68 protein-coding genes are annotated in these 87,953 nt (G+C 70.3%); 42 read left to right on the forward strand and 26 right to left on the reverse strand.

Features of this window, described 5'->3' with window-relative positions; all coding sequences use genetic code 11:
* The first annotated feature begins 358 nt into the window (after positions 1-358).
* Together ACFQSB_RS33985 and mgrA are read left to right on the forward strand one after the other, a co-directional pair.
* Positions 359-2,443, forward strand: coding sequence for a S9 family peptidase (locus tag ACFQSB_RS33985; protein ID WP_354929336.1), 2,085 nt, complete (start codon positions 359-361; stop codon positions 2,441-2,443).
* Positions 2,440-3,447, forward strand: coding sequence for an L-glyceraldehyde 3-phosphate reductase (mgrA, locus tag ACFQSB_RS33990; protein ID WP_354853106.1), 1,008 nt, complete (start codon positions 2,440-2,442; stop codon positions 3,445-3,447). The genes ACFQSB_RS33985 and mgrA overlap by 4 nt, the downstream gene beginning before the upstream one ends.
* Before the next feature lie 57 nt (positions 3,448-3,504).
* Here mgrA and ACFQSB_RS33995 read toward each other — a convergent pair whose 3' ends face one another.
* Positions 3,505-6,087, reverse strand: a complete 2,583-nt coding sequence (locus ACFQSB_RS33995; RefSeq protein WP_380830916.1) for a flippase-like domain-containing protein — start codon at positions 6,085-6,087, stop codon at positions 3,505-3,507.
* Positions 6,088-6,428: 341 nt separating this feature from the next.
* Here ACFQSB_RS33995 and ACFQSB_RS34000 point away from each other — a divergent pair, with 341 nt between their 5' ends.
* Positions 6,429-8,444, forward strand: a complete 2,016-nt coding sequence (locus tag ACFQSB_RS34000) for a molybdopterin-containing oxidoreductase family protein (protein ID WP_380830917.1) — start codon at positions 6,429-6,431, stop codon at positions 8,442-8,444.
* Positions 8,445-8,467: 23 nt separating this feature from the next.
* Here ACFQSB_RS34000 and ACFQSB_RS34005 read toward each other — a convergent pair whose 3' ends face one another.
* Complete coding sequence (locus ACFQSB_RS34005; protein WP_354853100.1) at positions 8,468-8,917, reverse strand: GNAT family N-acetyltransferase; 450 nt, start codon at positions 8,915-8,917, stop codon at positions 8,468-8,470.
* 114 nt (positions 8,918-9,031) lie between these two features.
* On the opposite strand from ACFQSB_RS34005, the gene ACFQSB_RS34010 reads away from it, so the two are divergent.
* The 6 genes from ACFQSB_RS34010 to ACFQSB_RS34035 all read left to right on the forward strand — a co-directional run bounded on the left by ACFQSB_RS34010 (position 9,032) and on the right by ACFQSB_RS34035 (position 15,310).
* Positions 9,032-9,484 carry a hypothetical protein gene (locus ACFQSB_RS34010; RefSeq protein ID WP_380830918.1) on the forward strand — a complete coding sequence of 151 codons (453 nt, stop codon included), beginning with the start codon at positions 9,032-9,034 and terminating at the stop codon, positions 9,482-9,484.
* Positions 9,485-9,809: 325 nt separating this feature from the next.
* Positions 9,810-10,364 carry an RNA polymerase sigma factor gene (locus ACFQSB_RS34015; RefSeq protein WP_380830919.1) on the forward strand — a complete coding sequence of 185 codons (555 nt, stop codon included), beginning with the start codon at positions 9,810-9,812 and terminating at the stop codon, positions 10,362-10,364.
* Positions 10,361-11,278 carry a hypothetical protein gene (locus tag ACFQSB_RS34020; protein WP_380830920.1) on the forward strand — a complete coding sequence of 306 codons (918 nt, stop codon included), beginning with the start codon at positions 10,361-10,363 and terminating at the stop codon, positions 11,276-11,278. The genes ACFQSB_RS34015 and ACFQSB_RS34020 overlap by 4 nt, the downstream gene beginning before the upstream one ends.
* 202 nt (positions 11,279-11,480) lie before the next feature.
* Positions 11,481-12,971 carry a hypothetical protein gene (locus ACFQSB_RS34025; protein WP_380830922.1) on the forward strand — a complete coding sequence of 497 codons (1,491 nt, stop codon included), beginning with the start codon at positions 11,481-11,483 and terminating at the stop codon, positions 12,969-12,971.
* 115 nt (positions 12,972-13,086) lie between these two features.
* Positions 13,087-14,910, forward strand: coding sequence for an acyl-CoA dehydrogenase (locus ACFQSB_RS34030; protein ID WP_380830924.1), 1,824 nt, complete (start codon positions 13,087-13,089; stop codon positions 14,908-14,910).
* 175 nt (positions 14,911-15,085) lie between these two features.
* Positions 15,086-15,310, forward strand: coding sequence for a hypothetical protein (locus tag ACFQSB_RS34035; RefSeq protein ID WP_354853088.1), 225 nt, complete (start codon positions 15,086-15,088; stop codon positions 15,308-15,310).
* 69 nt (positions 15,311-15,379) lie between these two features.
* On the opposite strand, the gene ACFQSB_RS34040 is transcribed toward ACFQSB_RS34035, so the two are convergent.
* The 9 genes from ACFQSB_RS34040 to pdhA form a co-directional block, all read right to left on the reverse strand.
* Positions 15,380-15,673, reverse strand: coding sequence for a Dabb family protein (locus ACFQSB_RS34040; protein ID WP_380830926.1), 294 nt, complete (start codon positions 15,671-15,673; stop codon positions 15,380-15,382).
* An 80-nt stretch (positions 15,674-15,753) separates the two neighbouring features.
* The gene (locus ACFQSB_RS34045; RefSeq protein ID WP_380830928.1) at positions 15,754-17,970 is read right to left on the reverse strand and encodes a peptidase domain-containing ABC transporter; all 2,217 of its coding nucleotides are present in this window, start codon (positions 17,968-17,970) and stop codon (positions 15,754-15,756) included.
* A 19-nt stretch (positions 17,971-17,989) separates the two neighbouring features.
* Entirely contained in the window at positions 17,990-18,520 is a 531-nt protein-coding gene (locus ACFQSB_RS34050) for a hypothetical protein (RefSeq protein ID WP_380830929.1), read from the reverse strand.
* Positions 18,505-19,488 (reverse strand): TIGR04500 family putative peptide maturation system protein, encoded by a 984-nt coding sequence (locus ACFQSB_RS34055; RefSeq protein WP_380830931.1) that lies wholly within the window; start codon positions 19,486-19,488, stop codon positions 18,505-18,507. The genes ACFQSB_RS34050 and ACFQSB_RS34055 overlap by 16 nt, the downstream gene beginning before the upstream one ends.
* 79 nt (positions 19,489-19,567) lie before the next feature.
* The gene (locus tag ACFQSB_RS34060; RefSeq protein ID WP_380830933.1) at positions 19,568-20,545 is read right to left on the reverse strand and encodes an MvdC/MvdD family ATP grasp protein; all 978 of its coding nucleotides are present in this window, start codon (positions 20,543-20,545) and stop codon (positions 19,568-19,570) included.
* 167 nt (positions 20,546-20,712) lie between these two features.
* Positions 20,713-20,850 carry a putative ATP-grasp target RiPP gene (locus ACFQSB_RS34065; protein WP_354853077.1) on the reverse strand — a complete coding sequence of 46 codons (138 nt, stop codon included), beginning with the start codon at positions 20,848-20,850 and terminating at the stop codon, positions 20,713-20,715.
* Between the two features lie 257 nt (positions 20,851-21,107).
* On the reverse strand, positions 21,108-22,616 hold the full coding sequence (locus ACFQSB_RS34070) for a dihydrolipoamide acetyltransferase family protein (protein WP_380830935.1): 1,509 nt from the start codon (positions 22,614-22,616) through the stop codon (positions 21,108-21,110).
* A 9-nt stretch (positions 22,617-22,625) separates the two neighbouring features.
* The gene (locus ACFQSB_RS34075; protein WP_354929310.1) at positions 22,626-23,600 is read right to left on the reverse strand and encodes an alpha-ketoacid dehydrogenase subunit beta; all 975 of its coding nucleotides are present in this window, start codon (positions 23,598-23,600) and stop codon (positions 22,626-22,628) included.
* The gene (gene pdhA / locus ACFQSB_RS34080; RefSeq protein WP_354929307.1) at positions 23,597-24,697 is read right to left on the reverse strand and encodes a pyruvate dehydrogenase (acetyl-transferring) E1 component subunit alpha; all 1,101 of its coding nucleotides are present in this window, start codon (positions 24,695-24,697) and stop codon (positions 23,597-23,599) included. The genes ACFQSB_RS34075 and pdhA overlap by 4 nt, the downstream gene beginning before the upstream one ends.
* A gap of 339 nt (positions 24,698-25,036) precedes the next feature.
* On the opposite strand from pdhA, the gene purS reads away from it, so the two are divergent.
* Together purS and ACFQSB_RS34090 are read left to right on the forward strand one after the other, a co-directional pair.
* Positions 25,037-25,285, forward strand: coding sequence for a phosphoribosylformylglycinamidine synthase subunit PurS (gene purS / locus ACFQSB_RS34085; protein WP_354853070.1), 249 nt, complete (start codon positions 25,037-25,039; stop codon positions 25,283-25,285).
* Between the two features lie 169 nt (positions 25,286-25,454).
* Positions 25,455-25,895 carry an ATP-binding protein gene (locus ACFQSB_RS34090; RefSeq protein ID WP_354929304.1) on the forward strand — a complete coding sequence of 147 codons (441 nt, stop codon included), beginning with the start codon at positions 25,455-25,457 and terminating at the stop codon, positions 25,893-25,895.
* A 159-nt stretch (positions 25,896-26,054) separates the two neighbouring features.
* On the opposite strand, the gene ACFQSB_RS34095 is transcribed toward ACFQSB_RS34090, so the two are convergent.
* The 3 genes from ACFQSB_RS34095 to ACFQSB_RS34105 form a co-directional block, all read right to left on the reverse strand.
* Positions 26,055-29,843 (reverse strand): ATP-dependent DNA helicase, encoded by a 3,789-nt coding sequence (locus tag ACFQSB_RS34095; RefSeq protein WP_380830937.1) that lies wholly within the window; start codon positions 29,841-29,843, stop codon positions 26,055-26,057.
* Positions 29,844-30,063: 220 nt separating this feature from the next.
* Positions 30,064-31,872, reverse strand: coding sequence for an ATP-dependent nuclease (locus ACFQSB_RS34100; protein ID WP_380830939.1), 1,809 nt, complete (start codon positions 31,870-31,872; stop codon positions 30,064-30,066).
* Between the two features lie 9 nt (positions 31,873-31,881).
* Positions 31,882-33,915 (reverse strand): UvrD-helicase domain-containing protein, encoded by a 2,034-nt coding sequence (locus ACFQSB_RS34105; protein ID WP_380830941.1) that lies wholly within the window; start codon positions 33,913-33,915, stop codon positions 31,882-31,884.
* Positions 33,916-34,202: 287 nt separating this feature from the next.
* On the opposite strand from ACFQSB_RS34105, the gene drmD reads away from it, so the two are divergent.
* Positions 34,203-37,592 carry a DISARM system SNF2-like helicase DrmD gene (drmD, locus tag ACFQSB_RS34110; protein ID WP_380830943.1) on the forward strand — a complete coding sequence of 1,130 codons (3,390 nt, stop codon included), beginning with the start codon at positions 34,203-34,205 and terminating at the stop codon, positions 37,590-37,592.
* A gap of 68 nt (positions 37,593-37,660) precedes the next feature.
* Entirely contained in the window at positions 37,661-41,758 is a 4,098-nt protein-coding gene (locus ACFQSB_RS34115; RefSeq protein WP_380830944.1) for an Eco57I restriction-modification methylase domain-containing protein, read from the forward strand.
* A gap of 30 nt (positions 41,759-41,788) precedes the next feature.
* Here ACFQSB_RS34115 and ACFQSB_RS34120 read toward each other — a convergent pair whose 3' ends face one another.
* The 3 genes from ACFQSB_RS34120 to ACFQSB_RS34130 all read right to left on the reverse strand — a co-directional run bounded on the left by ACFQSB_RS34120 (position 41,789) and on the right by ACFQSB_RS34130 (position 45,762).
* Positions 41,789-42,217: a hypothetical protein gene (locus tag ACFQSB_RS34120; protein ID WP_380830946.1), complete on the reverse strand. Its 429-nt coding sequence runs from the start codon at positions 42,215-42,217 to the stop codon at positions 41,789-41,791.
* A 72-nt stretch (positions 42,218-42,289) separates the two neighbouring features.
* Positions 42,290-44,227 carry an alpha/beta hydrolase gene (locus tag ACFQSB_RS34125; protein ID WP_380830948.1) on the reverse strand — a complete coding sequence of 646 codons (1,938 nt, stop codon included), beginning with the start codon at positions 44,225-44,227 and terminating at the stop codon, positions 42,290-42,292.
* Positions 44,228-44,451: 224 nt separating this feature from the next.
* A complete protein-coding gene (locus ACFQSB_RS34130) occupies positions 44,452-45,762 on the reverse strand; it encodes a helix-turn-helix domain-containing protein (RefSeq protein ID WP_380830950.1) in 1,311 nt (436 codons plus the stop codon).
* Between ACFQSB_RS34130 and ACFQSB_RS34135 the strand changes: the two genes are divergently transcribed.
* The 9 genes from ACFQSB_RS34135 (at position 45,736) to ACFQSB_RS34175 (ending at position 54,591) form a co-directional block, all read left to right on the forward strand.
* Positions 45,736-45,996 (forward strand): hypothetical protein, encoded by a 261-nt coding sequence (locus ACFQSB_RS34135; RefSeq protein ID WP_380830952.1) that lies wholly within the window; start codon positions 45,736-45,738, stop codon positions 45,994-45,996. The genes ACFQSB_RS34130 and ACFQSB_RS34135 overlap by 27 nt on opposite strands.
* A 21-nt stretch (positions 45,997-46,017) precedes the next feature.
* Positions 46,018-46,416, forward strand: a complete 399-nt coding sequence (locus tag ACFQSB_RS34140; protein WP_380830953.1) for a hypothetical protein — start codon at positions 46,018-46,020, stop codon at positions 46,414-46,416.
* On the forward strand, positions 46,413-46,868 hold the full coding sequence (locus ACFQSB_RS34145) for a hypothetical protein (protein ID WP_380830955.1): 456 nt from the start codon (positions 46,413-46,415) through the stop codon (positions 46,866-46,868). The genes ACFQSB_RS34140 and ACFQSB_RS34145 overlap by 4 nt, the downstream gene beginning before the upstream one ends.
* A 378-nt stretch (positions 46,869-47,246) precedes the next feature.
* Positions 47,247-47,594, forward strand: coding sequence for a hypothetical protein (locus ACFQSB_RS34150; RefSeq protein ID WP_380830957.1), 348 nt, complete (start codon positions 47,247-47,249; stop codon positions 47,592-47,594).
* Between the two features lie 31 nt (positions 47,595-47,625).
* Positions 47,626-48,018, forward strand: coding sequence for an ATP-binding protein (locus ACFQSB_RS34155; RefSeq protein ID WP_380830959.1), 393 nt, complete (start codon positions 47,626-47,628; stop codon positions 48,016-48,018).
* Between the two features lie 90 nt (positions 48,019-48,108).
* Positions 48,109-51,645, forward strand: coding sequence for a DISARM system helicase DrmA (gene drmA, locus ACFQSB_RS34160; protein ID WP_380830961.1), 3,537 nt, complete (start codon positions 48,109-48,111; stop codon positions 51,643-51,645).
* Positions 51,642-53,489: a DrmB family protein gene (gene drmB / locus ACFQSB_RS34165; protein WP_380830962.1), complete on the forward strand. Its 1,848-nt coding sequence runs from the start codon at positions 51,642-51,644 to the stop codon at positions 53,487-53,489. Before drmA ends, drmB begins: the two co-directional genes overlap by 4 nt.
* Positions 53,486-54,271 carry a DISARM system phospholipase D-like protein DrmC gene (gene drmC / locus ACFQSB_RS34170; RefSeq protein ID WP_380830964.1) on the forward strand — a complete coding sequence of 262 codons (786 nt, stop codon included), beginning with the start codon at positions 53,486-53,488 and terminating at the stop codon, positions 54,269-54,271. The genes drmB and drmC overlap by 4 nt, the downstream gene beginning before the upstream one ends.
* Complete coding sequence (locus ACFQSB_RS34175) at positions 54,268-54,591, forward strand: hypothetical protein (protein WP_380830966.1); 324 nt, start codon at positions 54,268-54,270, stop codon at positions 54,589-54,591. The genes drmC and ACFQSB_RS34175 overlap by 4 nt, the downstream gene beginning before the upstream one ends.
* Here the strand turns inward: ACFQSB_RS34175 and ACFQSB_RS34180 are convergent.
* Positions 54,534-54,944 carry a winged helix-turn-helix transcriptional regulator gene (locus tag ACFQSB_RS34180; RefSeq protein WP_380830968.1) on the reverse strand — a complete coding sequence of 137 codons (411 nt, stop codon included), beginning with the start codon at positions 54,942-54,944 and terminating at the stop codon, positions 54,534-54,536. The two genes, ACFQSB_RS34175 and ACFQSB_RS34180, sit on opposite strands and share 58 nt — an antisense overlap.
* 81 nt (positions 54,945-55,025) lie before the next feature.
* Here ACFQSB_RS34180 and ACFQSB_RS34185 point away from each other — a divergent pair, with 81 nt between their 5' ends.
* The 6 genes from ACFQSB_RS34185 to ACFQSB_RS34210 all read left to right on the forward strand — a co-directional run bounded on the left by ACFQSB_RS34185 (position 55,026) and on the right by ACFQSB_RS34210 (position 64,362).
* On the forward strand, positions 55,026-55,904 hold the full coding sequence (locus ACFQSB_RS34185) for an NAD(P)H-binding protein (RefSeq protein WP_380830970.1): 879 nt from the start codon (positions 55,026-55,028) through the stop codon (positions 55,902-55,904).
* Positions 55,905-56,083: 179 nt separating this feature from the next.
* A complete protein-coding gene (purQ, locus tag ACFQSB_RS34190) occupies positions 56,084-56,767 on the forward strand; it encodes a phosphoribosylformylglycinamidine synthase subunit PurQ (protein ID WP_354929298.1) in 684 nt (227 codons plus the stop codon).
* Positions 56,768-56,810: 43 nt separating this feature from the next.
* On the forward strand, positions 56,811-59,066 hold the full coding sequence (gene purL / locus ACFQSB_RS34195) for a phosphoribosylformylglycinamidine synthase subunit PurL (protein ID WP_380830972.1): 2,256 nt from the start codon (positions 56,811-56,813) through the stop codon (positions 59,064-59,066).
* A 254-nt stretch (positions 59,067-59,320) separates the two neighbouring features.
* The gene (locus ACFQSB_RS34200) at positions 59,321-62,032 is read left to right on the forward strand and encodes an adenylate/guanylate cyclase domain-containing protein (RefSeq protein WP_380830974.1); all 2,712 of its coding nucleotides are present in this window, start codon (positions 59,321-59,323) and stop codon (positions 62,030-62,032) included.
* Between the two features lie 122 nt (positions 62,033-62,154).
* Positions 62,155-62,826 carry a Crp/Fnr family transcriptional regulator gene (locus ACFQSB_RS34205; protein WP_380830976.1) on the forward strand — a complete coding sequence of 224 codons (672 nt, stop codon included), beginning with the start codon at positions 62,155-62,157 and terminating at the stop codon, positions 62,824-62,826.
* 51 nt (positions 62,827-62,877) lie between these two features.
* On the forward strand, positions 62,878-64,362 hold the full coding sequence (locus ACFQSB_RS34210) for an MFS transporter (protein ID WP_380830978.1): 1,485 nt from the start codon (positions 62,878-62,880) through the stop codon (positions 64,360-64,362).
* On the opposite strand, the gene ACFQSB_RS34215 is transcribed toward ACFQSB_RS34210, so the two are convergent.
* Positions 64,359-65,024, reverse strand: coding sequence for a TetR family transcriptional regulator (locus tag ACFQSB_RS34215; RefSeq protein ID WP_380830980.1), 666 nt, complete (start codon positions 65,022-65,024; stop codon positions 64,359-64,361). The genes ACFQSB_RS34210 and ACFQSB_RS34215 overlap by 4 nt on opposite strands.
* A gap of 77 nt (positions 65,025-65,101) precedes the next feature.
* On the opposite strand from ACFQSB_RS34215, the gene ACFQSB_RS34220 reads away from it, so the two are divergent.
* The 4 genes from ACFQSB_RS34220 (at position 65,102) to ACFQSB_RS34235 (ending at position 69,838) form a co-directional block, all read left to right on the forward strand.
* Positions 65,102-66,559, forward strand: coding sequence for an MFS transporter (locus ACFQSB_RS34220; protein ID WP_380830981.1), 1,458 nt, complete (start codon positions 65,102-65,104; stop codon positions 66,557-66,559).
* Between the two features lie 218 nt (positions 66,560-66,777).
* Complete coding sequence (locus tag ACFQSB_RS34225) at positions 66,778-67,857, forward strand: L,D-transpeptidase (protein ID WP_380830983.1); 1,080 nt, start codon at positions 66,778-66,780, stop codon at positions 67,855-67,857.
* A gap of 147 nt (positions 67,858-68,004) precedes the next feature.
* Positions 68,005-69,309 carry an endo-1,4-beta-xylanase gene (locus tag ACFQSB_RS34230; protein WP_380830985.1) on the forward strand — a complete coding sequence of 435 codons (1,305 nt, stop codon included), beginning with the start codon at positions 68,005-68,007 and terminating at the stop codon, positions 69,307-69,309.
* An 88-nt stretch (positions 69,310-69,397) separates the two neighbouring features.
* Positions 69,398-69,838: a sterol carrier family protein gene (locus tag ACFQSB_RS34235; protein WP_380830987.1), complete on the forward strand. Its 441-nt coding sequence runs from the start codon at positions 69,398-69,400 to the stop codon at positions 69,836-69,838.
* A 63-nt stretch (positions 69,839-69,901) separates the two neighbouring features.
* On the opposite strand, the gene ACFQSB_RS34240 is transcribed toward ACFQSB_RS34235, so the two are convergent.
* Positions 69,902-70,468: a DUF4190 domain-containing protein gene (locus ACFQSB_RS34240; protein WP_380830989.1), complete on the reverse strand. Its 567-nt coding sequence runs from the start codon at positions 70,466-70,468 to the stop codon at positions 69,902-69,904.
* 198 nt (positions 70,469-70,666) lie between these two features.
* On the opposite strand from ACFQSB_RS34240, the gene purF reads away from it, so the two are divergent.
* Together purF and purM are read left to right on the forward strand one after the other, a co-directional pair.
* Positions 70,667-72,103 carry an amidophosphoribosyltransferase gene (purF, locus tag ACFQSB_RS34245; protein ID WP_380830991.1) on the forward strand — a complete coding sequence of 479 codons (1,437 nt, stop codon included), beginning with the start codon at positions 70,667-70,669 and terminating at the stop codon, positions 72,101-72,103.
* A gap of 88 nt (positions 72,104-72,191) precedes the next feature.
* Positions 72,192-73,220, forward strand: a complete 1,029-nt coding sequence (purM, locus tag ACFQSB_RS34250) for a phosphoribosylformylglycinamidine cyclo-ligase (RefSeq protein ID WP_354853041.1) — start codon at positions 72,192-72,194, stop codon at positions 73,218-73,220.
* A gap of 234 nt (positions 73,221-73,454) precedes the next feature.
* Here the strand turns inward: purM and ACFQSB_RS34255 are convergent, their stop codons facing one another.
* Both ACFQSB_RS34255 and ACFQSB_RS34260 read right to left on the reverse strand, forming a co-directional pair.
* Complete coding sequence (locus ACFQSB_RS34255) at positions 73,455-73,679, reverse strand: DUF3073 domain-containing protein (protein ID WP_354853039.1); 225 nt, start codon at positions 73,677-73,679, stop codon at positions 73,455-73,457.
* A 150-nt stretch (positions 73,680-73,829) separates the two neighbouring features.
* Positions 73,830-74,936, reverse strand: a complete 1,107-nt coding sequence (locus tag ACFQSB_RS34260; protein ID WP_380830993.1) for a Glu/Leu/Phe/Val family dehydrogenase — start codon at positions 74,934-74,936, stop codon at positions 73,830-73,832.
* 194 nt (positions 74,937-75,130) lie between these two features.
* On the opposite strand from ACFQSB_RS34260, the gene ACFQSB_RS34265 reads away from it, so the two are divergent.
* A complete protein-coding gene (locus ACFQSB_RS34265) occupies positions 75,131-76,009 on the forward strand; it encodes a hypothetical protein (RefSeq protein WP_354853035.1) in 879 nt (292 codons plus the stop codon).
* Positions 76,010-76,329: 320 nt separating this feature from the next.
* Complete coding sequence (gene bldC / locus ACFQSB_RS34270) at positions 76,330-76,533, forward strand: developmental transcriptional regulator BldC (RefSeq protein WP_013133571.1); 204 nt, start codon at positions 76,330-76,332, stop codon at positions 76,531-76,533.
* 390 nt (positions 76,534-76,923) lie between these two features.
* On the opposite strand, the gene ACFQSB_RS34275 is transcribed toward bldC, so the two are convergent.
* Positions 76,924-77,526: a TetR/AcrR family transcriptional regulator gene (locus tag ACFQSB_RS34275; protein ID WP_380830995.1), complete on the reverse strand. Its 603-nt coding sequence runs from the start codon at positions 77,524-77,526 to the stop codon at positions 76,924-76,926.
* 259 nt (positions 77,527-77,785) lie between these two features.
* On the opposite strand from ACFQSB_RS34275, the gene ACFQSB_RS34280 reads away from it, so the two are divergent.
* The 4 genes from ACFQSB_RS34280 to ACFQSB_RS34295 all read left to right on the forward strand — a co-directional run bounded on the left by ACFQSB_RS34280 (position 77,786) and on the right by ACFQSB_RS34295 (position 81,961).
* Entirely contained in the window at positions 77,786-78,874 is a 1,089-nt protein-coding gene (locus tag ACFQSB_RS34280; protein ID WP_354929259.1) for a LacI family DNA-binding transcriptional regulator, read from the forward strand.
* 134 nt (positions 78,875-79,008) lie between these two features.
* On the forward strand, positions 79,009-79,257 hold the full coding sequence (locus tag ACFQSB_RS34285) for a hypothetical protein (protein WP_354853027.1): 249 nt from the start codon (positions 79,009-79,011) through the stop codon (positions 79,255-79,257).
* 107 nt (positions 79,258-79,364) lie between these two features.
* Positions 79,365-80,237 carry an N-acetylmuramoyl-L-alanine amidase gene (locus ACFQSB_RS34290; RefSeq protein WP_380830998.1) on the forward strand — a complete coding sequence of 291 codons (873 nt, stop codon included), beginning with the start codon at positions 79,365-79,367 and terminating at the stop codon, positions 80,235-80,237.
* 74 nt (positions 80,238-80,311) lie between these two features.
* A complete protein-coding gene (locus tag ACFQSB_RS34295; protein WP_380831000.1) occupies positions 80,312-81,961 on the forward strand; it encodes a beta-N-acetylhexosaminidase in 1,650 nt (549 codons plus the stop codon).
* 24 nt (positions 81,962-81,985) lie between these two features.
* On the opposite strand, the gene ACFQSB_RS34300 is transcribed toward ACFQSB_RS34295, so the two are convergent.
* The 3 genes from ACFQSB_RS34300 to ACFQSB_RS34310 form a co-directional block, all read right to left on the reverse strand.
* Positions 81,986-83,071, reverse strand: a complete 1,086-nt coding sequence (locus ACFQSB_RS34300) for a quinone-dependent dihydroorotate dehydrogenase (RefSeq protein WP_354853021.1) — start codon at positions 83,069-83,071, stop codon at positions 81,986-81,988.
* Between the two features lie 59 nt (positions 83,072-83,130).
* Positions 83,131-83,838, reverse strand: a complete 708-nt coding sequence (locus ACFQSB_RS34305) for a GAF and ANTAR domain-containing protein (RefSeq protein ID WP_354853020.1) — start codon at positions 83,836-83,838, stop codon at positions 83,131-83,133.
* Between the two features lie 597 nt (positions 83,839-84,435).
* On the reverse strand, positions 84,436-86,535 hold the full coding sequence (locus tag ACFQSB_RS34310) for an MMPL family transporter (protein ID WP_380831002.1): 2,100 nt from the start codon (positions 86,533-86,535) through the stop codon (positions 84,436-84,438).
* Positions 86,536-86,648: 113 nt separating this feature from the next.
* Between ACFQSB_RS34310 and ACFQSB_RS34315 the strand changes: the two genes are divergently transcribed.
* Both ACFQSB_RS34315 and ACFQSB_RS34320 read left to right on the forward strand, forming a co-directional pair.
* The gene (locus tag ACFQSB_RS34315; RefSeq protein ID WP_380831004.1) at positions 86,649-87,134 is read left to right on the forward strand and encodes a MarR family winged helix-turn-helix transcriptional regulator; all 486 of its coding nucleotides are present in this window, start codon (positions 86,649-86,651) and stop codon (positions 87,132-87,134) included.
* A gap of 78 nt (positions 87,135-87,212) precedes the next feature.
* Entirely contained in the window at positions 87,213-87,761 is a 549-nt protein-coding gene (locus ACFQSB_RS34320) for an RNA polymerase sigma factor (RefSeq protein WP_380831005.1), read from the forward strand.
* Positions 87,762-87,953 lie beyond the last annotated feature (192 nt).

The raw sequence follows: 87,953 nt of genomic DNA on the forward strand, positions 1-87,953 counted from the left end.
TATGCCTTCATTTTAGCCGATCCGGTCGACCGGAACCAAATCGCGCCGTTACCGGCACTTGACTCCCGCCACCCGAACCAACGAGCATTCAGGCCGCCCCGTCTCCAGGGCAACCCCTCTAACTTACCCGATCGGATCGAGCGGTGCAAACCGCCCGGTCAGACCGGGGCAGATCGTGGGGTACCGATCACCGCTCGCACGTGCCCACGCCGAACCGCTTTGCGGTGGAGTGGGGTTGTGCCGGGCGATGCCGACGTCCACAAGATTAGCAGCCTTCGGGAGTGTCGGCGCACAAACGCCGTCACAGGCCCGCGTCACGCCAGTGGGCGGGACAAGGCCGCGCCATAGACTCGGCGACGTGAGTAGCGACACGCCTCCCGTGGCGAAGAAGGTCCCGGCCGAACGAACTCATCACGGCGACACCGTGATCGACGAGTACGCATGGATGACCAACAAGGAAGATCCCGACACCGTCGCCTACCTCGAAGCGGAGAACGCCTACACCGAGGCCCGCACCGACCACCTGAGCGACCTGCGGGAACAGATCTTCCAGGAGATCAAGGGCCGCACCCTGGAGACCGACCTCTCCGTCCCCACGCGCAAGGGTGGCTGGTGGTACTACTCCCGCACCGCGGAGGGCAAGCAGTACGGCATCCAGTGCCGGCTGGCGGTCACCGGCGACACCCCGCCCGAGCTCAAGCCGGGCGAGGCGCTGGAGGGGGAGCGGGTCATCCTCGACGGCAACGAGCTGGCCGGCGACAGCCCTTTCTTCGCGGTCGGCACCTCCGCGGTCAGCCCGGACGGCGCCGTCCTCGCCTACTCCACCGACTTCAGCGGCAACGAGCGCTTCACCCTGCGCTTCAAGCGGCTCGACTCCGGCGAGATGCTGGCCGACGAGATCCCGGGCATCTTCTACGGAGGCGCCTGGGCGGCGGACGGCTCGGCGTTCTTCTACACGACCATCGACGAGGCGTGGCGTCCGTACCGCGTGTACCGGCACATCATCGGAACTCCGGCCGACGATGACGTGCTGGTCTATGAAGAGACCGACGAGCGGTTCTGGGTCGGCATCGGCCTCACGCGCAGCGAGCGCTACCTCGTCCTGAGCGCGGGCAGCAAGATCACCAGCGAGGTGCGGGTCCTGGACGCCGACTACCCGACCGGGGAGTTCCGGGTCGTCCGCCCCCGCCGGACCGGTGTGGAGTACGCCCTGGACCACTCGGGCGACCGCTTCCTCATCCTGCACAACGAGGGGGCGCAGAACTTCGAGATCGCCTCCGCGCCGGTCGACGACCCCGCCGCCTGGACGCCGCTGGTTCCGCACCGCGACGACACGCGGCTGCTCGACGTCGACGCCTTCAGCGACCACACGGTCGTGCACTTCCGCCGGGACGGGCTCACCGGCATCCGCGTCCTGCCCGCGGACGGCGAGCCGTACGAGATCTCCTTCCCCGAGCCGATCCACTCGGCCGAGCCGGCCGGCAACCCCGAGTTCCACACGACGCGGCTCCGCCTGGCGTACGCATCGATGGTCACGCCCCCCTCGGTGTACGACTATGACCTCACCCGGCATGAGCTGATCCTGCTGAAGCGCCGACCGGTGCTGGGCGGGTACGACCCCGCCGACTACGAGCAGTTCCGGGGGTGGGCGACCGCCGACGACGGCACGCGGATCCCCATCTCGATCGTCATGAAGAAGGGCACCGAGCGGCCCGCCCCGACGGTGCTGTACGGGTACGGCAGCTACGAGACCTCGATCGACCCGTCGTTCTCGGTGGCGCGGCTCAGCCTGCTCGACCGCGGCTTCGTCTTCGCGATCGCGCACGTCAGGGGCGGCGGCGAGATGGGCCGCCAGTGGTACGAGCAGGGCAAACTCGGCCACAAGAAGAACACCTTCAGCGACTTCGTCGCCGCGGCCCGGCACATGAAGAGGTCCGGCTGGTCCAGCGAGATCATCGCCAGGGGCGGCTCGGCCGGCGGCCTGCTGATGGGCGCGGCGGTCAACCTCGCTCCCGAGGCGTTCTCCGGCGTCGTGGCGGAGGTGCCGTTCGTCGACGCCCTGAACACCATCCTCGACCCGTCGCTGCCGCTCACGGTCATCGAGTGGGACGAATGGGGCGATCCCCTGCACAACGCCGACGTCTACGAGTACATGAAGTCGTACACCCCCTACGAGAACATCGACGACCGGGTGTACCCTCCCATTCTTGCGCTGACCAGCCTCAACGACACCCGTGTGCTCTACCACGAGCCGGCGAAGTGGGTCGCCCGGCTCCGCGCCACCGCCAAGGGCGGGCCGTTCCTGCTCAAGACGGAGATGGGCGCCGGCCACGGCGGCCGCAGCGGCCGGTACGACGCATGGCGCGAGGAGGCCCTCACCCTTTCGTGGATCATCGACCGGGCCGCCACGCGGAAGAACGAAGAGACAGGGGAGACGCAGTGAGCTACACGGCGGCAAGCGATCGTTACGGGCGTCAGCCGTACAACCGGTCCGGCAGGAGCGGCCTGAGACTGCCGGCGGTCTCGCTCGGTCTGTGGCACAACTTCGGCGACGACAAGCCGTTCGACACCCAGAGGGCGACGCTGCGCAGGGCCTTCGACCTGGGGGTGACCCATTTCGACCTGGCCAACAACTACGGCCCGCCGTACGGCTCGGCCGAGGCCAACTTCGGGCTCATCTTCGCCCAGGACTTCCGGCCGTACCGCGACGAGCTGATCATCTCGACCAAGGCCGGGTACGACATGTGGCCCGGCCCCTACGGCGAGTGGGGCTCGCGCAAGTACCTGCTGGCAAGCCTCGACCAGTCGCTCTCGCGCATGGGGCTGGACTACGTCGACATCTTCTACAGCCACCGGCCCGACCCCGACACCCCGCTCGAGGAGACGATGGGTGCGCTGGACACGGCCGTGCGGTCCGGCCGGGCCCTGTACGCGGGCATCTCCAACTACACGCCCGAGCAGACCAGGGAGGCGGCTCGCATCCTGCGCGAGATGGGCACCCCGCTGCTGATCCACCAGCCGCGCTACTCGATGCTCGACCGCTGGGTCGAGGACGGCCTGCTCGACACCCTGGAGGCCGAGGGCGTCGGGTGCATCCCGTTCTCGCCGCTGGCGCAGGGCGTGCTGACCGACCGCTACCTGGGCGGCGTCCCTGAGGGGTCGCGCGCCTCGCAGGAGCGGTTCCTGCGGCCGAGCCAGCTCACCGACGAGCTGCTCCAGCGGGTCCGGGCGCTGAACGACGTCGCCGCGGCCCGCGGCCAGTCGCTCGCCCAGATGGCGCTGGCGTGGGCGCTGCGCGACCGGCGGATCACCTCGGTGCTGATCGGCGCGAGCAGCGTCCGCCAGCTGGAGGACAACATCGCCGCCGTCGACCGCCTCGACTTCTCCGCCGACGAGCTCGCGGCGATCGAGAAGGAGATCCCGCAGCCGGGAGAGCGCATCGTCTGACCGGCGGGACATCGGCGAGGCCCGGCCCGGGGACACCCGTGGCCGGGCCTTCGTGCGTCACAGCGCGTCGTGGCGCTGGAGCCAGGCGAAGGACGCCCATCCGGGGAGCACGGGCAGCCAGAAGGTCAGCAGCCGGTACAGCAGCACCGCGGACGTCGCGATGGTCGGCGGCAGGCCGGACAGGGTCAGGCCGACGTACAGGGCCCCCTCGACCGCCCCCAGCCCGCCCGGGGTGGGCGCGGCCGAGCCGATGGCCGTGCCGGCCAGCACGACGATGGCCACCGCCGCGAAGCTCAGCGAGCCGCCGAAGGCCTTGACGCAGGCGGCGAGGCACACGATGAAGGTCAGCGTGAGCAGCAGTGTGCCGCTGAGCCCTTCCACGATCTTGCGCGGCGACTGCAGGACGTCCAGCAGGCGCGGCATCACCCCGGAGAACAGTGACCGGATGCGCCCGGTGATCAGGCGCCGCAGCGGCGGCACGGCCAGGACGATCAGCACCAGCACGGCGCCGGACAGCAGGGCGATGACCAGGCCGCGCGACGGGCTGACCGACGGGGCGGCCTTGATGCCGGTGAGGTAGCCGAACAGCAGGAGCAGCGTGACGTGGGAGCCGAGCCCCACGAGCTGGGAGGCGCCCACGCTGGCCACGGCCAGGCCGGGTGAGATGCCGCGCTTCTGCAGGAATCGCGAGTTGATGGCCACCGCGCCGACGGCGGCGGGCGCGACGAGCTTGACGAACGAGGCCGCGAACTGCGCCAGCACGGTCTGCCCGAGGGGCAGCTTCTCGGGCACGAAGCCGCGCACCATGAGCGCGGCTGCGACGTAGCTCATGCCGGCCGCGGCGAGCGCGACCCCGCCCCACCCCCATTCGGCCTTGGTGACCACTTCGGTCAGGTTGACCCGGCTGAGCTGCGACAGCAGGAAGTAGGCGGCCAGCGCGCTCGCGATGATCGTCACCAGGGTGCGCGGCTGGAAGCGCTCCAGGCGCACCTCCTCGACCTCCACCTGGGGGGTGAGGGCCAGGATGTGCTCGCGCAGCGCCGGCAGCAGCCCCTTGTCCCTGCCGACCTGGGCGCGGGTGCCGCGCGTCAGCGCGATGCGCTGGAGCAGGGGCAGCGCGCCGGCGAGAGCGCGCTTGGGGATGACCTCGGCCGCGCACATGACCGAACGTTCGGGACCGACGCGCAGCGCGAGGTAGGTGAGCAGCTGGGTGACGTCGAGGCGCAGGAGCAGGTCGCCGGCGGCGATCTCTCCGCTGCGGGCGTCGGTCAGCACCACCTCGCCGTCGACGTCGACGTGGATGCTCTCGCCGGTGAGGTGCCGGTGGGCCAGGCGCTGCGCCTGGAGCAGGTCGACCTGCTTCCAGATCTTGACGAGCAGCTCGTCGTCGAGCTCCTCGTCGGGGACGTCGTCCAGCGGGCGGGTCTCGAGGTGCTCGTAGGCGAGCAGCGCGGCGTCGGTGCCGATCTCGCTGGTGCCGACCAGGCAGGGGGTGTTCACGCCGGCGGCCTGGGCGGCGTAGGCCATCAGGGCCTCGCGCTCCAGCTCGGCGCGGAGCGAGCGGATGGCCCTGCGGCGGGTCTCGGAACTGAGCCGGATGCCGCGCCACAGGCGGTACAGGACGCCTGCGACCTGCCGGTCGCGGTCCAGGACCGTGACGTCGAAGCGGCGTCCGTCGGCCATGGTCACGGCGTAGCGGCGGCTGCCCTGGGAGTCGTCGGCCATGCGCCTGGCCTTGGCGGGGGCGAAGCCGAGCCGGCGCAGGGCGGCCATGACGGCGCTGCCGGGCGGCCGGGTGTTGGGACTGCCGACGACGTAGAGGGTGGCGTACCCGACGGCCAGGCCGACCAGGTAGGTGACGAAGACGCCGAGCGCGGTGGCTTCGGCGCTGGTGAACAGGGCGAACACGTCGAGGGCGATCGCCATCCACATCAGCGCCCGCCAGGTGGGGCGGCGCGAGATGCGCACGGCGGTGACGTAGGCGACGACCGAGGTGAGCAGGGTGTTCAGCGGTTCCACGTCGCGGCGCGCAGTGAGCAGGATGCGCAGGTCGCCGGGGCCGGCCACCGCCAGCCACTCGCCGAGGACGAAGGAGACGAGCATGCCGATGATCGCCGCGATCAGGCCCTCGGCCACGCGCAGCCCGTCGCGGTGGAAGACCCGCTCGACGGCGAAGGCGGCGGGCACGGCGAGGACCGCGGTGCCGGCCAGGAAGCTGGCGATGCCGATGAGCAGCTCGGGGGCCCGGCTGGTGCCGTCGGTGACGTCGGCCTCCAGGCCGTTGAGCGTCTGCTTGGCGACCAGGGCCAGCAGGACGGCCGCGGTGAGCGCGAGGAGGGTGACGAAGAAGCGCAGGGCGTCGGACGGCCTGCGGATGCGCTGGGGCAGCAGCGGCTCGACGACGGGCACGACCGGTTCGCCGGGGACGGAACGGGGGGCCTTCCCCCTGCCGGCGGCTGAGCGCCCTTCGTCCCGCCCGGTGTCGGGAGCGGAGGCCGGCGACGGGGCGGCCGGAGCGGTGGAGACGTCTGAGGGGAGGTCAGAGGCGCCCGGGGCGTGCGTGGCCGTGGAGGAACCGGCCACGGAGATGCCGTCCTCCGCCGCCTCCTCTGCCTCGTCGCGCTCCCTGATGTCGGTCACCGCTGGCGTCTGCGCACGTCTCGGGGCATATGATCTTTCCCTAGGGTCTGTTCACCGGTGTGGCGGGAGCCCACCGGCGTTCGGGCGGCCCCGTCGGCTGACGCCTCGGCGGTCGTCGGCGAACTGGTGCACCCCGGCCATTCGCTGACACTCTACGGCGCGCTCGACCGTGAGGGATCAGTCAGACGGGTCGTCCTTAATGGTGACGCTGTACCGACCCTTGGCGCATCGCCCGTAAGTATGGGCTGATCGCACTACCTGGGGCGGATGCCGGGATTGGTTTGTCGGTGACACCACGGGCGCCCTAGGCCGCCTCATGGCGCTTATGTACCGTTCTGTTCATGAGTCGTGAGCTGAATGTTCTTGGCGCCTGCCCCCTCGACTGCCCGGACACCTGCTCGTGGGTCGTGACCGTGAAGGACGGCGAGGCGGTGCGCCTGCGCGGCAACCACGACCAGCCCTACACGCGGGGCGCGCTGTGCGTGAAGGTCAACCGCTATCTGGAGCACACCAAGGCGCCCGACCGGATCCTGTACCCGATGCGCCGGGTCGGGCCGAAGGGATCGGGGCGGTTCGAGCGCATCACCTGGGACGAGGCGCTGGACGAGATCGCGGGGCGGCTGACCGCCATCATCGGCGAGCACGGCGGCGAGGCGATCTGGCCGTACCAGGGCACCGGGACGCTCGGCTACATCCAGGGCGAGAGCGGCCAGGCCGGCCGGCGGCTGTGGAACGCGCTGGGGGCGTCCTACCACGACCTGAACATCTGCGCGCGGGCCGGCAACCGCGGGCTCACGCTGACGAACGGCACCCCGGGCGGCATGGACCCCGAGGCGTTCGCCCATTCCCGACTGGTCCTGCTGTGGGGGACGAACACGCTGACCAGCGGGCACCATCTGTGGAAGTTCATCCAGCAGGCGCGGGCGGCCGGCGCGCACGTGGTGACCATCGACCCGATCAGGACGCGCACCGCGGACCAGGCCGACGAGCATCTGGCGATCCGGCCGGGCACGGACGCCGCGCTGGCGCTGTCGCTGATGCACGTGGTGCTCGACGAGGGCGCCGAGGACCGGGAGTTCCTGGAGAGCCACACGGACGGCTGGCCGGACTTCGAGCGAGAAATCCGGAAGTATCCGCCAAGCGTGGCGGCCGAGATCACCGGGATCCCGGAGAAGGACATCCGCGCCCTCGGCGTCCGGCTGGCGCACACCCGCCCGACCGGCATCCGGGCCACGATGGGCATCCAGCGCCACCAGGGCGGCGGCACGGCCATGCGGACGATCGCCTGCATCCCCGCGGTGACCGGCGACTGGCGGCACCAGGGCGGCGGCGTCGCCTACTCCACCAGCGGGCACGTGCCCATCCAGGCCGACGTCCGTCCCGACCTGCTCCCCCATCCGGTCAGGACGCTGACGATGACCCGGCTCGCCGAAGGGCTGGCGGACACGGCCCGTCCGGTGAAGTGCCTGTGGGTCTACGCCGCCAACCCGATGGGCAGCACGTCCGACCAGAACCGCGTTCGCGCCGGTCTGATGCGCGAGGACCTGTTCACCGTGGTGATGGAGCAGTTCCCGACCGACACCGTCGACTACGCCGACATCGTCCTGCCCGCGACCATGCAGACCGAGCACGCCGACCTGCACGCCGGGTACGGGCACATGTACCTGATGTGGAACGAGCCCGCGGTGGCACCGGCGGGCGAGTGCCTGTCCACCACCGAGACCTTCCGCCGGGTGGCCCGCCGCCTCGGGCTGACCGACCCCTCGCTCTACGATTCCGACCTGGAGATCGCCGAGCAGCTGCTGTCCGGCGGCCACCCGGCGCTGGAGGGGATCACCGTCGAGCGGCTCCGCGAGGAAGGCTGGGCCCGCATGAACTACCCCGACCCGTTCCTGCCCTTCGCCGACGGCTTCCCGACCGCCTCGGGGAAGCTTTCGTTCCCGGCCGAGGGCGAGGGGTACGTGCCGCCCTTCTCCGCGACGCCCGACGGGCCGTACCCGCTGGCGTTGGTCACCCCGGCGGCGCACACTTTCCTCAACACGGTGTTCGGCAACAACCCCGAGCTGGCCCGCCGCGCCGGCACCCCGCAGATCCTGGTCAGCGAGAAGGACGCCGCCGAGCGCGGGCTGGGCGACGGACAACGCGTCCGGGTGTTCAACGGCAACGGCGAGATGACCCTCGAGCTGCGCGTCAGCGACCGCGTGGCCCAAGGGGTGGTGGCGACCACGAAGGGCAACTGGCCCAAGCTCAGCCCCGGCGGGGTCAACGTCAACGTCCTGGTCGACGAGCGGGACGCGGACATGGGCAGGGGCGCCGTCTACCACGACAACCTCGTGGAGATCGCGCCGCTCCCCTGAGGCCCTGGTGGCGGCCCCGCGTGTCAGAGAGCGAGCTTGAAGCCCACGTGGGAGTCGACGAAGCCGAGCGAGGTGTAGAAGCGGTGGGCGTCGGCGCGGGCCTTGTCGCTGGTGAGCTGGACCATCCGGCAGCCGCGGGCGCGGGCCCGGTCGACCGCCCACCTGATCATCGTGCCGCCGAGGCCCTGGCCCCGCATGGCGGCGCCCACCCTGACGGCCTCTATCAGGGCCCGCTCCCCGCCCCTACGGGACAGCCCCGGGATGTAGGTGATCTGCATCGTGCCGGCGACCTGGCCGCCGGACTCGGCGACGATCAGCTCCTGCCGCGGATCGGCGTCGATGGCCGCGAAGGCGTCCAGGTAGACCTGGTCGGACGGATCGCCCTCCCGCGCCGCCGCGATCGGGTCGTCGGCGAGCATGGCCACGATCGACGGGACATCTTCCTGGCGTGCGGCACGAAAGGTCACAGACATTCGCGAAGGGTACCGAGCTCGTGCGGAGCGTCCTCCGTCCGGCCACGGGGTCAGGGGCGGATCAGGGTTGCTCCCCGATGTGCCTAGGCCGTCACACCGGGCAATCTGTGAGACATGAACGAACTGACTCGACGCGACGAGATGTCGCTCGCCGGCGCGGCCCTGCGGGGCGCGCCGTGGAAGGCCGCGGCGATCACCGGTGGTGCGGGCGCGGCGATCAGCTATCTCATGGGGGTCATCTTCCCAGGTCCCGCCGATCTGACCTGGGCCCTGTGCCTGGGCGTCAGCCTGTTCAGCGTCGTGGCGGCCATCGGCGCGGTGAGCAAGCCGAACGTGGGCGACCGCGTGACGCGCCAGGCCCGGCTGTGGTCACTGGCGCACCCGTGGCGGTTCGCGCTCTACCCCGGCATCGCGGCGGCCGTGCTGATGTACCCGGTGCAGCTCGTCTTCGACCACGCGGGCGTGTTCGGCGCCGCCTTGGACGCGGCGTGGGGCGGCGCGCTGGTCTACCTCATCGCGGCGATCGGCACCCTGTCGCTCAAGGGACGGGCCCAGTCGGCCCGCTGACCCCTCCGCCCTACCCAGGGCGCCCCTCTCCCCCCTTCCCAGGGCCGCGCTGCGCGTCCTGGGAAGGTTCCGGGCCGTGAAGGCCCGCCACAGCATCACGGGCCGTCACCCAGTGGCGGCCCGTTCGGCGTTGTCGCGGCGGACGCGGAACCACTCGTCGCCCTCCGGGTCCGGCAAGGCGACCAGCAGGAGCCGTCGTCCCGGCGGTGCTCCTCTCTTTCGCCGCATTGGGGTGAAACGTTCGCCCGTAGCCGGACATGTGTGGTGACGAACCGCTCCTCTGGCCAGGCTGAGAGGAGCAGTCCCCCATCGGAAGGACGGCGGCGTGGGACCACCCGACCCCAGGCAGCGCTTCGAGCAGATCTACATGGCGCACTACGCGGATCTGCTCGGGTACGTCCGCCGGCGCACCGAGTGCGCCGACGACGCCGCCGACGCCCTCTCGGAGACCTTCACCACCGCCTGGCGACGCGTACGCGACATCCCCGAGGGGGAGCAGGCGCGGCTGTGGCTGTACGGCGTGGCCCGTCTCGTCCTGGCCAACCAGCGCCGGGGTCAGGCCCGGCGCGGCGCCCTCGCCGCCCGCCTGCGCGAGGAACTGGCCACCTGGGACCAGGGACAGCGGCCTCACCAGGACTCCCGGGCGATCCGTGAGGCGTTCCGGCGGCTCAGCCCGGACGACCGTGAGCTGTTGTCGCTGGTGAGCTGGGAGGGCCTGGACACCGCGCAGATCGCGACCGTGCTCGGCTGTTCGCGCGGCGCCGTCCGTCTGCGCCTGCACCGCGCCCGCAAACGGCTCGCACGCGAGTTGGACGCCGCCGACCTGGACCTGGTCGCCTACGGCCCCCGCGCGGTCGCGCTCCTGAAAGGACAATCATGAACGCGGACCTCGACCGCCTGCTCGCGTCCATCGCTCCCGATCCGGGGCCTGGCGTGACCCCCGGCGCCCGTGAGCTGCTCGAGGAGATCAGGACCGCGACAGCGGACGGTGCGGAGACACCACGGCGCATTCGGGACAGGGCGGTACGGCTCTGGTGGCGCCGGCACGGCGCACGGGGGCGCAGGCCGCGTTCACGCTGGTCCCTGGCCCTACCCCTGGCGGTTCTGGCCGTCATGCTGAGCTGGATCGTCCCGGACACGCTCGGCATCGGCGCGCGACCGGCTTCGGCCACACTCGACATCAGGCAGACGGGAGACTTCTACGTCGTCACCGTCAAGGACCTGTACGCCGACCCGAAGCGCTACCAGCACGAACTTGCGTCTCGCGGCCTGAAGGTCACCATCAAGTTGATAGCGACCGACGATGTGCGGGCCGGCAGTCTGCTCTTCGTCACCGCCACGGACGACAATGCGCCAAAGGACCAGGGCACGCACGTCATCGAAGAGAGCGACGACATATTCGCGCTGGGTGACGACACTTCCTGCGACCGTCGGTCCGAATGCACGATCGGCGTGAAGATCCGGGTCGGCTACAAGGGGCCGGGAACCATCTTGCTCGGCCGCAGGGCCCGGCCCGGGGAGCTCTACCAGGCACCGCCGTCGCTCGTGTCACGTGGCCAGCCGCTTCACTGCGTCGACTTCATCAACGACAGAGTCCCGCAGGTGCTGCGACTGCTGAAGGAGCACGGCGTCGACAAGGTCGACGTCACCACGTATCACGGCCCGCGGTCCTTCGTGCCCGACTCGTGGTACGTCCACGACGGCGTGATGAGCGCCGAGGGGCGCGCCCTGATCCTCGCCGACCCCGCTCCCCATCCCAGGCCCATGAACGTCAAGGAAGCCTGCCGCCGGTAGGTCCGCACGTCGCCGAGCTCCGGACGCCGATGTCGACGGGGCTCGGCGTGAGCGTGCGCGTCAGGCGGTGACAGCACGTCCGGGCCGCCCCGCACCTCGCTCACTTCACCTTTGTGCGGCAGCGGTTTCACGCGCCCATCGCCTGTCACCGCACGCGCACGGTTCATGACGCAAAGCCATCTTCTGAGACTCCGGAGCCGCCATGCTCACCGAAACCCTCCACCCGTCCACAGCCCGGGCCGGCCGGGTGAAGCGAGCGGTGCTCGGGCATCGAATCTTCACCGTGGTCCTCTGCCTCGCGACGGCCGTGCGACTGGTCACGATGCTGGGGTATCGGCCGGGGCAGCTCTATTGGTACGACTCGTTCACTTATCTGGATGTGGCGTCGCATCCGCGGCCGTCGCTGGGGTTCCACCCGAGCGGGTATCCGCTGCTGTTGTGGCTGCTGCGGCCGTTCCACAGCGTGACGGTGGTGGTCGGCGTGCAGCACGCGATGGGGCTCGGCATCGGGGTGATGATCTACGCGGTGCTGCGCCGGCGGGGGCTGCCTGCCTGGGGCGCGTCCCTGGCGGCCCTGCCGGGGCTCTTCGACGCCTCGTTCCTGCGCCTGGAGCACGGCGTGCTGTCGGACACGATGTTCATCCTGCTGATCGTCGCCGCGCTGACGGTCCTCACATGGTCGCCGAGGCCCACGGCGCGCGCCTGCGCCGCCGCGGGGACGCTGCTCGCCCTGGCCACGCTGACGCGGACGATCACGTTACCCCTGCTCGTGCTCGTCCTGATCTGGTCGGCCGTGCGGCGGGTGGGGGCGCGCGGCCTGGTGGCCGGGATGCTGGCGGGGGCGCTGCCGCTGGTCGCGTACGCGGGCTGGAACGCGCACGTCAACGGGAGGTTCACCCTGACCGGCGGGGAGGGGGTGGTGCTGTGGGCACGGACCATGACCTTCGCGGACTGCGCGGTGATCAGGCCGCCGGCGGCCGAGCGCGGGCTGTGCCCCAACGGCGCCCACCAGGACGCGGCCTCGGAGTACGTGTGGGACCCCGCCGCCTCGCTGAACCTGCTGCCCGGCGGGCGGGACGGCAACAACGACCTCGCCCGATCGTTCGCCCTGCGCGCCATCATGGCGCAGCCGCTGGACTACCTCGCCGACGTGGCCCGCGACACCGCGCTCGCCTTCGCCTGGACCCCGGTGCGGCACCCGGAGCGGGTCACCCCGGCCTTCGGTTTCGCGCAGGGCGAGTGGTCCTTGCCCCCGTACCCGCTGGTGGCCAAGGTGCGCCGGGAGTACGACCCCGGCATCAGCGGGTTGCGCTCGGCCCAGCCGTGGGCGGGCTTCCTGACGGCCTACCAGTACCCGGCGTACACGCGCGGGCCGCTGATCGCCCTGCTCCTGCTGGCGGGTGGCGTGGGCGCGGCCGCCGGGCGGCGGCGCGCGGCGCTGCCGTGGCTCGCCGCGATGTTCCTGCTGGCCGGCCCGGTGGCGGTGCTGGACTTCGACCACAGGTACGTGCTGCCGGTGATCCCGGTGGCCTGCCTTTCGGCCGCTCTCGGCCTGGCCGATCTCGCCCAGGTCGCGGGGGTCCGGCGCGCGGGCCGGGGGCGGGCCGACGGCGGGTCCGGCGCGGATGCCCGGCGAGCCCAGGTGGGGACGACGTCGCAGCTCAGCGGCCCCGCCGGTAACAGGCGTACCTGAGGGCCGGCGGTCAGGTTCGTCCGGTTTTCTAGGGGTTACTCGCGGGTAGCATATGCGGTAAGGTTACTCACCAGTAGCACACCGCCCGCATGCCTGGACGAGGGGACGCGCAGCCATGGGTCATTACAAGAGCAACGTCCGTGACCTTGAGTTCAACCTGTTCGAGGTGCTCGGCCGTCGCGAGATCCTCGGCACCGGGCGCTTCGCCGAGGTGGACGAGGACACCGTGCGCAGCGTGATCGAAGAGGTCCGGCGCCTGGCCACCGGCGTGCTCGCCGACTCCTTCGAGGAGGGCGACCGGACGCCGCCGGTCTTCGACCCCGCCGCCGGCACGGTGACGATGCCTCCGCGCTTCAGGAAGTCCTTCGAGACCTTCCGGGACGCCGGGTGGACCAACCTGGACCTGCCGGAGGCGCTCGGCGGGCCCGGCCTGCCGCGCAGCGTGAGCTGGGCGGTGGCCGACATGATCCTCGGCTCCAACCCCGCCATCTGGATGTACTCCAGCGGACCGGCCTTCGCCCACGTGCTGCACACCATCGGCACCGAGGAGCAGAAGAGGTTCGCCATGCTGGCCATCGAGCGGCAGTGGGGCGCCACGATGGTGCTGACCGAGCCGGACGCCGGTTCCGACGTCGGCGCGGGCCGCACCAGGGCCGTCCGGCAGCCCGACGGCACCTGGCACATCGAGGGCGTCAAGCGCTTCATCACCAGCGCCGAGCACGACATGGCCGACAACATCTTCCACCTGGTGCTCGCCCGCCCCGAGGGCGCCGGTCCCGGCACCAAGGGCCTGTCCATGTTCCTGGTGCCCAAGTTCCACGTGGACGTGGAGACCGGCGAGCTCGGCGAGCGCAACGGCGTGTACGTCACCAACGTCGAGCACAAGATGGGCCTGAAGGCCTCGACGACCTGCGAGCTGACCTTCGGCGAGAAGCACCCCGCCGTCGGCACGCTCATCGGCGAGGTGCACGAGGGCATCCGCCAGATGTTCATGATCATCGAGCACGCGCGCATGATGGTCGGCACCAAGGCCATCGCCACCCTGTCCACCGGTTACCTGAACGCGCTGGAGTACGCCAAGCAGCGGGTGCAGGGCGCCGACATGACCAAGATGACCGACAAGACCGCCCCGCGGGTCACCATCACCCACCACCCGGACGTCCGCCGCGAGCTCATGCTGCAGAAGTCCTACGCCGAGGGCCTGCGCGCGCTGGTGCTCTACACCGCGACCTTCCAGGACGCCGTCCAGATCGCCGAGTTCGAGGGCGCCAGGAACGCCGACGCCGAGGCGATGAACGACCTGCTGCTCCCCCTGGTCAAGGGCGTCGGCTCCGAGCGCTCCTACGAGATGCTGGCCCGCTCGCTGCAGACCCTCGGCGGCTCGGGGTACCTGCAGGACTACCCGATCGAGCAGTACATCAGGGACGCCAAGATCGACTCGCTGTACGAGGGCACCACGGCCATCCAGGGCCAGGACCTGTTCTTCCGCAAGGTCCTGCGCAACCAGGGCGCCGCGCTCGGCTCGCTGCTGGCCGAGATCACCGGCTTCGCCGCCTCCGAGGCCGGCAACGGCAGGCTCAAGCAGGAGCGCAAGCTGCTCGACGAGGCGGCCGGCGAGGTCAGGGCGATGGCCGACACCATGGCCGGATGGGCGATCGGCTCGCTGGAGAACCCGGCGGAGGTCTACAAGGTCGGCCTCAACACCACCCGGTTCCTGCTGGGCCTCGGCGACCTGGTGATCGGCTGGCTGCTGCTCCGGCAGGCCGAGGTGGCGCTCACGGCCCTCGGCACCTCCGATCACGACAAGGCGTTCTACACAGGCAAGGTGGCCGCCGCGTCGTTCTTCGCCCAGACCGTCCTCCCGCGCCTGGCCGCCGAGCGCCGCACGCTCGCCGCGACCGACCAGAGCCTGATGGAGCTGCCGGAAGAGGCCTTCTGACCCAGGGATTCGGCACCGCGCCGACGGCATGCCCGCGCCCGCGGGGCGGCGATCGCCCGGCGGGCGCGAGGCTTCCGTGCCGGAAGGGTGCTGAGATCGGTAGTGTTACCGCGCGCGGCTGGGTATTACCCTGCCGCTTAGCGTTCTTTACCGAACACGAGTCCCGGAGGTCTGGATGGGCATCGGGGTCAGTATCTTCTTTCTGACCATCGGGGCGATTCTGAAGTTCGCGATCGAGCCCGACGTGCTGGGCAGTTCGGTCCACATCGACGTCATCGGCGTGATCTTCATGATCGTCGGCGCTGTGGGGCTGCTGCTCAGCTTCTTCCTCATCTCCCGCCGGGGCACGGTCGTCGAGACCGAGCTCCCGCATCGCGAGAACCACCCGCCCACCGTCTGACCCCTGGCCGCGGGACGCCGCCGGAAGCCGTCCGGCCGTCCGTCGGCCCAGGAGCCGTCCGGCCGGCCGTCAGATGCTGTACTGCACCGCGGCCCGGCCGGCGAGGATCGGCCTGATCACGTCGGCGATGAACGCCCGGTGCACCGGGTGGTCGCGGTACACCAGGTAGTCCTCCTCGGAGTCGAAGTCGGCGACGACGGCGAACTCGTAGTTGCCCGGGTTGATGCCCGCGTCCTGGCCGATCTCGTAGCGGCGGATCTCCGGGATCGCGTCGGGCAGCTTCTTCAGCCCGGTCTCCACCTCGGCCTTCTGCTCCTCGGTGGCGCCCGCGACCCAGGTGAACATCACGACGTGGCGGAACATGATCTCTCCTTCAGCGATGGCAGACCGCCAGCGTACGACCTATCCCACAGCCATGGATCAGGGTCCGGACCGGCCGGCGTTCATCTATCCCATTGATCAGTCAGGACGGCGGTGATGGCTGGGCCGGATTCGGCGGTGGTCGCCGCGATGGGAGCAGAGGCGGCGTCGGCGGTCTGGGCGGCGACGAGGGTGGCGTAGCGGGCGCCGAGGGACATCAGCTCGCGGTGGGTGCCGCGTTCGACTATCCGGCCGCCGTCCACGACGAGGATGAGGTCGGCGTCCTTGATCGTGCTGAGCCGGTGCGCGATGACGATCCTGGTCTGCGTGAGCCGGGCCAGGTGGCTCTCGATCGCCGCCTCGCTCTCGCTGTCGAGATTGCTGGTGGCCTCGTCCAGCAGCAGGATCTTCGGCCGGGACAGCAGGGCGCGGGCGAGCGCCAGGCGTTGCCGCTGACCGCCGGACAGACCGGCGCCCTCGGTCAGCATGGTCTCGTACCCCATAGGCATCGCGCGGACCTCCTCGTCCAGCCGCGCCAGGCGCGCCGCCTCGACGACCCGGGCGAACGACGCGTCCGGATCGTTCAGGGCGATGTTCTCCCTGATCGTGCCGGTGAACAGCGACGGGTCCTGGGTGACCACGCCGAACTGCCGCCGCAGCGTGCGCAGGTTCAGTTCGCCCACCGGCACCCCGTCGAAGCGGATCTCGCCGGTGGTCGGGCTGTGCAGGGCCAGCAGCAGCCGGGCCAGCGTGCTCTTCCCGGACCCGGACGCACCGACGAGCGCGACCTTCTGTCCCGGCGCGATCCGCACCGAGATGTCGCGTAGGGTCCAGGGCGCCCTCGGGTCGTACCGGAACCCGACCTCGCGCAGCTCGACCGCTCCGCGCAGGCGCAGCACCTCGATGCCCTCGGACGGCTCGGGCTCGGAGGCGAGGATGTCGGAGAGCCGGTCGAAGTGCGCGCCCGCCTGCTGAAGGCTCTGCAGGCTGGACATCAGCGACGACAGCGGGGTGAGCGCGGCGACGGCGATCGCGTTGAGCGCGAGCAGCGTCCCGAGGGTGAACTGCCCGTCCAGCACCCGCCACGCCCCGATCCACAGCAGGCCGAGCGGGGCGAGCACCCTGATGGCGCCGAGCGCCGCTTCCAGCAGGCCCTGGGTGATACCGCCGCGCACATCGGCGTTGAGTTGAGTGGTGAAGTTCCTGGACCACTGTTCGACCGCGTGCCGCTCCGCCCCGGACGCCTTCAGGGTCTCGATGCCGTTGATCGCCTGGATCAGGTTGCTCTGCGTCGCGGAGAACGCCGTCAGCTCCTGCTGCGCCAGGTGGTTGACCCGGCGGGTGGTCGCGAGCAGCAGACCGGTCTGCACCAGGGCGATGCCGAGCAGGCACGCGCCGAACAACGGGTCCCTTACGAAGATCAGGATGAGGTATCCGATGGCGAGCGGCCCGTCGAGCAGGGCCGAAAGGATCTGCCCGGTGAGCATGTCCCGCAGCACGGCGACGCTGCCCGCCCGGGTCACCAGGTCTCCGGTGCCGCGTACCGCGAAATAGCGGAACGGCAGCGCGATCAGGTGGGAGATCACGCCCCTGGTCAGCTCGGCGTCGGCGCTCGCCCGCACCGACACCAGCAGGACCGCCCGCAGCGCCCCCACCACGAACTGCGTCAGCGTGGCCAGCAGCAACCCGCCGCCGATCACGGTGAGCAGGGTCTCGGCGCCCATCGGCAGCACCTGGTCGACCAGCACCTGGGAGAACACCGGGAGCGCCAGCCCGAGCAGTTGCAGGACGACGGAGGCGAGCAGCACCTGGGCCAGCAGGCCCCGCCGGCGCAGCAGGAGTGTTCGCAGGAACCGGCGCCGCCAGGTGCTCGCCGCGCTGGAGCTTCCCCGCCGGAACGCGGGGCCCGGCTCGAACGCCAGCACCACGCCGGTGAATCCCTCGTTGAACTCCCCGGCAGGCAGCCTGCGCCGCCCGAAGGCAGGGTCGACGAGGTCCACCCGCTCGGGCGTCCAGCGTTCCACCACCACGAAGTGGTTGAACTCCCAGTGGACGACGGCCGGCATGGGGATGCGGGCGAGATCGGCAGGTTCCAGGGAGAACGCCTTGGCGTTCAGCCCGGAGTCGCGGGCTCCGGTCACGATGGCGAGCCCGGTCAGCCCGTCCCTGCCGACCTGGAGCCGGTCGGTCAGCTCGTGGAGGGAGATCCGGTGCCCGTGGTAGGACAGGATCATGGCCAGGGTCGCGGCCCCGCATTCGGTGGCCGAGTTCTGCAGGACGACCGGCACGCGTCGTCTCACGAGCCGCCGCTCCCTCGCCTCACGAGCCGTCGCCGAACAGCTGGGTTCCGGCCGCGACGGTTCCGCTGGGGACCACGGCCTCGCCGGAGCGGCGCAGCAGCTCGCGGGGCTCGACCCCGGTGACCGCGCAGGACAGCACGGCGAGCCTGGCCGGCCTGGCGACCGTACCCGGGGCCGCCTTGAGCCGCCCGTCACCGGCCAGGGAGGCACCGGGGCGGCCGACCTGACACACGAGCGGCCGGGCCGGGCCCACCAGCCGTAAGGTCGCCTGCGCGCCGGTGCGGGGCGCCGGCCGGTCCCAGGGGAGGTGGGCGATGACGTCCACGCTCCCGGTCCGATATCCGGTGACCGTCGCCGGGACGGTCACCAGGTGCGGCACCTGGATCAGGGTCAGGGTCGCCGCGGCGGCGCCCAGTACGGCGACCAGCGCCCACAGCGCGGCGAACCACATCTTGTGCACGACGAGTGACCGGTCACCCTGCCGCTCCCGCACGCGGTAGCGGCGCAGCGCCTCCTCGCGGTAGATCGGGCGGTTCACGACCAATGCCATTCGACCGACGCGCGGCTTCGCCGTTCGGTGAGCCAGTCCGCGAACGCGGCGCGCCCGGCGGCGGCCAGCGTCTCGGCGTCGTCCTCGGCCGGACGGCGATCCAGGACGGCGCCGGTGAAGAACCGGCCCTCCCGCTCGACGGGGCCCACGACGGCGCCGGGCGCGGCGTCGCGGAGCGGCTCGGGCAGGTCACCGGCCCACCGCTCACCGATGGTCACCTGGATCTCACCGGTCACCTCGGACGGCACCGCCAGTAGTTCCGCCGGGGTGGCGGCGGTCCGGCCCTCCGAACCGGCCCACCAGACCGCCCGTACCCGCTCGAACCGGGAGCGGTGCGCGGCGAGATACCCGCAGGCGAGCTCGGTCTCCTTGCGCCGCCGGAACCTGCGCCGGCGGGCGACGCCGCCGATGTACTCCTCGAACCGCGTGGGGGACATGCCCACGCGCTCCATCCAGGCGAGGGTCGCCGCGCGGTCGTACAGTCCCCGTCCCCTGCGGAACTCGTCCGCCGCGGCCTGGAGGTCCTCGGTGGTGAGCGGCTCGTCCTCGGACAGGACCTCGTTGAGGATCAGGCACTGGTCGACGATCTCGTCGTGCGGCGTCGTGTCCCGATTGGAGAGCGAACGCAGCATGGTGAGCGCCTGAGCCACCGACAGGTGGACCTCGTCCACGCTGACGAGCTGGCCGGCCGCCCAGTGGGTCGAGTGCTCGATCAGCCAGGGCACGCCCTCGTCGGCCGGCGCGGTGAGCGCCACCGTGCCGCCGTCCGGGTGGGTGAGAAGCAGGTCGTAGTCGACCACGGGCGTGCCCGGCCGCTCGTCGACGACCAGTTGGGCGGCGACGGCGGGGTGCTCCTCCCCCCACTCGGCCGCCTCCTTGCGCGCCCACTCCACCTGGTCGCGCCTGCGCGGCAGGCGGCGCAGCAGTGCCACGCCCGCTGCCAGCGTGGCGCCGAAGTCACCGGACATCGTTCGGCCAGGGGTTACGCCGGGTGCGGTGCGGTGCCGCGACCAGGAAGAGCTTGGGCGGATGCCTGGAGACGGAGGTTCACTCATCGTGCGCTCCTCGGGCCAGCCATTCGGCGATGGCGTCACTGATGGGCAGCCCGGTGCGCATCTCGACGAATGCCCAGGCCCCGTTCGGGTTGATCTCCAGGAAGACGTACTCACCCCGCGGCGTGAGGATGAGGTCGATCGCCCCATAGGTGAGCTCGAAGGACGCGACCAGTTCGGCGCAGCGCCGCCGCACGTCCTCGGGCAGTTCGTGCGCGGCGTAGCGGACCCGGTCGTCGTCGTAGTGACGCCAGTCCTCCCGCGCCGTGCGGGACGCCTGCGCGTCGATCTCGGCGGCGAACACCTGGTCCCCGACGACGATCACCCGCAGTTCCACGGCCTTCGGCACATACGGCTGCAGGATCACCGGCTCGTGCTGGAGAAGGTGACGCGAGGTGAGGTGCCGCCGGGTGAGCACGGTCGTGTACGTCCGGTGGTCGGCGCCGTCCACGGTGAAGGAATCGGAATTGATCTGCTTGGCGACCAGCCGGCCTCCGGCGCGCTCGTACGCCGGCACCAGCTCGGCCGGATCGTTGGTGAACACCGTCTCCGGCACCGCGAAGCCCAGGCTCGCCGCCCGCGCCAGATTGATGATCTTGTTGTGCGCCCGGCGCTCGGGCTCGCGCCGCGACGGCAGCCACCGGGCCGGGATGAGGTCCCAGGCGCCGTCCAGCAGGAACTGCGCCTGCCAGTCGACATGCGTGCGATGGGTCGGCTCCAACACGTGCGCGGCGGCCATGGGGCCGGTGGGACGCCGGCGCCACACCGCCGTCACCGTGGACAGATCGAGCGTCTCTGTCGCGGTGTGCAGGATGAGCCGGCGCCCGCCATCCGCGCCGAGGGCGAGGGTGATGCGGCTCCTGGCGGGGTAGTCGCCACTGTCCCACCAGGTGACCGGAACCCCGAGGCGCTTGAGCTTGGGGAGCACCAATTCGACGGTGTCGTCGCGCAGGTCGCTGAGTATGAGGATCACGGCAGCCCCGTCGTGGGTGTGGCGCGGAAATCGTGGGTGTGGCGTTGGAAAGACGACAGGCCGGCCACCGGGAGGGCGGCCGACCGTGAACGCTGCGGCGCCGGTGGTGGGCGGAGCGCGTCGCGCCCACCACCGTTATCGTCAGGACCGGGGGGACCGGCCTTTGATCACTTGTTCACCCACTCGGCGGGCTTGCCCTTGATGTACCAGCTGACGGTCATGAGGCCACCGGCCACCTCGCCGAGCTCGGCGTCGGAAAGCTCCGGGCCCTCGAAGGCGAGGTCCTCCAAGCTGATCTTCGACATTCGTGTTCCCTTCCACCGCACGCGGCGGCGAAGCCACATCCCCTGGTAAATCGGGGGATTTGTCGTACATGCGATGACGAAGCTAGCAGCCCACCTTGCAACCGACTTGCATAATCGACCCGCGACTTGCACCGTTCTTCAGGCCGCTTCCCGATTACCAAACACCGCACAATTCGGGCACGCCGACCCCCAAAAGGGTAGGAAAAGGGCCGAAGAGGGACATCCCTCTCCGGCCCGTTCCTTCGCCGCTTTCCTGGTCAGCTCCAGGCGAGCATGTGGAGAGGGTCGTGGAGCATCGCGCCGACGTCGCGCAGGACGTACGAGCCGAGTTCGCCGTCCACGAGGCGGTGGTCGAACGACAGCGCCAGCGTGGTGACCTTGCGGGGGACGATCTGGCCGTCCACCACCCAGGGCAGGTCGCGGATCTGGCCGACGGCCAGGATCGCCGCCTCGCCGGGGTTGAGGATGGGGGTGCCGGCGTCCACGCCGAACACGCCGACGTTGGTGATCGTGATGGTGCCGCCGGACAGGTCGGCCGGGGTGCACCGCCCCGCCCTGGCCTTGTCGGTCAGCTCGCCCAGCGCCCCGGCCAGCTCGGGCAGCGACAGCGCCTGCGCCTCCTTGACGTTCGGCACGATGAGCCCGCGCTGCGTGGCCGCGGCGATGCCGAGGTTCACGTAGCGCTTGACCACGATCTCCTCGCCCGTCCAGGACGAGTTGATCATCGGATACCGGCGGACGGCCGTGAGCAGCGCCTTGGCGACCAGCAGCAGCGGCGAGACCTTGACCTCGGCGAAGTCCGGCATCGCGCGCAGCCGCCGGACGGCGTCCATCGTCGCGGTCACGTCCACCTGCAGCCACTCGGTGACGTGCGGGGCGGTGAAGGCCGAGGCGACCATGGCGGCGGCCGTGGCCTTGCGCACGCCCTTCACCAGGATGCGCTCCTCCCGTTCGCCCTCGGGCAGGACGGCGCGCGCGGAGGGCGCGACGGCGGGGACGGCGGAGGCGGCGGTGGCGCCCTCGGCGGCGGCGTGCACGTCGTCACGGGTGATCGACCCGCTCGGACCGGTGCCGGTGAGGGCGGCGAGGTCCACGCCGAGGTCCCGGGCCAGCTTGCGCACGGGGGGCTTGGCCAGCACCGCGACCGCGCCCGCCTCCGGCGTGACCGGCGTGACCGGCACCGGCGTGACCGCCCGCGCCTGCGGGGCCGGACGGGCCGGCGCGGCGGCCTGCGCGGGAGCGGAGGGCTGGACGGGTGGGGCCGCCGCGCCCGTGGCGGGGGACGGGTGGGCCGGGGACTTGCGGGGACGGCGGGTCGTGGCGCCGGGCTTGACGCCGTACCCGACGAGCACCGGCGTCCGCGCCGGCGTGCCCTCGGTCCCGCCGGCGGGCGGCGAGGGGACCATGTCGTCGGCGAGCGCGGCCGCACGCGGCACCGGGCCGCCTCCGGCCGGAGCCTGCGGCGTGCCGGCGCCCGCGACCGCCGCGGCGCCGGTGGAGGCGCCGCCCGCCGGCGCGGGGCCGCCCTCGCCGTCGTCCACGGCGATGATCGGGACGCCGACGTCGACGGTCTCGCCCTCGGCGGCCATGAGCGCGCTGACCACGCCCTCGAAGGGACAGGGCAGCTCGACGACGGCCTTGGCCGTCTCGATCTCCACGATCGTCTGGTTGATCTCGACCTTGTCGCCGGCGGCGACGTGCCACTTGACGATCTCGGCCTCGGTCAGCCCTTCACCGACGTCGGGGAGCTTGAACTCGCGAAGCACAGGCCCCTCCTAGAAGGCGAAGGTACGGTCGACGGCGTCCAGCACCCGGTCCAGGTCGGGCAGGTAGTCGTCCTCGAGCCGGGAAGGCGGGTAGGGCGTGGAGAAGCCGCCGACGCGCAGCACGGGCGCCTCCAGGTTGTAGAAGCACGCCTCGGTCACCCGCGCGGCCAGTTCGGCGCCGAGACCGGAGAAGATGGGCGCCTCGTGGGCGACCACGCACCGGCCGGTGCGCCGCACCGACTCGAAGATCATGCCGGTGTCCAGGGGGTTGAGCGAGCGCAGGTCGACGACCTCCAGCGAGCGGCCCTCCTCCTCGACGGCCGCGGCGGCCTCCAGGCAGGTCTTGAGCATCGGGCCGTAGGCCAGCACGGTCACGTCGGTGCCCGGGCGCACGATCTGGGCGCGGTCGAAGGGCATGGGGTCGGCGCCCCGGTCGACCTCGGCCTTGTCCCAGTAGCGGCGCTTGGGCTCGAAGAAGATGACCGGGTCGTCGCACCGGATGGCCTGCTGGATCATGTGGTAGCCGTCCACGGGGTTGGAGCACGCCACCACGCGCAGGCCACCGGTGTGGGTGAAGTACGCCTCGGGCGACTCGCTGTGATGCTCCACGGCGCCGATGCCGCCGCCGCAGGGGATGCGCACGACGACCGGCAGCTTGATCTTGCCGAGCGAGCGCAGCGGCATCTTGGCCAGCTGGGTGATGATCTGGTCGGCGGCCGGGAACACGAACCCGTCGAACTGGATCTCGCACACCGGACGGTAGCCGCGCAGCGCGAGGCCGATGGCGGTGCCGATGATGCCGGACTCCGCGAGCGGGGTGTCGATGACCCGGCTCTCGCCGAAGTCCTTCTGCAGGCCGTCGGTGACCCGGAAGACCCCGCCGAGCTTGCCGACGTCCTCGCCCATGATGAGGACCTTGGGGTCGTCCTCCATGGCGGTGCGCAGGCCCTCGTTGATCGCCTTGGCGAGCGTCAGCGTGGTCATCGCTCGCCTCCCTCGAAGCTCGCCAGGTACGCGGCGTACTGCTCGCGCTCCTCGGCCAGCAGTGCGTGCGGCTCTCTGTACACGTGCTCGAAGATCTCCAGCGGGTGCGGGTCGGGCATCTCCAGGCAGCGCTTGCGCACGTCCCGGCCGAGGTCGGCGGCCTCGGCGTCGATGGAGTCGAAGAAGTCCTGGTCGGCGAGCTGGTTCTTGAACAGGTACGCCTTGACGCGCTCGATCGGGTCCTTCAGCTTCCACGCCTCGAGCTCCCCCGCCACGCGGTAGCGCGTCGGGTCGTCGGAGGTGGTGTGGGCGCCCATGCGGTAGGTGAACGCCTCGATCATCATGGGGCCCTGGCCTTCGCGGGCGTTCTTCAGAGCCTGCCGGGTGACGGCGAGGCAGGCGAAGACGTCGTTGCCGTCCACGCGGATGCCGGGGAAGCCGAACCCGCTGGCGCGGCGGTACAGGGGGATGCGCGACTGCTTCTCCAGCGGCTCGGAGATGGCCCACTGGTTGTTCTGGCAGAAGAAGACGACGGGGGCGTTGAACACCGAGGCCCAGATGAACGACTCGTTGACGTCGCCCTGGGAGGTGGCGCCGTCGCCGAAGTAGACGATCGTGGCGGCGTCGGCGCCGTCGCGCTGGACGCCCATCGCGTAGCCGACGGCGTGCAGGGTCTGGCTGCCGATGACGATCGTGTAGAGGTGGAAGTTGTGCTCGGCGGGGTCCCAGCCTCCGTGGTTGACGCCGCGGAAGAGCCCGAGCAGGTTCACCGGGTCGACCCCGCGGCACCAGGCCACGCCGTGCTCGCGGTAGGTCGGGAAGGCCATGTCGGTGTCGGTCAGCGCGCGCCCGGACCCGATCTGGGCGGCTTCCTGGCCGAGCAGTGAGGCCCAGATGCCGAGTTCGCCCTGCCGCTGGAGTGCGACGGCCTCCATGTCGACGCGTCGCACCAGCACCAGGTCGCGGTAGAGGCCGCGCACCTCCTCGGGCGTCAGGTCGATGTCATAGACGGGATGCTCGACGCGCTCACCTTCCGGGGTGAGAAGCTGGACGAGCTCAGGGGGTGCGTCAGCACCACCAGAGGCGTCGAAAGTCACGTGCCGCTCCTGTGCGCTCAGGGCCGTGCTGATGGGATCACCATCGCCGTTCGACCAGTTGACACGCGTCCATACCTACTGGTGGCGGTACGTCCGCGTTTGGGGACATGGTGGCAGACACCACAGGCCCTTGCGCAAGACCAGCCACCCCGTCTTCCACACTTCTCCCGTTCCCGGTGAACCCTGGCGCACACTCGTCCGGACCCCAGTGTGCAGGGAGGGGTACCCCTGGCGCGCCGCCGGGGCGGGGGCTGTGAGAGGGGGCCGCCACCGTTAGGCTGGTGCGCCGGACCAGGCCGGACCCGACCAGGGGGCCGGCGGCACGAACTGGAGGGACACGTGGCACGCGTCATCGTCGACGTCATGCTCAAGCCGGAGATCCTCGATCCGCAGGGGCAGGCGATCGCCCGGGCGCTCCCGCGGCTCGGCTTCTCCGGGGTCAGCGAAGTGCGGCAGGGCAAGAGGTTCGAGGTCGAGATCGACGGCCCGGCGGACGAGGCGGCGCTGGCCGAGGTCCGCAAGATGGCCGAAACCCTCCTCGCGAACACCGTCATCGAGGACTACTCTGTGCGGGTCGAGGCCGAATAGCAGCCTCCCCGCCGCGCCAAGGGGCCGCAAAGTACGCGAAACGGAAATTTGGTCAGATCAGAAAGCAAGCGTCTGACCAACACTAAATAACAACAGCGTGATTCTGCGGTTAGCCCTGATTCTCCGGGGAACCTCCCCAACGTGACTTTCGGCGCCGTGGAGGAGTCCGGTGGATATTGAGTTCTCGTTGGCCTTGCCGAGGGACGCCATGGGCATCCCGATGGTCCGGCGAGTACTGGGTGACACCCTTCGCTGCATCGGCGTCACCGAAGACTGCGTGTCGGACGTGTTGCTGGCCACCTCCGAGGCCTGCGCCAACGCCGTGCGTCACGGCGGGCCCTCCAAGCGCTACGCGGTGATGGCCGCCATCGGCCAGGGGCGCTGCGAGCTGCGCGTCGTCGACAACGGGCTCGGACTCGGGGCCATCCCCCGGCAGTATCCGGCCGGAGACGCCGAGCACGGGCGCGGCATCCTCATCATGCAGTCGGTCGTCGACGAGATCTCCTTCGACATCACCCCCGGCAACGGCACCACCGTCTGCCTCCGCAAGGAACTCGACTGGGACGAGGAGTGGCTGGCCACCCACGACCGGGCCCTCGCCTCCGTCTGAACGCGCCCTGATCGTTTCTCCTCGCCCACCCGCACAGCACGCCGCCCGCGCACAAGGCCGGCGAAGCTACCTGAGGCCCTGGCGCCTCTGGCTCCCCGGACCGATTCCGCCCTGCCGGCGACCGGTCACTCGCCCCCGAGCAGCTCCGCAGAGTGCGCCTTACGTCCGCTTTCCCGGAGGCGTCTTCTTGACCTTCTTCTTGGCGGGGAGGACGGGCGTCGCGCTGATCGGTCCGATGGCTTTTCTCGCCAACTCCGTCCAGTGCGGCACATCCACACCGGGCAGGTTGTCGGTCGTGAGGAGGAGTGAGCCTTGCGGCCCTCCACCCTTTTCGTGGAGAAGCACACCGCCCTCTTCATACCAGAGCGCTTTGCGCTCCCAGGACTCCCGGTACGTGGGGCTCTCGATCATGCCAAGGTGTTCCCAGTAGAGGGTCCGCCCGTCCGGAACACGGATGGTGAAGTCGGGACGGTAGGTCTTCCCGTTCAGCGTAAGTGGCGCCTCATACCTCCAGTAGCCGGGAACCAGTTCGTCGAGTATCTCGGCAATGATCACTTCATTCTTGCTGCGGACCAGAGTGCCGTTACCCGTGAGGTGGATGAGCCTCGAATCCAGCGTGCCCGCCGGCGATCCGTCCGGGAAGAAGACCGGTCTCGGGGCCGGTGGGAAGAACAGGTCGGTCAGCCGGCGGGCGGTTTCCGAACTGGTCGAGACGGTGAGCTCCAGCAACTCGTCGATCGAGCGCTCGTGCAAAAGGACCACTTGATCCTGCTGCCTGGTGAGCGCGGTATAGAGCATCTCCCTGGACAGCCTGCGAGCTGAACCCGGAAGCATGACGAAGACCTTCTTGAACTCCGAGCCCTGCGACTTGTGAATCGTGATCGCCCACGCCAGCTCCAGCGTCGGGTCGTCTTCATCGTCTCCCCGATAGCCGTAAGTCGTGCCGATCTGAGAGGAGAACTCAAGATGCGTCCATTTCGGCCTGCCGCCCGGCTTGGTGATCTGGCCCACGACCACGCCGATCTCACCATTGGCCACATAGTCGAGGCCGGTCCCCTTGGGGTAGCCGTCACGGTCGCCGTTCTGGTTGTTCAGCACCTTGTCGCCGAGCACGATCTGTTCGGTCCCGATGGGCCGAGGCGTGGTGCGCAGACCATCGGGCTTCAGGGCGGCCTGAAGTGCCTCCTGCCGGTGCGTCCGCTTCAGATGCCGGTTGATCTCCACGGTCCCCCACCCGTGACCACGGGTGGGGGACAGGATCTGCCAATCTTCGCAGCGCACGGCGGCCCCCTTTTCCCCTTTGGGGAACTGAACCCACCGTCCGACCTCCTGGCCTCCGTAGGAAATTTCGAAGCGGGTGGAGGCAGCCGGCCCGGTGATCTCCAGCCCATCGGCCAGGGCCCGATCCACGATTTCCAGGGGACGTGTGCCGTTCCAGGGAATGGACGCCAGACGCTCCATCCGCACGCCGGATCGCAGCCGCTCCCAGACCTCCTCGAACCCCTGAGGAACCTCGTCGCCTGAAAACCATGCCGCGAGCATCAGATCATCGCGAATCTGCCCCTTCTGCCGACGCAACTCAGTCAGCTCGACATATCCGGGGGCGACCCGGGGAAAGCGGGGAATGTCGGCGCCGGCGGTGAGACGTTGGATCAGATCGACGAACGGACGGCCCGCGCCGATAGGAGGGAGTTGCCGCGGATCCCCGACGAGGATCAGACGATCGGGAAGCATGAGAGCGTCGAACAGAGCGCCAAGTTGATCCTCGGCGAGCATAGAGGACTCGTCGATCACCACCGTTCCGTACAGCGGCGCCTTGCGAACTTCTCCACCACGAATGAGATACGCCCTGGTCTGAGGGTTGTAACGCTTGTGCTCGGTCAGGAACTGAGCGACAGTGTGCGCTTTGAGTCCGACCTTGTTCTGCAACTGCACCCGCGCCTTACCCGTCGGCGCCAGCAGCAGCACCCCCTTGCCTCTGACCTCCTCGTGGGTGACCAGCGCCTTGATGAGCGTGGTCTTTCCAGTCCCTGCCCGGCCGTTGAGCACACTCAACGGGGCCGCGTACAGCTCAGCCAGGGCGGCCTTCTTCTCCTTTCGCGCTCGCCGCTCGGTCTCGGCGTCGGAGTCGCTCTCCGCCTCGTATGAGCCGAGTACCCGGTCCAATTCATCCGCGAATCCGGACGGTAGCGGCATGCGGGGCCGGCCCATCTGGTGGTCGACGGACTGCCTGATCACGTACGCGGTCGTCTCCAGCCGTGTGAGCTTGAAGGCCGGTGTTCCGTCCTCCAGTCTCGTACCGGTCACCGGCGGCCAGGTCGGGGAGTCCACGTCGTACTGGAGCATGTCCGGGTGGAACTCATACGCTCGGAGGAGTTCCTCGGAAATCGGGCAGGGCTCGGGCAACCGCCGCGCCTCGATCCTCTCGATGACATGCGTCAGTGTGACCAGGGTGTCCCCTTCGGCGGCCGCCTCCTCCAGCACGGCCACCAGAAGTGCTTGCACCCTCCGTGCGTCCCCGCCGTCGCCCATCGCGCTCGGCTCTGCGAGGGGGAAGCGCGTGCGAATGGCGGCCCGCGGAAAACAACCACGGTCGATCACGTCGAAGGGCACCGGCGCCTGCTCACCGACGGTGCAGATATGCGCCAGATAGGGGTCGGACAGAAACTCGTCGTGATCCAGATCGATCTTCGTGGCGGAGCGGAAAAGCGCGGAGGCCTGATCAGTTGTGAGCTGGAAACGCGAAAGCAGCCGCAGGACCGCGAGTTGCTCCTCGCTAAACGTCCGCCAAGCCCGGCGATGCGGCTCCGATATCTGCTTGCTCATTTCCTCGGGGTAGTGGCCTGGGTGGGCGATGGCTCCGGTCAGCACGTCCCAGGGGTCAACATGCTCGGGGGTATGCCGCGCGATGGCCCGCGCGAGTACCTTGCTGTGCGTGAACTTCAAGGCGCCAAGGACCGCGCCGAGACCAGGAGCGGGGCCTCGCATGCGCCAAAGCTCGCCAATACGATCGTCCAGCCACTTCAGAGACGACTCTGGTATGTCGATGCCGAGCTTCTCGCATCGCCTGGCGGCGCTGTACAGCTGTTCCAGCGCGGCGATCGCGGTGTCGTGCGCGACATGCTCGGTGACGTAGGAGAACTCACGTCCTCCGGTTGCCGGTGCCCAGGCCAGAGCTTCTGCCACGTCCTCCCCTCTCGCGTCCCGCTCGGCCAGTTCGGCCACCGGTAGCAGGATGCCGCCGGTGCCATCGGGCCGGAGGGAGTGCAGAACGGTCGTCTCCCACATATGGTTCGGGAACGCGGTTCTCCCTTCCGTCTTCCAGGGCCCGGGCGGTTGGATCTCTGTGATCCGCGCGGCACCGACCAGCAGGGGGCCTCCGGCGCGCGCTTCGTCGAAGGGCGAGTGCTTGACATAGAAGAAGACCAGCGACTCCGCCGGGCTGACGTCGTCGAAGAACCTTTTGATCACTGCCCGCTGGTTGTCGCCGTGGATGACCCACGTCGGAGTGAACCCCAGCGCCTCGTTGACCTTCTCCTCGAGTTCGTCGTCATAGTCGACGTCGAACTCGCGCATAACGTCGATGATGCCCTTGCGCAGGAGCCAGTAATACGGGATCGCGTGAGCGCCATAAGCGGGAACCGTCAAGGGAGTTGGTCGGATCCGCCCTTTCAACGCCGCGGAGTGACGGTAAGGGTGCTCGCCGACCAGCCGGTAAGGGTGAGGGCTGAGGAAAGTGCCGCGCTCGCCCACACAGGCGATCATGGACTCGTCCACCTCGCTCAGCGGCTTCCCCGCATTTGCGACTTCATAGTCGTCCCGTCGGCGCTCGCCCACATTTCCAAGCAGGATGCAGGAGGCGTTCCCCAGCGGATCCCGACATACCCTGCCGGACCAGCCAGAGTCATGCCAAGGGACGCGGATCGAAAGGTGGACGGCGCTGCTCATCGTATGCGCTTTCTCTCATGAGTCGGGCAGGAACGCAGCGGCACCGTGCCATGAGACGGCGAGTTGCTCGTGAGCTCGCCCCATCCCCCGTCGCTACGTAAAGTAAAATGATCATAACAGGATGAGTATTGTCGTCGCCCGAAATCGCAAAGCCATCGATGACAGATCTCCGGCGGTTGAACGGTCGAAGCGCCTCCTCATGAACATGGGTCTGGAGCGGTCAGCGAACGCAGCGGCAGCGGGGCAGTGGGAGCTGACGGAGTTCGGCCGCGAAATCCCTGGTCGTAGCCGGGAACGGCGGGGCGAGAAGACAGCCGGCGAATACCGGCGCAGTGGTGTGCCGAGACATGTCGCGGCCGCCGAACAGGTCCGCGATCGCGGCCACGAGGGCTTCAGCTCGCTCCCTGACCAGAGATCCGCTCAGGTCGAACCGTTCGTTGAGCTCGGCCAGTAGGTTGCCGGCCTTCCAGGCGTTGCTCTTTTCCACGTCCACGCCGAGCCAGGTCTCAACGGCTCCGGCCAGCCGGATGCCGCCGAGGGTGCACGAGCCGGGGTCGTTGGCGGCGGCTCGCAGCGCCTCCCATGCGGCCTCGTCCCGGCACGCGGCCCGTACAAGATCGTCTCCTGTCTTGCCATGGGCATCCCCGTCCCAGATGACCACGTGCGGAATGCGGAACAACGAGAGCGTCGTCGCCGCGCGGTGGAGTTCGTACTTGCCGAAGGCGTCCAGCACTCCGACATTGGCCCCGATCCGCTGGAGCAGCCCCTTGGAGCGCAACCAGTTGAAGAACACGACGTCGCTGAACCCTTCGACGACGATCACCCGGTCCGCGAAGAAGGCCGCCGCGCGCTGACCGTCCAGTTCGCTGAGCAGGCGGGCCCGCCGTAGCTCCCGAGATCGGCTGGGCGGCACCTGTCTGAAGCACCGTTGCGCGGCCTGGGCGTATCTGGAGCGCTCATCGACGCGATCCAGCGCCGAGTCGACGTCGTCGGGCGCCAGGAAGGCGGCGGCCACGCCGCCACCGGACCGGTACAGCCGCACCAAAGAGTCGATGCCGTCGGCAGCCGAGGCGAGCATGGTGGGGTCGTGGGTGGTGATCGTGACCGCGGTGGCCGGGCCCGCCGCCAGCTCGTGCAGGTCGCGTGCCAGGCCGGCGATCTGCGCGGGATGCAGGTACAGCTCGGGCTCCTCGAACACCACCCATCGCAGATCGGATGCCTTGGTGTATCCGGCACGTCCACGCAGTTCCGCGGCGATCTGGATCAACCCGACGATGATCGCGCGTTGCACTCCCATGCCCTGGGCGTCCAAAGGCATGTCCTGGCCGTCCGCGGTCAGCCGCAGTTCGACGTAGTGACGCAGGATCGTGTCAGGCGTGAGTTCGGCCAGGGCGATCTCCGGCTTCAGCTTCCACGCACCGAGGAGGTCGCCCAGCCGATCGGACATGGTCGTGACGGGATTCGCCTCCGCCAGCAGCGCCTCTCTGAGCCTCGCAAGGCTCACCTCGATTTCGCTCACCGCCTGCGCGATCCGCAGTCCTGACGTGGACGCTTCCAGGATGTCGCGCAGTGGCGAGGAGCCGGCCAGCGTCGTGTAGTCGGAGAGACGCGCGGCGGCGGGTACGTAGACGCACCGGCCGATGGCGGGCGACCGCCACGCGAGAGGCGACTCACCGCGCCGGATCGCGTAATGGACGTCGGTGCGGCGATCCTCCGCCACGAGACCGGCGGCACCAGGCCGGTCTCCGAAGTACCGGCGCACGGTCAAGCAGGCACCATCGGCGTGCTCGGTGAGCTCTTCGGCCTCCTCGTCATCCAGTTCGTACTCGACCTCCACGAAGGACGCGCCACCGTCGTGTCTCCACGGCAGATCCCTGCGCGGCTCCCAGTCCAGGTCGCCATAGAACAGCCGGATGGCGTCCAGGACGGTGGACTTCCCCGCGTTGTTCGCGGCGATCAGCGCGCCGAACCGCCGGAGATGGATCTTGAGGTCCTGGACGGCGCGGATGTTGCGGACGTGAAGCCTCACCGGACGCATTCAGCCCTCTTCCAGAAACACGCTCGGCGTGCCCGAGTAGGAGATGTACAAGGAGTCACGGGCGCGCGTGCCGGCCACGAACAGCAGGCACCGCTCGCGCTGCACGTCCCGCTCGTGCACCATCGGATCCTCGTCATGCGGCGTGATCGCGCCGGGCAACGGAACCAGCCCTGCCCGGACACCGATGACGGCGACGCAGCGGAACTCCCGGCCTTTCATGCCGTGCATGGTGCCGATCCGGAGGCCGTCCGCAGACACATCCGACTCCAGGTCCACAGAGCCGATGGCCGCCGCGTGAAGGGCCCGCTGAGCCGTTCTGATCAGCTCGTGCGATCGGGATGCCACGCCGATCGCGGCGAGTTCGACGCCTTCGGCCTCCCAGGACCTGATCTGCTCGACCAGACCGGTCAGTTCCTGTTCTTGATCGGTGAAGCTCCGCACCATCGGCCTGCGACCGTTGGTCGGCGAATGGAGACCTGCCAGGTCGTCGGCGGCCCCGTCCAGCCCCGCAGTCGCGTGCTCGCCGAGCCGGGGGACCGCCCACGCGAGGATCTGCTGGGTCGTCCGGTACGAGATCTTGAGCTTGCGGCTGCGCCCACGCACGTTGATGCCCAGCGAGCCCGGAGAGACCCGGTAATCGTAGATGCGCTGGTGTGGGTCGCCGACGAGGAAGAGGTCGTCGGGACCTGGAGCCACCGCGGTCCGCAGCAGCCGCCAGTGCGCGGGGTGGAGATCCTGAACCTCGTCCACGAGGACATGCCGGTACGGAGCCGGCTCCATATGGGCGAGTTCCTCGGCCGCGATCCTGCACAACTGAGGATGGACCCATTCCCCACGGTCGGTCAGCTCGGCGGTGACCCGTTTGACGGCCTCCCACACGATATGCCGCTGCCCCGCCGAGAGCGGGCGTCCACGACCGGGGCGGTCGCATCCCAGGTACCGCGCGAGGGACCGGATCTCCTGGGGAAGGATGACCCGCAACCACTCCTCTTGGAGGAAGCGTGCCGTGAACGGAGCGTGGACGGCCTTGGCCGCGGCGGCCCAGCGACTCCGCAGGGTCCTGTCGTCGATGACCGCGGGCTCGTACCCGCGCACCCGCTTGACGATCTCGTAGGCGAGGGAGTCCAGGGTGGAGACCCGGACGCGGTCGTAGACGTCATCGTCACGGATGAGCAGTCGCAACTGCGAGCGCAGGGCGCCGGCGAGGTTCCGGCTGAAGGTGGCGATGAGAATCGGGGTGCCGGGCTCGTCGGCGTACCTCTTGGCCAGGTGGTGCGCACGGTGCAGCAGGGTCACGGTCTTTCCGGTGCCGGGACCCCCCGTGACCAGTGCGGGGCCGGTGAAACCGTCGCGGTAGGCGAGGGCCCGCTGGTCGGGGTGCAGGAAGATGCGCCATGCGTCGATGGGGTGGGCGAGGATCTCCCGCCAGTCGTCGGCGTCGTCCACGAGGACGACGTTCGAGGGGGTGCGGCGCATGGCGGTCGCCAGGTCGGCGGGGTCGACCGGGCCGGCGATCTGCTCGGCCGCGTACGACCTGACCTCCGCGTGCGCCCGGGGGTAGGAGGCCCCGGAGGCGAGCGCGAGCAGCGCCTCGAACTGCATCTGCGGGATCAGGTTCTGCAGGGCGAGGAGATGGTCACGGGTCACCAGCAGCCGGACGAGTTCGCGGATCTCCTGGTCGATGCCCAGTTCGATCAGCTGCGCGTCGGTGACATGCTCGAACAGGCGGGCGCTGGTGGCCTCGGCCTCGCGGTGCAGCGCCGTCCGGTAGTGCTCCAGGCCGGTGTCGTGCCGCAGCTCCAGCACACCGGTCACCAGGTTGACGCTGGCCCGCATGGTCACCGCGAACCGGACCGCCTCGCGGTGGGGGAGGATCGCCAGAAGCAGGTACAGGTCGCCGGCGGAGGACAGCACCACGCCATACGTGCCGCGGTCCATCGGGCCCGCCAGGTGAAGCAGGCGTATCCGCCGGTCGCGGGCTTGGGGCACGCGCACCAGAATCCAGTTGTCCCGGGCGGTGAACGAGGCGACCACATCAGCGATTGCTTTTTGAGTGGATTTGTCTAGTTTGCTGAAATGCTTCAGGGCCTCACGGGTCAACCCGAGTCGCGGCACGCCGGCCTTCCCTCCCTGGCGGCTTCGATGACGAAACGCTAACCGCTCATTGGAACGTTGTTGACCTCCACCATCCCGTGAGAAATATTAAGACCTTTGGCGTGGCCTTTGCGGAGTTATTCGCCGGGCGTCGGCGACGACCACACGAAGGCCACAAATGAGATTCACGACTCGCGTACCCCCCGACGACGAGGAGACCTCGCACAGTGACGGCCCATGCAGCGGCTCAGGCGGTTGACGGCATCCCGGCGCAGGGGCAACTGGTCACGGTACGCAACCGTCCGTGGGTGGTCGCCGACGTGCTCCGCAGCAGCGTGGCCAGCAGCGACCCGCACATCGCCACCGGCGCGCCCGAGCACCTGGTGACGCTGGTCAGCGTCGAGGACGACGCCCGTGACGAGGAGTTACGGGTGATCTGGGAGCTGGAGCCCGGTGCGGTCGTGCACGAGCAGCAGGATCTGCCCGGTCCTGAGCACGGTTTCGACGCCCCCGAGTCGCTCGCGGCGTTCCTCGACGCGGTCCGCTGGGGCGCCATCGCCTCGGCCGACAAGACGGCGCTGCAAGCCCCCTTCCGGTCCGGCATCGAGATCGAGCCCTACCAGCTCGACCCCGTCGTGCGGGCGCTGTCCATGCCGCGCACCAATCTGCTCATCGCCGACGACGTGGGCCTCGGCAAGACGATCGAGGCCGGGCTCGTCATGCAGGAGCTCATGCTCCGGCACCGCGCCCGGACCATGCTCATCGTCTGCCCGGCCAGCCTGACCCTGCAGTGGCGCGACGAGATGCGCGACAAGTTCGGCCTGGACTTCCGCATCGTCGACAGCACCCTGCTCAAGGACCTCCGGCGCTCACGCGGCCTGTACGCCAACCCATGGAGCCACTACCCGCGCCTGATCGTCAGCATCGACTGGCTCAAGCGCGCCCGGCCGATGCGGCTGCTGCGCGAGCTACTCCCCCCGGTCCCGCGCTACCCGCGGACGTTCGACCTGCTGGTGGTGGACGAGGTGCACACCTGCTCCCCGGCCGGCCGGGGAGCCTATCCCGTCGACTCGCTTCGGACGGCCGCGGTCAGGGAACTGGCCCCGCACTGCGAGCACCGGCTGTTCCTGTCGGCCACCCCGCACAACGGCTACCTCGAGTCCTTCACCGCGCTGCTGGAACTGCTGGACGATCAGCGGTTCGCCCGGGGCGTGAAGCCGACCGAGGATCAACTCGCCAGGGCGATGGTGCGCCGCCTCAAGAGCGAGCTGCCGCCCCGATGGGACGGCTCCGCCCTGTTCCCCAAGCGGTACCTGGACTACCTGGAAGTCGACTACTCCGGCGCCGAGACGACCGCGCACGAACAGCTCACCAGATACGCCAGGTCACGGTCGGCGGGGACGGGGCGAGTGGCGGCCGACTTCGTCGTCAGCCTGCTGAAGAAGCGGCTGTTCTCCTCCCCCAAGGCGTTCGCCGAGACGGTCGAGACGCACCTGGCCACCATGGCGGCCAAGGAGGAAGCCTTCGCCAAGGAGGCCGAGCTCGCCGCCGGGCGTGAGGGGGACGCCGGGATGAAACTGCTCCGGCCGCTGATCGAGAACCTGGACGAGACCGCCGAGGACGACGAGGCGTACGCCGCCGCGGCCCAGGCGGCCCTCACCGTCGCGCGGCAGCTGATGCGCCCGCTCACCACGGAGGAACGCGACCTGCTCGGTGACCTGCTGAAGTGGGCCCGCGACGCGCAGGACCGGCCGGACGCCAAGTTCGCCGCCTTCCGCGCCTGGCTCGACCCGCTGGTCCGGCCGGGCGGCGAGTGGACCGACGAACGCGTCATCGTGTTCAGCGAATACCGCGACACCCAGCGCTGGCTGCACGAGCAGATGCTGGCCGCCGGCTACCCCGCCGACCGCATCGAGCTGCTGTACGGCGGGCAGGACCGCGACGAGCGCGAGCGCATCAAGACCGAGTTCACCGAGGCCCCAGGCCCGCAGAACCCGGTGCGCGTCCTGCTGGCCACCGATGCCGCGAGCGAGGGCATCAACCTCCAGCGGTACTGCCACCGCGTGCTCCACTGGGAGATTCCCTGGAACCCCAACCGTCTGGAGCAGCGCAACGGCCGCGTCGACCGGCACGGTCAGCCCGCCTCGAAGGTGGAGATCCGGCATTTCGTGCCGCGCGGCTGGGAAAACGCCGTCCCCGGCTCGCTGGAAGGGTCACTGGAGGACGAACTGGCCTTCCTGTGGATCGCCGCGAAGAAGGTCGACCAGATCAGGGAAGACCTGGGCAGCGCCGGTGACGTCATCGCCGCCCGGGTCGAGGAGAAGATGCTCGGCAAGCGCGTCGACTGGCGGGCCACCGACACCGAGATCGCGGCGAAGGCGTCCCGGGCGCGGCTCAAGGTGGAGCGTGACCTGGCCCGCGAGCTGTCCCGCCTGGCGGGCAAGCTCTCCGAGAGCCGTGCGGAGCTGAACCTCACCCCCGCCACGGTGGAACGCGTAGTCCGCACCGCGCTGCGCCTGGCCCACCACAAGGACCTCATCCCCGCCGAGGCCCCGGACGGCGTCTCCGCGCCGTGCTTCCGGCTGCCCGAGCTGCCCGGCGCCTGGGCCCAGGCGCGCAACGACGGGCTGTTACACCCGCTCACCGGCCAGGAACGCCTGGTCACCTTCGCCTCCGAGGCCGTGGTGGGCCGCAGCGACATCGTCCTGCTGCACCTGGGGCACCGCCTGGTCCAGATGTGCATGCGGCTGCTGCGCGCCGAACTGTGGGCCAGCGCCGCCGACGGCACCGCCCGCACGTCCGTTCCCGAGCAGGCGACCGCACCCGAGCCGGCGGTGACGAACGGACGGGCCGCCGCGCCCGCTCCGCAGCCGATGAACGGGCATGTGAACGGACACGCGACGGCGCGGGAGAACGGGCACACCACCACGCCAGGCCCAGGCCACGATGGCGGCGGCTCGAAGCTGTCGAGGGTCACCGCCCGCGTCGTGCCGGGCGACGTGCTCCGCGTCCCCGCCGTCGTGGCGCACGGCCGCGTCGTCATCACCGGCTCGGCCGGGACCCGCCTGCACGAGGAGATCGTGTACGCCGGAGGACTCATCGACGCGGGCAGGCTCGTCCCCGCCCGGGAGTCGGAGATCGACGAGTGGCTGGCGGCGGCCTCCGAGCAGCCCGTACCGCCCCTGATGCGCGACCGGCTCACCGAACTCTGGAGGCCCGCCCTCGCGGAGCCCCTGCGCAGGCGCCTGGCCAACCGGGCCGAACAGCGCAAACGGAGCATCCGCACCTTGCTCGACAGACGCTGCGAGGAGGAGGTCACCGCGATCGAGGCCGTGCTCGACGAGCTCAAGCGCTCGATCGAGGCCGCGCTCGCCGAGACCACGTGGTGGCAGCAGCCCAGCCTCTTCGAGGACGAGCAGAAGGAACAGCGCGAACAGCTCCGCAAGGACCACGAAGCGCTGCAGGAGCGGTTGCGCGCGATCCCCGCCCAGCGTGTCGCCGAGACCGAGGCGCTGCGCCGACGCTACGCCGAGCCGAAGGAGCGTTCCTTCCCCGTGTCCGTGACCTTCCTCGTCCCCGCCGCGCTCGCCCACGCCGCCGCCCGAGGTGACCGATGAGCCCCCGGACGAACACGCGCACGGCGACCATGTCCGGGCGCGGCGTCCGACGGCCCCCGGTCGTCTCGGTGGCCGACCAGCACGCCGACTGGCTGCGGCTGCTACGGCCGGACGGCCCGTTCCTGACCGTCAGCGTGCTCTCCGACGTCATGGAGCAGGGCCTGGACGTCGTCCCGGCCGAGACGACCGCCCGGCTGCGCCAGGCCTGGCTGGAGGTGCAGGCGGCACCCGACCTGCTGCGTCCCGCCTGGGTGGACCTGATCTTCACCGAGTTGCTGCGCTGGCCCGCCGGGGTGCTCGCCGCCGACGGCCGGCTTCCGGACGAGCTGCGCTCCTGGGGCGGCGACCAGGCCCGCCCCGACGCCGTCGTCTACGGGCCCGACCCCGCCTCCGGGCAGGCCGAACGGCTGCTGGTCTACCGCCGCCGGTGGGACGAGCCGCTGACCCGGGCGACCCGCGACCAGCCGTCCATGATCGAGCAGGCCGCGATGCTGTGCCGCCGCCGGGGCGTGCCGCTGGCCCTGCTGACCGACGGCCGGTTCTGGGTGCTCGTCCACGCCAAGCCGGGCGGCCCGACGAGCACCGCGATCTTCGACACCGACCTGTGGCTGGAGGAACCCGCGCTGCTGCGCGCCTTCGCCTCCCTGCTCGGCGCCTCCCGGTTGCTGCCCCCGCCGGTTCAGCAGGACGGCATCCCGTCGGCCTCGCTCGCCGGGCTCTTCGAGCGTACGGCGAACGCGCAGACGCAGGTCACCGACACCCTCGGCGACCAGGTGCGGCAGGCCGTCGAGCTGCTCGTCGGCGAGTTCGCCCGGCTCGACCGCGAGTCCGGCGGCGCGCTGCTCGCCACGGTCCCCGAACGGCAGGTCTACCGGGCCACGCTCACCGTCATGATGCGGCTGGTCTTCCTGCTGTACGCCGAGGAGCAGCGGCTGCTGCCCGTCCTCGATCCGGTCTACGCGGCCGGATACGCGGTCTCCAGCCTCTACACCCAGCTCGACGAGGCGCACCAGCTGCACGGCGACGAGATCGCCGACCGCAGCCCGGCCGCCTGGCCGCGCCTGCTGGCCCTCTTCACCGCCGTCCACCGCGGCTGCGACCACCCCGACCTTCGCATCCCCGCCTACGGCGGCTCGCTGTTCGACCCCGCCACCTACCCATGGCTGCCGGCGCTGAAGGTGACCGACCTGGTGATCCACCGGATCCTGGACGCGCTCCTGCTGCTCAAGCCGAAGCAGCGCGGCAGGACACCGGAGCGGCTCTCCTACAAGGGCGTCGGCGTCGAGCAGATCGGGCACGTGTACGAGGGCCTGCTGGAGTACTCCTGCAAGAAGGTCGACGAGCCGCACGTCGGACTGATCGGCGCACAGGAACCGGAGATCCCCCTGAGCCTCCTCGAAGCCGAGCACGCCAAGGACGAGGAGTCGTTCGCCGAGTGGCTGAAGAAGGTCTGCGGTGCGAGCCAGACCCAACTGCGCAAGGCTCTCGCGTACCGGCCCACGACGAGCGAGATCGGCGACCTTGGCTCGGCCTGCGACAACAACGCCGAACTGGCGGCGCGCGTCCGCCCGTTCCTCGGCCTGCTCCGCCGGGACCTGCGCGGCATCCCTACCGTGTTCCCGAGAGGCTCGGTGCTCTTCACCCAGGTCGGCGACCGCCGCGCCACCGGGACCCACTACACCCCCCGGCCGCTCGCAGAGGAGGTCGTCGAACACACCCTCGCGCCCCTGGTCTACTCCCCCGGCCCCGCCGATGGCGCCGAGCACGGGGTATGGCAGGCCAAGCCGTGGGAGGAACTGCTCAAGCTCAAGGTCGTGGACCCCGCGATGGGCTCCGGTGCGTTCCTGGTCTCCGCCTGCCGCTACCTCGCCGACCGTGTCCTGGACGCGTGGGAACGCGACGGGCTGCCGCGTGAGGTCGAGGCGGCGCTCGGGGCCGAATACGACCGCGACACGCTCCACCTCTACGCCCTGCGCCTGGTCGCCGCCCGCTGCGTCTACGGGGTCGACCGCGATGACATGGCCGTCGAGCTGGCCAAGCTCTCGATGTGGCTGGTCACCCTGGCCAAGGACAAGCCGTTCGGCTTCCTGGACCACGCCCTGCGCTGCGGGGACTCGCTGGTCGGCCTGATCTCCGAGTCCCAGGTGGTGGCCTTCCACCTCGACCCCGAGCGCGGCCGGACCCTGAACAACCGGCTCGCCGGAGAGATCGACGAGCTGGCCTCCTCCATCCTCACCGAGGCGACCGAACTCCGCGAACGCATCGAGGCCACCACGGTCAACGACCCTCGCGAAGCTGAAGAGAAGGCCACCCTGCTCGCCCGCGCCGACGGCCTCACCGCCCGCCTCCGCCTCGCCGCCGACGCGGTCGCCGGCGCGGCCCTGTCCACCGCGGGAAAGAGCGAGGACGCCTTCGACACCCGCCTCACCTCCATCGCCGACGAGGTCATTGCCGCCCTGCACGGCGACACCACCAAGGAGACAGCGGCCCGCACGACCATCGACTCCTGGCTCAAGGGCCCCTCCCGCCCCGAGCCCATCCGCCCCCTGCACTGGCCCCTGGAGTTCCCGGAAGTCATGCGGCGCGGCGGCTTCGACGCAGTGATGGGTAACCCACCCTTCATCGGCGGCAAACGCATCAGCGGCGCCCTAGGCTCTGACTTACGCGAATACCTCAAACAGCGCATCGCCAACGACAAGGCTGGCCATGCCGACCTCTGCTCATATTTCTTACTACGCAATCACACTGTTGCCCCTAAAGGCAGGGTCGGCATCATCGCTACCAATACAATCGCACAGGGAGACACGCGAGAAGTTGGACTAGACCAGCTCCAGGAAAAAGGGTGGTCGGTCTATCGAGCCGTAAAGTCCCAGCCATGGGCGGGAACAGCGTCATTAGAAGTCTCCCTGTTGTGGTCTGGTCAACCCGGCAAAAAAGAGCCTCGAATTCTTGACGGCGTGGAAGTCTCCGGGATTACACCGTCACTAGACCAGCGCTCACGCCTATCCGGGAATCCCCGACATCTATATTTCAACGCCAATCAATCGTTTCAGGGATGCATAGTCCTAGGAATGGGATTCATTCTATCGCCAACAGAAGCCCGCTCTCTAGTCGAGCACGATCACCGCAACACCAAGGTTCTCTTTCCTTATCTTAATGGCGAAGACTTGAACTCCAGGCCGGACCATTCCGCGAGCCGCTGGGTGATCGACTTCAATGACATGACCGAAAAAGAAGCACAGAGATACCCCGACTGCTTCGCCATCATAGAAAGCAAGGTAAAGCCCGAGCGGCAGCGAACAAAACCAGATGGTAACTTCGCCCTTCGTAAGCCGCTCCCACAACGTTATTGGCAATATGCCGACAAGCGACCCGCATTGCGTGAGGCGATCAAAGACCTTAACCGAGTACTAGCCATAGCCCGTGTCAGCAAGACTGCAATGGCGTCCTTCGTCCCGACCGGACAGGTATTAAATGACAAGATCGTAGTTTTTGCAACCGATCAGGCCGCACATCTAGCACTGATCGATTCAGCAATCCATGTGGAGTGGGCATGGAGGCATTCGGGCACCTTGAAGGCCGATTTACAGTATGCGCCCTCCGACTGCTTTGAGACTTTTCCACAGCCCAAGCTAACGGAGCACATGGAGAAATGCGGTGAGGAGCTACACACTGTCCGCAGTGCATCAATGACAGCGCAACAGTTGGGGCTTACCGCTCTATATAATCTCGTAAACAATCCTTCTGTGCAGGGTCCGGAGATCAAGAGGATTCGGGAACTCCATGTTGAGATCGACGAGTCGGTACGCGAAGCGTACATGCTCGATGAGGAGTATGAGCCTTTGATCAGGGAGTACGAGGCCCAGAAGGCTAGCTCACCACTGCCTACCTGGTCGGAGATTGACCTTGCTCACGGGTTCTACGATCACGGGCAGGGGGTGCGCTGGACGATCAGCCCACAAGCGCGTCTTGATGTACTGGACAAACTCCTAGCGTTGAACTTTTACCGATACAAGCAGGAGGAGAAAGCCGGCCTGCACGCGGGCAGGAAGTCCGCCAAAGGCAAGCTGGTGAAGCCTGCCACCCTCCAGGTCGCGCCCGCCGGGATGACGGCGACCGATTCCTTCGACGGTGCTCTTTTCCAACCACCGGACACTCTCTTCTGAGACTTTCCAGTCACTCCTCGCAATATGGCATCATGGATTCGACGTAGGCTCTGGAGTCCCGTTCGGCCATACACATATTGAGGACGCCCCCAGGCCGAGTCCGTCATCGCCGACGGCATCGAGTGCCAGCAGGAAATCGTCCGGCGTGGATCGGGCGGCTATGGTCTTCCCGGTCTTCGATACGCCCTCGATGACGTAGCCCCGCTGTTTCCAGTATTCCCTGACCTGTAGCGCTACCGCGTTGATCTGGTCTTTCGGAATCTCGCGGAGGTAATAGTTACGGCCGACAATGATACGTCCTTTTGAACCGCTGTCGACCGAATTACCGCAGGGTCCGTTTCGAAGGCTGGTGGGATCGACTTCCAGACGTGGTTTCGGCCTCAGCGCTGAAACGGTTTCGTTGATGAGCTGCTCGACGCGAGCCAGAGCCTGAGCTTCAGTCATAGTCGGTTTTTCCACGTTGCCTCCTTCATGACCGCACGCAGCGATCAATGCCGCAACGACAACCAACCCAGCGAGGAAGCGAGGCATCTATCCTCCAGCCGGCCGGGGAGAGGGTATTTGATGGAAGGTCGGTTCCTCTGCTGATTTCGGCTCTGCCGCCAGTGATGGCGGCGCTGTGGGACGTGGAGGTGCCGGGTTGTCAGGAGATTCAGGGAAAGGAACCAACTCATCATACTGACCGTTGATCAAGTATCCGATGTTCCGCAACGAAATCGACCTTCGATCCCAGCCTCTTTCATTGTCGCCCCAGTAGCTGGAGTGGCCTGCGAAACTGGCGATTGAGTCTCCGGAGTCGGGTACATAAAAGCGCTTCGCGCCGAACTCGCTGCGACTCGGGTCGGCGCCGAACGGCCCTTCGCCCTTCACGAAACCTTTCCAGATATCCTTCGCCAATTCTTTCACTACCCCCTGCGCGTCGGGCGTTACCGGCTGCAGAGGTCCAAAAGAGCCGATGTCGCCCACCGGGTCGTTGGGGGCTTCACCCACCCAGACCGAATCAACTCCCAGGGCCTTGGCGTGCATGGCAACGACACCGGGGCTGCCCACAAAGATCAGTTGATCTGCGAAGGACTTCGGGCGCATTTGGGCGGCGACCCCGGTCACCGTGGACCCGTAGCTGTGCCCGAGTACAGTGAACCGGGCGTCGGAGGCGGCCCGGTGAGCGGCATGCAAGCCGTCGGCGAAGCTCGCCAGCGCCGGAGCCCCGGCAAGAGCATCGTCGAGCGTGCCAGGCGTGTGCGCAGGCCCCGCGTTCCCCCACTGCGGAGCCGCGTATCCCAGCCAGGCAATCGAGGCGACCTTCGTGCCAGGCGCGAGGAAATTCGCTTGTGCCCACATATCGGATGCGCGCTGGACGTCGCCGTCGAACTTCTCCAAAGTGGTACCGGTATCGGGCACATAGGCGACGATCCTGTCAGCCTTGTCCGGATCTCCGAAGGAGATCACGGTCTTACCCAGACCACCCAATTCCACTTGCATGAGATAGGCCGGAGGAAGACCGTTCCGCCCTCCTTGCGCCAAGCTCCGTTCGACGGAGGCGAGCTGGCGCATCTTCGCTTCGGCTTCTCCGATCGCCTTCCTGACCTCATCCGACGAGGGCAACGCGCGCAGTCGTGCCAGCTCGGAACCGAGCCAGATCTTCTCTCCTCTTAGGTAGTTACGGTTCGCCTGGTCGCGGGCGGTGGTGGGGAGGCCGTTCAGGGTGCCGATCAACTGGGGGGATTGGTTCATCAGGCGCTCCTGGGCCGGCTTGCCCAGTTGGTGCCACCAGGCATTGAGCCGGTTGGCCAGGGTCGCGTCCTTGCCGGTGTTCTGGAGGGCCACCAGGGCCTTGAGCGCCGCCGCGTCGCCGTTGCCGGCCGCGGCCGTCAGCTTGTCCACCCCGCCGGGGTCGGGTGCGTACCCGCCGAACAGCCCGAACCCCGCCATCGCCTTGGTGGTCAGCCCCGAATCGTGCTCCTGCTGGATCACCGACAGGCGTCGCCGCAGGTCACCGACCTGCCCTTGCGCCCACTCCCCGGCACCGGCGATCTGCTTGCCTGAGGAGGCGGGCACGCATAACGCCGAAAGCTCCGCCGACAGCCGGTGACCCGCTTCCGGTAATTCCTGCCCGGCCTTCTGCAGCGAGGCCACCAGGCCCTCCATGGCCGCGATGTCCATGCCGGAGAAGCCGGTCCGTGCCGCCGTCATCACGCTCACCGAGGTGGAGATCGATGGAACCCGAGGTGCCTGACCGCCCAGTTGGCGGAGGCGGGCCGCGATCTGCGTGGCCGCCTCCTGGAAGGCCCGTTGCATAACCGTACGCTGCTCGTTCAGCGCCTTGGAGAAAGCCGGCGCTCCCCCGCCCACCCAAGCGGAGGCGGCCATGCACCGCATCGGGGAATCCAACGCCGTGGCGTGCTCATCGGCCAGCCGAATCACCCGCGATAACGCGGCCTCCAAATCCGCTGTCTGCCCCGTCGCCACAAGGAGTCAGAATCTCACGCAGATCGGACATCCTGCAACCACTCATACATAAGTTGCAGAACCCGCGAAGCACGCGACCATTACTCCTTAAATGTCCGCATCCTCGAACGCGGGCACGACGGAATTCAGGGGAGAGACGCGGAAGTCGGTCACGGCGCGACATTCCAGGACATGAAGCCCTATCCGCTCTCCTGGGCAGCGACGCGCCGGTAGACCGCCTCTCTTCAGTCACCTCGGACGGCTTCGAGGGCCAGGACCTTGCGAAACTCAGCCACGGAGGGCCGGTCTCGCTGGTCACGCGGCACAGCGCGGAGCACGAGGTGCCCGGTCTCAGTGATATGACGGATGCGTTGGCTGGGCTTGAGTGCGTCGATCGTCACTGCTGCCTGGTGCATCCCTTCATCGACTCCACCTTGGACGACTGTGCACAGCGCCCGATGGAGGTCAGCGTTGACCGGGTGGATGTAACTCCGATTGTGCTTGAGAACGTTGCTGCGTGCCGTTTCCGCCGCCGACTCCTGGCCCGCAGCGGCGTACACCCAGCTTTCAGTAAAATAGATGCGATTCGGCGTCCAGAAGCCGTAGCAATCCGGGGCGACACCCTTGTCAGCGATCTTGTGCAGAGTGTGCAATGTGTCGAGAGCCTGGGCGTGCCTGCCGAGCATGGACAGGGCCTTGGCCTCGGTGGTCATCAGGTCGGCATCCGGCTCGCGAGTGAGTTGCTGGCCACGACGCACCAACTCGAGTACTGCCTGGGGGGACCGCTGGCCGTACAAACCGTGCCCGGCCTCCTCACACCTGACCAGCAGGCGGAGAGCCAGGTCCCCGGAGATGTCGGCGGCCTGCCGTGCGGTGTACCACCAGCGCATGGCCCCGCCGTGATCGTCCAAATAGGTCAGGACAATGGCGTGGATGGACGAGAGCACGGCCATGCTGCGTTGTAGTTCGGTCTGGTCTGCCGGGGGGGCGGTGCCCAGTTGGCGGCGGAGGGCGTACAGGTCGATGATCAGGTCGGTGGCGACCTGGGCCGGAGAGCGGGTGCGCAGCGCGTGCAGGTGGTCGGCGCAGGCCAGGTCCCAGTCTTCGAGGCTGCGGTGCTCCCGCCCGAGCGAGATGTCGAGCAACTGGCGCAGCGGCTCGCTGGAGAGTCCCAGAGTGCCGAGGGTGCCCAGGCCGGCAAGGAACTGGAGGGCGGCACGGCGTTCCATGTCGTCATCTCCGTTGCAATATGCGGAGTTTCCGCGATATCTACCCTCATTCCGCTGCTCCGACTCGGCGGCGCCGAGACGTTCCAGCGTCGCGTACAGCGCCGTGAGAATGCCGTGCGCGCCGTACACCTGGTCAAGACGCGCGATCATGTCCGACGGAGGCACGCGTTCGCCGCGCTCCCACTTGGCGAGGTTGGAGAAGTCGGTGTACATCTGCTCGGCCGCCCGCCGCAGCCCGAGGTTCGGCCTGCTCTCGCGACAGTGCCGCATCACCGCACCGAACAGATGCCAAAGGGAGGCGTGCGGATCGATCTGGTCTGCGGCCATGACACCCTCGCGATCGTTATCTCCGGCGCGACCGCACCTGACCACGCCGTTGCCCTTCCACCACCTTCGATCACCGTCAATGATGACACCGTCACCTTCCGCACCCACCTGGAATTGGCGGAAGTCGCCGACGACACCGGCAACAGCGGGGGCGCTTGGGTGGCGAAACGATCGACGGCCAGGGCATCGGCGCCGGCTGGTCCGCCGACCACTCGCTCCGCACACGAAGAGTGATCGACTGGTAACGTTCCGGCCATGCCTTCACCATGGCACGATGCCCTGAAGAACCTGATCACTGTGGATCCCGACACCGCCCTGGCGCTACTGCGAACAGCCGGAGTCAAGGTGCCCGACGGTCTCCCCCTCGAGGCGGGGCCGTACACGGTCAACGACCGAATATCCAATGACCTGTATCCCGACAACACGGTCCTGGTCGGGCCCAAGCACGACCGCGCCTGCACGGTCATCGTGGAGATCGAGCGCGAACTGTCGGCCGCCAAGCTGGAGCAGTTCGCCGTCAAGGCGGCCGCGGTGGCCTTGGAGACCCGCAAGGACGTCCAGGTCCTGGTGCTCACCCGTGCCCTGGACGCTCGCGCCTGGCATGATCCGGTCACGGTCCGCCGTGGTGGGTTGAGCCACGTCCTCACGCCGTGATCTACGGCCGCAGAGACCTGCCACGGCTCACCGACCCCGAGCAGATCGCCGCCGACCCGGCGAGTGGCGTGCTGGCCGTGTTCGGGCACGGCGACGACCCGAAGGTGGCTCAGGCGTTCGCGTCGGCCACGGAGTTCTTCCCGGCGAAGCCGGGCGTTCACTACACTGAGTGGGCATACGAATGCGGTCCGGACCTGTTTCGAAGCATCATGGAGGCAAACATGGCAAAGACCGACTGGCCCGTCTCCACCCCCTTCGCCAAGCAGCATTACGGCCGCGGCCTGGCCGAGGGCGAGGCCGGCGCGATCCTCACCGTGCTCGCGACCCGGGGCATCGCCGTTCCCGACCACCACGCCGCGACGATCCTGGCCTGCACCGACCTGGACCAGCTCCAGCAATGGCTGACCAAAGCCGTCACCGCCACCACCATCGACGACCTCGGCGTCCAGTAACCACCCCGAAGAAGCACCAAGCGCCAGTGCCATCGATTGCCGGCCGTACGGTCGAGGAGCCGGAGCACAGCTTGGGGATCTCCGGTTCCAGGAGCTCATCGATCACCGTTCGGTACGTCGCTGGAAGCTTCTGTGCAATGCCTCGTGCAGCGCAGTAGACATGGCCGTAAGTTATCGACGAATTACTCACCGTGCATAACCATGAGCACCGGCCGAGCGTGGCCTGAGCCTGACCACAGCTGACCACGCCGTTACCCTTCCACTTCCCGCAATCACCGTCCACGATGACACCGCTACAGCCAGTAGCCGTGAAGTGGCGGGACCCACAGGCGATCGCAGCGCCATGCGGGTCCCTGATCAGGAAAGCAGGTCCTGACCGTGGTGAAGCGTAGAGGTCTGCGGCGCCTGTTCGGGCGCGGTGGCGGCACGCGGATCGGCCGGCACGCCCTCGGGCAGCCGTACGTCGAGGTCGAACGCGCCGATCGCGGTGAACCCGACCTGGCCGACCGGGCCGCCGCCGTCCTGCTGCACCGGATGGAACCGGCCTGGACGATCATGTACGGGCCGTGGAGCCGCCGCTTCTACGCGCTGGCTCTGTACCCGACCCCCGAGCCGCTGACCGTCGAGGCTCGCACCGCTCAGGACCTTCTCACCCAGATGCGCCGGGCCGAGCGGGAGTGGATGCTCCACGCCCGCCCGCACGCCGTGGTCGCATCGGCAGCCTGAGCGAGGGACGCCCGACGCGATGAGCATCCCTGTGCCACGAATCGAGACCGCTACGTTCCCGGCCACCGGCATGTCCGTGGCCGAGGCCCGGCGCTGGCTGGGCAAGATCCTGGACGGTCATCTCCGCCGCGACGACGCGGTCCTGCTGCTCTCCGAGGCCGCGACCAACTCTCTCGTACACACCGGCTCCACGGCCATCCGCGTCGCCGTGACGATCGAGGAGAACGGCGATGTGCGTGTCGAGGTCGCCGACGAGGGCGGTACGACCATCCCGAGCCTCCCCGCCCACCACGACGACGCCCTGAACTCCTCCGGCCGGGGGGTCCGCCTGATCCAGGCCCTGTCCACCCGCTGGGGCTTCACCGAGGACCACCCACGCCACGTCCTCTGGTTCGTCCTCGCGGATCACCACCCGGCCACGTGACCACGTGGACTTCACGCCGAGCCGGGCGGGGCGCCGATCCTGGTGTCGTTCCCAGGTGGAATGCCGGGCTGGAGGCCTAAAGTCGTGGCTGTGACACAGTCAACAGCGGGGAATTCGGTCCTCGCGGTGCCGGACGCGGCGGCGATCAGGGATGAGTTGCAGAGGCTCGTCCTCGATGATCTGCACGGTCCGTACGACGACGAGCCGGAGGAGTTCGACGAGGATCCGGCCGATCGTTATCTCCTCGGCCGGCTGGCGCCGGCCGGCACGCCCGTCGCGCCCGAGGAGCTTGATGATCTCGGCGGTTCCGAGCCGATCGACTCGGGCGAGGGCGACCCCGAGCCTTCGGCGCCCAATGTGCCGAGCATGGCTCCCTCGGCGCTCGGCTTCACCTGTTTCGCAGCCGGAGACGCCGACCGGCTCGTGGTGACCGGGCGCTGGGCGCGGTACGAGCGCACCCACAGCGAGGCGACCGGACGCATGGCCTGGCGGCGGGTGCCGATGTCGGGCACCGCCGGAGTGGCGCTGCACGAAGGCAAGCTGCGACGTCACACGCTGAACGACGACCAGCCCGAGATCGTGGTCGAGGGCAGCGCACGCCGGCACAACGGCGGGTGGCTGGTCTCCCTCTTCCTGGTCAACACCCAGGCGTGGCCCCGGACGCGCCGGGCCGAGCGGTGGATCTTCCAGGTTCGGCTGTCGGCCACCGGGGCGGACGGTGCACCGGTGTTCCTCCCCAGGCCGGAGCGGGAGTCCGGCGGAGACGCCGCCGACCGGGCCGAGCAGCGACGGCTGGCCATGGCGTACCGCTTGGTGCCGGAGTTCGCGGTCGGGCACGGCGTCGCCGTGGAGACCGTGCCGGCGCGGGAAGATCCGATGCGGGCGGTCGAGATCCGCACCGCGGCCGTGCCGGAGCACGAGATCCCCTACACCGACGTGCCCGATGCCGAGAAGGACCCCGACCTGCCAGAGCTGACCGACCTCGTGCTGGACATGAGCACCCTCGCCGAACTGGCCGGCCGCCCGGGGGACGACGTGCGGGAGCTGATCGCAGGGCTCACCCCGCTCGTCGCGGGCTACCGTGCGTGGATCGACCGGGCCGAGCGTTCGGTCGACGATCCGGAACGCCGTCTGGACGGCTACCGCAGGGAGGCGCGGGAGGCGTTGAAGGCGGCGCGCCGGGCGGCCGGGCGTATCGAACGCGGCCTGCGGCTCCTGGGCGAGAACGCGCTAGCGCGCCGGGCGTTCGCCTTCGCCAACGAGGCGATGCGCTTGCAGCGTGTCCACACCCTGGCCGCGGAGAGCCGGCGTGCGGACGACCGGCTCTCGCTGGAGCAGGCGGTCGAGCAGGCCGACACGCCGGGCAACCGAAGCTGGCGGCCCTTCCAGCTCGCGTTCCTGCTGCTGAACCTGCCAGCGCTGGCCGATCCCCTGCACCCCGAGCGGTCCGACGATCCCGAGAAGGCCATCGCCGACCTGCTGTGGTTCCCCACCGGAGGCGGTAAGACCGAGGCCTATCTGGGCTTGACCGCGTTCACGCTCGCCGTGCGGCGGCTCCAGCCCTCGCTCGGCGGACTGGACGCCGGCGATGGCGTCGCCGTTCTGATGCGTTACACGCTCCGGCTGCTCACCATCCAGCAGTTCCAGCGGGCGACGGCGCTTATCTGCGCCTGTGAGACGCTGCGCCGCGCCGACGAGGCGGTGTGGGGGCACACCCCGTTCCGCATCGGCCTGTGGGTGGGCGGGCGGGTCACGCCCAACACGACGGAGAAGGCCGCCGACGCGGTGGCCGAGCTGCGCGGAGGCCGAGGAGGGCCGCGCAAGGCTGTGGGGTCCCCGCATCAGCTCACCTCGTGTCCCTGGTGCGGCACCAAGATCCAGCCGGGGCGCGACATCGTCGTCGACACCGTCCACGCCCGGACTCTGGTCCACTGCCCGGACGTGTTCTGCCCGTTCAGCGGGTGGGCGAGCCAGAACGAAGGCCTGCCGGTCCTGGTGGTCGACGAGGAGATCTACCGTCTGCTCCCCTCCTTGGTGATCGGCACCGTGGACAAGTTCGCGCAGCTCGCCTGGAAGGGCGAGACGGCCACCCTGTTCGGCCGGGCCACCCTGAGATGCGAACGGCACGGATACCTCACCGACGACCTCGCCTCATCGGTCTGCGACAGCCGCTCCGGGCACGTGGCCAAGGGGGCGGCGCGCCCGGCCAAGATCGCGCCGGCCGCACCGCTGCGCCCCCCGGACCTCATCGTCCAGGACGAGCTCCACCTGATCTCCGGTCCGCTGGGGTCGCTCACCGGCCTGTACGAGACGGCCGTGGACCTGCTCGCCTCCTGGGAGGGCAAGCCCGGTGAGCAGGTCCGGCCGAAGGTCATCGCGTCGACCGCGACCGTGCGCCGGGCTTCACGGCAGATCGGCTCACTGTTCCACCGCAGGACAGAGGTGTTCCCCCCACAGGGTCTGAACGCCGCTGACAGCTTCTTCTCCCGGCAACGAGACCGGTCGCTGCGGCCGGGGCGCCGGTACGTCGGCATCTGCGCGCACGGGGTGCGGATCAAGTCGACGCTGATCCGGGTCTATGTCGCGGTGCTCGGCGGGGCGCAGAAGCTCCATGAGAAGTACGGCAGGAACGAGGTCACCGACCCTTACATGACGCTGGTGGGCTACTTCAACAGCCTGCGAGACCTGGGCGGCATGCGCCGCCTGGTGGAGGACGACATCTCCACCCGGCTCTCCCGGGCCGACGAACGCGGGCTCGCCCGTCGCCACGACCCGATGCTGCGTGAGCTGACCTCGCGGCTGTCCTCCGGGGAGATCCCGGAGATCCTCGACGGTCTCGGCGTCACCTTCACGGGGGAGCGCGTCCGGGGTGAGCGACGGCCGATCGACGTGCTGCTGGCCACGAACATGATCGCCGTCGGGGTGGACGTGTCGCGGCTCGGCGTCATGGTCGTGGCGAACCAGCCGAAGTCCACCGCCGAGTACATCCAGGCGACCAGCCGGGTCGGCCGCGCGTCGCCGGGCCTGGTGTTCACCGTCTACAACTGGGCACGTCCCCGCGATCTGTCGCATTACGAGACGTTCGGTCAGTTCCACACCACCGTGTACCGGCACGTGGAGGCGCTGTCGGTGACTCCATTCGCCCCCAGGGCGATCGACCGGGGCCTGACGGGGGTTCTCATGGCCCTGATCCGCAACCTGGAGACGACCTACAACGCCAACCTGACGGCTCAGGCCTTCAACCGGCATAGCAAACTGGCCGACCACGTCGTGATGTTCCTCAAGCGCCGGGCCGGCGAGGTTTCCGGTCGCAACGAGGTGTCCCGCCAGGTCGAGGACCATCTGCTCGCCAGGCTCGACCATTGGGACCGCCGGCGGCGCGAGCCCGGCACCCGGCTCGCCTACGCCAAGCCCTACCGGGTCGACGATGTGGCGGGGCTGCTCCGCAAGCCCGAAGAGGGCGGCTGGGGGATCACGACCTGCCCGACCTCACTGCGGGACGTCGAGCCGGGCATACGCCTGCTGCTCCTGGCCGATCCCGGCGTGGAGGAGATCCCTCAGTTCGAGGCGGTCGCGACGGAGCAGGCCGTACCTCCGAGGGCCGGCACAGAGGAGGAGGACGGGTGATCACCCCCGGGACCCGGCCGCTGCGCGTGGGCGAGTTGCGGCCGAGCCAGCTCCTGCACACCTACGGCGTGGGAGCGGTGCTCGACCTGCCCAATCTGTCGGTGACCGTGCTCGGCCTCGACTTCTGGGAACGGGCCCGGGCCACCGAGGTGGTCGAGGACCGGCTGCTCGCCGCGGTCCGGGACAAGCTCGGCGACCAGGTCGAGCAGCTCCGGACGCCGCCGTACATCCCGGAGACCAGTGACGTGTTCGACGAATGGGCACGCGTCGGAGTCCCGGTGACGCTGTTCCCCCAGTGGCTGCGGTGTTCGCGGGTGCAGTGCAATCGCTTGGCGCCCGCCACCTCCGGTGTGTTCGAGCTGATCCAGAACCCGTACCAACCGGACAAGATCCGCTACGTCCACGGCTGCAAGGGGCAGGGCGGCAGCCGCCCGGTCGCGGTGCCCGCGCGGTTCGTCCTGGCCTGCTCGCAGGGCCATCTGGACGACTTCCCCTGGGCCTTCTACGTCCACAGAGGGCTCGTGCCGCCCGCGGAGGAAGCACACACCTACCGTCTGCGGGAGCGCGGGACGACGGGTGAGGCGGCCAACGTCTACGTCGAATGCTCCTGCGGGGTGGCGGCCCGGGCCATGTCCGAGGCGTACGGCGAGAAGGCGGAGCAGAACCTCCCAGGTTGCCGCGGTCGCCACCCGCATCTCGGCCAGGCCCCTGGATGCGGCGAGCCGACCCGCACGCTGGCGCTGGGGGCGACCAACACCTGGTTCGCCATGCAGTTGCGCGTCTTCAGCCTGCCCAGAGCCGACACCGGTCTCGACCAACTGGTGACCGAGTACTGGGGCCAGCTCGGGCTGCTGGCGAGGCTGGAGCCCGACATGGCCAGGCAGTTGATGAAGACGCAGTCCAGCTGGCCCGAACTGGAGCAGTACGGCGCCGACGCTGTATGGAAGGCGATCAAGAAACACGCCACGGCCGAGGAGGAGGGGGCCGGGGCCGAGGACGCGCTGGACCTGCTCGGCCCCGAGTGGACGGCGTTCACCGCGGCGACCGACACCGATCTGCGCGACTTCACCACCCGCCGGGTATCCGTACCGGGGGAGACCCGCGAATGGCTCGCCGGGGTCACGCTGGTGCCGCGTCTGCGTGAGGTGGCCGCCCTGTACGGCTTCACGCGCATAGACGCGCCGGAGTGGGACGTGGTCAACACGCCCGACTCGCGGGTGGCCCCGATGACCCTGGCGCAACCCACATGGGTTCCGTGCGCCGAGACCCGTGGCGAGGGCATATTCCTGAGGTTCTCCGAGGATCGGCTGCGCGAGTGGGAGGGGCAACCGGAGGTCAGGGAGCGAGCCGCCTTTCTCATCCCGGCGCACGAGAAGTGGCGAGGGCAGCGAAGCCTGCCGCCCGGCCACTTCCCCGGGGTGCGTTATGTGCTGCTGCACACCTTCGCCCACGTGCTGATCCGGGAGTTCGCGCTGGAGTGCGGCTATGGCGCCTCGGGCATCGGCGAGCGGGTCTACGCCGACGCGAACCGGGCGATGGCCGGAGTGCTGCTGTACACCGCCGCCCCCGACAGCGAGGGGACCCTTGGCGGGCTGGTGTCCCTCGGGCATCCGGACCGGCTCGGCATCCTGATCGACCAGGCGCTGGACAGGGCCCGGCTCTGTAGTTCCGACCCGCTGTGCGCCGGGCACGATCCCCTGGTGCACGGACGCCTGTACGGCGCGGCCTGTCACGCCTGCCTCTTCGCCTCCGAGACCTCCTGTGAACGCGGCAACCACTACCTCGACCGGGCGCTGCTGGTGGACACCATCCTCGGCGGCGGCGCCGGGTTCTTCGGCCGATGAGCGAGGAATTCGCGCAGGAGATGGCCGAACTGGCCGGGGAGGTGCCCTTTCCCCATGTGCTGAACTGGGTCGAGCTGCTCCGGACCGCGCACGTACCAGGGGAGGAGGTGCTGGCGAGCCTCATCGAGGCACGCCCTTCGGCCGCGTCCTATGCGGTCCGTCTCGTGAAGGCATGGCGGCGCCATGCGGCGGAGATGCCAGGAGCGGGGGTGGCCCTGGGGCTGGAGGCCGCCGCGCGCGTTCATCTCGCCGAGTCGGCCGCCCGCCCGTCGATCGTCGTGAGTGGCCCCACCAGCGATGCCGTGCCGGTACGCCTGACGGTCTCGGCCGTGACGGAGATCGTGCGGGCCGCACGCGAATCGCTCCTGGTGGTGAGCTTCGCCGTGTACGGGATCGACGAGATCGCCCGGGAACTCGCCGCGGCGGCGAAGCGAGGCGTGCGGGTCGATCTCGTCATGGAAAGCGGAATCGAAGAGGGGGGAACGCTCCGGGGAACGACCGGTGCGACCGCGTTTCGATTATTACGTGGGAAGGCCACCTTCTGGGGCTGGCCCCCTGCTCGCCGGCCTGCAGGCGCCTCGCTCCATGCCAAACTGCTGGCGGCCGACAACAAGATCGCGCTGCTCGGCAGCGCGAACCTGACGCGACGCGCCATGCTCACGAACATCGAGATCGGGGTCATACTCCGCGACCCTGGCGCGGTTACTCAGATCGTCTCTCATTTCCGCACGTTGATGCGGCCAGGAAGTGGCCCGTTGGAGCCGGTCACAGTGAATCATTGATTCAAGACACCACCCTGGAGTGCGGCGGCCAGGTCGTCCTCATGCAGTCGGTCGTCGACGAGATCTCCTTCGACGTCACCCCCGGCAACGGCACCACCGTCCGCCTCCGCAAGGAACTCGACCGGGACAAGGAGTGGCTCGCCGAGCACGAGCGGGCGCTGGTAGCCGTCTGGCCTCGGCCCTGGCGAGCCTTCTCACGTTCGGCCGGTGCTCCGGGCCGCACGCTGCCCAGCCCCTCGCAGACGCGGGTGGCGCGGCGTGATCACTGCATGTGCTCGGCATCCCAGCGGTCGCGGGCGACGGCGATGGCGTCTTTGTAGGTACGGGACCAGTCCGCGAGAGCGGACGCCGTGTCGGCGAGGCTACGTCCCATGTCGGTGAGACGGTACTCGACCTGCGGCGGGATGGTGGGGTAGGCGGTCCGTTCGACGAAGCCGTCGCGGCACAGACGCTTGGTGGTGACGGTCAGCATCCGCTGCGAGATCCCCGGGATGGCCCGCTGGAGCTGGTTGAAGCGCCGGACGCCCTTGTACAGCTCCACGAGCACCAGTACGGTCCAGCGGTCGCCGAGCCTGTCGAGGACGTCCCGGATCCCGCAGTCGTCATCCCCGCACGGGCCGGTGGAGGCGGAGCCGCTGAGCTGGGAAGTGACCGCGGTGTTCGTAGCTGACATCAAAGTGCCTTCTTCCTACTCCGCAGGGACGCGCGGATGCTTGGTGCCGTTTCCTTCGGCATCAACACCGGGAGCGTAGAGATGATTCTCGTCACGGGCGTTTCGGGCGCACTGGGCGGCCTGATCTTTAAGGGACTTTCGGAACGGGGAGGGCTGGAGGTGGTCGCGGCCACGCGCACGGGTGACGGCTCGACCACCCGCCGGGTCGACTTCGACGATCCGGCGAGCCTGGCGGAGAGTTTCCGGGACGTGGACACGCTGGTGTTCGTCTCGGCCGGATACGGCGAGGACGACGTGGTGATCGCCCGTCATGGCGCGGTATCGGAGGCGGCCGCCGCGGCGGGCGTACGGCACGTCGTCTACACCAGCCTGGCCGGATCGGGGGACCTGATGACCATCGCGCTCCCCCACCGCTGGACCGAGACCCGCCTGGCGACGGCCCCCTTCGATGTCACCGTTCTGCGCAACGGCCTGTATACCGAGATCGTCCTCGGGCTCGCCACGGCCGCGTCCGCGTCCGCGGCCACGACCGGCGTCTTCGCGGCCGCGTTCGGCTCCGGCCGCATCTCCGTGGTCGCCAGGCGGGATCTCGCCGACGTGGCGGTCCGCGTCGCGGCGGAGACCGAACGAGATCTGGCGTCAGGCCGCCGCAGCCGCCACGCGGGCAAGACCTACGAGCTCGAGGGCGTGGCCGCTATCGGCGGACGGGAGATCGCGGAGGCGCTGACAGAGGCGCTCGACCGGAAGATCGACTACCGGAGCCTCACCCTCTCAGAGACGCGGGAGGCCCTGGCCGGCAGCGGGCTGGAGCCGTACCAGATCACCCACACGATCTCACTGTTCTCCAACGCCAAGGCCGGCCTCCTGGAAGCCCGCCACACCGACCTCACCGCGCTCTTGCCGACCGAGCCCCGCCCCGCCCACGACCTGATCGTCGCGGCCGTGGAGACCGGCGGCTAGGGGAGGAGAGTGAACTCGCGGAAGGCCTGTCCAGGAGCGGGGCGCGTGGTGTCGGCGGCTCGCCGAGGGGTCGGACGGGTCGCTCAGGCCCAGCGGGTAATCTGAGGTGTACCGCCGCAGACCGCCGTCGATGATCCGAGACGTCGGAGCGGCGCTCTCATGTGGAGGGGTACGAGACCATGGGTGCTGCCCGTGTGGGCGTGGTCACTTTTCCCGGAACTCTGGACGACCAGGACGCCGCGCGCGCCGTCAGGCACGCGGGCGGGGAGGCGGTGCCGTTGTGGCACGCCGACCGGGACCTCAAGGGCGTGGACGCCGTCTTCCTGCCCGGCGGGTTCTCCTACGGTGACTACCTGCGCTGCGGGGCCATCTCCCGCTTCGCGCCGTTGATGGAGGAGCTGATCCCCGCGGCGCGGGCGGGGCTGCCGGTCCTCGGCACCTGCAACGGCTTCCAGATCCTGTGCGAGGCGCACCTGCTGCCCGGCGCGCTCACCCGCAACGAGGGCCTGCACTACATCTGCCGCGACCAGCGCGTCCGCGTGGAGAACGCCGCCACGGCCTGGACCGGCGACTACGCCTCCGGTCAGGAGATCCTGCTGCCGGTCAAGCACGGCGAGGGCCGCTACGTCGCCGACGCCGCGACGATCGGCGCCCTGGAGGCCGGCGGCCAGGTCGTGTTCCGCTATCTCGGCGGCAACCCCAACGGCTCGATGAACGACATCGCCGGCATCAGCAACGAGGCGGGCAACATCGTCGGCCTCATGCCCCACCCGGAGCACGCCGTCGAGGACTTGACCGGCGCTCCCAGCGTCGACGGACGCGGCTTCTTCACCTCGATCCTGAAGAAGTTCGTGAACCTGTGAGGCGACGACCACGGCGTGCGCGGGTGACGCGCGAGGAGAACACATGATCGACTCTGTCAAGCGGGCCAACGAGACCCCCGACGAGCCGCAGCCCTACGCCGAGCTCGGCATGAAGGCCGAGGAGTACGAGCGCGTGCGCGCCATCCTCGGACGCCGGCCGACCTCCTCCGAGCTGGCCATCTACTCGGTCATGTGGAGCGAGCACTGCTCCTACAAGTCCTCCAAGGTGCACCTGCGCCAGTTCGGCACCAAGGCCCCCGAGTCCGAGGCGCTGCTGGTCGGCATGGGCGAGAACGCCGGCGTGGTGGACATCGGCGACGGCTGGGCGGCCACCTTCAAGATCGAGTCGCACAACCACCCGTCGTACGTCGAGCCGCACCAGGGCGCGGCCACCGGCGTCGGCGGCATCGTCCGCGACATCATGTCGATGGGCGCGCGGCCGGTCGCGGTCATGGACGCCCTGCGCTTCGGCGCCCTGGACGCCCCCGACACCCGGCGGGTGCTGCCGGGCGTCGTCGAGGGCGTCGGCTCCTACGGCAACTGCCTCGGCCTGCCCAACATCGGCGGCGAGCTGGCCTTCGACCCGTGCTACATCGGCAACCCGCTGGTCAACGCCCTGTGCGTCGGCCTGCTGCGCAAGGACCAGATCAAGCTGGCCACGGCGCCCGGGCCGGGCAACCAGGTCGTGCTGTTCGGCGCGCGCACCGGCCCCGACGGCATCGGCGGCGCGTCGGTGCTCGCCTCGGCCACTTTCGAGGACGAGTCGCACGCCAAGCGGCCCGCCGTCCAGGTCGGCGACCCGTTCATGGAGAAGCTCCTCATCGAGTGCTGCCTGGAGCTGTTCGAGGCCGACGTCGTCGTCGGCATCCAGGACCTCGGCGCCGCCGGGGTGTCCTGCGCCACGACCGAGCTGGCCGCCAAGGGCACCGGCGGCATGTCGGTGGACCTCGGCCTGGTGCCGCTGCGCGACCCCTCGCTCCTCCCCGAGGAGATCCTGATGAGCGAGTCGCAAGAGCGCATGATGGCCGTGGTGACCCCCGAGGACATCGACGCGTTCATGGCGATCTGCGCCAGGTGGGACGTCCCCGCCACGGTGATCGGCGAGGTGACCGACACCGGCAGGCTGGTGATGACCTGGAAGGACGAGGTCATCGTCGACATCCCGCCGGGCACCGCCGCCGACGACGGCCCGGTGTACGAGCGCCCGTTCCACGAGCCGGCGGGCCAGGCGGCGCTCAACGCCGACGACCCGGCGCGGCTGGAGCGTCCCGGCGACCTGCGTGCGACCCTGCTGACGCTGCTCGGCTCCTCCAACCTCGCCTCCAAAGAGTGGGTGACCTCCCAGTACGACCGCTACGTGCGGGGCAACACCGTGCTGGCCATGCCGGCCGACGCGGGCGTGCTGCGCATCGGCGAGGTCATGCCCGGCGCCGAGGAGACCGACCGCGGCATCGCCCTGGCCACCGACGGCAACGGCCGCTACGCCAAGCTCGACCCCTACGCCGGCGCCCAGCTCGCGCTGGCCGAGGCGTACCGCAACGTGGCGGTCACCGGTGCGCGCCCGCTCGCGGTCACCAACTGCCTGAACTTCGGCTCGCCGGAGGACCCCGAGGTGATGTGGCAGTTCGCCGAGGCCGTGCGCGGCCTCGCCGACGCCTGCAAGACCCTGGGTGTGCCGGTGACCGGCGGCAACGTCTCGTTCTACAACCAGACCGGTTCCACGCCGATCCACCCGACCCCGGTCGTGGGGGTGCTCGGCGTGCTGGACGACGTCCGCGCCCGCGTCCGTCACGGGTTCACCGCCCCCGACCTGAAGATCGTGCTGCTCGGCGACACCCGGGACGAGTTCGGCGGCTCCGAGTGGGCGCACGTCGCGCACGGTCACCTGGGCGGGCTGCCCCCGGCGGTCCACCTGGAGGCCGAGCGCGCCCTGGCCGGCGTCCTGGTCGAGGCCGCGGGACGCGGGCTGGTCGACGGCTCGCACGACGTGTCGGACGGCGGCCTGGCCATCGCCCTGGCCGAGGCGTGCATGGCCCGCGGTGTGGGAGCCGCCGTGCAGCTCCCCGGCGGCGACGCCTTCACCGATCTGTTCAGCGAGTCCACGGCACGGGTCCTGCTCGCCGTGCGGCCCGAGTCCTACGACGAGCTCGCCGACCTGTGCGCCCGGCGCGAGGTGCCCGCGTACTGCCTGGGCACGACCGGCGGCTCGGCGCTCACCGTCGAGGGCGTCCTGTCGATCCCGGTGGAGGAGCTGCGCGCGGTCCACGAGGCGACGCTCCCGGCCGTTTTCTCCTCCTGACGAGACGGTCACGGCAAGGCGGTGGATCCCCCACAGAAGATCCACCGCCTTGGTGAGCTGAACCGGTCACCCATTAACGGGACTAATGGCACCAGGCATCGCCAAAGTAACCGAAGTTTCGGTCATACCCCCAAAGCCGCAGCTCAGTTCCGTCTCGATATACCTCCGGCTGAACCCTTCGTTCGCCCACAACGTGGACTGACGGGATAATCGGCACGTTCGGGGGGACTCGACTGGCTGATGCGGAGGCAACCGTGCCGTCGAATGATCACACACGCGCGACCACCGACTCCGAGGCGGAGGCGGACACCGTGCCCCGCCACGACGTGACGCCGACCGGGGGTGCGGCCTCGGAGCAGGCCGAAGGGCACGCGGAGGGGCGGCCGGAAGGGCAGGCCGAGGGGCAGGCGGAGGTGCGGCCCGACGGGCGGCTCGCCGCGGGAAAGACCGCGGGGAAGTCCTCCGGCGAGGGCGCCGGCGAGACCGGCGGCGCTGCGGCTCCGGCGGCCGGGACGGGCCCGGACGACCCGGGCACGGGTGACGCGGCGAAGACGGTGCAGTTCGAGAGGGTCGTCCCGGCGAAGACCCCGATGCCTCGCACCTCCACGGTGAGCCGGCCGTCCCGGACGCCCGCCGGCGCCTCCGGCACGAGCACCGCCGAGAAGGACGCGGCCCCCGTCCCGGAAAGCGCCCCTGTCACGGAAAGCGCGACCCCCGGCGCGGAGAGCGCGACCCCCGGCGCGGAGAGCGGGACCGCCGTCCCGGAGAGCGGGACCGCCGGCATGAAGGCCGGGACCGCTGATGCGGGGGCCGAAGGCGCCTGGGGGGACGTCCAGGTGGCCGGTGCCGAACACGAGGGCGCCCGCGCGGACGACGGGCCTGCCGGTGCGGAGGACCGCACGGCCATCGCCGGGAGCGAGGCCGCCGACGGGGAGGACGGGCTTGCGTTCTCGCCCTATCTGCCGCCCGCCACACACCCGGTGCGCGGCATCGTGTGGGCCATGCACCTGGCCGTGCCGCTGCTCGGCCTGTGGCTGCTGCTCGCCTTCCCCGCCCGGCTCAACGCGCGCTGGGAGCATCCGCCGAGCCACTTCTGGCTGATCGTGCTGGTGGCCGGCGTCAACGTCGTGCTCGGCGCGATGATCAGCCAGGCCGCCACCCGGCACAAGGACGCCCGGCTGCTGCTGGTGTCGCTGGTCTTCCTGAGCAGCGCCGGCTTCTTCCTGCTCCACGGTCTGTCGACGCCGCGGATCATCTTGGAGACCGGCAGCTACGGCTTCGACATCGGGCAGCCGGTCGGGCTGATGGTGGCGTCGGTGCTGGCGTTCGCCTCCTCCCTGCCGCTCGGCGAACGCGCCGCCGCCGCCGTGCTGAGGAGCGGCGACCTGCTGCGGGCCGCCCTGGTGGTGGTCCTGGTGGTGTGGGGCGCGGCCTCGCTGATCGAGGGCCTGACCCCGCTCAGCGCGCCGCCGCCGCCCGGCGGGGCCACCATCGGCGCGTTCTCCTGGATCGGCGCCGCGCTGTTCGCCCTGTCGGCGGTGCAGATGTTTCGCATCCACCGCCGCAGGCCCTCGGCGATGCTCGTGAGCCTGATGACCGCGTACGCGCTGCTCAGCGAGGCGATGGTGGCCGGGTTCTTCCGGCCCAACTGGCTGCTGTCGTGGTGGGAGTGGCACCTGCTGCTGGTCGGCGCCTTCGCGTTCGTCGCCTACAGCTCCTACATCCAGTTCCGCCGCGAGGGCTCCAGCCAGGGCCTGTTCGACTCGGTGACGCTCGCGGCGACGATCCGCCGCATCCAGGGGCAGTACGACCAGGCGCTGGAGGAGCTCGTCGGCCACCTGCGGCGCATGGGCGAAAGCGGCACGGCGTCCCGGACGCCCGTCGCGCTGCGCCTGGCGGGCAAGTTCCGGCTGAACGAGGGCCAGGCGGCCGTGCTCGACCGCGCCGGACAGGCGCTCGCGGCCGAGCGCGAACTGTCGCTGCGCCTCGGCGCGCTGGTCGACGTGGGACGGCAGGCGCGCGTCGGCCTGGGCGAGGACACCTTGCTCGCCGAGGCGCTGGGCCGCGTCCGCCAGGCCTACGGGGACGTGCGCATCGGCCTGGTGTCGCACGGCGCGATCACGCTGGGCGAGCGCGCGTACGGCGTGGACGAGTTCAAGGCCACCGAGACGATCAGCGGCGACGGCCGGGTCATCCACCCGCTCACCGTCAAGGGCGTGGTGGCCGGCGCGCTGGAGGTCCCCGTGGGCACCACGCGCCAGGACGAGGCGCTCGCCGCCACCCTGGCCAGCCAGCTCTCGATCGCGCTGGAGAACGCCCGCCTGTACCGCGAACTGGAGACGCTGTTCCGGCAGTACATGTCGCCGGACGTGGCGGCGTCCCTGCTCGCCGACCCCGACCAGGCGGCGCTCGGCGGCTCGCTGGTGGAGCTGACCGCGCTGTTCGCCGACCTGAAGGGCTTCACCTCCTTCTCCGAGCGGGTGGCGCCCGGCGAGATCGTGGAGATGCTGAACCGCTACCACGCCGCCGCGGTGCCCTGCGTCCTGCGGCACGGCGGGACGATCGTGCAGTTCGTCGGCGACGCGCTGCTCGCGCTGTTCAACGCCCCGGCGGCGCAGGCCGACCACGCCGCGCACGCCGCCCGCGCGGCTCTTGAGATGCAGGCCGCCGCCGAGGAGATCGCCGCGGGCAACCCCGGCTATCCGCGGTTCCGCATCGGCATCAACACCGGCCTGGCGCTGGTGGGCAACATCGGCAGCCCCGAGTTGCGCGGGTTCAACGCGATGGGCGACGCGGTGAACGTGGCGGCGCGACTGGAGGGGATGGCCGAGCCGGGGACGGTGGTCATCGGGGCCACGACCCGTGAGCAGATCGGCGCGGGCGCCGAGGTACGGTCGTTGGGCGAGCTGAGCCTCAAGGGCAAGGAGCAGAGCGTCGAGGCGTTCGTCCTGTCCTCGCTCGACTGACCACCGTGTGCCGCGAGACGGTAGAAGTACGCGAACCGCGGGCCCCGCACCGGGAAAACGACCGTGACCGCACCGGAGGGGCGCGGCATGATTCGAGCGTTGCCCCTCACCCTGGAGGAACGATGACGTCCACGCCGACCGAGCCTGGAGAGTTCCTGTCCCTGCTCACCAAGGAGGAGGCCGACGACCTGTGCGCCGCCGGCCGCAAGAAGCGGTGGGACCGCGGCACGACCGTCATGAGCGAGGGTGACACCTCCGACTGGGCGCTCGTGCTGACCTCCGGGCGGGTCAAGGTGTCCTCCTACACCGCGGGGGGCACCGAGGTCGTGCTGGCCATCCGCGGCCCTGGAGCGCTGCTGGGAGACATGTCGGTGATCAGCGGTGAGCCGCGCTCGGGCACGGTGACCGCGCTGGAGGCCGTCGAAGGCGTCGTCGTCCGCGACTTCTCCGGCTTCCTGAACGACCACGGCCGGGTGGCGGTGCTGCTGCTGCAGATGGTCGTGGGCCGGCTTCGCGACTCCGACCGCAAGCGGGTCGAGTACGGCGCGTTCGACACCACCGGCCGGGTGGCCACCCGGCTCGTGGAGCTGGCCGAGCGGTTCGGCGAGCCCGCCAACGGCGGCGTGCGGGTCGCCCTGCCGCTGTCGCAGGACGAGCTGGCCGGCTGGACCGGCGCCTCCCGCGAGGCCGTCAGCAAGGCGCTGCGCTCGCTGCGCGACCGCGGCCTGATCGAGACGGGCCGGCGCCGCGTGGTCATCTACGACCTCGAAGGCCTCCGCAAACGCGCCCGTTGAGGGGGATTAATGGGTTAATCCGGACGTACGGCGTACGTCAGACTGGGGGGCATGGTCGCCCACCCGCTTGATCGGACCGCGGACCTGCTTCCCGGCACTCCCGAGTACGCGCGCAGGCTCCGTTACGCGTGGCGGGTCTGCTCGGTGACCAGCCTCGGGCTGGCCCTCATCGGCGTCAACGCCAGCACCCTGAACGTGGCCCTGCCCGCGGTGGTGCGGCACTTCGAGGCCGGGGCGTTCGCCTCCTCCTGGATCCTGCTGTCGTACCTGCTGGTCAGCACCGCGACGCTGGTCTTCTTCGGCCGGGTGGCCGACCTGCTCGGGCGGCGCGAGGTCTACCTGGTCGGGTTCGCGCTGTTCACCCTGTGCTCGTTGCTGGCCGGGCTGTCGCCGAACGTCGGCTTCCTGATCGCCATGCGGGGGCTCCAGGCGCTCGGCGCGGCGATGATCCTCGCCAACGGCACGGTGATCATCACCGACGCCTTCCCGCCCGACCGGCTCAGCCAGGGCATGGGCGTCTACATCGGGACGCTGTCGGTCGCCCAGCTCGCCGGGCCCACCCTGGGCGGGCTGATCGCCGACACCGCCGGCTGGCAGTGGGTGTTCTGGGCGAACGTCCCGCCCGGGGTGATCGCGCTGGTCTGGGGGTGGGCGACGCTGCGCAGGGTGCCCGCCGGCGCCCGCACGCCGGTGGACGCGGCCGGCAACCTCATCGTCTTCGCGGCCCTGTCGGCCGCCCTGATCGCCCTGTCGGAGGCCGGGTCGCGCGGCCTGTCCAGCCCCGTCGTGCTGGTCGGCGGGCTGGTCTTCCTGGTGCTGGCGCCGCTGCTGGTCCTGGTCGAGCGGCGCGCGTCGCATCCGGTGCTGGATCTGCGGCTGTTCGGCGAGCGCATGCTGACCTTCGCCAACCTGGCCTCGTTCTGCACCGCCCTGTCGCGCTCGGCCCTGGTGCTGCTGGTCGCGCTGTACTTCCAGGCCGCCCGCGGCCTCGACGCCTTCACCGCGGCGCTCGCGGTGCTGCCCGTGCCGGTCGGCATGGCGGTCGCCTCGCCCATCGCGGGCGCCCTCGGCCGCCGGGTCTCGCCCTACCTGCTCTCGGTCGGCGGCTGCGTGCTCAACTTCGCCGGGCTGGTGTGCCTGATGTTCTCGACCGGCGGCGCGAGCCCGTACTGGATCATCGCCATCGGCCTGTTCCTCGCCGGAGGCGGCAACGGGACCTTCCTCACCGGCAACACGACCCAGGTCATGAGGGCCCTGCCGCCGGGGAGCCTCGGCGTGGTGAACGGCTTCCGCTTGATGATCATGAACGTCGGCATCGTGCTCAGCGTGGCGACGACGCTGACCGTGCTGAGCAGCGCGCTGTCGCCCGAGCTGCGCGGCCTGGTCTACGCCGGCACCCTCTCAAGCCTGTCGCCGGTGGCGGTGGCGCAGCTGATGTCCGGCTTCCAGCGGACCTACCTGGTGCTCGCGTGCGTCGCGCTCGCCGGCGTCGTCACCGCCGCCTGCGCCCGCCCCCGGCGCCCGGCACTGTCCTAGGCCGGGCCGGGGCGCCGCGCGGCCATGGCCTCGACGCCGCGCAGGAGCAGGTCGACGCCGAAGCCGTAGTAGCCGTCGATGTCCGGCGGCTCGCTCAGCGTGCCGCCGTACTGGATCATGCGCGGGTAGCGGTCGCCGGGCATCGACTCCAGCTTGAGCCGGCGCAGCCGGCGCTCCTCGGCCTCTCTGGGCTCCCCGGTCCACAGCGGGCACCCCTTCACCAGGGCCGTCACGCCGTTGAGCAGGTAGGAGGAGACGGCGAACGCCTCGCGCGGGGTGAACCCCGCCTCCGCGAGCACGTCCAGCGTCGCTTCGGTCGCGCGGTTGAAGCTTTCGAGCTCCTGCTTGTCCCTGACCGCGCCGAGCAGGTCGGGCACGCACGGATTGTCGCGCATCGCCCGCACGACGGCCTCGACGATCACGCGCAGGCGTCTCTGCCACGGGTCGCCGGGGGAGACGTCGGCGGTCACGCCGGACAGGACGTGCTCGGCGAGCGCCGCCATCAGCTCTTCCTTGTTCTTGAAGTGCCAGTAGAGGGCCATCGGGGTGACCGCCAGCAGGCTCGCGAGCCGGCGGATCGTCACCGCGTCCACGCCCTCATGGTCGGCGAGCGCCAATGCCTGCTCGACGACCGTCTCGCGGGTCAGTTTCTCCTGGGCCACTTGACAACTATACGACGTACAAGGTCTGCTGTACGACGTACATGTACGCCGTACAAGTACGTCGTAGAGGAGAAGCTGTGCAACGTCGTTGGTGGGCACTGGTGGCGGTCTCGCTGGCCACTTTCATGACTTATCTGGACAACAACGTGGTGAACGTGGCGCTCCCCACCATCCAGAGGGAGCTGGGGCTGACCATCTCCGGGCTGGAGTGGATCGTCAGCGGATACATCCTGGTCTTCGCCGGGCTGCTCATGGCCGGGGGCCGGCTCGCGGACGTCTTCGGCCGGCGGCGGGTGTTCCTCGCCGGTGTGGCGCTGTTCACGCTGGCCTCGGCGGCGGCCGGCCTGTCCGGGGACGGGACCGCGCTCATCCTGAGCAGGGCCGCCCAGGGCGTCGGAGCGGCGCTGCTGGCCCCGTCGGCGCTGGCGCTGCTCTCGCTCACCTTCCCCGACGCCCGCGAACGCGGGATCGCGGTGGGCGTGTGGAGCGCGATCGGCGGCCTGGCCCTCGCGCTCGGCCCGGTGACCGGCGGGTTCGTCAGCGAGAACTGGCACTGGGGCTGGATCTTCCTGATCAATGTGCCCATCGGGGTCGTCACCATGGCCCTCGCCGCCTGGTCCATCGGCCGGGCCGGCACGCCGGCGCGGCGCCGGCTGGACCTGCCGGGCCTCGCGACGTCGTCGGCCGCGCTGTTCGCGCTGACGTACGCGCTGATCGAGGGGAACGGCGAGGGATGGACCTCCGCCCCCATCCTGGGCGCCTTCGCGCTCGCCGCGGTGGCCGCCGCGACGTTCGTGCTGCTGGAGTCCCGCTCGCGCGAGCCCATGATGGACCTGTCGCTGTTCCGCGACCGGGTCTTCAGCGGCGGCACGCTGGCCATGGGCCTGTGGGCGTTCGGCGTCTTCGGCATCTACTTCTTCACCGCACTGTGGCTGCAGAACGTCCTGGGCTTCTCCCCCACCGAGGCGGGGGCGGCCTTCGTCCCCATGGCCCTGCTCATGGCGGCCCTCGCCACCGTCGCCCCGCGCATCGCCGCGCGCCTCGGGACGTCCGTCACCGTCGCCGCCGGGCTCGGCGCGATGGCCGTGGCGATCGCCGCGATGTCGACCATCGGCGAGCACGGGACCTACATGAGCCTGTTCCCCTGGCTGATGCTTTACGGGCTCGGGGCGGGGATGCTCGTCCCGCTCACCAGCGCCATCCTCGGCGCGCTGCCCGCCGAGCGCGCCGGCCTGGCCTCCGGCGTGCTGAACGTCTCCCGCGAGGTGTTCGGCCTGCTCGGGGTCACGGTGCTCGGGGCGGTCCTGAGCGCGCGGGCCAGCGCGAGCGCCGCCGCCGGCGCCGCACCGCTGACGGCGTTCCTGGACGGGTACCGGCTCTCGCTCATCGTCGCGGCGGCGATCGTGGCGGTCGGGGTGCCGGTCAGCCTGGTGTCGCTGCGGAGGCGGCGGACGGACGCCGTTCCGGCCTCCGCCGGCGCCGCCCGCGAGCCCGCCGGACCGGCTCCCGAGCCCGTCCCCGAGCCGGTGGCCTGACGGTCCGGGCGCCCCGGTCGCGAGGACGATCCGGCCTGCTCCGCCCGGCGTTTCGCGAGGCCGGACGGGGCGCCGGAACCGGCGGCCAAACACCGACGCCGCCCATCGTTACGTGATCGTGATTGGTCGTTGGCGCACATAACGCGCTTTCCGGGTGTCTCACATAAGAGACGCAATGGATGACATCCGGAGCGAAGCGCGTATATGAGGAGTAGAGAGTGAACCCCCTGAAGCGGACGGCCCCCGCGTTGCTGGCCATCGCCGCCCTGGTCACCGCGGCGGCCTGCTCGGCGGACGTGCGCACCGCACAACCCGCGCCGGGCAGGGGGACGACCGAGACCAGCGTCCATCCCCGGGCGACGGACGACCCGTCCCCCGCCGCGACGGGCGGCGCAGGCCAGGCCAGGGCCGCCGGCGCTTCCCTGCGGCGGCTGCAGGCGCAGCCCCTGCGCATCACCGACATCACCCCGATGGGCGAGAAGACCGAGAAGATCGGCGTCGGCTCCCCGATCATCGTGACCTTCGACAGGAACGTGAAGAACAAGGCGGCCGTCGAGACGGTGCTGCAGGTCCAGGCCGAGAAGCCCGTCGAGGGCGCCTGGCGCTGGGTCTCCGACCGCCAGGTGGTGTACCGCACCCGGACGTACTGGAAGCCGCACCAGAAGGTGCTCTTCAGCGCCCGCCTCTCGCAGATCGCCGGGAACCAGGGCGTCAAGGACGTCAGCCGCCGCTTCGCCATCGGCACCGCCAACGTCTCGGTGGTCGACACCAAGAAGCACGTGATGAAGGTGCGCCGCGACGGCAAAACGGTCAAGACCATCCCGATCAGCGCCGGGCGCGGCGGGCTGGTCAGGAACGGCGTGGACGTCTACCTCACCACCAGCGGCGTCCACCTGACCATGGGCAAGAAGCCCGTGGAGACGATGACGTCCGCCTGGATGGGCGTCACCGACCCCAAGGACCCGCTGTACTACAAGCTGGAGATCCCCTGGGCGGTGCGCATCTCCAGCAGCGGCGAGTACGTCCACCAGAGCGCGGGCGCCTACCAGTTCCTCGGCAGGTCCAACCAGAGCCACGGCTGCGTGCGGGCCACCCCCGCGGGCGCCAGGTGGTTCTACGGCATCGCCCAGCGCGGCGACGTCGTCACCGTCACCGGCACCAAGCGCAAGCTCGACTGGCGCAACGGCTGGAGCTACTGGCAGCTCACCTGGACCCAGTGGAAGAAGGGCAGCGCTCTGCCGAACGGCGTGCCCACGCCCACCCCCACCCCCTCGGCCCCGCAGGACGAGATGAGCTGATCCGGGTGACCATGGCGGCGGCGGCCGCCGACGAGGTGCTTCTAGAGTGGGACCCGGGCGGGCCAGGACCGCGCCCGCGGCGACGGCCGCGGGACCCTGCCGCCCCGCCCGGTCACCATCCCTCCCGACCCCCTGGAGGACGTCCCCATGCCCTCGCACGCCGGACCGGCCCACCCCGCCGACCCCTCGATCACCGAGCACCGCACCGCCGACGCCACCCTCACGGTCACCGTGGACGGGTCCCCGCTGGCCGGCCGGGAGGTGGTCGTGGCACAGCGCGGCCACAAGTTCCTGTTCGGATGCATCGGGTTCGACTTCATCCCGCTCGCCAACGGCGAGCTGTCCGCCGAGGAGCAGGCCGGCCCCGGCGGCGTCACCGGGTCGCTGGGCGAGGCCTCCGCCGCCCAGGCCGAGCACCTGGCCGAGCTGTGGTTCGACGTGTTCAACTTCGCCACGCTCCCGTTCTACTGGGGACGCTTCGAGACCGTCCGGGGCCGTCCCGACACCGAGCGGCTGCGCAAGACGGCGCGGTGGTTCGCCGACCGCGGCGTCCCGGTCAAGGGCCACCCGCTGGCCTGGCACACCGTGACGGCCGACTGGCTGATGGACCTGCCGAACGCCGAGATCGCCCGCGAACAGGCGGCGCGCATCCGGCGGGAGGTGGGCGGGTTCGCCGGCCTGGTCGACATGTGGGACGTCATCAACGAGGTCGTCATCATGCCGATCTTCGACAAGTACGACAACGGCATCACCCGCGTCTGCCGCGAGATCGGCCGCATCCCCATGGTGCGCATGGTCTTCGACGCGGCGCGCGAGGCCAACCCGAACGCCACGCTGCTGCTCAACGACTTCGACATGTCCGCCGCCTACGAGTGCCTGATCGAGGGCGTGCTGGAGGCCGGCATCAAGATCGACGCGCTGGGCCTGCAGAGCCACATGCACCAGGGCTACTGGGGCGAGGAGAGGACCCTCGCCACCATCGACCGCTTCGCCCGCTACGGCCTGCCGATCCACTTCACCGAGACGACGCTGGTGTCGGGCCACATCATGCCCGCCGACATCGAGGACCTGAACGACTACCAGATCCCCGAGTGGCCCTCCACGCCCGAGGGCGAGGCCCGCCAGGCCGACGAGATCGTGCGCCACTACAAGACCCTCCTGTCCCACCCGTCGGTCGAGGCGATGACGTACTGGGGCATGTCGGACGGCGGCTGGCTGGGCGCGCCGGGCGGCTTCGTCCGGCTCGACGGCACCCGCAAGCCCTCCTACGACGCGCTGCACTCGCTGGTCAAGGGCGAGTGGTGGCTCCCGCCCACCACGATGGCCACCGACGACCAGGGCCGGGTGCGGTTCAACGGCTTCCTCGGCGAGTACGAGGTGACCGCGGCCGGCCGGACGGCGGCCTTCCGCCTCGACGCGCCCGGCGAGGCGGCGGCCGCCGTCGCCCTGTGACGGCCGCCTTGAGGACGCACGCCCGTCCCGCACGGGCAGGCCGCCCGTGCGGGACGATCCGGCGCCCGGAGCCGCCATGATGGAAGGCGTGGCCGCTCGCAAGGTAGACGTGGAGAAGGTGCGGGCCGCGCTCGACGCGCAGCTCGCCGAGCTCGGGGAGCATCCCTACGACGGGCCGGCGCAGGGCGCGCCCGACGCCGCCGTGCAGGTGGTGCTGCGGGTCTACGACCAGGGCCTGCGGCCCGAGCGCGACGTCGCGCGCCTGGCCGTCCGGCACCTGCTGGAGCGCCTGGCCGAGCGGGCCCCGGGCCGGACGGTCGAGGTGCGCGTGCCGCCGTACGCGGCGGTGCAGTGCGTGGCGGGCCCCCGGCACACCCGCGGCACCCCGCCCAACGTCGTCGAGACCGACCCGCTCACCTGGCTCGAACTGGCCACCGGCCGCGTCGCCTGGCACGAGGCCATGGACGCGGGCAGGATCAGCGCCAGCGGCGCCCGGGCCGACCTGTCGGACCACCTGCCCCTGCCCTGAGCCCTGCTGCTCCCACCGAGGCCCGCCCAGGGCTCACGCGGGTCACCGGGGCTCTCCCGGGGGTCACTGGGACGGGTTCTCCACGTTCACGCCCAGCTTGCGCTCCACGCACTGCTGCACCTCCACCTGCGTGGGCAGGTTGAAGCACTCGCTGAAGTTGCCGAGGAACCACACAAAGCCGATGATCGCCAGCACGATCGTGAGCGCGCTCAGGACGATCCCGGCGATCGCGCGGCCCCGGTTGCTGTTCTTCGCCACCGCGACGATCCCGACGATCAGGCCGGCGATCGCCGTGAGCACACCCAGGCCGCAGATGAGCAGCAGGAACAGGCTGATGATGCCGAGCACGAGCGCCGCCGTGCCGAGCCCGCCGCCTCCGGGCGGGCGCTCTCCGTAGGGACCCTGGTAGGGCGGCGTCCCGTACGGCGGCGTCCCTCCGGGCGGCGTCCCCGGAGGCGGCCCGCCGTACGGAGGCTGACCGCCGTAAGGAGGCTGACCGCCGGTGGGCGGTCCACCCGGGTACGCCCCGCCGTGCTCACCGCCGTACGGAGGCTGTGCGCCTCCGGACGGCGTGCCGCCCTGAGGTTCCCCCCAGGGCTGGGAGGTGTTCGGGTCGCCAGGTGTCGTCACAGTGCGCTCTTTCGACCTGTATGGGCATGCCGGGTGCCACCACTCTCCCCCGGCGCGGTGCGCCCGGCCCGGCCGACACGGCAAAAGGCCGGAGATCTTTCCCCAAAGCGCCACGCGAAGGCCCCGTTCTCAGGGACGCCGCGCCTTGCGCGGACCCGGATTACCGGCAGCGGACAGGGCCAACTTAGACTGAAGCACGTGCTAAAAGGCGACGGCCGGCTCGGCCATGACCTTGACCCCCGTGACCGCGCGCCGCAAGACGCCTGTGGTGTCTTCGGCGTATGGGCCCCCGGGGAGGACGTCTCCAAACTCACCTACTACGGCTTGTACGCGTTGCAGCACCGCGGGCAGGAGTCCGCGGGCATCGCGGTGAGCGAGGGCAGCAGGATCCTCGTCTACAAGGACATGGGCCTGGTGGCCCAGGTCTTCGACGAGTCGGTCCTCGGCACCCTGCGCGGACACCTGGCGATCGGGCACTGCCGCTACTCCACGACCGGTTCCAGCGTGTGGGAGAACGCCCAGCCGACGCTCAGCTCTACCGAAGGCGGCGGTCTCGCGCTCGCCCACAACGGCAACCTGATCAACACTCCCGATCTGGCCCTGCGGCTGCCGACCGGGGCGATCAGGGCCACCACCGACACCGAGGTGCTGACCACGCTGCTCGCGCACGACCGCTCAAAGTCCATCGAGGACGCCGCGGCCGAGCTGCTCCCGCAGGTCAAGGGCGCCTACTCCCTGGTCTTCATGGACGAGAAGACCCTGTACGCCGCCCGCGACCCGCAGGGGATCCGCCCGATGGTGCTCGGCCGCCTCGAACGCGGCTGGGTGGTGGCCTCCGAGACCGCCGCGCTCGACATCGTGGGCGCGAGCCTGGTCCGCGAGATCGAGCCGGGCGAGCTGCTCACCATCGACGAACAGGGCGTGCGCTCGCGCCGGTTCGCGCTGGCCGAGCCCAAGGGCTGCCTGTTCGAGTACGTCTACCTGGCCCGTCCCGACACGACCATCGCCGGGCGCGGCGTGCAGGCCACCCGGGTCGAGGTGGGCCGCCGGCTCGCCAGGGAGCACCCGGTCGAGGCCGACCTGGTCATCCCGACCCCCGAGTCGGGCACCCCGGCCGCCATCGGGTACGCCGAAGAGAGCGGCATCCCCTACGGCCAGGGCCTGGTCAAGAACTCCTACGTCGGCCGCACCTTCATCCAGCCGTCGCAGACCATCCGCCAGCTCGGCATCCGGCTCAAGCTGAACCCGCTGCGCGAGGTCATCGCCGGCAAGCGCCTGGTGGTCGTGGACGACTCGATCGTGCGCGGCAACACCCAGCGGGCGATCGTCAAGATGCTGCGCGAGGCCGGCGCCACCGAGGTCCACGTGCGCATCTCCTCGCCGCCGGTGTCCTGGCCGTGCTTCTACGGCATCGACTTCGCCACCAAGGCCGAGCTGATCGCCGGCCACAAGTCCGTGGAGGAGATCCGCGCGTCCCTGGGCGCCGACTCGCTGGGGTACATCTCCCTGGAGGGCCTCACCGAGGCCACGACGCTGCCGACCGAGCGGCTGTGCCGGGCCTGCTTCGACGGCAACTATCCGATCCCGATCGACCGCGACAACGTCGGCAAGTTCGTTCTCGAGGCCAAGGCGTGAGCGCGCGACGCGCCACCATGCCCGAAGTGCCCCCTGTGTTCCCAGTGTTCCGCGTGTCCCCGGTCCTGCCGACCGGTGAGGAGGTCCGGTGACCAGCTACGCCGCGGCGGGCGTCGACATCGAGGCGGGCGACCGCGCCGTCGAGCTGATGAAGTCCCGGGTCGCCCGGTCGCGGCGGCCGGAGGTCGTGGACGACGCCAGCGGCTTCGCCGGGCTGTTCGACGTCTCGGCGCTGCTGCGGTTCAAGCGTCCGCTGCTGGCGACCTCGACCGACGGCGTGGGCACCAAGGTGATGATCGCCCAGGCGCTCGGCAAGCACGACACGATCGGCGTCGACCTGGTCGGCATGGTCGTGGACGACCTGGTGGTCTGCGGCGCCGAGCCGCTGTTCATGACCGACTACATCGCCTGCGGCAAGGTGGTCCCCGAGCGCATCGCCGACATCGTCGGCGGGGTGGCCGAGGGCTGCCGGCTGGCGGGGTGCGCCCTGGTGGGCGGCGAGACCGCCGAACACCCCGGCGCGATGGGCCCGGACGAGTACGACCTGGCCGGCGCCGGCACCGGCGTCGTGGACGCCGACCGGCTCCTCGGCCCCGACCGCGTGCGGGCCGGCGACGTGGTGCTGGGCCTGGCCTCCTCGGGCGTCCACTCCAACGGCTACTCGTTGGTGCGGCACGTCCTGCGCACCTCCGGCCTGGATCTCGCCTCCTCGCCGCCGGAGCTCGGCCGCACGCTGGGCGAGGAGCTGCTGGAGCCCACCCGCATCTACTCGCTGAACTGCCTCGCGCTCACCCGGGCCGTGGAGGTCCACGCCTTCGCCCACATCACCGGGGGCGGGCTGGCGGCGAACCTGGCCCGCTCGCTGCCCGCCGGGGTCGACGCCGTGCTCGACCGCTCGTCGTGGACGCCACAGCCGATCTTCGAGGTGATCGCCGGGTACGGCGGGGTGCCCCGCGAGGAGATGGACCGCACCTTCAACCTGGGCGTCGGCATGTGCGCGATCGTTCCCGCCGACGCGGCCGACCTCGCGCTGACCACCCTGCGCGACGCCGGCCAGGACGCCTGGGTGCTCGGCGAGATCGTCCAGGGCACCGGCTCGGCCCGCTTCACCGCCTGAGGGGCCAGGGCTCCGCGGCCGCCGGGCCACCGCCGGCGGCCGCCGGACCGCATCGCGTGACGCGAGGTCACCAAGGCGATCATGGGCCTGACGTCACGTGGCGGCGAAAGGCTCGAACACGACGAAGAGCTCCTTGCCGCTTGCGGCGGCAAGGAGCTCATTTCGGTGCGCGAATGAGGCACTCGGCGAGCCACTGCTCGCCGGGTGCCCTGCCGGCGTCAACCCGAAAATCGCCTAACGGCGACGGGACCTGTCGTCCTCGTCATCGTCGTCGACGTCACCGGCGTAATCGGCGTACCGATCGGCCAGCTCATCATCGACGACGTCATCATCGTGTCGGTTGGAGTCGTGATTGACTCCGAGCTCCTCGCGAAGACGGTCAAGATCGGTGCCGCCGCTGTTGTACTTGAGCTGGCGTGCAACCTTCACCTGCTTGGCCTTGGCTCGGCCGCGCCCCATCGGCTCGACCCCCTCATGCGGGGTCGTGCCCGACCCCTCGTCGCTAACGCTCCACGCGCTGACGCCGCCTGACTTCCGGCCCCAGCTCTCGTTCGACTACAACCGTACCTGTTTTGCGCGCTGCTCGGTACGCCGTATGGGCGTCCGCGGTCAGCGGCCCAGCCAAATACCCCTAAGCCGACCGACTTCCGACATTCTGCGCTCGGCCAGCCTATCGGCCGCGGCCGCCGGGGGTACCCCTTCCTCCTCAGCGATCGAAAAGATCTTCAACGTCGTATCGAAGATCTGCGTCGCCTTTACCCGGGCGCGGTCCATGTTGAACCCCTCGATCTCGTCGGCCACCTGGATCACGCCGCCGGAGTTCACGACGTAGTCCGGAGCGTAAAGGACTCCCCGCTCCGCGAGCTGCTTCTCCACGCCGGGATGCGCGAGCTGGTTGTTGGCCCCGCCGCACACGATCTTGGCGCGCAGCCCGGCGACGGTGTCGTCGTCCAGGGCCGCGCCGAGCGCGCACGGGGAGTACACGTCGATGTCGGCGAGCCTCATCGCGGCGGCGTCGGCCACCACCTCGACCTGGGGGTGACGGGCGCGGACCCGCTCGACGGCGTGCTCGCTGACGTCGCAGACCACGACCTCGGCGCCGTCCTCCAGCAGGTGCTCCACCAGCCGGTGGCCGACCTTGCCGACCCCCTCGACGCCCACGCGCCTGCCGCGCAGGGTGGAGGCTCCGTAGACGTACTGGGCGGCGGCGCGCATGCCCTGGAAGACGCCGTACGCCGTCAGGATCGAGGAGTCGCCCGCGCCGCCGTGGGCGACGGTGCGCCCGGTGACGAAGCCGGACTCCCTGGCGACGATGTCCATGTCCTCGCTGTAGGTGCCCACGTCGCAGGCGGTGTAGTAGCGCCCGCCGAGCGACTGGATGAAGCGCCCGTAGGCCCGCAGCAACTGCTCGCTCTTGTCCCTGGCCGGATCGCCGATGATCACGGCCTTGGCCCCGCCGAGGTCGAGCCCCGCCAGGGCGTTCTTGTACGCCATCGCCCGCGAGAGGTTGAGCACGTCGGCGAGGGCCGCCTGCTCGCTCTCGTAGGGGTAGAACCGCGTGCCCCCGAGCCCGGGGCCCAGCGCGGTGCTGTAGATGGCGATGATGGCGTGCAGGCCGCTGCGGTCGTCGGAGCAGAAGACGACCTGCTCGTGTCGCGGCGCCTGTCCGCTGGCTGGGCTCGGGTCCTTGTGGGACAGCCCGAAGACGTCGGTCACTTTGGTGACTCCCGGTCATTTCCGTCCGCCGCCTCATCGCGGCGGATCTGAGGAAACCACCCTATCCAGCCCGCCTCGAGGCTCACCATGATCGTCCACATCGCGACACGTCAGAGCCGCGGAGCGCACGCCACTCCCGCCGCGGCGGGGTTCTCACTCGCGTCCGCTCGCCGCTACGTGGCACCATTCGAGATGTGCTGCCCTACGCCGCCTATCTCCGCGTCTACGAGCCGTTGTCCGCGTTCACCGAACGCGAGCGCGCCTTCTGGGCGGCCTACGCCGACTCCAAGGACCGGCCGCGCCGCGCGTTCGCCCTTGAGGCCGAGCACGCGGAGGCCGTCCGGCGGCTGCTGGGCGTCTCGGCGCTGCCGGCGCCCGGCGGCGAGAGCCTGAACGCCTACCTTCGCCGCATCGAGGAGACGCTGTACGTCTGCCCGTGGCAGAGCAGGCTGCGCTCCTGGCTGGCCTTCGCCCGCTTCCGCGGCGCCACCCCGGTCAAGCTGGCCGACCGCTTCGTCCCCCGCGCCATCGCCGAGCAGACGGCCGACGACTTCGACCGCTACAAGCAGCAGGGCGGCTCCTCCTCGCTGAGGACGCACATCCGCACCAGCACCTGGCACATCCCCGCCCCGTGGTTCGTGCCGTTCGACTCGGCCGAGCGCTGGCTCGTCCTCGGCCGCCAGGAGGAGCCGGCCACCGAGCCGGCGGCGCCGACCACGACCGCCCCGGCGCGCAACCTGCTCTACGTCACCTCCATGGCCCAGGCCCGGCGCAGGGTCGCGCGGGCGCTGGTGGTCATCCGGCGGCACGTGGGCGAGGTGAGCACGCTCACCGAGGTGGAGGAGGTCGGGCGCTGGCTGGAGGAGTTCCATCCGCACTCGCTGGTGGAGCTCGACTACGGCGGCCTGGTGCACCTCATGGACGACGCCACGCTGCAGTCCGACCAGTCCGCCGCCGAGCTGGCGGCCGCGCTCACCGGACTGGACACGGGTCAAGAAGAACTGGCCTTCGCCATGTATCAGCGCGTGATCGTGCGCTGGAAGTCAATACAAGCCCTCGAATCGGCGAACTGAACCGCAAATCATGCACGTGACCTGCAAAAGTAGGTAACGGGAGTCACCAGCTCGCTTCTGCGAACTGAGTAGTTTGCCGTTTTCACTGCGATACCACGAAACGTGTCGCTAGAATCACCGAGCGTGACATCAACCCGTGGACAAGGCGTTGTGCTTACAGGGCTCGCCAATCGCTCTACGTGGCTGTATGGTCACATCGGGTGATACCACATATGGTCCAGAAAAATCCGTACTAATGGATCATTGAGGGACATCCGTGACAAGCGCCAACACAAGTCGCAGGATCGCTGTCGCCGGTCCACGGAGGAGAGGCCGCACAAATGTCAGCTCGTACACCCGAGGCCGAGCCACTGCTCACCCCGGCGGAGGTCGCCACCATGTTCCGCGTCGACCCCAAGACCGTTACTCGGTGGGCGAAGGCGGGCAAGTTGACGTCCATCCGCACCCTTGGCGGTCACCGGCGCTACCGGGAGACCGAGGTCCGTGCGCTGCTCGCGGGCATCCCGCAGCAGCGGTCGGAGTGAGGCGGAAGCCGCCAAGGTCCTAGGGGGGAGAACCGGCGCGCTCGCGTCATACATGTGAGTGAGCGCGTCCACAGAACCCATGATCGCGCCAGGCGGCCCGGGCCACCGGGGGATGAGATACCCCCGACTGCGCGTCCGGGCGACCACGATCGCGGCCATGGATCCGGTGTGAGCGGCGCCGCCCGCCCGGCGCCACCTCACCCGGTCATGCGGGTGCGTCCCGGTGGGAAACGGATTTAGGGCCTCCACCGCACGGAAGCCCTATCACCGTTCCCCGCACGCGCTCCGCCCTCGAACGGCCCCGCACCCCGCGCCCGGACAATGCCGACAGGGCTTCCCGCCCGGGCCTCCGCGGCCGGCGGGCCCGCCGGCGAACGCCGGCCCGTTCCTCTACTCTTCCGCCTCCCGGCCCCCGTCCTCACCCGGGAGGTCCGCGAGCGACACGCCGGTCCGGCCGTCGTGACGGGCGGCGACCTCCAGCAGCGCCACCATCTGCTCGACGAGCAGGCGCTCCAGCTCGGGCCGCTCGATGTCGCGGTTCTCCAGCCAGTCGAGCCCCGCCGTCTCCACCGAGGCGATCCACGCCCGCAGCGTCGCGCGCAACGCCGGGCTCGGCTCGCTCACCCGTAACTGGTTGGTGATCATCTTGAACAGGCGCCGGCGGACCCCCTCGACGATCTCGCCCACCTCGCCCGCACGGTTGGCCGGCCCGCCGCGCAGCAACGCCGCGAACCCGGCCGCGTGGTCCTCCACGAAGTCGAAGTAGCGGGTGAGCCCCGCGGCCAGTTCCTCGAAGGCGGTGCCGCCGTGCACGGGCCGCAGCCGCTCCTCCAGCTCCAGCGCCGCACTGCGCAACGCGGCGACGTACAGCTCCTGCTTGCCCCCGAAGTAGTGGTAGACCAGCGCCCGGGAGGCTCCGGCGGCGCTGGCCACGTCGTCGATCGAGACATCTTCGGCGTCACGCTTGCTGAACAGCTCCAGCGCGGCGGCCATGAGCTCCTCGCGGCGACGGTCCACGCTCAGCCGTCGCCGGACCGGGCGTCCGTCACCAGGATCGGCGCTGTCTCGCTCACCTGGGGCCCTTGATGTCGCACCCACAATGCGCACACTATCGAAGGCGGTGCCGGATAACGCGGCCCAAATGACCATCTGCCGAGCCGCGCAACACACCCGTACCCTCAACGCGACTCGATCGTTTGGTCTGACAGGTGCACATCCACTCAGCGTGGGGAGAACCATGTCAGGACCGTCCATGCAGGCGACCGATCGGTACCGTCCCGATCTCGGCACGGCCGAAGGAGGGCTGGGCGACGCCCAAGGGCCCCGTCCCCGGCCGACGATCCGGAACGTTGCAGAACGCGCGGGCGTCTCGAAGTCGCTGGTCTCCCTGGTGCTGCGGGGCTCGCCTCATGTCAGCGAGCACCGGCGCGAGGCGGTGCTGCAAGCGGCGCGGGAGCTCGGCTACCGGCCCAACGCGGTCGCGCGCAGCCTCGTCGAAGGACGCACCCACCTGGTCGGCGCGCTCGTCGCCGACCTGCACAACCCGTTCTACGCGGAGTTCCTCGACGGGTTGCAGGAGAGCCTGCACGGCGACGGGCTCCGGCTGCTGATCGGCAGCGGCCGCTGGGACCCGGCCTTCGAGGAGGAGGCCGTCGAGGCGTTCCTCGAGCTGCGGGTGGACGGCCTGGTGCTGCTCGGCGTCGCGCCGTCCAGCGAGACCCTGGCCGAGGCCGCCGCCTACACCCCGACGGTCGTCGTCGGCGAGCGCGACGTGGACCTCGACGGCGTGGACATCGTCGTGGACGACGACCAGCTCGGCGCGCGGCTCGCCGTCGACCACCTGGTCGAGCTGGGCCACCGGCGCATCGCGCACATCGAGGGCACCCCTTCCTCCTCGGCCCGCTTCCGCTGCGAGGGCTACCTGGTCGCGATGCGCAGGCACGGGCTCGCGCCGCACATCATGGTCGAGCACGGCGACTTCACCGAGGAGGGCGGCCGTCGCGCGGCTCGCGCTCTTCTGGAACGTACCCCCCGGCCCACGGCGATCTTCGCGGCCAACGACATCGTCGCCCTCGGGGTGCTGGTCGCGGCGAGCGAGCTCGGCCTGCGCGTCCCGGAGGACCTGTCGGTGGTCGGGTACGACAACACCCACCTGGCCGCGGTGCACCACATCTCGCTCACCTCGCTCGACCAGCCGAGACGGGCGATGGGCAGGTCGGCCGCCGCGCTGCTGAGCGACCGCATCACCGACCCGGGCAAGACCGCCCGGCTGCGCCAGGTGACGCCGCGCCTGGTGGTGCGGCACAGCACCGGCCCGGCTCCAAGTGATCCCCAAGGCTAGGTCAACATCCGAGGGATCGGCACCGTCCCCGTGTTGACTCGTAGCATGGCGCCGGCCCCGGCGCGCCGGACCGGTCCATCGGCCCGCGGCTGTCACGGGGGCAGCGGGCGGCCGGCGTCCGAGCGGGGGTAGACATGCGTGATCCTGAACTGGTCTCCTGCGCCCAGCGGGCGGCGGCCGAACTCGAACGTGCGTGGGCCCACTGGCGGGCCGCCCGCGGCAAGGACCAGGAGGGCGCCACCGAGTCGGTCGCCAGCTACGTCGCCCATTCCATCGACCACCCGTGGGGCCGGCCGCGCGTCGTGCTCGGCCTGGACGCCGAGGACGCGAGAGAGCTGGCCGCGCTGCTGCAGAGGCAGAACCTGGGCGAGCCCGCCTGGTGATCCTCCGGCGATCCCCGGGCGGTCGCGCCGGTTGCCGCATACCGGCCGGTCCATCGCGGCGTTGCGCGTAAGTTGGAGGCGGACGGTCGTCGGCGAAGGGGATCAACGTGACCGGTCGAGCAATGGCCATATCGCTCCTGGCCCTGTGCGGGCTGGGCGTCACGGCGTGCGGCGCCACCGGCGCCGCGGCCACCGGGGCCGACGCGCGAAGCTCCGGCGCGCAGAGCTCCGGAGCGCCCGCGACCGCGCGGTTGAAGAGCGTGTCGGCCGAGCCGGGCGCGTCCTCGGCGCGGGCCGCGACCGACACCGCGACGCCCGCCCGTCCCCTCGCGGGCAAGGTCATCGTCATCGACCCCGGGCACAACGGCGGCAACTACCGCCACCCCGAGGTCATCAACAAGAAGGTCAACGTCCTCACCCAGTGGAAGCCCTGCGACACCACGGGCACCGCCACCAACGACGGCTACTCCGAGGCCGCCTTCACCTGGGACGTCGCGAGTCGCATGGTCAAGCTGCTGAAGGCCAAGGGCGCCACCGTCCGGCTGACCCGCGACGGCAACTCCGGCGTCGGGCCGTGCATCACCCAGCGCGCGGCCATCGGCAACAAGGCCCACGCGAACGCCGCCATCTCGGTGCACGCCGACGGCGCCCCCGCGTCCGGCCACGGCTTCCACGTCATCATGCCGAAGAAGATCAACGGGCCGGTCGACCCGGTCGTGGCCCGGTCCAGGAAGCTCGGCCTCGCGCTCCGGGCGGCCTACCACGAGGGCACCGGCATGCCGTACTCCACCTACATCGGCAAGAGCGCGCTCGACTTCCGCAGCGACCTCGGCGGGCTCAACCTGTCCACCGTGCCGAAGGTCTTCATCGAGACCGGCAACATGCGCAACGCGGGCGACGCCGCCAAGTTCAGAGACCCGCGCTTCCGCCAGCGCGTCGCCGCCTCCTTGGTCGACGGCCTCGAGCGCTACCTCGGCTGAGGTCCTTCCGGCGCCGCGGCGAGCGGCGCCCGCCCACCTCGGCCCGATCATGAGCGGAATGGCATGATCTGAGAGTGGTCGATCTGATTCCTGGCCCTCGTCTGGTGCGCCCCGCTCCCGGCTCGTTCGCGTTCACGCCCGGCGGCCTGGTGTCAGGCCCGGCGGAGCTGACCGGCGCCGTACGGCGGGCGCTGGCCGTGCTCGACCTCGCCGGGGCGGCCGGAGGCGCTGAGACGGCGTCTGGGGCCGCTATCACCGTAGAGCGGGACGAACACCTCGCCGCCGAGGCGTACGCCGTCACAGTGACGCCTGAGGCCGTGCGCATCGTCGCCGGGGACGCCGCGGGCGCGCTGTACGCCGGGCAGACGCTGCGCCAACTGCTCCCCGCGGCGGCGTTCCGGTCGGCGGCCGTGCCGGGCACGGCGTGGACGGCGCCCTGCGTGCACATCGAGGACGCGCCGCGGTTCTCGTGGCGGGGCGCGCATCTGGACGTGTCCCGGCACTTCCTGCCCAAGCGCGAAGTGCTCCGCATGATCGACCTGCTGGCCGTCCACAAACTGAACCGCCTGCACCTGCACCTGGCGGACGACCAGGGCTGGCGCGTCGAGAGCCGGGCCTACCCTCTGCTGCACGAGATCGGCTCGCACCGCGCGCGCACGACCACGGCGCACTTCCACGGCGAGCAGCGGTTCGACGGCACCCCGCACGGCGGGTACCACACCCTGGCCGACCTGGCCGAGATCGGCGCCTACGCGCGGGCCAGGGGCGTCACCGTCGTCCCCGAGATCGACGTGCCCGGCCACGCCTCGGCCATCCTGGCGGCCTACCCGCACCTCGGCGCCGACCCCGCCGCCTCCCACGAGGTGCTCGACCGCTGGGGCATCTCCCCGGCGATCCTGTCGCCGCTGCCCGGCACCGTGGAGTTCCTGGCGGCGGTCTTCGCCGAGATCGTCCAGGCCCTCGGCGAGGTGCCGTACTTCCACATCGGCGGCGACGAGTGCGTTCTGGACGACTGGGCGTCCTCCGCCGAGATCACGGCGTACCGCGAGTCCCTGGGGCTGGACACCCCCGCCGAGCTGCACGCCCGTTTCCTGCGCGAGCTGGCCGACGTGCTGGCCGGGCTCGGCTGCCGCGCGGTGGTGTGGGACGAGGCGTTCGTCAGCGGCGAGCTGCGGGCGGACACGATCGTCATGCCCTGGCGCGGCATGGGCGTCGGGCGGCGCGCCGCGGCGGCCGGTCACGACATCGTGGCGACCCCGGTGTTCCCGCTGTACTTCGACTACGCGGAGGCGGCCTCGCCGGAGGAGCCCGTGGCCATCGGCGACACGGTCACCGTGGCCGACGTCGCGGCGTTCGAGCCGGTGCCGCCGTCGTGGACGCCGCAGGAGGCCGGCCGGGTGCTGGGCGCGCAGTTCCAGCTGTGGACCGAGCGCATCCCCGACGGCCGCACGCTGGACTACCGGGCCTGGCCGCGCGGCTGCGCGCTGGCCCAGATCACCTGGTCGGGCCAGGCCGCCGGCTTCGCGGCGGCGCTGCCCGCGCACCTTTCCCGGCTGGATGCCTACGGCGTGGAGTACCGGCCCGTGGAGGGTCCGAGGCCGTGGCAGCGCGGCGGCACGGGCGACCGGCGGCACCGTCCCGGGGCGGTGCCGGTGGCGGAGGTCATGCGGCGCCTCGAGGAGATGACCCACGAGGCCGACTCCACCCGCCCCAGCCTGGGCTGACCACCGCCCCTCACCGGCAGGGCGTCAGGCGGCCCGCTCGCGGCCGACGCGGCCGACCAGCTCACCGACGGCGGAGTAGCCGTGGCGGCGCATCCGGCGGGCGAGCCCCCGGTTGATCCGCCAGGCCCACAACGGCCCCTCGTAGATCATCGCGGTGTAGCCCTGGACGAGGGTGGCGCCGGCCAGCAGCCGCTCCCACACGTCGTCGACGCTCTCCACGCCGCCCACCGACACCAGCGCCAGCCGGTCGCCGACGCGGGCGTACAGCCTGCGCAGCACCTCCAGCGAGCGCGCCTTGAGTGGACGCCCGGACAGGCCGCCCGCCTGCGCCGCGCCGGCCGCCTCGGCGTCGGACAGCCCTTCGCGGCCGATGGTGGTGTTGGTGGCGATGATGCCCGCGAGCCCCAGCTCGACGGCGAGGTCGGCGACGGCGTCGATGTCGTCGTCGGCCAGGTCGGGGGCGATCTTGACCAGGAGCGGCGTGCGCCCCGCGGCCCGCCGCACCTGCGTCAGCAGCGGGCGCAGCACCTCGACGGCCTGCAGGTCGCGAAGGCCGGGGGTGTTGGGCGAGCTGACGTTCACCACCAGGTAGTCGGCGAGCGGGGCGAGCCTGCGGGCGCTCGCGACGTAGTCGCGCACGGCGAGCTCCGGGGGGATGACCTTGGTCTTGCCGATGTTCACCCCCACCACGACCGGCAGGCTCCGCGGGCGGCCCAGCCGGCGCGCGGCGTGCTCGGCGCCCCGGTTGTTGAACCCCATGCGGTTGACGACGGCCCGGTCTGCGACCAGCCGGAACAGCCGCGGGCGCGGGTTGCCCGGCTGGGCGTGGGCGGTGATCGTGCCGACCTCGACGTGGCCGAAGCCGAAGGCGGCCAGCCCCTCGACGCACGCGGCGTCCTTGTCGAACCCGGCCGCGAGCCCGAAGGGGCTGGGGAAGTGCACGCCGAACGCCTGGACGCGCAGCGCCTTGTCGCGCGGCGCCAGCCTTCGGTGGAGCCGGCGCTTCACGACGGGGGCGAGCGAGAGGACCCGGAGCGCGCGGATGGTCAGGTGGTGCGCCTTCTCGGCGTCGAGCCTGCGGAGCACCAGCGCGAAGAGCAGTCGATACATCACCGCCCAGGGTATCCGGGTTCGGCCCGGCCGGCGTCCGGCCGGGGCCGGCCGGACGCTCAGCCTCCCGGAGGCGTCTGCTCGCCCAGGATCTCGGCGGCCAGGTCGGCGACGCGGCGGCGGCTGTCGCGGGCGCGCTTGCGCAGGCCGGTGAACGCCTGGGCCGCCGTCAGGTCGTGCTTGCCCATGAGGTAGCCGATCGCCCGTTCGATGACGATGCGGTAGTCCAGCGCGTATTGCAGCTGATCGGCCAGCGCGCTCTTCTCCTCGGCCTTGACCGCGGCGGCCAGCACCTCCTCTATGACGTGGGCGTAGGCGAGCAACGCCTGGGTGTCGGACTCCTCCCAGTCGTGCGGTTCGGCCTGGTACACGTTGAGCGTGCCCACCGGGCCGTCCCCGAGCCGCACAGGCACGCCCGCGACCGCGCGCACGCTGGGATGCAACAACTCGGCGAGGTCGGGCCATCGCTCGTCCTTCTGGACGTCATAGGTGGTCACCGCGGCGTTGGTGAAGAACGCCGACACGCACGGCCCGTGGCCCACGGCGGCCTGGGCATGCTCCAGGCTTTTGCCGGCCTCGTCCGTGGTCACCAGGTAACGCAGCGCCTTGCCCTCGTCGGCGAACATCAGACCCGCTCCGGCGTAGCCGAACAGCCGGTCCACCACGCGCACGATGCGTTCCAAGTGGTGCACGACCCCGGTCGCCTCCGAGGCCTTCTGCACCCCTCTGAGGCTTGCGACCAGAGCCTCCGGATCTATACGTGTCATTTCCCATCCTCTTGTTACCTTCGCCCCTGCGCCGGCGCGGTCATGGAGAGGCATGCGTTTTCGCATTGCTTCTGCCCGAAATCGGGCACAACAGTCCAGCTTTCGCGGACGCCGAAGAGCGACAACCCGAAATACCCGGACGGCGTGGCGGTCCGGAGCGGGAATCAGGTACGCCGAACACACCGTCTGACGGACGGGAATGATCGACGAGCGCGGCCGACGGCATGCGGAGCCTCAGCGCGCTTGACATGGTCAACGCCGGTGCCAATGGCGGTGCCACCTCCATATGAGGAAGCTCCGCGGACACAGGGCGGAATGATCTGCGGCAAAGCGTAGTGCGGCGCGATGACTAGAGCCAAGTGGTTCGCACACCTGGTGGAAAGAATCATCGTGGCCGATGCGCCCGTCACGGCTCGTGCGGCTCGCGCCGCCCGCGCACCGCGACGCGGGGCTCCTGTTCAGCCTACGCAAGACAGGGCACCACCTCGTCCACGTCGCGGAGGAGGTGGTGCCCTGTATTGGGGCGGCCAGGCCCGCCGACCGGCCCACGAACCGTCAGGGGCCGCGGATCTCGCCGGGGGGGCGGCTGTTGGACCGTTACCGGACGGACGCCTCGTGGACGTGGCCCTCGCGGCCGGCCTCGGGCGCCGTCCGCCCCGGCGTGCCGGGCCACCAGAACCGCTCACCCAGCAGGGTCACCAGGGCCGGGACGAGCACGCTGCGCACCAGCAGCGTGTCCAGCAGGACGCCGAAGCCGACGATGACGCCGATCTGGGTGAGGGTGATCAACGGGAGCACGCCCAGCACGGCGAACACCGAGGCGAGCAGGATCCCGGCGCTGGTGATCACGCCGCCGGTCACCGCGAGCGCCGCGACGATGCCGCCCCTGGTGCCGAGCTCCGGCGTCTCCTCTCTGGCCCGCGTGGTCAGGAAGATGTTGTAGTCGACGCCGAGCGCCACGAGGAACAGGAAGCTCAGCAGCGGCACGCTGAGGTCGAGGGCGGGGAAGCCGAAGAAGTGGGTGAAGGCGAACCATCCCGCGCCGAAGGCCGCGGCGAAGCTGGCGACGACCGTCAGCACCAGGGTCACCGCCGCCACCACCGACCGCAGCAGGGCCAGCAGCACCAGCAGCACCACGGCCAGCACCAGCGGTATGACCAGCCGCTGGTCACGGGCGGCGGCGTCGCGGTCGTCGAGGTCGGAGGCCTCGGGGCCGCCGACCACCGCCTGTGCTCCGGGCACGGCGTGGACGGCCGCGCGCATGGCTCTGATCGCCGCGAAGCTCCGCTCGGTGCCCGGCTCGGCGGCGAGCACCGCCTCAGCCCGCGTGTACTGAGGCGTTCTCTCCACGATCGTGACGCGGGGACTCCCCGGGATGCCGGCGGCCGCGGCCCGCACCTGCTCGGCGGCGGCCGTCCGGGAGATGATCACCACGGGCTGCGCGCTGCCCGCGGGGAAGCCGCGGGTCAGGGTCTCCTGGCCGGCGATGGCCTCCACCCGGTCGCGGAAGCGCTCGGTCTGCGCCAGGCCGCTGCGCACGCCGAACGTGCCGGCCGCGAGCACGGCGAGCAGGCCCAGGCTGACGGCGGCCATCAGGGCCGGGCGCCGGGCGACCGCGCCGCCGACGCGCGCCCACGGCCCGGTGCGTGCCGGGTCGTCCTGCCCGGCCTTCGGCGCGAACGGCCAGAACAGCCCGCGGCCGAAGCACACCATGGCGGCGGGCAGCACCAGCAGGGCGTAGGCCACGGCGGTGACGATGCCGATCGCCCCGGCCGCGCCGATGCTCCTGTTGAACGGCGAGAGCGCGAAGGCCAGCGTGCCGAGGGCGAGGGTCACGGTGGCGGAGCTGGCCAGGATGGCGGGGGCGGCCGAGCGGACGGCGCCGGTCATGGCCGTGTGCCGGTCACCGTGCAGGCGGAGCTGCTCGCGGTAGCGGGCGATGAGCAGCAGGGCGTAGTTGGTGCCCGCGCCGAACACCAGCACCGAGGTGATGCCGATGGTGGAGTCGTCCACGGTCAGCCCGGTGGTGCGGGTCAGGACGGTGACGACCTTGGCCGCGACCTGGTCGGCCACGCCGATCACGCTCAGCGGCACCAGCCACAGCCAGGGGCTGCGGTAGGTCAGCAGGAGCAGCAGCGCGACCACCGCCGCCGTGACGGCGAGCAGGGTGGTGTCGGCGCCCTGGAAGACCGCGGCCAGGTCGACCTGGAAGCCCGCCCCTCCGGTCACCTCGACGCGCGCCCCCGCGGGCAGCCCGTCCCGGCCCACGGCCCGGATCTTGCCGACCACCTCGGCCAGCCGGGCGTTCGACAGGTCCCCGGCCAGCGGCACGGTGAGCAGTGCGACGTCGCCCTTGCCGGAGTAGACGGGCGGCGGCGTCCGCCCGCCGACGGCCAACGCCGCCAGCTCGCGGGCGTCGGAGCCGACGGCGGCCCGGTCCTGGCCGGTCAGCGCGCCATCACGGCTGTAGACGACGAGGGCGGGCAGCACCTGGCCGCTCGGCAGCTCCTGCCGCAGGCGGACCACGGTCGCCGACTCGGCTCCCTTGGGCAGGGCGGCGGCGGGGTCGGTGTCGACCTCGGCCGCGCCGCCGAACGCGAGCGCCAGTCCCGACAGCAGCAGGGCCACCGCCAGCGTCGCCCACTTGCCACGGGCACCCCACAGCGCCGTCCAGCCCATATGCTCTGGTCGTCTCATCGCGGTCGTCCCATCGCAGTCGTTTAAGTGGTGGAATATTTCTACGATGGAAAGATTAGGTCGCGAGGAGCTCCCCGGCAACCGCCCGCGCACGCGACGACAAGGAGGCCACCGTGAGGGCAGACCAGCCCGGCGGCGACGCCGCGAGCCCTCTTGAGCTGATCACCATGATGCGGCGGCTCAACGTGGAGCTGGACCGGTTCGTCGAGCGGTTCGCCGTGGACCACGGCCTGCACCGCACCGACCTGAACGCCGTCGTGGTCATCATGGACGCGGCCCGCGACGGACGGCCCCTCACCCCCGGCGCCCTCGGCGCCGCGCTCAACCTCAGCGCCCCCGCGACCACCGCGCTGCTGAACCGGCTGGAGCAGGCCGGCCACGTCCAGCGCACACGCAGCGAGACCGACCGCCGCAAGGTCGAGCTGGCCCTGCAGGCCCAGGCCATCGCCCTGGCCAAGGAGTTCTTCACCCCGCTCGCCCAGCACCTGTCGGCCTCGCTGGAGGAGTTCGGCGACGCGGAGCGCCAGGTGATCCACCGCTTCCTCACCTGCAGCATCCAGGCCTCCGTCGCCGCCCGCGGCGCCTCCGCCGTCGACTGAGGTCCCTCCACGCGGCCGCGTCGCCCAGGTTCTCGCGCGGGGACGGTAATCGGGGGCCGTCTGGAGGGACTACTGGTCGTGGACGATCCCGAAGAACGATTCACCGCCCTCTACGACCGGCACTACCGGAGCGTCCTGGGCTACGCCCTGCTGCGCGCCGAGCACGCCGTCGCTGAGGACGTCTCCAGCGAGACCTTCCTGATCGCCTGGAGACGGCTGGACGAGCTGCCCGAGCCGTCGCTGCCCTGGCTGCTCGGCGTCGCACGCAACCTTCTGGCCAAGCAGCGCGACTCCGGCCACCGGCGCCGGGCGCTGGTCGAGCGCGTCGCGGCCCTCACGACCGCGCAGGACCACCAGAGCTGGGACGTCGCCGAGCACGTCGTGGACAGGGAGGCCGCGCTCGCCGTGCTGGCCTCGCTGTCCGAGCAGGACGTGGAGGCGCTGGCGCTCGCCACCTGGCACGGGCTGCCGCCCGACCAGGCCGCGGCCGTCATGGGCTGCTCGACCCGCACCTACAACGTCCGGCTCCACCGCGCGCGCAAGCGCCTGCGCAAGGCACTGCGCGCCGAGCCGCCCGCGCGTCCGCACCCGCGCGCCCCCCATGGCCGGTTCCTGGAAGAGGCCTGATGCCGCACCCCTCAGCACGCCCGCACAAGGAGCACGACGTGACCGACCAGATGTTCGCCCGGCTCAAGCCCTCCGTGATCGACGAGCTGACCGAGGAGACCTACCACCGCCGCCGCTCCGCCGACCTGGCCCGCGCGCTCGCCGCTCCCCGGGCGGCCGGCGCCCCGCCCGCCCGGCGGCCGTTCCGCCGCG

It is taken from the genome of Sphaerisporangium rhizosphaerae, from assembly GCF_042665155.1.
Classification (GTDB): domain Bacteria; phylum Actinomycetota; class Actinomycetes; order Streptosporangiales; family Streptosporangiaceae; genus Sphaerisporangium; species Sphaerisporangium rhizosphaerae.

What these genes read in the sequence shown, in the direction of transcription:
- ACFQSB_RS34050 (WP_380830929.1), bottom strand. Translation starts at nt 18,520, where the DNA reads ATGGCATTGGTCGTGAACCGCCCGATCTACCGCGAGGAGGCGCTGCGC.
- ACFQSB_RS34130 (WP_380830950.1), bottom strand. Translation starts at nt 45,762, where the DNA reads ATGGCCGCAGACCAGATCGATCCGCACGCCTCCCTTTGGCATCTGTTC.
- ACFQSB_RS34275 (WP_380830995.1), bottom strand. Translation starts at nt 77,526, where the DNA reads ATGGCCGCCGCGCTGGAGCTGTTCAGCAAGCGTGACGCCGAAGATGTC.
- purQ (WP_354929298.1), top strand. Translation starts at nt 56,084, where the DNA reads ATGGGTGCTGCCCGTGTGGGCGTGGTCACTTTTCCCGGAACTCTGGAC.
- ACFQSB_RS34010 (WP_380830918.1), top strand. Translation starts at nt 9,032, where the DNA reads ATGAACGAACTGACTCGACGCGACGAGATGTCGCTCGCCGGCGCGGCC.
- ACFQSB_RS34255 (WP_354853039.1), bottom strand. Translation starts at nt 73,679, where the DNA reads ATGGGGCGCGGCCGAGCCAAGGCCAAGCAGGTGAAGGTTGCACGCCAG.
- purL (WP_380830972.1), top strand. Translation starts at nt 56,811, where the DNA reads ATGATCGACTCTGTCAAGCGGGCCAACGAGACCCCCGACGAGCCGCAG.
- bldC (WP_013133571.1), top strand. Translation starts at nt 76,330, where the DNA reads ATGTCAGCTCGTACACCCGAGGCCGAGCCACTGCTCACCCCGGCGGAG.
- ACFQSB_RS34310 (WP_380831002.1), bottom strand. Translation starts at nt 86,535, where the DNA reads ATGAGACGACCAGAGCATATGGGCTGGACGGCGCTGTGGGGTGCCCGT.
- ACFQSB_RS34300 (WP_354853021.1), bottom strand. Translation starts at nt 83,071, where the DNA reads ATGTATCGACTGCTCTTCGCGCTGGTGCTCCGCAGGCTCGACGCCGAG.
- ACFQSB_RS34230 (WP_380830985.1), top strand. Translation starts at nt 68,005, where the DNA reads ATGCCCTCGCACGCCGGACCGGCCCACCCCGCCGACCCCTCGATCACC.
- ACFQSB_RS34075 (WP_354929310.1), bottom strand. Translation starts at nt 23,600, where the DNA reads ATGACCACGCTGACGCTCGCCAAGGCGATCAACGAGGGCCTGCGCACC.
- ACFQSB_RS34185 (WP_380830970.1), top strand. Translation starts at nt 55,026, where the DNA reads ATGATTCTCGTCACGGGCGTTTCGGGCGCACTGGGCGGCCTGATCTTT.
- ACFQSB_RS34025 (WP_380830922.1), top strand. Translation starts at nt 11,481, where the DNA reads ATGCTCACCGAAACCCTCCACCCGTCCACAGCCCGGGCCGGCCGGGTG.
- ACFQSB_RS34280 (WP_354929259.1), top strand. Translation starts at nt 77,786, where the DNA reads ATGCAGGCGACCGATCGGTACCGTCCCGATCTCGGCACGGCCGAAGGA.
- ACFQSB_RS34305 (WP_354853020.1), bottom strand. Translation starts at nt 83,838, where the DNA reads ATGACACGTATAGATCCGGAGGCTCTGGTCGCAAGCCTCAGAGGGGTG.
- ACFQSB_RS34020 (WP_380830920.1), top strand. Translation starts at nt 10,361, where the DNA reads ATGAACGCGGACCTCGACCGCCTGCTCGCGTCCATCGCTCCCGATCCG.
- ACFQSB_RS34140 (WP_380830953.1), top strand. Translation starts at nt 46,018, where the DNA reads ATGCCTTCACCATGGCACGATGCCCTGAAGAACCTGATCACTGTGGAT.
- ACFQSB_RS34005 (WP_354853100.1), bottom strand. Translation starts at nt 8,917, where the DNA reads ATGTCTGTGACCTTTCGTGCCGCACGCCAGGAAGATGTCCCGTCGATC.
- ACFQSB_RS34040 (WP_380830926.1), bottom strand. Translation starts at nt 15,673, where the DNA reads ATGTTCCGCCACGTCGTGATGTTCACCTGGGTCGCGGGCGCCACCGAG.
- drmC (WP_380830964.1), top strand. Translation starts at nt 53,486, where the DNA reads ATGAGCGAGGAATTCGCGCAGGAGATGGCCGAACTGGCCGGGGAGGTG.
- ACFQSB_RS34285 (WP_354853027.1), top strand. Translation starts at nt 79,009, where the DNA reads ATGCGTGATCCTGAACTGGTCTCCTGCGCCCAGCGGGCGGCGGCCGAA.
- ACFQSB_RS34035 (WP_354853088.1), top strand. Translation starts at nt 15,086, where the DNA reads ATGGGCATCGGGGTCAGTATCTTCTTTCTGACCATCGGGGCGATTCTG.
- ACFQSB_RS34095 (WP_380830937.1), bottom strand. Translation starts at nt 29,843, where the DNA reads ATGAGCAGCGCCGTCCACCTTTCGATCCGCGTCCCTTGGCATGACTCT.
- ACFQSB_RS34030 (WP_380830924.1), top strand. Translation starts at nt 13,087, where the DNA reads ATGGGTCATTACAAGAGCAACGTCCGTGACCTTGAGTTCAACCTGTTC.
- ACFQSB_RS34180 (WP_380830968.1), bottom strand. Translation starts at nt 54,944, where the DNA reads ATGTCAGCTACGAACACCGCGGTCACTTCCCAGCTCAGCGGCTCCGCC.
- ACFQSB_RS34065 (WP_354853077.1), bottom strand. Translation starts at nt 20,850, where the DNA reads ATGTCGAAGATCAGCTTGGAGGACCTCGCCTTCGAGGGCCCGGAGCTT.
- ACFQSB_RS34210 (WP_380830978.1), top strand. Translation starts at nt 62,878, where the DNA reads ATGGTCGCCCACCCGCTTGATCGGACCGCGGACCTGCTTCCCGGCACT.
- ACFQSB_RS34205 (WP_380830976.1), top strand. Translation starts at nt 62,155, where the DNA reads ATGACGTCCACGCCGACCGAGCCTGGAGAGTTCCTGTCCCTGCTCACC.
- ACFQSB_RS34000 (WP_380830917.1), top strand. Translation starts at nt 6,429, where the DNA reads ATGAGTCGTGAGCTGAATGTTCTTGGCGCCTGCCCCCTCGACTGCCCG.
- ACFQSB_RS34055 (WP_380830931.1), bottom strand. Translation starts at nt 19,488, where the DNA reads ATGTCCGGTGACTTCGGCGCCACGCTGGCAGCGGGCGTGGCACTGCTG.